The organism is Photorhabdus khanii NC19, assembly GCF_000517265.1.
GTDB lineage: Bacteria > Pseudomonadota > Gammaproteobacteria > Enterobacterales > Enterobacteriaceae > Photorhabdus > Photorhabdus khanii.
On sequence record NZ_AYSJ01000002.1, the window covers coordinates 366,520 to 481,862 of the forward strand.

Annotated in this window: 106 protein-coding genes, 1 other RNA gene, 3 pseudogenes and 1 riboswitch (2 of these 111 only partly in view); of the genes and pseudogenes, 77 read left to right on the plus strand and 33 right to left on the minus strand. The window is 42.5% G+C overall.

Annotated elements, in window-relative coordinates; genetic code table 11:
* Positions 1-732 carry the 5' portion of a type III secretion system ATPase SctN gene (gene sctN, locus PTE_RS01720; RefSeq protein WP_036842619.1) on the minus strand. Its footprint begins 594 nt before the window's first position, so only the first 732 of its 1,326 coding nucleotides appear in the window; its start codon is at positions 730-732; its stop codon lies beyond the left edge, outside the window.
* A 324-nt stretch (positions 733-1,056) separates the two neighbouring features.
* On the opposite strand from sctN, the gene sctW reads away from it, so the two are divergent.
* From sctW to PTE_RS24275, 20 genes are all read left to right on the plus strand, one after another.
* Positions 1,057-1,929, plus strand: coding sequence for a type III secretion system gatekeeper subunit SctW (gene sctW / locus PTE_RS01725; RefSeq protein WP_036842621.1), 873 nt, complete (start codon positions 1,057-1,059; stop codon positions 1,927-1,929).
* Entirely contained in the window at positions 1,910-2,197 is a 288-nt protein-coding gene (locus PTE_RS01730) for a TyeA family type III secretion system gatekeeper subunit (RefSeq protein ID WP_036842622.1), read from the plus strand. Before sctW ends, PTE_RS01730 begins: the two co-directional genes overlap by 20 nt.
* Positions 2,194-2,565 carry a type III secretion chaperone SycN gene (sycN, locus tag PTE_RS01735; protein ID WP_036842623.1) on the plus strand — a complete coding sequence of 124 codons (372 nt, stop codon included), beginning with the start codon at positions 2,194-2,196 and terminating at the stop codon, positions 2,563-2,565. Before PTE_RS01730 ends, sycN begins: the two co-directional genes overlap by 4 nt.
* A complete protein-coding gene (gene sctX / locus PTE_RS01740) occupies positions 2,562-2,927 on the plus strand; it encodes a YscX family type III secretion system protein SctX (protein WP_036842625.1) in 366 nt (121 codons plus the stop codon). Before sycN ends, sctX begins: the two co-directional genes overlap by 4 nt.
* 2 nt (positions 2,928-2,929) lie before the next feature.
* The gene (gene sctY, locus PTE_RS01745) at positions 2,930-3,259 is read left to right on the plus strand and encodes a type III secretion system chaperone SctY (RefSeq protein WP_036842626.1); all 330 of its coding nucleotides are present in this window, start codon (positions 2,930-2,932) and stop codon (positions 3,257-3,259) included.
* Positions 3,256-5,373 carry a type III secretion system export apparatus subunit SctV gene (gene sctV, locus PTE_RS01750; RefSeq protein ID WP_036842628.1) on the plus strand — a complete coding sequence of 706 codons (2,118 nt, stop codon included), beginning with the start codon at positions 3,256-3,258 and terminating at the stop codon, positions 5,371-5,373. The genes sctY and sctV overlap by 4 nt, the downstream gene beginning before the upstream one ends.
* The gene (locus PTE_RS01755; RefSeq protein WP_036842638.1) at positions 5,370-5,804 is read left to right on the plus strand and encodes an LcrR family type III secretion system chaperone; all 435 of its coding nucleotides are present in this window, start codon (positions 5,370-5,372) and stop codon (positions 5,802-5,804) included. The genes sctV and PTE_RS01755 overlap by 4 nt, the downstream gene beginning before the upstream one ends.
* A 40-nt stretch (positions 5,805-5,844) precedes the next feature.
* Positions 5,845-6,123: an LcrG family type III secretion system chaperone gene (locus PTE_RS01760; RefSeq protein WP_036842641.1), complete on the plus strand. Its 279-nt coding sequence runs from the start codon at positions 5,845-5,847 to the stop codon at positions 6,121-6,123.
* A 10-nt stretch (positions 6,124-6,133) separates the two neighbouring features.
* Positions 6,134-7,060 (plus strand): virulence-associated V antigen, encoded by a 927-nt coding sequence (locus PTE_RS01765; RefSeq protein ID WP_036842644.1) that lies wholly within the window; start codon positions 6,134-6,136, stop codon positions 7,058-7,060.
* Positions 7,061-7,069: 9 nt separating this feature from the next.
* Entirely contained in the window at positions 7,070-7,579 is a 510-nt protein-coding gene (locus tag PTE_RS01770; RefSeq protein ID WP_036842647.1) for a SycD/LcrH family type III secretion system chaperone, read from the plus strand.
* Positions 7,560-8,756: a type III secretion system translocon subunit SseC family protein gene (gene sctE / locus PTE_RS01775; RefSeq protein WP_036842649.1), complete on the plus strand. Its 1,197-nt coding sequence runs from the start codon at positions 7,560-7,562 to the stop codon at positions 8,754-8,756. The genes PTE_RS01770 and sctE overlap by 20 nt, the downstream gene beginning before the upstream one ends.
* An 11-nt stretch (positions 8,757-8,767) precedes the next feature.
* On the plus strand, positions 8,768-9,652 hold the full coding sequence (locus PTE_RS01780; RefSeq protein WP_036842651.1) for a YopD family type III secretion system translocon subunit: 885 nt from the start codon (positions 8,768-8,770) through the stop codon (positions 9,650-9,652).
* 408 nt (positions 9,653-10,060) lie between these two features.
* Complete coding sequence (locus tag PTE_RS01785) at positions 10,061-10,504, plus strand: type III secretion system chaperone (RefSeq protein ID WP_036842653.1); 444 nt, start codon at positions 10,061-10,063, stop codon at positions 10,502-10,504.
* On the plus strand, positions 10,501-10,734 hold the full coding sequence (locus PTE_RS01790; protein ID WP_036842655.1) for a T3SS regulon translocated regulator ExsE family protein: 234 nt from the start codon (positions 10,501-10,503) through the stop codon (positions 10,732-10,734). The genes PTE_RS01785 and PTE_RS01790 overlap by 4 nt, the downstream gene beginning before the upstream one ends.
* Positions 10,731-11,117 carry a YscW family type III secretion system pilotin gene (locus PTE_RS01795; RefSeq protein ID WP_036842657.1) on the plus strand — a complete coding sequence of 129 codons (387 nt, stop codon included), beginning with the start codon at positions 10,731-10,733 and terminating at the stop codon, positions 11,115-11,117. Before PTE_RS01790 ends, PTE_RS01795 begins: the two co-directional genes overlap by 4 nt.
* A gap of 935 nt (positions 11,118-12,052) precedes the next feature.
* Complete coding sequence (locus PTE_RS01800) at positions 12,053-13,042, plus strand: glycosyltransferase (protein ID WP_036842659.1); 990 nt, start codon at positions 12,053-12,055, stop codon at positions 13,040-13,042.
* A 234-nt stretch (positions 13,043-13,276) separates the two neighbouring features.
* Entirely contained in the window at positions 13,277-14,077 is an 801-nt protein-coding gene (locus PTE_RS01805) for an alpha/beta fold hydrolase (protein WP_036842662.1), read from the plus strand.
* Positions 14,078-14,438: 361 nt separating this feature from the next.
* Positions 14,439-14,762 (plus strand): phage holin, lambda family, encoded by a 324-nt coding sequence (locus PTE_RS01810; protein WP_021323761.1) that lies wholly within the window; start codon positions 14,439-14,441, stop codon positions 14,760-14,762.
* 12 nt (positions 14,763-14,774) lie between these two features.
* A complete protein-coding gene (locus PTE_RS01815) occupies positions 14,775-15,176 on the plus strand; it encodes a structural protein (protein WP_036842665.1) in 402 nt (133 codons plus the stop codon).
* Between the two features lie 6 nt (positions 15,177-15,182).
* Positions 15,183-15,635 carry a lysis protein gene (locus PTE_RS24275; protein ID WP_239002356.1) on the plus strand — a complete coding sequence of 151 codons (453 nt, stop codon included), beginning with the start codon at positions 15,183-15,185 and terminating at the stop codon, positions 15,633-15,635.
* 76 nt (positions 15,636-15,711) lie between these two features.
* Here the strand turns inward: PTE_RS24275 and PTE_RS01820 are convergent, their stop codons facing one another.
* Entirely contained in the window at positions 15,712-16,107 is a 396-nt protein-coding gene (locus PTE_RS01820; RefSeq protein ID WP_036842668.1) for a VOC family protein, read from the minus strand.
* 551 nt (positions 16,108-16,658) lie between these two features.
* Here PTE_RS01820 and PTE_RS01825 point away from each other — a divergent pair.
* The 3 genes from PTE_RS01825 to PTE_RS01835 all read left to right on the plus strand — a co-directional run bounded on the left by PTE_RS01825 (position 16,659) and on the right by PTE_RS01835 (position 20,445).
* Positions 16,659-17,804 (plus strand): polysaccharide export protein, encoded by a 1,146-nt coding sequence (locus PTE_RS01825; RefSeq protein WP_036842670.1) that lies wholly within the window; start codon positions 16,659-16,661, stop codon positions 17,802-17,804.
* A complete protein-coding gene (locus PTE_RS01830) occupies positions 17,804-18,232 on the plus strand; it encodes an arsenate reductase/protein-tyrosine-phosphatase family protein (RefSeq protein ID WP_036842672.1) in 429 nt (142 codons plus the stop codon). Before PTE_RS01825 ends, PTE_RS01830 begins: the two co-directional genes overlap by 1 nt.
* Before the next feature lie 71 nt (positions 18,233-18,303).
* Entirely contained in the window at positions 18,304-20,445 is a 2,142-nt protein-coding gene (locus tag PTE_RS01835) for a polysaccharide biosynthesis tyrosine autokinase (RefSeq protein ID WP_036842673.1), read from the plus strand.
* Positions 20,446-20,520: 75 nt separating this feature from the next.
* On the opposite strand, the gene PTE_RS01840 is transcribed toward PTE_RS01835, so the two are convergent.
* Positions 20,521-22,110: an FGGY-family carbohydrate kinase gene (locus PTE_RS01840; RefSeq protein WP_036843460.1), complete on the minus strand. Its 1,590-nt coding sequence runs from the start codon at positions 22,108-22,110 to the stop codon at positions 20,521-20,523.
* A gap of 612 nt (positions 22,111-22,722) precedes the next feature.
* On the opposite strand from PTE_RS01840, the gene PTE_RS01845 reads away from it, so the two are divergent.
* The gene (locus PTE_RS01845) at positions 22,723-24,090 is read left to right on the plus strand and encodes an alanine/glycine:cation symporter family protein (RefSeq protein ID WP_036842675.1); all 1,368 of its coding nucleotides are present in this window, start codon (positions 22,723-22,725) and stop codon (positions 24,088-24,090) included.
* Positions 24,091-24,276: 186 nt separating this feature from the next.
* Here the strand turns inward: PTE_RS01845 and queF are convergent.
* The 3 genes and pseudogenes from queF to PTE_RS01860 form a co-directional block, all read right to left on the minus strand.
* A pseudogene (gene queF / locus PTE_RS01850) lies at positions 24,277-25,012 on the minus strand (NADPH-dependent 7-cyano-7-deazaguanine reductase QueF).
* Between the two features lie 11 nt (positions 25,013-25,023).
* On the minus strand, positions 25,024-25,863 hold the full coding sequence (locus tag PTE_RS01855; RefSeq protein ID WP_036842677.1) for a queuosine precursor transporter: 840 nt from the start codon (positions 25,861-25,863) through the stop codon (positions 25,024-25,026).
* A complete protein-coding gene (locus tag PTE_RS01860) occupies positions 25,850-26,440 on the minus strand; it encodes a helix-turn-helix domain-containing protein (protein ID WP_051477073.1) in 591 nt (196 codons plus the stop codon). The genes PTE_RS01855 and PTE_RS01860 overlap by 14 nt, the downstream gene beginning before the upstream one ends.
* Positions 26,441-26,683: 243 nt before the next feature.
* Between PTE_RS01860 and PTE_RS22595 the strand changes: the two genes are divergently transcribed.
* From PTE_RS22595 to PTE_RS01875, 3 genes are all read left to right on the plus strand, one after another.
* Positions 26,684-27,217, plus strand: a complete 534-nt coding sequence (locus tag PTE_RS22595; protein ID WP_071992920.1) for a transcription termination/antitermination NusG family protein — start codon at positions 26,684-26,686, stop codon at positions 27,215-27,217.
* 180 nt (positions 27,218-27,397) lie between these two features.
* Positions 27,398-27,700, plus strand: a complete 303-nt coding sequence (locus PTE_RS01870) for a hypothetical protein (protein ID WP_036842679.1) — start codon at positions 27,398-27,400, stop codon at positions 27,698-27,700.
* A 292-nt stretch (positions 27,701-27,992) separates the two neighbouring features.
* Complete coding sequence (locus PTE_RS01875; protein WP_036842682.1) at positions 27,993-28,691, plus strand: helix-turn-helix transcriptional regulator; 699 nt, start codon at positions 27,993-27,995, stop codon at positions 28,689-28,691.
* A 361-nt stretch (positions 28,692-29,052) separates the two neighbouring features.
* Here the strand turns inward: PTE_RS01875 and PTE_RS01880 are convergent, their stop codons facing one another.
* Together PTE_RS01880 and PTE_RS01885 are read right to left on the minus strand one after the other, a co-directional pair.
* Positions 29,053-30,537, minus strand: coding sequence for an aldehyde dehydrogenase family protein (locus PTE_RS01880; protein WP_036842685.1), 1,485 nt, complete (start codon positions 30,535-30,537; stop codon positions 29,053-29,055).
* Positions 30,538-30,866: 329 nt separating this feature from the next.
* Positions 30,867-32,003 (minus strand): ABC transporter substrate-binding protein, encoded by a 1,137-nt coding sequence (locus PTE_RS01885; RefSeq protein WP_051477077.1) that lies wholly within the window; start codon positions 32,001-32,003, stop codon positions 30,867-30,869.
* 559 nt (positions 32,004-32,562) lie between these two features.
* Between PTE_RS01885 and PTE_RS26145 the strand changes: the two are divergent.
* The 3 genes and pseudogenes from PTE_RS26145 to PTE_RS01900 form a co-directional block, all read left to right on the plus strand.
* Positions 32,563-32,670, plus strand: a pseudogene (locus PTE_RS26145) (hypothetical protein); the annotation flags it as partial.
* Between the two features lie 189 nt (positions 32,671-32,859).
* Complete coding sequence (locus PTE_RS01895) at positions 32,860-33,192, plus strand: DUF6694 family lipoprotein (RefSeq protein ID WP_036842690.1); 333 nt, start codon at positions 32,860-32,862, stop codon at positions 33,190-33,192.
* Between the two features lie 152 nt (positions 33,193-33,344).
* Positions 33,345-33,516, plus strand: a riboswitch (M-box (ykoK) riboswitch).
* 74 nt (positions 33,517-33,590) lie between these two features.
* Complete coding sequence (locus tag PTE_RS01900; protein WP_036842694.1) at positions 33,591-34,661, plus strand: magnesium transporter; 1,071 nt, start codon at positions 33,591-33,593, stop codon at positions 34,659-34,661.
* Positions 34,662-35,773: 1,112 nt separating this feature from the next.
* Here the strand turns inward: PTE_RS01900 and PTE_RS01905 are convergent.
* Positions 35,774-36,298 carry a SprT family zinc-dependent metalloprotease gene (locus tag PTE_RS01905; protein ID WP_036842697.1) on the minus strand — a complete coding sequence of 175 codons (525 nt, stop codon included), beginning with the start codon at positions 36,296-36,298 and terminating at the stop codon, positions 35,774-35,776.
* 59 nt (positions 36,299-36,357) lie between these two features.
* Positions 36,358-37,530: a methionine adenosyltransferase gene (gene metK / locus PTE_RS01910; RefSeq protein ID WP_036842700.1), complete on the minus strand. Its 1,173-nt coding sequence runs from the start codon at positions 37,528-37,530 to the stop codon at positions 36,358-36,360.
* 634 nt (positions 37,531-38,164) lie between these two features.
* On the opposite strand from metK, the gene speA reads away from it, so the two are divergent.
* Both speA and speB read left to right on the plus strand, forming a co-directional pair.
* Entirely contained in the window at positions 38,165-40,069 is a 1,905-nt protein-coding gene (gene speA, locus PTE_RS01915; protein ID WP_036842703.1) for a biosynthetic arginine decarboxylase, read from the plus strand.
* 174 nt (positions 40,070-40,243) lie between these two features.
* Entirely contained in the window at positions 40,244-41,170 is a 927-nt protein-coding gene (speB, locus tag PTE_RS01920) for an agmatinase (protein ID WP_023044021.1), read from the plus strand.
* A gap of 173 nt (positions 41,171-41,343) precedes the next feature.
* Here speB and PTE_RS01925 read toward each other — a convergent pair whose 3' ends face one another.
* The 9 genes from PTE_RS01925 to leuA form a co-directional block, all read right to left on the minus strand.
* Positions 41,344-42,063 carry a TerC family protein gene (locus tag PTE_RS01925; RefSeq protein ID WP_036842706.1) on the minus strand — a complete coding sequence of 240 codons (720 nt, stop codon included), beginning with the start codon at positions 42,061-42,063 and terminating at the stop codon, positions 41,344-41,346.
* A 92-nt stretch (positions 42,064-42,155) separates the two neighbouring features.
* Positions 42,156-42,842 (minus strand): DNA mismatch repair endonuclease MutH, encoded by a 687-nt coding sequence (gene mutH / locus PTE_RS01930; protein ID WP_036842708.1) that lies wholly within the window; start codon positions 42,840-42,842, stop codon positions 42,156-42,158.
* A 746-nt stretch (positions 42,843-43,588) separates the two neighbouring features.
* On the minus strand, positions 43,589-45,259 hold the full coding sequence (sgrR, locus tag PTE_RS01935; protein WP_036842710.1) for an HTH-type transcriptional regulator SgrR: 1,671 nt from the start codon (positions 45,257-45,259) through the stop codon (positions 43,589-43,591).
* Positions 45,260-45,817: 558 nt separating this feature from the next.
* Positions 45,818-46,000 (minus strand): hypothetical protein, encoded by a 183-nt coding sequence (locus PTE_RS01940; protein WP_036842712.1) that lies wholly within the window; start codon positions 45,998-46,000, stop codon positions 45,818-45,820.
* Positions 45,981-46,157, minus strand: coding sequence for a hypothetical protein (locus PTE_RS25525; RefSeq protein ID WP_157890145.1), 177 nt, complete (start codon positions 46,155-46,157; stop codon positions 45,981-45,983). The genes PTE_RS01940 and PTE_RS25525 overlap by 20 nt, the downstream gene beginning before the upstream one ends.
* A gap of 284 nt (positions 46,158-46,441) precedes the next feature.
* On the minus strand, positions 46,442-47,047 hold the full coding sequence (leuD, locus tag PTE_RS01945) for a 3-isopropylmalate dehydratase small subunit (protein WP_036843468.1): 606 nt from the start codon (positions 47,045-47,047) through the stop codon (positions 46,442-46,444).
* 7 nt (positions 47,048-47,054) lie between these two features.
* Positions 47,055-48,464 carry a 3-isopropylmalate dehydratase large subunit gene (gene leuC / locus PTE_RS01950; RefSeq protein ID WP_036842714.1) on the minus strand — a complete coding sequence of 470 codons (1,410 nt, stop codon included), beginning with the start codon at positions 48,462-48,464 and terminating at the stop codon, positions 47,055-47,057.
* A 1-nt stretch (position 48,465) separates the two neighbouring features.
* Positions 48,466-49,557, minus strand: coding sequence for a 3-isopropylmalate dehydrogenase (gene leuB, locus PTE_RS01955; protein WP_036842716.1), 1,092 nt, complete (start codon positions 49,555-49,557; stop codon positions 48,466-48,468).
* A gap of 2 nt (positions 49,558-49,559) precedes the next feature.
* Positions 49,560-51,122, minus strand: coding sequence for a 2-isopropylmalate synthase (leuA, locus tag PTE_RS01960; protein WP_036842719.1), 1,563 nt, complete (start codon positions 51,120-51,122; stop codon positions 49,560-49,562).
* Between the two features lie 946 nt (positions 51,123-52,068).
* Between leuA and leuO the strand changes: the two genes are divergently transcribed.
* The 22 genes from leuO (at position 52,069) to lpxC (ending at position 78,252) form a co-directional block, all read left to right on the plus strand.
* Positions 52,069-53,013 carry a transcriptional regulator LeuO gene (gene leuO, locus PTE_RS01965; protein ID WP_036842720.1) on the plus strand — a complete coding sequence of 315 codons (945 nt, stop codon included), beginning with the start codon at positions 52,069-52,071 and terminating at the stop codon, positions 53,011-53,013.
* A gap of 237 nt (positions 53,014-53,250) precedes the next feature.
* On the plus strand, positions 53,251-55,050 hold the full coding sequence (locus tag PTE_RS01970; RefSeq protein ID WP_198539142.1) for an AMP-dependent synthetase/ligase: 1,800 nt from the start codon (positions 53,251-53,253) through the stop codon (positions 55,048-55,050).
* A 504-nt stretch (positions 55,051-55,554) separates the two neighbouring features.
* The gene (locus PTE_RS01975) at positions 55,555-56,121 is read left to right on the plus strand and encodes an RBBP9/YdeN family alpha/beta hydrolase (protein WP_036842724.1); all 567 of its coding nucleotides are present in this window, start codon (positions 55,555-55,557) and stop codon (positions 56,119-56,121) included.
* A gap of 384 nt (positions 56,122-56,505) precedes the next feature.
* The gene (gene ilvI / locus PTE_RS01980; RefSeq protein WP_036842726.1) at positions 56,506-58,233 is read left to right on the plus strand and encodes an acetolactate synthase 3 large subunit; all 1,728 of its coding nucleotides are present in this window, start codon (positions 56,506-56,508) and stop codon (positions 58,231-58,233) included.
* Positions 58,234-58,235: 2 nt separating this feature from the next.
* Positions 58,236-58,727, plus strand: coding sequence for an acetolactate synthase small subunit (ilvN, locus tag PTE_RS01985; RefSeq protein ID WP_036842728.1), 492 nt, complete (start codon positions 58,236-58,238; stop codon positions 58,725-58,727).
* An 88-nt stretch (positions 58,728-58,815) separates the two neighbouring features.
* Positions 58,816-59,820, plus strand: coding sequence for a catabolite repressor/activator (gene cra, locus PTE_RS01990; protein ID WP_036842731.1), 1,005 nt, complete (start codon positions 58,816-58,818; stop codon positions 59,818-59,820).
* Positions 59,821-60,451: 631 nt separating this feature from the next.
* Positions 60,452-60,910: a division/cell wall cluster transcriptional repressor MraZ gene (gene mraZ, locus PTE_RS01995; RefSeq protein ID WP_036842732.1), complete on the plus strand. Its 459-nt coding sequence runs from the start codon at positions 60,452-60,454 to the stop codon at positions 60,908-60,910.
* A 2-nt stretch (positions 60,911-60,912) separates the two neighbouring features.
* The gene (gene rsmH, locus PTE_RS02000; protein WP_036842734.1) at positions 60,913-61,857 is read left to right on the plus strand and encodes a 16S rRNA (cytosine(1402)-N(4))-methyltransferase RsmH; all 945 of its coding nucleotides are present in this window, start codon (positions 60,913-60,915) and stop codon (positions 61,855-61,857) included.
* Positions 61,854-62,174, plus strand: a complete 321-nt coding sequence (ftsL, locus tag PTE_RS02005; protein WP_036842735.1) for a cell division protein FtsL — start codon at positions 61,854-61,856, stop codon at positions 62,172-62,174. Before rsmH ends, ftsL begins: the two co-directional genes overlap by 4 nt.
* A gap of 27 nt (positions 62,175-62,201) precedes the next feature.
* Positions 62,202-63,968, plus strand: a complete 1,767-nt coding sequence (locus tag PTE_RS02010; protein ID WP_036842736.1) for a peptidoglycan glycosyltransferase FtsI — start codon at positions 62,202-62,204, stop codon at positions 63,966-63,968.
* Positions 63,955-65,442 (plus strand): UDP-N-acetylmuramoyl-L-alanyl-D-glutamate--2,6-diaminopimelate ligase, encoded by a 1,488-nt coding sequence (gene murE / locus PTE_RS02015; RefSeq protein ID WP_036842738.1) that lies wholly within the window; start codon positions 63,955-63,957, stop codon positions 65,440-65,442. The genes PTE_RS02010 and murE overlap by 14 nt, the downstream gene beginning before the upstream one ends.
* A complete protein-coding gene (gene murF, locus PTE_RS02020; RefSeq protein WP_036842740.1) occupies positions 65,439-66,818 on the plus strand; it encodes a UDP-N-acetylmuramoyl-tripeptide--D-alanyl-D-alanine ligase in 1,380 nt (459 codons plus the stop codon). The genes murE and murF overlap by 4 nt, the downstream gene beginning before the upstream one ends.
* A complete protein-coding gene (gene mraY, locus PTE_RS02025; protein ID WP_036842741.1) occupies positions 66,812-67,894 on the plus strand; it encodes a phospho-N-acetylmuramoyl-pentapeptide-transferase in 1,083 nt (360 codons plus the stop codon). The genes murF and mraY overlap by 7 nt, the downstream gene beginning before the upstream one ends.
* A 2-nt stretch (positions 67,895-67,896) precedes the next feature.
* Complete coding sequence (gene murD, locus PTE_RS02030; protein WP_036842744.1) at positions 67,897-69,207, plus strand: UDP-N-acetylmuramoyl-L-alanine--D-glutamate ligase; 1,311 nt, start codon at positions 67,897-67,899, stop codon at positions 69,205-69,207.
* Entirely contained in the window at positions 69,207-70,400 is a 1,194-nt protein-coding gene (gene ftsW, locus PTE_RS02035) for a cell division protein FtsW (protein ID WP_036842745.1), read from the plus strand. Before murD ends, ftsW begins: the two co-directional genes overlap by 1 nt.
* Complete coding sequence (gene murG, locus PTE_RS02040) at positions 70,397-71,464, plus strand: undecaprenyldiphospho-muramoylpentapeptide beta-N-acetylglucosaminyltransferase (RefSeq protein ID WP_036842748.1); 1,068 nt, start codon at positions 70,397-70,399, stop codon at positions 71,462-71,464. The genes ftsW and murG overlap by 4 nt, the downstream gene beginning before the upstream one ends.
* A gap of 54 nt (positions 71,465-71,518) precedes the next feature.
* Complete coding sequence (murC, locus tag PTE_RS02045; RefSeq protein ID WP_036842749.1) at positions 71,519-72,994, plus strand: UDP-N-acetylmuramate--L-alanine ligase; 1,476 nt, start codon at positions 71,519-71,521, stop codon at positions 72,992-72,994.
* Positions 72,987-73,907 carry a D-alanine--D-alanine ligase gene (locus tag PTE_RS02050; RefSeq protein ID WP_036842750.1) on the plus strand — a complete coding sequence of 307 codons (921 nt, stop codon included), beginning with the start codon at positions 72,987-72,989 and terminating at the stop codon, positions 73,905-73,907. Before murC ends, PTE_RS02050 begins: the two co-directional genes overlap by 8 nt.
* Before the next feature lies 1 nt (position 73,908).
* Positions 73,909-74,715, plus strand: a complete 807-nt coding sequence (ftsQ, locus tag PTE_RS02055; RefSeq protein WP_036842751.1) for a cell division protein FtsQ — start codon at positions 73,909-73,911, stop codon at positions 74,713-74,715.
* 39 nt (positions 74,716-74,754) lie between these two features.
* Positions 74,755-76,011: a cell division protein FtsA gene (gene ftsA, locus PTE_RS02060; RefSeq protein ID WP_012777290.1), complete on the plus strand. Its 1,257-nt coding sequence runs from the start codon at positions 74,755-74,757 to the stop codon at positions 76,009-76,011.
* A gap of 64 nt (positions 76,012-76,075) precedes the next feature.
* Positions 76,076-77,236, plus strand: coding sequence for a cell division protein FtsZ (gene ftsZ, locus PTE_RS02065; protein WP_036842753.1), 1,161 nt, complete (start codon positions 76,076-76,078; stop codon positions 77,234-77,236).
* 98 nt (positions 77,237-77,334) lie between these two features.
* Positions 77,335-78,252, plus strand: coding sequence for a UDP-3-O-acyl-N-acetylglucosamine deacetylase (lpxC, locus tag PTE_RS02070; protein ID WP_036843470.1), 918 nt, complete (start codon positions 77,335-77,337; stop codon positions 78,250-78,252).
* Between the two features lie 90 nt (positions 78,253-78,342).
* Here the strand turns inward: lpxC and PTE_RS02075 are convergent, their stop codons facing one another.
* Positions 78,343-78,867: a DUF721 domain-containing protein gene (locus tag PTE_RS02075; protein ID WP_036842754.1), complete on the minus strand. Its 525-nt coding sequence runs from the start codon at positions 78,865-78,867 to the stop codon at positions 78,343-78,345.
* 32 nt (positions 78,868-78,899) lie between these two features.
* Here PTE_RS02075 and secM point away from each other — a divergent pair, with 32 nt between their 5' ends.
* From secM to mutT, 3 genes are all read left to right on the plus strand, one after another.
* On the plus strand, positions 78,900-79,424 hold the full coding sequence (gene secM, locus PTE_RS02080; RefSeq protein ID WP_036842756.1) for a secA translation cis-regulator SecM: 525 nt from the start codon (positions 78,900-78,902) through the stop codon (positions 79,422-79,424).
* 82 nt (positions 79,425-79,506) lie between these two features.
* Entirely contained in the window at positions 79,507-82,218 is a 2,712-nt protein-coding gene (gene secA, locus PTE_RS02085) for a preprotein translocase subunit SecA (RefSeq protein ID WP_036842759.1), read from the plus strand.
* Between the two features lie 117 nt (positions 82,219-82,335).
* The gene (gene mutT, locus PTE_RS02090) at positions 82,336-82,728 is read left to right on the plus strand and encodes an 8-oxo-dGTP diphosphatase MutT (protein ID WP_036842761.1); all 393 of its coding nucleotides are present in this window, start codon (positions 82,336-82,338) and stop codon (positions 82,726-82,728) included.
* Positions 82,729-82,766: 38 nt separating this feature from the next.
* Here mutT and yacG read toward each other — a convergent pair whose 3' ends face one another.
* The 7 genes from yacG to nadC all read right to left on the minus strand — a co-directional run bounded on the left by yacG (position 82,767) and on the right by nadC (position 88,658).
* A complete protein-coding gene (yacG, locus tag PTE_RS02095; RefSeq protein WP_036842764.1) occupies positions 82,767-82,964 on the minus strand; it encodes a DNA gyrase inhibitor YacG in 198 nt (65 codons plus the stop codon).
* Positions 82,965-82,994: 30 nt separating this feature from the next.
* Complete coding sequence (gene zapD, locus PTE_RS02100; RefSeq protein ID WP_036842767.1) at positions 82,995-83,747, minus strand: cell division protein ZapD; 753 nt, start codon at positions 83,745-83,747, stop codon at positions 82,995-82,997.
* Entirely contained in the window at positions 83,740-84,363 is a 624-nt protein-coding gene (gene coaE, locus PTE_RS02105; protein WP_036842769.1) for a dephospho-CoA kinase, read from the minus strand. The genes zapD and coaE overlap by 8 nt, the downstream gene beginning before the upstream one ends.
* 92 nt (positions 84,364-84,455) lie before the next feature.
* A complete protein-coding gene (gene hofC, locus PTE_RS02110; protein ID WP_036842772.1) occupies positions 84,456-85,655 on the minus strand; it encodes a protein transport protein HofC in 1,200 nt (399 codons plus the stop codon).
* Positions 85,655-87,100: a type II secretion system protein GspE gene (gene gspE, locus PTE_RS02115; RefSeq protein WP_036842775.1), complete on the minus strand. Its 1,446-nt coding sequence runs from the start codon at positions 87,098-87,100 to the stop codon at positions 85,655-85,657. The genes hofC and gspE overlap by 1 nt, the downstream gene beginning before the upstream one ends.
* A gap of 41 nt (positions 87,101-87,141) precedes the next feature.
* Positions 87,142-87,567: a prepilin peptidase-dependent pilin gene (gene ppdD / locus PTE_RS02120; protein ID WP_036842778.1), complete on the minus strand. Its 426-nt coding sequence runs from the start codon at positions 87,565-87,567 to the stop codon at positions 87,142-87,144.
* Between the two features lie 200 nt (positions 87,568-87,767).
* The gene (gene nadC / locus PTE_RS02125) at positions 87,768-88,658 is read right to left on the minus strand and encodes a carboxylating nicotinate-nucleotide diphosphorylase (RefSeq protein WP_036842781.1); all 891 of its coding nucleotides are present in this window, start codon (positions 88,656-88,658) and stop codon (positions 87,768-87,770) included.
* A 319-nt stretch (positions 88,659-88,977) separates the two neighbouring features.
* Here nadC and ampE point away from each other — a divergent pair, with 319 nt between their 5' ends.
* From ampE to acnB, 10 genes are all read left to right on the plus strand, one after another.
* A complete protein-coding gene (gene ampE / locus PTE_RS02130; protein ID WP_036842784.1) occupies positions 88,978-89,832 on the plus strand; it encodes a beta-lactamase regulator AmpE in 855 nt (284 codons plus the stop codon).
* Between the two features lie 228 nt (positions 89,833-90,060).
* Positions 90,061-90,639, plus strand: a complete 579-nt coding sequence (locus PTE_RS02135; protein ID WP_036842786.1) for a hypothetical protein — start codon at positions 90,061-90,063, stop codon at positions 90,637-90,639.
* A gap of 8 nt (positions 90,640-90,647) precedes the next feature.
* On the plus strand, positions 90,648-90,869 hold the full coding sequence (locus PTE_RS02140; protein WP_036842787.1) for a helix-turn-helix domain-containing protein: 222 nt from the start codon (positions 90,648-90,650) through the stop codon (positions 90,867-90,869).
* A 332-nt stretch (positions 90,870-91,201) separates the two neighbouring features.
* Positions 91,202-91,474 carry a hypothetical protein gene (locus tag PTE_RS02145; protein ID WP_036842789.1) on the plus strand — a complete coding sequence of 91 codons (273 nt, stop codon included), beginning with the start codon at positions 91,202-91,204 and terminating at the stop codon, positions 91,472-91,474.
* A 47-nt stretch (positions 91,475-91,521) separates the two neighbouring features.
* A complete protein-coding gene (locus tag PTE_RS02150; RefSeq protein WP_036842791.1) occupies positions 91,522-91,890 on the plus strand; it encodes a hypothetical protein in 369 nt (122 codons plus the stop codon).
* 489 nt (positions 91,891-92,379) lie between these two features.
* Positions 92,380-93,144, plus strand: a complete 765-nt coding sequence (pdhR, locus tag PTE_RS02155; protein WP_036842793.1) for a pyruvate dehydrogenase complex transcriptional repressor PdhR — start codon at positions 92,380-92,382, stop codon at positions 93,142-93,144.
* Between the two features lie 188 nt (positions 93,145-93,332).
* Positions 93,333-95,996 carry a pyruvate dehydrogenase (acetyl-transferring), homodimeric type gene (gene aceE, locus PTE_RS02160; RefSeq protein WP_036842795.1) on the plus strand — a complete coding sequence of 888 codons (2,664 nt, stop codon included), beginning with the start codon at positions 93,333-93,335 and terminating at the stop codon, positions 95,994-95,996.
* A 13-nt stretch (positions 95,997-96,009) separates the two neighbouring features.
* A complete protein-coding gene (gene aceF / locus PTE_RS02165; RefSeq protein WP_036842797.1) occupies positions 96,010-97,605 on the plus strand; it encodes a pyruvate dehydrogenase complex dihydrolipoyllysine-residue acetyltransferase in 1,596 nt (531 codons plus the stop codon).
* 207 nt (positions 97,606-97,812) lie between these two features.
* On the plus strand, positions 97,813-99,240 hold the full coding sequence (lpdA, locus tag PTE_RS02170; RefSeq protein ID WP_036842798.1) for a dihydrolipoyl dehydrogenase: 1,428 nt from the start codon (positions 97,813-97,815) through the stop codon (positions 99,238-99,240).
* A 446-nt stretch (positions 99,241-99,686) separates the two neighbouring features.
* A complete protein-coding gene (gene acnB / locus PTE_RS02175; RefSeq protein ID WP_036842801.1) occupies positions 99,687-102,284 on the plus strand; it encodes a bifunctional aconitate hydratase 2/2-methylisocitrate dehydratase in 2,598 nt (865 codons plus the stop codon).
* Positions 102,285-102,709: 425 nt separating this feature from the next.
* Here the strand turns inward: acnB and PTE_RS02180 are convergent, their stop codons facing one another.
* On the minus strand, positions 102,710-103,009 hold the full coding sequence (locus PTE_RS02180; protein ID WP_036842804.1) for a Dabb family protein: 300 nt from the start codon (positions 103,007-103,009) through the stop codon (positions 102,710-102,712).
* A 163-nt stretch (positions 103,010-103,172) separates the two neighbouring features.
* Here PTE_RS02180 and PTE_RS02185 point away from each other — a divergent pair, with 163 nt between their 5' ends.
* Both PTE_RS02185 and mscS read left to right on the plus strand, forming a co-directional pair.
* The gene (locus PTE_RS02185; RefSeq protein ID WP_036842808.1) at positions 103,173-103,544 is read left to right on the plus strand and encodes a YacL family protein; all 372 of its coding nucleotides are present in this window, start codon (positions 103,173-103,175) and stop codon (positions 103,542-103,544) included.
* Between the two features lie 134 nt (positions 103,545-103,678).
* Positions 103,679-104,551 (plus strand): small-conductance mechanosensitive channel MscS, encoded by an 873-nt coding sequence (gene mscS, locus PTE_RS02190; RefSeq protein ID WP_036842811.1) that lies wholly within the window; start codon positions 103,679-103,681, stop codon positions 104,549-104,551.
* Between the two features lie 109 nt (positions 104,552-104,660).
* On the opposite strand, the gene PTE_RS02195 is transcribed toward mscS, so the two are convergent.
* Positions 104,661-105,041 (minus strand): hypothetical protein, encoded by a 381-nt coding sequence (locus PTE_RS02195; RefSeq protein WP_036842813.1) that lies wholly within the window; start codon positions 105,039-105,041, stop codon positions 104,661-104,663.
* Positions 105,042-105,300: 259 nt separating this feature from the next.
* Here PTE_RS02195 and argO point away from each other — a divergent pair, with 259 nt between their 5' ends.
* Both argO and PTE_RS02205 read left to right on the plus strand, forming a co-directional pair.
* A complete protein-coding gene (gene argO, locus PTE_RS02200) occupies positions 105,301-105,924 on the plus strand; it encodes an arginine exporter ArgO (protein ID WP_036842818.1) in 624 nt (207 codons plus the stop codon).
* 114 nt (positions 105,925-106,038) lie between these two features.
* On the plus strand, positions 106,039-106,761 hold the full coding sequence (locus PTE_RS02205) for an oxidative stress defense protein (RefSeq protein ID WP_036842820.1): 723 nt from the start codon (positions 106,039-106,041) through the stop codon (positions 106,759-106,761).
* Here the strand turns inward: PTE_RS02205 and PTE_RS02210 are convergent.
* The gene (locus tag PTE_RS02210; RefSeq protein WP_036842822.1) at positions 106,758-107,660 is read right to left on the minus strand and encodes a LysR family transcriptional regulator ArgP; all 903 of its coding nucleotides are present in this window, start codon (positions 107,658-107,660) and stop codon (positions 106,758-106,760) included. The genes PTE_RS02205 and PTE_RS02210 overlap by 4 nt on opposite strands.
* A gap of 695 nt (positions 107,661-108,355) precedes the next feature.
* Between PTE_RS02210 and PTE_RS25535 the strand changes: the two genes are divergently transcribed.
* From PTE_RS25535 to serA, 3 genes are all read left to right on the plus strand, one after another.
* Complete coding sequence (locus PTE_RS25535) at positions 108,356-108,517, plus strand: hypothetical protein (RefSeq protein ID WP_165577068.1); 162 nt, start codon at positions 108,356-108,358, stop codon at positions 108,515-108,517.
* A 162-nt stretch (positions 108,518-108,679) separates the two neighbouring features.
* Positions 108,680-109,339 (plus strand): ribose-5-phosphate isomerase RpiA, encoded by a 660-nt coding sequence (gene rpiA / locus PTE_RS02220; RefSeq protein ID WP_036842825.1) that lies wholly within the window; start codon positions 108,680-108,682, stop codon positions 109,337-109,339.
* A gap of 277 nt (positions 109,340-109,616) precedes the next feature.
* Positions 109,617-110,858: a phosphoglycerate dehydrogenase gene (gene serA, locus PTE_RS02225; RefSeq protein ID WP_036842827.1), complete on the plus strand. Its 1,242-nt coding sequence runs from the start codon at positions 109,617-109,619 to the stop codon at positions 110,856-110,858.
* A 48-nt stretch (positions 110,859-110,906) separates the two neighbouring features.
* On the opposite strand, the gene PTE_RS02230 is transcribed toward serA, so the two are convergent.
* From PTE_RS02230 to zapA, 3 genes are all read right to left on the minus strand, one after another.
* Entirely contained in the window at positions 110,907-111,503 is a 597-nt protein-coding gene (locus tag PTE_RS02230; protein ID WP_036842830.1) for a 5-formyltetrahydrofolate cyclo-ligase, read from the minus strand.
* A gap of 39 nt (positions 111,504-111,542) precedes the next feature.
* A non-coding RNA gene (gene ssrS, locus PTE_RS23165) (6S RNA) lies at positions 111,543-111,728 on the minus strand.
* A gap of 117 nt (positions 111,729-111,845) precedes the next feature.
* On the minus strand, positions 111,846-112,175 hold the full coding sequence (gene zapA, locus PTE_RS02235) for a cell division protein ZapA (protein ID WP_021324001.1): 330 nt from the start codon (positions 112,173-112,175) through the stop codon (positions 111,846-111,848).
* A 183-nt stretch (positions 112,176-112,358) separates the two neighbouring features.
* Here zapA and PTE_RS02240 point away from each other — a divergent pair, with 183 nt between their 5' ends.
* The 3 genes and pseudogenes from PTE_RS02240 to ubiH all read left to right on the plus strand — a co-directional run.
* Positions 112,359-112,934, plus strand: coding sequence for a YecA/YgfB family protein (locus PTE_RS02240; RefSeq protein WP_036842833.1), 576 nt, complete (start codon positions 112,359-112,361; stop codon positions 112,932-112,934).
* A gap of 48 nt (positions 112,935-112,982) precedes the next feature.
* A complete protein-coding gene (gene pepP, locus PTE_RS02245; protein ID WP_036842835.1) occupies positions 112,983-114,299 on the plus strand; it encodes a Xaa-Pro aminopeptidase in 1,317 nt (438 codons plus the stop codon).
* Positions 114,300-114,307: 8 nt separating this feature from the next.
* Positions 114,308-115,343 (plus strand): annotated as a pseudogene (gene ubiH / locus PTE_RS02250) (2-octaprenyl-6-methoxyphenyl hydroxylase) (it continues 142 nt past the right edge of the window).

Sequence of the window (115,343 nt, forward strand, 5' to 3'; positions counted from 1 at the left end):
GATTGAGGTCGCCACAAACCCTGCTTTAGCCCTCTCCATTGCTGGACGATCTGAGGTAGCGACTACCAACACTGAACGTTTAAGGCCTTCTTCACCCAGATCCGATTCAATAAATTCCCGCACTTCGCGACCACGTTCACCGATGAGTGCCAGCACGGTAACATCAACTTCGGCGCTACGAATCAACGTAGATAACAGCGTACTCTTGCCGCCGCCCGCAGCGGCAAAAATACCCATACGCTGGCCTTCACCACAGGTCAGCAAGCCGTCAATAGCCCGAACGCCGAGTGAGAGCGGGTGTTCAATCCGTTTGCGACTCATGGGTGCCGGAGCATCCCGATAAACCGGATACAAAGCTTGTGGTTCCGGCAACTGTCCGCCGGAAAATGGATTACCCAGTCCGTCAAGGACTTGCCCTAACAGATAATCACCCACACCAACCTGATGCATGGCTCCGGTTGGACTCACCTCAGTATTTGAAGAGATGCCAAACATCTCGCCAAGTGGTGTTAACAGGGCTTGATGTTGTTGGAACCCAATCACCTCTGCCAGGAGGGACAGTGTATTGTCAGGATTGCGTAAATGACAAAGTTCACCTATCCGCACACCGGGAATGACAGCCTTAAGTAATGTACCCGTGACTTGAGTAACCCTGCCGCGAATCTGAATTAGTCGACATTCATTAATAGCATGGCGCATTTGGCCGGGAATATGGTCAAGGGAAAGCTTCATGATCGTTTATATAACCTCTGCTGCGAGTACTATAAAGAAGGGAGAGGGGAAGGGATTGCAACCTGAGTCGGGAGTTTTTAGAAAATGGTTGGAGTTTGCGTAGCTGTTCCCAGCTTTGATCAGTGAAGCTTCCTGATTCACGGGTTGCTGCTTATGCTTGATGCGTCTTACATCAGCTTCAATGGTCAGATAACGATGAATCCTGTCTTTGGCGATAGTTTACGGCGGATTTTGCTAAAAATTCACGGCTGATTTTGGCATAGGCGTCGGGACGGTATCTTTATAATTTGTCCATTATTAACTCTGATATGACAGGACTAGGCTATGGATATTATCCAGAATCATCTTCATTCGATGACTTTGTCAGAACCTGATGCCGGGATTACAGCACAGCAGGAGCAGGCCAGGGTCGGTCAGTTTCAGGGAGAGAAAGTAGTACTGGTTACTGCATCCCAGTCTTTTGCTGACGCGGCCGAAGAGCTGACTTTTGCATTTTCGGAACGCAAGGATATGCCGCTCTCCAGACGTAAAGTTAGCGATGGACATGCCAGAGTGCGGGAAATTGAGGCGTTGGTGGGTGAATACTTACAGAAAGTGCCGGATCTGGAGCGCCAACAAAAGGTTAAGGCGTTGATCTCTCATTTAAATAGTAGCCAGCTGACTAATATCGCTCAGTTACAGGCTTATCTGGAAAGTTTTTCTGGAGAGGTGAGTGAACAATTCTATGCGCTGAGTCAGGCCCGTGATGCGTTGGCAGGCAGGCCAGAGGCACGTGCCATATTGACATTGGTTGAACAAGAGTTGTCACGTTTAGCGCAAGAGCAAGGTATCGCTATCGAGTTAGGAGCCCGCATTACGCCTGATGCCACGGTAGCCGCCAGAGATGGGGTTGGTAATTTGCAAGCATTGCGTAACATCTATCGTGACGCTGTTATGGATTATCAAGGGCTGTCAGCGGCCTGGCGAGATATCCAAGCCAACTTCAAGAGCAGTTCTCTGATGGAAGTGACAGGATTCATCATGAAAGCCCTGAGCGCTGATCTGGACAGCCAACCGCGCCAACTCGACCCTATTAAGCTGGAACGTGTGATGAGTGACATGCATAAGCTCCGTCTGCTTAACAGTTTGTCGGTTCAGGTTGAGCAGTTATGGAAAAGCGTGGTAAAGGGGGAAAATCATGGCATACGGGCCTTCTGATCTTATGGGTGATGTCGTTTCTTTGATTGAGAAACGTTGGGCCAATGTGCGGGATGTTGAAATGCTCGGTCATGCTTTGAGCTTGCAGAATAGTCAAACTCAAATTCATTTCTACCGGGAGTTGAAGCGATTGATTCGATTGATTCCGGTGGAAGTGTTCAGTGATGAAGAACAGCGCCAAAACCTACTTAACTCTTGTCAACTGGCGCTTGATACAGCAATTGAGAGAGAAGAAGACGAATTGTGGTCAGGAGAGGGAGCATCATGAACTGGATAGAGCCACAATTGCTCCAGTTTTGTCAGGATTTGGGTATGGAGATGTCTGATGCTTCCAGTCCCTTAATCCAAATTGATTTTGAGTATTCTGGTACATTACAGATTGAGCGCTATGGTGGCTCATTAACGCTTTGGCTGGCCCGTGAAATTCCCTGGCATCAGGGGAGAGACGCGATGGTTAAGGCGATGTTACTTACTTTCAGCGGTCAGGGGCCTGAACTGCCCTTGCGTTGTGGCTGGTTGGGGGAAGATCGCCTATTATTGTTTGTGACATTAGATGAACGGCATATAACACTGCCTTTGCTGCATCAGGCATTTCGCTCTTTGCTAAGAGTACAGCGTGAGGCGCTCGCTTCGTGAGCAAAATCGCCTCCGCCCATATAGGAATTGAGCAACTAACGGCGATCAGCCGGGAAGAGATCGGGGTTGGCTTGCCTGATCGCTATGCGTTATTGCCCGATGGTCAATCCGTTGAGACTCACTCTGCACGTCTTTATCCAGCCAACAAGGCTGATCAGGCTTTGTTGGCTTTTGCCTGCCCACAAGATGGGTTTCACTCTCTGTTACGTCCCCATGACTTCCGTCAGGCTGTCAGTAGCTTGCGTGCAACTTTGCAACAAAGTGATGACATCAGGGTACAGCATGCTGTCTCCCTGCTGGAAAAGATGAATCAAGATGAACAGTTGTTGCAGATGGCCCTGCACTTGTTGCACAAGGTATAACCATGACTCTTAGTTATAAACAGCAAAGCGCTTTGCTGCTGCTCGGCTGGCTTCAACTCCAGTATGGTCATCCTGACCGAGCCCGTATTTTATTGGATGCATTACTGGTTTTGCATCCTGAACATCAGGAAGGACGCCGTGCTTTGGTGGTTTCATTACTTAAATTGCAAGAGGGGAGTGTAGCGAAAGAACATTGTGCTCTCTTACAGGATCAGGGAGAACAAAGTGAGGCTCTTTGGCTTTGTGTCAGTCGCGCCTGCCAACAGGAAGGGAACCTGGAAGAAGCACGCAGTGCTTATCAGCGTTATCTTTCTCAAGGGACCGTACTATGAATCGCGGGCTTGAGTTATTAAGTCGGATCGGCGAGCGCAAAGATATTATGCTGGCAATACTATTGCTGGCGGTTGTCTTCATGATGATTCTGCCACTTCCTCCTTTCCTGCTGGACATTCTGATCGCTATTAACATAACCATCTCTGTCGTACTAATGATGATGGCGGTTTATATAAACTCCCCCTTGCAGTTTTCCGCTTTCCCTGCGGTATTACTGGTAACGACTCTGTTTCGTCTGGCACTTTCAATCAGTACCACCCGGATGATCCTCTTGCAGGCTGACGCCGGGAAGATTGTTTATACCTTTGGTAATTTCGTGGTTGGTGGAAACCTGATCGTGGGGATAGTGATCTTTTTGATCATTACCATCGTACAATTTATCGTCATCACCAAAGGTTCAGAGCGTGTGGCTGAGGTTAGTGCGCGTTTTTCCCTTGATGCCATGCCTGGTAAGCAGATGAGTATTGATGGAGATATGCGTGCTGGCGTTATCGACGTCAATGAAGCGAGGGAGAGACGCAGCACTATCGAGAAAGAGAGCCAGATGTTTGGTTCGATGGATGGTGCGATGAAATTTGTTAAGGGTGATGCTATTGCCAGTCTCCTTATCATCTTTGTCAACATTCTGGGTGGAATAACCATAGGTGTCACTCAGAAGGGGATGTCTGCTTCTGATGCATTGCAGCTCTACGCCATTTTGACCGTGGGTGATGGCATGGTTTCTCAGGTTCCGGCTCTGCTGATTGCCATCACCGCCGGTATCATTGTTACCCGGGTTTCGTCGGAAGACTCTTCAGATCTGGGCAATGAGATTGGTGAACAGGTCATCGCTCAACCAAAGGCACTGTTGATTGGTGGTGTTTTATTGGTGTTATTTGGTCTGATTCCCGGATTTCCGACATTAATCTTTTTTATGCTTGCGCTGGTGGTGACTGGAGGGGGTTATTTTCTGTTCCAGCGTCAGCGGCAAGACAATGTTAGTCAGCAAGCGGATCTTCCCAGCTTGTTAGCCCAAGGGGCAGGTGCCCCGGCGGCCAAACCGAAGGCCAAGATCGGCAGTAAGGCTAAGGGCGGGAAACTTAGCGAAAAAGAAGAATTCGCTATGACGGTTCCTTTACTTATTGATGTAGACGCCGGGTTACAGGCTGAATTGGAAGCCATTTCGCTTAATGATGAATTAATTCGGGTACGACGTGCACTCTATTTAGACTTAGGCGTACCCTTTCCAGGTATCCACTTACGCTTTAATGAGGGTATGAAGGCGGGAGAGTACCTGATCCAGCTACAAGAAGTGCCCGTTGCCCGTGGTCGTCTACGTTCAGCGCATTTGCTGGTACAGGAGCCGGTCAGTCAATTAGAACTGTTGGCTATCCCTTATGAAGAAGGAGAGCCATTATTACCTAATCAACCCACTTTGTGGGTAGCCGAAACTCATCAGGAACGTTTGGCTAAGTCGGGGATGGCGGTTTTATCCATGTCTCAGGTGATCACCTGGCATTTGTCACATGTGTTGCGGGAGTATGCTGAAGATTTTATTGGTGTGCAGGAGACCCGCTATCTTTTGGAGCAGATGGAGGGCAGCTACGGCGAGTTGGTCAAGGAGGCTATGCGCATAATCCCATTGCAACGGATGACGGAGATACTACAACGGCTGGTAGGAGAAGATATCTCGATCCGTAATACACGTGCGATTCTTGAAGCTATGGTGGTATGGGGGCAAAAGGAGAAAGACGTAGTGCAGTTGACGGAATATATTCGCAGTAGCCTCAAGCGCTATATTTGTTACAAGTATGCTAACGGCAATAACATCCTGCCCGCTTATCTTTTGGATCAGCAAGTCGAGGAGCAGATCCGGGGAGGTATTCGTCAGACGAGCGCGGGTAGTTATCTGGCGCTAGACCCGGCGGTGACGCAAAGTTTCCTTGAACAGATGAAAAAAACGGTGGGTGATTTAACACAGATGCAGAATAAGCCGGTGTTGATCGTATCAATGGATATTCGCCGTTATGTACGTAAGTTAATTGAAGGTGATCACCACGGCTTGCCAGTGCTCTCGTATCAAGAGTTGACTCAACAGATCAATATCCAACCGCTTGGTAGGGTGTGTCTATGAACCGTGATCCGCTTATCTCTTGGTTTGAGGATCAAGGTTATTCGGTACAGCCTCACTGTATGGGGAGTAGCCCAATTCCTCTTGGCTGGCGTGTATGGTGTGAAGGCTGCGAAATTGCCTGGCGCTATGATGCACCGCGAGTTTGGATCGTGATGTTACGCCGTACCTGGCAGCGCCGAGGGCTTGCTAATCCATTTGCGCCTCTTTATCTGTTGGCAACAGCAACGATGGCTGTGCTTGGGCCGGGTAGCCGACTTTATGGTCAAGTTAATACTTTGGTTGACTCTCCCCTTAATGATGAACGTTTAGCTCGGTTCTATCACCGCTGGACAGGCGCGAGTGAGGTCGCGCCTGGCTGGTTCGAGTTAGAAGTCAGTCGCGTTATCTCGTTACATCAGATGAGAAAACAACAAAAAAAAGTCCAACTCTGACAGGAAGAATCAATATCTCTCTTTATTATAGGAGTCACTGATGCAAGAGGAACCCAATGCCAAAGTATTGCAAGCAGCTGAGGAAGCCATTAAGGACAGTGATCACAGACTGCAATTGTTACAGGAGATGTGGCAGTCTCTGGGCATCAACCCAAATGTGGGGGCAGAACTGTTTGGTCATACTGACGTTACTTTGGTTCAGAGTGCTGAGCAAGAGTTGCTGACAGAAGTTAATCGCTTACGAAGCAACCATCCTCACTCTTTAGAAGAGGGAAAGCGTTTCCGTCGCCCACCTCGTATGCGTGGCATTATTGTATAAGGATTTGAAGGTGGAAATTAAACCATATCAAAATGACCCACAGCTTTTCTGGAGCAGTCTGAAAGATGTTTCTCTGGATCAACTACGGGGTTCTAAATCTTCGAAGCTTGATGAACTGGTTAATCTTATTATTGATAAGGGAATCAAGATTGAATCTGGTTCTGATGTTATCACTAACGATAAAGAACTTCTGAAAAAGCTGATTGCCTATTTTCTGCCAGCGGATGCTATTGTCAAAGATGGTCATTTAGATAGCCAAATAAAGAATGGAATCAAGGATCTTAAATCCTTCTTGGATAGCACGACATTAAAAACTTGGACATTAAGAGATTTTCTGGCTGCTGTTCATTTTAATTTAACGCCGGATCGTCTTGATGATGATGTAATCGATATATTTGTTTCTGTTATGTCAGGCCATGATAAAAAACGACTTGAGTTACGTGATGAACTGGCGGCATTGACCGCAGAACTAAAGATTTACAGTGTTATTCAGTCGGAGATTAACAAGAAATTAGCGGCTGATAAGAATCAAGAGCTTTTTATTAATGATGAAAAATCCTTCAACCTGCTGGACCATGAGAAATACGGTTTTAGTGATAAGGCTACTTTTGAGAATAGTGCTGAATGTAAGTTGTTGAGTAAGATGTTCCCTAAATCAAAAGAAATTTCTATTAGGGATTTCTTAGAAAGCCCTAATAAGCAAAGTGGAGCTATGACAGGTCTGGAGACATCATATAAATATGATAAGGATAATAACAAACTGGCTAACTTTTCTACTTCGGTCAACGATCGCGTAAATCCACTAAACAATACTGTCCAGGAAAAAACCACGCGTTTAAATGACGTGAGTTCTCGCTACAACGCTGCTATTGAAGCGTTAAACCGTTTTATCCAGAAATACGACAGCATTATGCGTAATATTCTCGGCGCAATTTAAGGAATAATTATGGAGCACCAAGAAACACCTACCACTTCTGACCAGTACGCACAAGAATTGGAGTCCTTTCTTCACGACGGCGGTACCCTTGCCATGTTGAAGGATGTCTCCAGTGATACGCTGGAACAGCTTTATTCATTAGCGTTCAATCAGTACCTGTCAGGTAAATGGCAGGATGCGCATAAGATATTCCAGGCCTTATGCATGTTGGATCATTATGACTCCCGGTTTTTTCTTGGGCTGGGGGCATGCCGTCAGGCAATGGGACAATTGGAGCAGGCGATTCAAAGTTATAGCTACGGAGCGATGCTTGATATTAATGAGCCTCGCTTTCCATTTCATGCTGCTGAATGTCTCCTGCAATTAGGAGAGCTTGATGGGGCCGAGAGTGGCTTCTACTCGGCTCAACAGCTTGCGGCAGCTTTGCCGGAACAGGCTGCTTTGGCTGCCAGTTCTAGCGCAATGTTAGAAGCCATCACAATAAAAAGGACTCAGGAAGATGACTCTGATAGCAAATGAACACCAAGTTCCTCTATTGCGAGGCGGTTTTCAGGTTGATGATATCCCTGTGGCTACACCTCCTAAAGAGGATTATCGCGTTACGCCTAGCCAGGCAGGTAACGTATCGTCTGATGTAGCTAAGTTACGAGGGGTATCATTGCCGGAACCATTAGCAGTGAGTAATACTCGTCTTGATGTTCAGCAACAAGGGAAAATAGCTAGTCTGGTCGCATCGGTTACGCAAGGAGCTTTGTTGGCAACAGGACTGACAACAAAGCTGACAGCAGAGTTGAAAGAAACTTCGCGGTTGGCCTCTTTGGTGATGTCCTCACTTGCGGAATTAGAAATTGAACTGGGCAAACTGACCAGTGAGATCGAGCGTACTCAAACGAAGCTCAATATCCAGAATATCCAGCGGGCGCGTCAGGAAAGCTTGCAGAAAATGGATGAGAACCAGCAGAAGATCAAAGAAGCAGAAAATTCTGCTAAAGAGGCGCAAAAATCTGGGTTGTTTTCCAAAATCTTCGGTTGGATCAGTGCGATTGTCTCAATTGTGGTCGGGGCGATCATGGTTGCTACTGGGGTTGGTGCGGTAGCAGGCGCTATGCTGATTGCCGGAGGGGTAATGGGTGTGGTGTCTCAGGGGCTACAACAAGCGGCTCAGGACGGTTTAATCAGCAAGGAAACCATGAAGTGGCTGGGGCCAGTAATAACTGCGATTGAGGTTACGATGGCGGTGGCAGCAGCGGTAGTCAGTTTCGGTGGTTCAGCCGCTGGCTTGATAGCCAAAATGGGCGCTAAGATGGGCGTTAAAGTGGCTGAGGTGACGGCTAAGATGGCAGTAAAGGCTGCAGAGCTTTCGGCAAAAGTCGCCGGTACAGCGGCTAATGCAGCTAATACTTTGTCTCGTAGTGTGAAAGTAGGTATTCAGGTGAGTGACGTGGTTGTTGATTTAGCTAATGGTGGTGCTCAAGCTGCCAATTTTGCGTTCCAGAGTAAAGCGGCTAATCGACAAGCAGATGTACAACTTTCACGTAGCGAATTGACGGCATTCCAGGCTGTTATGGATAAGCTTAAAGAGGAACTGTCCCAGATGGTGGAATCTTTCCAACATGTAATGGAGATGGTTTTTCAGATGCTCAATGCTAGGGGTGACATGATGAACAATCTTGCCAGCCGACCTCATGGAATTTAGGGAATAAAAAGATGAATACTATTGATAGCTTTAACGGTTCTCAGGCGATCACTTTCAGCAACACAACTGATGTTGTGGTTGATAAAAATTCTGTCGCAACAACACATGAAGCCGCGATCCAGCAGTCGGAAAAAACCGGGCGTATGGATAAGGTTGATTTGATTGCACCACGACAGGGCCTTGATCTCAGTCGGTTAGGTAATGTTAAGCAAGAATTGACTAGCACATTGGATATGATGTCGTTGCTTTTTGAGATCGCTAGGAAGATGCGTGAATTGGGTATCTTGCAGCGTGATACCGAAAACAAGGCAACTATTGATGCTCAGAAGTCACAAGTAGATGAGATGCGTCATAGTGCCAAGTTGACGATTGCTATGGCTGTTGTTTCAGGTGTAATGGCGTTTGGTTCAGCGTTGGTGGGTGGTTTCTCTGCTTTTAAAAATGGTCAGTCGATTAAGCAGCAGAAGACGCTGGACAATAATATTGCTGGTCGTAAAGAATTAATCGACATCAAGATGCAACAGTTGGGTAAGAGTAGCGATGCGGATCGGGTAGCGATTGGTAAAGTATGGGATACAGCGCAAGATGCTGACAAGAATGCTCTGAAATCTCTTACACTGGTTTTTGATAATCGTAACAGCAAGCAGCAGATCTCCAGTTCGGTGATGAACGGTTTAAGAGATATGTCTAATAATGCAGTGCAGGTAGAACAAGGACTTTCTCAGGCCAAAGCCAAGGAACATGAAGTCGATGCGTCTGTTGCCCAGCATGAAAAACAAAAGAGTGAAGAGCAGATATCATTGAATAACAACTTTATGAAAGATGTCTTGCAGTTGTTGCAACAACTCTCTCAGAGCCATAATCAGGCATGGCGTGCGGCGGCTGGTGTGGTGTAATCTTGGTAGCCGATAAACGTTGATATTGTAAGTATGAGCGTCCAGAAAAGGGCGCTCAATTTGTTAATAACGCTTTGGTTTCTTTATCAGAACTTTGGTTTACCAAGGTTAGTATAAAACTAAGCTGACTAAGAGAACCTATCTCACGACAGTATTCACTTGAAATAGTCATCTTCGCAGGACATTTTATAGAGCAGAATGCGTTATAGAAAAAGCACTTCACCTATGATTTTGTACTCAGTTTACAATCACCAGAGTGACTTTTTTATTAAAAGAACTGTCTTTGAGTGACAGAGGCATAAAAGATGATGGTAGTAAACTAACTCCCTTTTCTGCGGGAGTAACCCGTTTGCTTAACCGCGCGGTAACTTCAAGTTTACCTGATTTCCTTCTCTGCGGGAGTAATCCATGGATGTGATAGTTATCATCAACCAAGTTTTGGCTGAATTTGCTGCCAAATTTGGTTTGCCACACCTAGCTTTAAATCATGAAGGTGTGGCTGCTCTCTGTTTTGATGAGCATCTTAACCTCTCTTTGATCTTAATTCCTGAACGTGACCAACTCGTTTTACAGGTAGATGTTGCTGATATCACTGCTGTCGGGGAAGGAATTTTCCGTCAGTTAGCCAGTTTTAATCGTCATTGGTATCAGTTTGATCTTCACTTTGGTTTTGATGAATCAACTCAGATGGTACAGCTTTATCGGCAAATGTCAGCTAGTCGGCTGAGTCTAGCTGCTTTTGAGGAGAGCCTTTCGAGTATGTTGGATCATGTCGAGTTTTGGCAGGAGTTATTGCAGGCTCAACTTCCGACCGACTCTGAACTGAGTAAATCTCTGGGAATGAGAGTATGAAAATTGATAATTCATTACCTATTCATTTAACAAACGTATCTCATGAGAATGACAATCTTTGTTGTGGTCGCCGGGTTATACCTGGGCATGTACCGCAAAATGTTCATGAGCCGCTTTCTGTGGTATTGAGTAGAGGTCTTGTAATAGAGCTTGAACATGAGATGGCATTACAGCGCTTGTTGGATGGGCAGCATACCCCGTTATCACAACGTAGAATCAGCTTGTTATGATCAAAATAGGGCTATTGCTGTGTTTGCTGATTACCGGATGTGTCAGTGAGGTAATCAAGAATGACGCATCACCGTTGATTGAGGGGGATGTAACCATGCCAGTTTCTCTGCCCAGAACAGCAAATATTGAGCTGTCATTGTTTACTGTTGTTGAAGGAAAAGTATTGATAGTGGGTGAGATGAATTATCGCCTGGATATGTTACCTCTCATTTTTTCTATGCGTTTAAATCCACAGTTTTCCCATGATGAGTTGTTTTTAAGAACCCGCCTGCGCTGGGATGGGAAACGAGCGGTACAAGCAAAGAGTCAACAACGAATCGTGACAGGAAAAAGAATTGTAGTGCAATTGTCTCTTTTTCCTTGTTATCCAGAGTGTCTATGAGCCTGAGTAGTCAATATCTTGGGCTGTTTAATTTACATTATCTTATATTGAATGATTTCATGGGATATTTTCTTGTTTATATTATCTAATATATAATTTAATTAATTTTCAGTATTAAATATCTATGCAGTAATACGCTGTGTGAATTGCTATCTTTATATTTTTACATTTCATGTTCAAGATTGAATAGTCTCGCTGATAATATGTTATTAAATCCATTTAGTCATGTATGGGATAAGAATAATATATAACATAAGCCATTTTAAATATCCTTGTTTGAAGTTAATATCAATCTTAATTATTTAAAATTCAATAAACTAATATTTTTATCAAAATATCGATAAATAAAAAATCTACCAAAATTGGTATTGCGATATCTGGAATGTTGATTAATAAATGGTATTATTTGTTAGGTGCTCTTTACAAATTAATACAATGACTTTCTTTATATTCTTATCCTAATATTTATATTACAAACGAAAGGCGTGATTGTTTTTACTTCTTTTATATCAGAGTATTTATTCATATTAAGGCGATTTTTGAAAATAAGGTATTCTTACCCAAAATTGACATGCTAAAATACCAGGATAATGACATTAATAGTGGGTAGAGAGGTGGATCATAAAATTTATCTGATAAAGATATGACTGTTTAATCATTGCAACTTTATTCTGTCTTATTTACTAGTTTATTTATATTGGTTCAATAAAATTGAGTTGTTATGGCTATCGTTACATGAAGCAGTAACATGTAAATTTTCTATTTTTTTATTTTCATACTTCACTATTAACTATTTTAGTGAAATTTTTTAATTTGATCTACAAATCGCTCTTAAAATATTGTATGGTTTATGAATAGCAACGAGCAAAAGGCACATTTTTATCATGAAAATAATGTTTTTATTAAAAACGATTAATACATTAGAGGGATTATAGATGTTTCAGTTTGATATTACTATTATTATACCTGTTTTTAATGATGAAGATAATATAGTCTATTTGCTAGATGCAATATCTTCGCAAGAAAATATTAATTTTGAGGTCATTATTATTAATGATGGATCAACTGATAATAGCTTAGCGGTAATCAAGGAATATGAAAAAAGAGATAATAGAATACGAATCTTCAATCAAGAAAATAGTGGTGTCTCAATAGCTAGAAATTGTGGCATAAAATATTCTAGAGGTGAGTGGATCTTATTTGTTGATAGTGATGATTGGTTAAAACCACAAATATTAAGGAAATGGCTTGATCAAGCCCTTGAACAAAGATTAGATGTGTTAATTGGTAATGGCGTGAGTTTTACAGAAGATCCATTCTCACAAGAGAATAAAAGAATAACACGTAGACAGCCTTATGGTAGTGTGTTAACGGGTGAAGAATGGATAGAGTATTGTGTTAAATGTAGAGAATGGCCACATTTTGTTTGGTTACAACTGGTTAAAAAAGAATTGATTATAAATAACCAATTGAATTTTATAGAAAATACCCTCCATGAGGATATTTTATGGACAATTAATTTGTCACTTATAGCGAATCGAATCGGCTTCTGTGAGGAGCTATTGTATTGTTATCGACATAATCCAAAATCAATAACTCGATCAAAAGAAATTAAAAAATTATATCATCGAGCTGACAGTTATATTACTGTAGTTGATTCAATTATTAAAATATCAAAAGGAATTAAATGTAAAAATTCGTTAAAAAGATCACTTAATCGTCATGCAATAAGGGAGGTAGGAAGTTTTTTTATTTTGTATAGAAAAAAGATACAAGATCCTGCTTTAAAAAAATTGTTAGCGAAACGTTTTGTTCGCCAAATTGCTTTGAGCGATTTATTATTTGGTGCGCATAATTACCATGAAGTATGGTTTGTTATACGTTGTAATTTAATCTTATTATTAAATAAATTCATTAATTGGTGACTACGATGTTCTGAATGTAAATTTCTCTGATGTAATTACTTGGTTGCTTCATAATTTATTGGAATAGATAACTCAACGTTTAACGCTGACGGTGAAGATTGTAAGATTAATGGGTTAACTGATTACTGGTGTAGCATTGTTCATTTTTTGTTACCATGTGATGTGTAAATTGCGTACGATACTGAAAAAGAAACCCAGCGTAGTATTTATAATCTCTTTACTAAGGATAGGATTATGAGTCAATTTCACTGCAATAATATAACAATAGATTACAATGACAATGGAGTCGGTCCAATAACATTGCTACTGCTTCCTGGATGGTGTGAGCCTAAAACGGTTTTTATTCCATTTGAAGCGTTGGCTGAGGAAACTTTCAGAGTGATTAGTTTGGATTGGCGTAATCATGGGTTATCCTCCCAATCTGCATTGCCATTAACGCCAGAGATGTTGTTAAATGATGTTGTTTCTTTCATTAATTCATTAGATATAGAACAGCTTATACTGGTCTCAGTTGCTCATGCCAGTTGGATTGCTGCCGATATAGCAGAGATAATGCCAGAGAGAGTATCTACACTCGTATTTCTTGATTGGATTATGACTAACCCTGATCCTGCATTTTTTCAGTCAATTAGCGATATACAAGATCCTGAAGATTGGATTTCAGCAAGAGATTCTTTATTTAATTTCTGGCTGGGGGGAGGAAATAATAAAATTGTTATGGATCATTTAGTTAAAGAAATGTCACAAATAGATTTCCCTGTGTGGGAGGCGGCCGGAAAGGCGATAGTTGGAGCATATAGTAGATACGGCTCTCCCTTAGGACGATTGAAAATTTTTTCCGGAGGGCATCAATGTATTCATATTTATTCTTTGGACAGAAGTGATAATTATTTACTTGAGCAGCAAAAATTTTCCTTCGAGCACTCATTCTTCCAGGTTAAGCGATTGGAAAATGCCAAGACCCATTTAGGGATACTTGAACAACCTGAAGCGGTTTATCGTGTATTAAAAGACTTTATATTAAAGGCACAGTAATAAGCCTTGCCTTTTAATTTAAGGATACGATGTCGGAAAATTAAAAAATAAATTTTAAATTTTGTTTTTATAAAAAATCAATAATGGTTATCAGGGGGGATATTATCTTGTTGGAATGGTTAATACGCTAATAAGTTATATATCTGTTAATTTTTATCACTTCCTGACACATAATGATACACATCCGGTGTTTGTTGATGAGCACGGAATTATACTAAATGTAAGTAATCACATTACAAAATTTAAGGCTGCGCTATGTGTGGCCTTTTCTTATTCTACTGATTTCGCAGTATTCCTATTAACTCAAATTTAAGGCTACACGGCAGCCTGTGGATTCCCATTATATCAATGGGAGGAAAGGATGAAATACATGGATAAACAGCCTGACATTTGGATGCAGCTATGGTTATGGCTGCTGTCAGTCAAAGAGCAAGGTATAGGTGCGGCACTGGCTGCTGCAATGGCTTATCTCAGGGGTAGATATAACGGAGGTAAGTTCTGGACGACAATTATGGATGCCATCATGTGCGCCATGATTGCTTGGTTTATTCGTGATGTGCTGGATTTCTTTGGTATGAGTACGGATTTGGCTTACATCGGCAGTGTCATTATTGGTTATCTGGGAACTGACTATTTCGGTCAGATCTTAAGAAAAGTGGTTAATAACAAAACAGGCAATAAGTAAAAGGAGTAAATGATGAGCAGAGGCATTCGAAATAATAACCCCGGCAATATCCGTTGGAGTGATGATTGGCAAGGTTTGGTTCCTGAATCACAGCGTACCGATAACGCTTTTTGTCAGTTTGTCGGTCCTGAATATGGTATTCGGGCAATGATTAAAATTTTACATAATTACAATAGAAAATATGGTCTCAAAACAGTGAAGGGGATCATTTCACGCTGGGCGCCCCCCAATGAGAATAATACCGAGGGTTATGTTAATCGTGTGTGTAAAGACACCGATGTTACCTGCGACCAAGTTGTTGATGTGTTTAATCAGGTATTTATGACCAAACTCATTAAGGCCATTATTACCGTAGAGAATGGTAGTCAGCCCTATAACAACGCGGTCATTGATAAAGCCTTTTCACTTTTATAGGGCGATATGATGAAGTTTAACTCACACGGTTACACCTTCGTTGCACTGGTTCTTGTCTCGTTGGTGGCGCATCACTATTACGGTAAGTACACCCAACAGCTTGATACGACAGTCCAGCTACAGAGCGAGTTGCTGGAGCAACAGAATGAAATCGCCAGTCAGCAGGAGAGGATAAAACTCCTGTCTGAACTGGATAATCAATATACAAAGGAACTTGCTAATGCCAAATCTGAAATTGATGCTCTTCGTGGTGATGTTGCCGCTGGCCGCCTCCGGTTGCGTATCGCGGCAACCTGTAATCAAAGCGAAGCCGGTTCCTCCGGCAGCATGGGCGATGCAGGAGCCCCACGATTTAACCCGGCAGCTGAACAAGATTATTTCGATCTCCGAAGAATGATTGTTGAGAACGAAAAGCAAACTAAATATTTGCAGGAGTATATCAAAACTCAGTGTCAATAGCTGAGTTTTGATCATGTTATTTCACAATGTCAAACAAGGTAGGTGTGGGTTGGTTATCAGGCAAGTATGCTTAAAGTTAAACAGGGGATACTGTGTTTTGTAACACAACCCGATAACCATCAATATCTTCAAATGTTTTACCATTAACATCCCAGTATGGATTGTAAGAAGGAACAGTGATAAAACCAGCGGTTTCTATTAACGATATTTGATGTGACCACTCTGAATGGTCTGATATATAGAAGGCCAGTAAATTATCTTGTGTGGGTGCTTTGCCTGCTGTTGTACCATGATGATGTGTAAATTCGAGATGCCAGGGATGATCTGGATGTCCTAATATGATGCCATCAAAGTTTTCATGATTTTCGAATTGACCTAAAATAATAAACCCTAAACCTTGGCAGTACATGTCGGCAACCTGATTTAAGTTATCGGTTGGTCTGGCTATTCTTAGGATGGCTGATTTGTGCATGATAGTCCCAGTTGATAAAATTTTTATGGAATATATTCAACCTTCAGGTTTTCTGTCTCTAATATAAAACAATCAATAATAGTAGTGGATAATCGTGAAAAGTACAGGCTCAAATCACAAATCCGCTTATGTGAACACTCGCTTGATGCAAGTTAGTGTGTATTTTTTCCGCCAATGTAATCTCAATCATGTATTCAATTTCGATAAATTCTGATGAATGTTCTTGTCATCTTGCATCAGAGGGATGTGGTTCTTACTTTCTGTTTGCAATAATACCTTATAAAATACATTCCATAATTAAATAGTTAATTAATATATTATTTGTTTGATTTATATTTATTTAATAGTTTGAATTCCTCAAAAGTGTTAAGTTGATTTCTATTGTTTTTACAAAGTGATATGACCAGCAACATAGAGGCTTGTGATACTTAAGCAAAATTTTTATATTATATTATATTTTATTATATTATAATCTGGTTTTCTTAGGGAGATTATAATTAATACTAATTGATGTATTTTTTTGTTTATTATTTTTTAAGGATAAATTTCTGATGAATATTAAGGAATTAATTATAGTTCTGGCATCATTCTGTTCTATGTTATTAGGTGGTTGTACGGTTGCTCCTGGGAGTAGTCTTCCTGTTTATAATAAAGAAATAATCAATGGTAATGATAGTAACTATGATATTAATAATTTGGTAAATGTTTATCCGGTAACACCACAGTTAATTGAAAATTTACGAGTAAACTCTGCTATTGCACGTCCTAATCCTGAGTTAGATAAAGAATTACAGCAATATGAATACCGTATTGGTGTGGGTGATGTCATTATGGTTACTGTCTGGGATCATCCTGAATTGACAATACCAGCAGGGCAATATCGTAGTGCCAGTGATACGGGTAACTGGGTTCATTCTGACGGAACGATTTTTTATCCATATATTGGCAAACTTCATGTGAAAGGGAAAACGGTCACTCAAGTGCGTACTCTGATTACAGAGAAGTTATCAAAATATATCGAATCTCCTCAGATTGATGTAAATATTGCTGCGTTTCGTTCACAAAAAGCCTATATAACAGGCGAAGTTGCCAAGTCTGATCAACAACCTATCACCAATGTTCCTTTAACTATTATTGATGCGATTAACCATGCCGGTGGTTTGACCGAAAATGCTGACTGGAAAAGGGTCATTTTGACTCATAAGGGAAAGGAGACAATTATTTCTCTGCAAGATTTAATGCAAAATGGTGATCTGAAGCAAAATCGTCTGCTCTATTCCGGCGATATCTTATATATTCCTCGTAATGATGATTTGAAAGTATTTGTTATGGGAGAAGTCAGAAAACAGAGCACTTTGCGTATGGATCGTAGTGGTATGACCTTGACAGAAGCATTGGGTAACGCTGAAGGTATGGATCAATTATCAAGCGATGCGAGTGGAATTTTTGTTATCCGTTCATTGCGCAATATGCCTGATAATAATGGAAAAATAGCTAATATCTATCAGCTCAATGCTAAGGATGCAACAGCATTAATCTTGGGAACTGAGTTTAATTTACAACCTTATGATATTGTTTATGTTACCAGTGCGCCAATTGTTCGTTGGAATCGGGTTATCAGTCAGTTGGTGCCAACGATATCAAGTATTAACAACCTGACTGAAACAACCCGATGGATTCGTACGTGGCCTAATTAATGTTTAATTCTATTCTGATTGTATGTGTGGGTAATCTTTGTCGATCTCCAACAGGGGAGCGTTTATTGCGGCAGCTATTTCCTCAGAAAGAGATTTATTCTGCGGGAATATCGGCTTTGACAGGAAAACCTGCACATGAGCTCTCAAGTAAGGTTGCGTCCAGACATGGATTGTCTTTGGAAGGGCATACCGCACGCCAGCTAACCAGTGAATTATGCCAGCAGTCAAGCCTGATTCTGGTTATGGAAAGAAAACATATTGAGGCTGTAAACCGGATAAACCTAGGGGCAAGAGGGAAAACAATGCTTTTTGGTCATTGGTTAAGTGAAATGGAGATTCCTGATCCTTATAAATCCGATATTGAGGTTTATGAATATGTATATCAATTGTTATTTAAGAGTGCTAATGGTTGGTTAGGTAAATTATAACTTATAAGTATTTTTTGATTCTGGGTTTTTTATTTTTCATTACTTCTTAATAAAGTAATTATAGGCTTTTTATGACTACATCAGATAAATCAAGTCACACACATACGGATAGTGATGAAATTGATTTAGGCCGTCTTCTTAGTGCCTTATTCGACTATCGCTGGGCTATTGGCGGAATCACTCTCTTATTCATGGTTATTGGTCTTGGTTATTCCTTGATTGCGACACCTGTATACAAAGCGAATGCTTTATTGCAGGTTGAAAAGAAAAGCAGCGCACTATCTTTAGTCGGGGACATGACGGATATGCTGTCTGGAAGACAGTCAGATACATCAGCAGAACTGGAACTATTAGTTTCACGAATGATAATAGGCAAGACGGTAAAGGACTTGAATTTGGATATTCAGGTTACAGCCGACTATTTTCCTGTGATAGGCAAGGGAATTGCCCGTCTTCGAGGTATGCCTAAGCCTGACATTGTTATTAAAAATTTTACGGTATCATCAGAGCGTATTGGTAAAGTTATAAAAATATATGTTGATGATTCAGAAAATTATCAGTTGGAGTTTGACGATCAGGTTTTTCACGGGCAAGTGAACAAGGTACTTGATGCTGATGGCATAAATTTGCTTATCTCAAATATCTTAGCCCCTCCAGGGCAAAGTCTTACATTGGTTAAACGGCCCCGGTTGGATGCCATTCGTTCGCTGCAACAAGCTTTACGGGTAACGGAGAAAGGAAATAATACCGGCATTATCTCGCTTGAAATAGAAGGTGATGACCGTAAAAGAATAAAATCGATACTTGATAGTGTCAGTAAAAATTATTTGCAACAGAATGTGACAAGAAAAACTGAAGAGGCTGAGAGTAGTCTTAGTTTTTTAAAGAATCATTTGCCTAAAGTTAAAATGGCGCTCAATAATTCTGAAGAGCTGCTTAATCAGTATCGTCAGGCTAATGAATCTGTCGATTTATCACTTGAAGCAAAATCAGCTCTGGAGACATTGGTCCAGATTGAGAAACAGCTTAATGAGTTGACTTTCAAAGAAGCTGAGTTACAGCAATTGTATACTAAACAACACCCTGCTTATGTTGCTTTGCTTGATAAACGGAAGACGTTGGCTGAGACTAAAAAGGAGCTGAATCAGTCAATCAAACGGTTACCGAAAACACAGCAGGAAATTTTACGTTTAACCCGGGATGTTCAGGTTGGGCAAGAAATTTATGTGCAGTTACTCAATAAACAGCAGGAACTAAACATTTTGAAAGCTGGGACGGTTGGTAATGTTCGTATTATTGATGAAGCTGTTGTAGAAAGTTCAGCGGTAAAACCGAAAAAGCCACTGATCATTGCCGCTATGACGATGTTAGGGCTTATATTGTCAATCGGAGTCGTTTTATTAAGAGTAATGTTCCGTAAAGGAATTGAAAGCCCTGAGCAATTGGAAGAAATTGGGGTTTCCGTTTATGCAACTATCCCACTATCTGAGACTCAGGCTAAACTTGAACAGCAACAGAAAAAGAGAACTCATCGTCAGAAATTGCGGTTATTAGCTATTCATGATCCTACTGATTTGGCTATTGAAGCATTGAGGAGTCTTAGAACAACCCTGCATTTTTCAATGATGGAATCCGCGAACAAAGTTATTCTTCTTTCTGGTTCAGCGCCTGAATTGGGGAAATCTTTTATTTCGGTGAACCTTGCGGCGGTATTGGCATTAGGTAATAAACGCGTTCTTTTAATAGATGCAGATATGAGAAGAGGCCATTTGCATAAGGTGTTGGAAAGTTCTCAATCTCTGGGGCTTTCTGAATACTTGGCTGGTCAGAATCAGTTAAAAGAGGTTATTACCAGAACCTACCTTACTGAGCTTGATTTTGTCAGTCGAGGCAATATTCCGCCTAATCCGTCAGAGCTGCTTATGCATAATAGATTCAAGGAATTATTATCCTGGGCAGAAGAGCATTATGATTATGTCTTGGTAGATACTCCACCTATTTTAGCCGTAACCGATGCTGCGATTATTGGGAGATATGCAGGAACTTCATTGTTAATTGCCCGTTATTATAAAACGAGAGTTAAAGAAGTTGATGTCGCTATTCGCCGATTTGAGCAAAATGGCACTCATATTAAAGGTGTGTTGCTAAATGCGGTAGAGAAAAACTCCAGTCTCTATTATGGTGGACATTATCAATACAGTTATAAGGATTGACCTTTTTCTCCGGCTTTAGGCCGGAGAAATTTTATCAATCAAATCTTACTATATTCTGGTTTTTCTTATTCAAAATTAACCGCAGGCTTGCATGATTTCGTTATATTGTTGCTGGTCATGGTACATTTGCAGATAGACTTGATATTTAGCCTGATGGAATAAAAATGTCTCTTTTTCCGGTTTGATAATATTGCCGTCACGTACCATCGATTTTGCTGCCTGAGTGAAGTCTGCAAAAAAACCGCAGGCAACAGCGCCAAGCAAAGCAGAACCAAGATTGACTGCGTCCTCTTCCTGAGGCAGATGAATTTCACGTCCGGTGACGTTGGCGTATTCACGTAGCCATAATGGGTTTTTAGTTGCGCCACCACATATAGCTAATCTGTTTATCTGGTGTCCGGCTTCTACTAATGCATCAATAATGTGACGAGTGCCATAAGCGATAGATTGCAGGGTTGCCAGGTAATAGCGGGCCAGAGCATCACGACCATTTTCCAGCGTGAGCCCACTTACCATTCCCTTGGCGTTAGGATTTGCTCTTGGTGAACGGTTGCCGTGATGGTCAGCTAAAATATGTAAATGAACAGTTGGGTATTTTTCTTGTTTTTCTAACCGCGCAATGGCTTCATTCAGTAACTGGTAGTATTGATGACCCGATGCCTTAGCTTCTGTTTCCAACTCCTGCCAGCTGTTATGCTGACGAATTGACCACTCAACTAATGCACCAGCGGCGCTTTGCCCACCTTCGTTGAGCCAGTAACCGGGTAGCATGGCACCGAAATAAGGACCCCAGACACCCGGAACCATGACAGGATAAGAGCTGACAATCATGTGACAGTTTGAGGTACCGCCGATAATGACCAGGCAGCCTTCTGGATATGCGCCGGCTAGGGCCAAACCACCCGCATGTGCATCAATAATACCACCGGCGACAACAACCCCTGTGTGTAGTCCAAAATCTTTAGCTACTTCAGCGGTCAGGTAACCGGCTTTCTCGCCAAGCTCAAGAATGGTAGATGGAACCTTATCGGTTAAATCATCTAAACCCATCTCATGAAGTAGTTTTTCGCTGAACTGTTTTTGATGAGCCAGATAGTTCCATTTGCAGGTAAGAGTACAGGTACTGACCACATCAGCGGCAGTGGCTTTCCACACTAAAAAATCGGCTAAATCAAAGAAACGCCATACATCCTGATAACGCTGAGGGAAATGGTTCTTTAGCCACAATATTTTCGGTAGCTCCATTTCAGGGCTGACTTCACCACCCGCATAGCATAGTGCTGGATCATTGGTCTGATTTATCGTGATGGTTTCTTTGATGGCACGATGATCCATCCACATGATGATATCGTGTTCAGGATTGCCATTTTCAGCTACAGAGAGTGGTCGCCCTTTAGCCGCTACAGCGACGAGTGAGCAGGTAGCATCGAAGCCGATTGATTTGACCTCAATGGGATTAATATTCGCTAATGTGACAACTTCTTTTACTGTTGCACATACTTGTGCCCAGATATTCGTGGAAGATTGTTCAACAAAATCAACTTTTGGATGAAATTGCTGAATAGGGCGAACAGAGAATGCATGTCGTTTGCCGTGTTGATCAAAAACTGCAGCACGGACACTGGCTGAACCAGCATCAACACCAATGAAATATTGTTGTTCCATCATGCGATCTCCTCTATTTGTTAACTTAAGTCGACAAAATGAGTTGAACAGAGCAATAACACAATGAGGTTATTCAATTATTGTGAAGCGACTCGATAAAGATTCGCTAGTTTTATGATGATAAAAAAATATTACACATATTTTTCTATTGCTTTTCTGATAGGTGTAATAGATCTATTTCAAGTAATCTCTTATTTAAGAGAGAAAACACAGTAGGTAGAGAAAGCGGTTTTTCAGAAAAATCATTGATAATTTCTACTGAACTGTTATTTATTTGACTTATTTCTTTTAAAAAAAACTAATAAACTCATTAATTAACATAAAAAATGAAGTATAAAATTAATATTTATTTCAATTGGTTAAAAGAGTTAAATCAAGTAGTAAGTGATTCGAATTCAAGAGAGATTAGTTCAGACGTAAGAATTTCGTGATGGATTTGGTATAACAAATTTTGGGCGTTTTATCTTAAAATTCTATCAAGTGATATCACTCACAAGTATTAGATCTTTTTCCCTTTTTACGAAATTTTTTCTCGCATATTTTCTGTAAATATTCTTTATTTAATTGATGCTCACATGTTGTTATTTTGTTATGAAATATCAGAGGGAATCTATGGAATTAATCACAGAATGGTTAAGTGCTATTAACGGGGTCGTGTTGGGAATACCGATGATGGTCGGTCTTTTGGGGGTTGGGATCTTCATGCAGATCCGTCTCTCTTTCCTGCCTATACGTAAACTGGGAACGGGTTTCAAATTACTGTTTGAGCGTAATCATCAGCGGGGAGAAGGGCAGATATCGCCGTTTAACGCACTGATGACTGCACTTTCCGCCACCATTGGTACAGGTAATATTGCCGGTGTGGCTACTGCGGTTGTATTGGGTGGACCGGGTGCCCTGTTTTGGATGTGGATAACCGCATTAGTCGGTATGGCGACCAAATATTCAGAGGCTGTACTGGCGGTCCGTTTCCGTGAGGTTGATAAAAATGGTCACTATGTTGGTGGCCCTATGTATTACATAAAGAATGGTCTGGGTAAAAAGTGGGCCTGGTTGGGAACGCTGTTCGCGGTATTTGGCAGTATTGCTTGTTTTGGGATCGGTAATACCGTACAAGCGAATTCTGTTGCTGATGTAATGCAAAGTAACTTCGGTGTTTCTACCATGGTTACCGCCATAGTACTGGCGATTTTGGTTGGTGCAGTACTTATCGGTGGTATTAAACGTATTGCTGATGTGGCAGGTAAATTAGTGCCATTTATGACGGTTGCCTACTTAGCTGCCGGGATCATTGTTCTGGGCGTGAATTTCAGTGAAATTCCTGCTGCGTTTGTTCTGATTGTTAAATCTGCATTTACACCTGTTGCAGCGCAAGGTGGCTTTGCGGGTGCGGCCGTATGGGCGGCAATTCGTTTTGGTGTGGCCCGGGGGATTTTCTCTAACGAAGCGGGGCTGGGAAGTGCGCCGATTGCTCATGCAACAGCAAAAACCCAAAACCCGGTTCGTCAGGGGTTGATTGCTATGCTCGGGACTTTCATTGACACCATTATTGTTTGTTCTATCACTGGCTTTACTATCGTCATTACGGGTGGCTGGTTAACCGGTCAGACTGGTGCGACACTGACAGCGGCCTCGTTCTCTGCGGCGGTTCCTGGCGGAAATTATATTGTCGCAGGCGCTTTGATAATCTTTGCCTTTACTACGATTCTTGGCTGGAGTTTTTACGGTGAAAAATGTATTCAGTATCTATTTGGGCAAAAAGCCATTACACCTTTCCGTGTGGTATGGATTATTGCTTTAATGGTCGGTGCGACTCAATCGTTGGATTTCGTTTGGTTACTGGCCGATACATTAAATGCAATGATGGCAATCCCGAACCTGATTGCAATAGCACTGTTAAGCCCGGTTGTTTACCGGCTGACAAAAGAACATATTAAAGATGTGAATGCAGATAGCGTTGATATTAAAGTAAAACTTTGAATAAAAGCCTTCCAGATTGGAAGACTCAGATGACTGACAAAGTGCTGGTTTTTTATCCGGCATTTTGTTTCAATTAAGCTCCGTTCACTAAACGGATCTGGCCGCGTCATGTTAAGAACGCCCCTCAGACCTTTCCGCCTGAAATCTGCAATCCCTTAAAAGGGTAAAGGGATTGCGGCATACTAATTATTGTCTTGCTAGTCGGAAATGGGAGGGTTTAAAAGGTGTATTGCTACGCCAAGGATTAATATCCAGGCCTCCTCTGCGAGTGTAACGAGCATAAACCGCAAGATATTCTGGTTTACAGAAATAGTTCAGATCATTAAAAACACGTTCCACACATTGCTCATGGAACTCATTGTGCTGTCTGAATGATACTAAATATCTAAGAAGTGCTTCCCTATTGATACGACGTCCCTGATAGTGAATCTGAACCGATCCCCAATCAGGTTGATTTGTGATGAGGCAGTTCGATTTTAGCAAATGGCTGACAAGCGTTTCTTCTGTATACTCATTATCTACTGCATTGTTTAGGTAAGCATTACTGAATTTAAAATCAGCGATATTTATATCCTGTTCATCAATGCATACCCCTTCAAAGTTTCCAGCCTGTTGAACACTGATGTCAGTGACAGGATAGAGTTCTAGTGTTACGCTTCCAGAAGCGCAATTTTCGAGATCGTTAACTATGGTATTATGCACATCGTCCCAGCTTTCAAAATTTGTCTGATTCAGGCTGTTCAAATAGAGCTTGAAGCTTTTTGATTCTATCAGATTTTTACTCAGGTGCATCCTTAATTGATAAGGATGATCTCCCGAGAGATCTGGGGACACCATGAAGTAAGTCTGGTGAGTACTTTTCTGGATAAGTTGTATCTTTACCAAGTGATAATTCTGAAATAGTGAAATGGGAATTGCTCATTTTAGCTCCTTTTATTTCTGGTAAATAAATTTGTTAAATAGATATCTGAATATGTATATAGGTACGATGCCAATAATTGCATAAATGAGTTTAATAAGAAGCTGACCTCCAATCATACTCCATATCATATGCTGCTCCAGGTGGTGGAAGGCCAAGTTTATAAATATAAAACTATCAACAAAGGATGATATGATCGTGCTGGTTATTACCCTGAATGGGAGGAATCTTGCCTTTGTCAATAATTTTAGCCGGTAAAGAAGATAAGCATTTGTGTGTTCAGAAACTATGTATGATACAGATGAGGCAAACAAAACACCGATCATATCGAACACAATACTGTTAAAACTGGAAGAAAATTCCCAATTATCCAGTGCCGGTATTTTCGTACTTAGGTAAAGCAGAAAACAAAATGTAAGGTTATTCAGAAAAGCAGAATTAATAGCTTTTCTTGCAAAACGTAATCCATAAAATTCGTTAAGTATATCTGAAATTATATATGTTAATGGATAAATGAATATGGCGGCAGGAACTGTTAATCCAAATACATGGGCTGGTTTTATACCAATAATATTAGATGATAGATATAACACCGATAAAAAGATGCAAAGGTAAATATATGAAAACCAGTTCCTTTCGTTTCTCTCCTCAAATTCATAATATGATTTTGTTGTTCCGCTCGAGTATAGCTTTCTGTATATCTCCTTATTTTCCCTGTGAGAAAGATTTTCAATTATGTCGCTTTCTACAATTTTATCCAAGGGAGACGTGAATGTTTTCCCTGTTGTAGTAACTAATATTATTGCCTTTATACACTTTCCCCGTTTAAATCCCATTAACTTAAATTTTCTCATCAGTCCTTTCCTCAATAATATAACCAATCAACAAGTCTTCAGGGATTATTTCACCTTTAATCTCAATATTTTTATCCCTAATTGTTACGAGCAATTCATCATCACTACCCTTAAAAAAACGGCGAATAAATAACATCTCGCCACTAAGATAATAGGGTTTTTTATCTGATTCTAGCTTGATGCAAATGATGTTCCTTTCATGTGTGTAACAGTATGTATTATCGCACTCAACGATTAATTGGCTAATTTTTCTTGAAAACTTTTTATAAAGTTGGCTTTCTTTTATGATGGGTACGCTTATAGGGTTGATGTTTCCGTCAGGATTATTTTCTGATTCTTCGATGGAAGCAATGTCGTATTCTTCCAATAGTTTTACAGAAACGCCAAAGAAATTAGCAACTTTTTCTACAGTGCCTTTCTGTATGTTTTTTATCTTGCCATCAAGAATCTTATACACAGTGGATCTTGTTACACCTGACTTTTCTGAGAAAGATAATTTGGACTCTTCTCTGCTTTTTATTAAGTAGTTAATATTTTTGACTATATTATCTTTTGTTTTTTTTACAGGTAAGGACATTTTTCATTCTCTAATGAGTTTTGGCAATCCGGCAATTCTATTCTATTAAGAAATTATTTTAAAATCAAAAGAATTCATTAAAAAGGACAGTTTGTGTGTTTTTTTGTGTCTTAATCTGGTACGATTTTCATCGATAATTATTTTTCTTTATTTCAATTTTTCAATGTAACGTCAGACAACTCCCGACTGGTACGAGTTGGGCGGAGGAGTTGCCTGGTCTACAAGTTAAATCTGGGTAACTATATGAAATCGTGGTATATTCTCTATCATCATGAACGCCGTTCCCCTTCAATAATGAATACGCTCTCTCGAGAGGGAGTGGAATGTTATATGCCCGTCAGAGAATGCTTTGTTCCTCGCCCAGATCGCAAGTCATTGCGTAGGGCAAAACCCAAAGCTTTGTTCCCTTGCTATATGTTTGTTTTTTTTAATCCTGAAGATATCCATACAACAAAGATATCGGCGATTGATGGTGCCATTGGCTTTGTCCGATTCGGGAGTTATCCTTGTAAAGTACCTGAAAGCATTATTGCTGAACTTAAACTTTGCCGCCCAGAGATGTTAAGCGCAAATAATAAATGCCTCGAGTTCAGGAATCCTCCCGATATTTTGTCAGAGAACATCCACCTTCTTAGTTCGGTTCTAGCAGGAAAATTAAAAAGGGAAATCAGAAAGGTAATAGAAATACCTGATGGACATCTACGCTTAATGGCTCTGTTTGATCTTATTGGTATTAGTGAACAACACACTAGGCTTTATGACCTGAGACTTATGTAAGGAGATGCTTATGCGTGATATGTCAAAAATAGCAAGAAATAGACTAGTCAGTTTAGTTTATCTTCCACCGAAGATAAGGGAACAACTTGAAATGATCGTTATGTTCCTGAAAGGTTTGTTACTATTGGTAGTAGGGATTATAAATTTATCACTAACATAACTGTACAATAGGATTTTTTTATGAAAGATATTAATCAGGTAACTATTTCATCGCAAATAGTCAATACCATGGGAATAAATAATGATCCATGGGGAGTCAAAGACAAAAATTCATGTTTCATTTATGGTAACTTAGTATTAAAATCTCTCAAGAATTTCTCAGACTCATTTGATTTTGAGGGGCTTTATGATGATGAACTCCCCTCATCCATTTTATTCCAACCACCGATAGGTATTTTTACTGAACGTGAGTGGGATATTATTTTCCTTTTTTTACAGAAATATAAAAGAAAGCAGATCGGAATAATACTGTCGAGTCAATAATTTTAATTGCTATATACCCGAAAAATTTTTATTATCCTATCACTCTGTATTCTTTAGCTACTCTGTTTATCGTATTAACATGTAGTAATTTTATTTTGGATGCCTAATTGACCGATGTAGAAGGAATATAACTCGTAATCTTCATCGATTATGTGTGTTTTGGCCTTCTATAATACCGTATTTTCCGTTATTTGTTATTTATGAGAAGTTGGGAGCACTATTACCTGCAAGGATATTCACTTATATATTAAATAATTTAGTGAAAAATAATGTCTTAAGGATTGCCTATAATATGAATCAATCGAGATGCAAAAATTTACCTTTAATTACGCATCAGCTAACAAATATGTGGGATAGAAGCTCTGAACTGTGGTTTGTAAAAGATAGAGAATTCCGTTTTATTTATGCAAATAGGGTATTTATTAAAGCTAATCAACTCCCTAAAGATTTTGATGTTATTGGGTATTCTGAAAAAGAATTACTCACACCATTTCATGATCTTGCCCATTTGTTTGAAGAGCACGACAGTAAGGTCTTAAAGCATATGCAGCGAATATCAGCAATAGGGATTTATCCAGTAGGGAAAGGTAAACGATTTAGATCTTATTTTTATAACAAATCCCCATTAATGGATGAAAACAATCAATGTATTGGTGTGGTTTCCCATGCCAGAGAAATAGAGTATTTTGCAATGGCTCATTATATTAAACATCATATGTTTACCCCTGTTAAATTTAAGCCGCCGAACGATATATTAAAAGAGAAAGAGTGGGTGGTTATTTTCCTGTTTTGCCGTGGTCTCAGTAATAAAGATATTGCGGTCAAAATGGGTATTTCATGCCGTACTGTGGAAAAATATTTCGAAGATATCTATGAGAAACTTTCTGTTGGATCAGTTATGGAGTTAAGATTATTTTGTAAAGAAAATGGCTATGATCTTTATGTTCCACCAAGATATTATAAACCTATGGGATATTTTTTATTAAATTAACATTACGGTCTGCTAAATTTTTGGGATTACAAATAAAAATCTTGACTTGTCTATTGGTATTGTAGTTACTAATTATCTAATGATTTCTGTGATCATTAGATAATATACCGCCACTAGCCGCGAGGGATACCGGTATTATCAGGCTGCGGAGAATCTCTGCCAGTGTTGCTCAAAACGCTCTTTTTGTACGCAGGTCAAAATGATGCTTGGGTGGGCGATCAAACCGGTTTAATAGGGAAAAAATAGACACAGCATTTTTCATAATGAAAAAAACCAACCTCATTATTTTGAGTGAGGTTGGCCTGCAATCTAAGCCTTCCAGATTGGAAGGCTTCTTTAACTCATTAATTACTGATTGATATTATTCTTCACTGGTTTTGATATAGATGTTCTTAACCTGAGTATAAGAATCCAGCATCATTTTGTGTGTTTCTCTGCCAAGGCCCGATTTTTTATAGCCGCCAAATGGTGCGTGAGCGGGTAGTTCATGGTAAGTGTTAACCCACATACGGCCCGTTTTGACAGCTTTGGAGACACGTAATGCGCGGTTGATATCTTGTGTCCAGACAGCACCACCAAGACCATAATCAGAATCATTTGCCATTCTGATCACATCTTCTTCCGTACTGAATGGAATGACTGTCAATACAGGACCAAAGATTTCTTCGCGTGCTACCTGCATTTCATTAGTGGCATTGATAATGATGGTTGGTTGAATAAAGAAGCCATCATCATAACCTTCGCCAGTAATCCGTTTGCCGCCAGTCAGAATAGTTGCGCCCTCTTTTTTCGCAATATCGACATAGCTGAGAATTTTTTCCATCTGTTCCTGGCTGATCTGGCTTCCCATTTGGGTTTCTTTTTCCAACGGATCACCAACCCGGACAGATTCAAATTCTGTTTTCAGCGACTTAAGAAATTCATCATGAATATCTTTATGCAGGAATAACCGAGAACCTGATTCACACGCTTGCCCTTGATTCAGCAAAATAGCTTTGGCCGCATATGTTACGGCTTTTTTCATATTGGCATCAGGGAAGATAATATTGGCTGATTTACCGCCAAGTTCCAGTGTGGCAGGGATAAGCTTTTTGGCTGCGGCTTCGGCTACGGTATAACCTACTCTGGTGGAACCTGTGAATGCCACTTTTTCGACATCTTCATGGTCCAGAATAGCTTGACCGACGACTGATCCCCGACCTGTAACAATATTAACCACCCCAGCCGGCAGGACTTTATTCAGTATCCGGCCCAGTTCAAGCAGTGTGATGGGGGTCATTGTTGCTGGATTAATCACAATGGTGTTACCCGCCGCAAGAGCCGGAGCCAGTTTCCAAGCCGCCATCAATAACGGGAAATTCCAGGGAATAACCTGTCCGACAACACCAATGGGTTCACGGATCACCAGGCTGAGTGTATTACTATCGAGAACTGAAGCTTCATCAGTATGGGCACGGATCACGCCGGCAAAATAGCGGAAATGGTCAATGGAGGCGGGTAGATCCATATTCCGGGATTCATTTAATGGCTTACCTGAATCCAGTGATTCAAGAATGGCAAAACGTTCTTGTTCTGTTTCCAATAAGTCAGCAATTTTCAGTAAAACAGCTTGTCTTTCGATTGGGGAGGTTTGACTCCATGTAGCGAAAGCTTTTTTCGCGGCACTGACAGCAAGATCAACATCTTCGGCATTACCGGATGCATATTCAGCCAGTAATTCACCTGTCGCCGGGTTATAACTTTTCGTTGTTCCTTTAGATACACTATCTACCCATTGCCCACCGATAAGCATTTTATAGGATTCAACAGGCAACATTTCTTTCTCAATATCATGTAATCGTTTCATTAACATACTCCGGTTACTTTGGTTTAAGAATAGTGACAATTAGAATCTATTTCATTAGGTTATTTTATTACCGTGATTATTAATAACATTATTGAAATAGCCTCTTAATATAGTTTCATTATGTGAATGTATTTGCACTTTAAATTTATTACCTAATAAAATTTTTTTGTTATGTTTTATATTTTCTAGTGCCTGTATAGTAGAGTGAAAAATAATAGATGTCTATTAGCATGTTATATAAAATATCATGCATATTAACGAGCGGAAATTATAAATAAATAGTGAAATTAAATATCCGTTGGAATATTCCAACGGATTGAAATGAAATGTTATTTTGCTGTTACCCAGAATACTCCGTTACCATCAAGGGCGGTAAAGGTTTTATGCAGATATAGGTTATCAGCTTGTGGATCGATATCTTCGAACAAATCCGGGTGCAGGAATTTTGCTATAACTTCAACGGCAATAATGTTAAACGGCGTATCGTAATATTGGTGATACAGTGCGATTACCCGCTTTTCGCGGAATGCTCTTAATACGTTCAGTTTTGGTCGTGTCAGTAGTTTTTCCAGCCGTTCCTGTGACTGTTTTAGATTGCCGGTATAACCCAATGGCACTGAAAGGCTTTTTGGGCGAACTTTGTCCCAATCTGCGGCGGTCATCAGATAAAATTCAGGATTGCTGACGATTAATTGTTCTTCGTTTACCTCTCCACCTATACCAGGGAACCAGCGAGCACCGAGATTATCACCCCCTGCGGCAGTAACAAATTCACCAAAATTGCCATTACCGAAAGTTTTACAGCAATGCTCCGCGCCAAGCATTCCTGCATGGCGTTCGATAAATACAGGAGGCCGCTGTTCTTTGCCTAGTGTACCAATTCGTTCATTAATTGTTTTCATCCTCTCCTGATAGAACGTAATAAATTTTTGTGCATTTTCTTCCTCGCCGAATACTTTCCCAAGTAACGTCATACTGGGAATAGTATTTGTCAGTGGATATTGCCGGAAATCGATAAAGATAACGGGAATACCGGCTTTCTCAAGTAAAGTAATGGTTCTGCTATCATTGAGTTTGGCTTGGAGGCCAATGTCAAAAATAACCAGGTCGGGTTTATAAGTCAGTGCTTTTTCAACGCTGAAATCGCTTTGATAAGGGTTAGGAAATACGGGAATATTTCGTAACTGTGGGAAGTCTTTCTCATAAGCGGTTGCCAGGTCTGGCGATTTGATTTCCAGTGCATTATCCCAGGCAACAATCCCTTTAAGCGGATTATCAGGATGAAGAATATTCAGAGCAATCAATACCCGGCTGTCAGCCAGCATAACCCGACTGACCGGTGCATTGACGTTAACCTCTCGGCCAGCGACATCCTTGACGATAATTTCTTTTGCCTGAGTAAAGACAGGCAATAGTATCAATATGGCAGTCAGAAAATATTTTGCAGTACGGTGGATGACTGACATTATTTCTCCTTTGTTTTGAGTTTTATCTGCTGGTTTTCAAAATGAGACTCTGTATCAGAAACTCATTGTTGTTTGAATAAAGAACGTTCTTGGTTGGCCTGTGTATTTGAAAATTGTGATTGGCCGTGAAGTGCAATGGAAAGTCGTAATACGCTATCTATTAGAGTAGTTAAGTAAGGCGATAAATGCAGGTACGATTTCATCTGATTGGGGCCACATCTGTTCATGCTAAACTCGGAATAATAATGATAATGATTTATATTAATCAAATGATTTTAGTGTCTCTGGTGAATAATATTTTTATTTTTTTATTATTTACTAATAATAACAATGAATTAAGTTATAGTTGCTATCCGGTTAATTGATGTTCCCGTCTTAAAATACTTCTGCATTTCGAAGTTGCGTTAGATCAAACAAACAATTCGAACTCCTACGGGTAATGGCTGTGCTTACGCGCAAGGGGGGTGTGGTAAGCTGCTGATTTGCAGGATTTACTGGTTGCTATTTTGCAAGGGCTTTCTGCTTACCTGAAAGGAAGGGGCTTCCCGCGAAAAGCATGGTGAAAAATATTTATACCGGACCAACAGCACCTGCATTCCTGACCGATAATTTACTGGCAATATTTAATGAAAGATTTGGTATGCGTCCAATCACCACTGTTGAATAGGACTTACAGGATATTCTGACAGCTTGATAAATCGTTATCAGGGAGTCTTGGTAAGGAGAAATCGCGCTGGAATAGAAAAGTTAAAAATTTCATTTTATTCCTATTCTTTGTCAATTTGGTTAATTATAGACAGTTTATTGTTTCTGCTTCTGTTATTATTCCCTTGTTTGATATTCTGCGGGGGTGAATATGAAAAAATTGTTAGCAATTTGTTTATTAGGATTTGTATTAGCTGGCTGTGATAATCAACTTAAAATTGATGCATCTAATGAAATCGCGTTGAAAACATCCATTGAGAAGGTAAGAGATGCGCTGCCAGGTGATAAAAAAGCTAAGTTTGATGAATCAATTCAGGCAGCTATGTTTAATAGCATCGATTTTAATGATTTGGCGAAGTCAGGGGCTAATGGCGACATAAAAGAATTAAAACGAAAATTTTATAAATCCCTGGATGGTAAAACGGCTGACCAACTCATTACTGAAGCTGAAGGAATTGAAGCTAAGAAATCAGCAAATAAGTAATTCCCCTGTGGGATTATTTGTATTAAACGGCAAAAGGTGAAAATCTATGCCGTTTTTTGTTCTCGCCAGTGACTTAAATGAAACCTAAACAAGCTGACTATCAATCTTGAATTATTTTGATTTTTGTTTATAATTCTCGCCGCATTCTAAGTGCAGTATCTCGTTAGGCGAGGCTCCTATACAAACACAGGTTGCTGATCTGACGACGTCGAGAGACGCCCAAGATTAGGACAGGATATATCGAACCAAGGTATATCCCCATGTAACTTCCTGGTAATTCAGGATACGTTGTATAGTGCTAAAACTGAGACGTGGAGATAGCTGTTGCATTCTCTCATCTGGTTTCGCCCCTATGTGAGTGCTGTTTGAAGTTCACAACAGTAATAGGGACCAACATCATGAAAGTCACATCCCATGAAAAAGTGGATGTATTAGCTGTGGCTAATCGTTCCATTAATGAAAAAAACGCTGATCAGCAGCAGAAACATCAATTGAAAAATGAAGATGCAACTGTCAGTGCATATATGAGCCAATGTTTTATTTCTGTATCTGTTGCTGACTCTGTTTTATCGGTAAAAAGCAATCTGATTGATCAGCTTGAAGGAGAACAGATCCCAACCTATTTATATGTCGTTGATGATGAAGGCTATCTGAATGGCATATTACCCGTGAAGGTGTTATTGACGGTAGCCGATGATTTATTTGTATCAGATATTATGAGGCAGAGTTATTTTTCCGTATCACCGGAACAGTCGCGTCATGATATTTATAGTCTGATAAATCACAGTGGCATGGATAGTGTACCGGTTATTCATTTTGGCAAATTAGTGGGAGTGCTGCGACCACAGGATATTGCTGAATTGATTGAAGATGAAAATACATTAGATGCTCATTTGCAAGGGGCAACCTTGCCTTTGAATGAGCCTTATCTCAGCACTAGCCCGATAACATTATGGCGCAAGCGGGTTGGTTGGTTATTGTTGTTATTTGTTGCAGAAGCCTATACCAGCGCGGTACTTAAAGCTTTTGAAGATCAACTGGAAGCGGCAATTTCTCTGGCGTTTTTTATCCCGTTATTAATTGGAACGGGGGGCAACAGTGGTACACAGATTACCTCAACGTTAGTCAGAGCAATGGCATTGGGGGAAGTGAGTTTGCGTAATCTGTGGGCTGTGTTACGCAAAGAGGTTTCTACTTCATTTTTAGTTTCTGTAACAATTAGTTTTGCTGCGCTTATCCGTGCCTGGATATTAGGTGTAGGCATTGAGGTGACAATTGTTGTCAGTTTGACCATCATTGCTATCACCGTTTGGAGTGCTATTGTTTCTTCCATTATTCCGATGGTATTGAAAAGGTTCTCTATTGATCCGGCTGTTGTATCTGCGCCTTTTATTGCCACATTTATTGATGGAACTGGCCTGATTATTTATTTCGAAATAGCTAAGTTAGTGATGACAGAACTGGCTTAATATTATCAATAAGATGCCCATAATAATTGGGCATCTTATTGGTTGGATGGGCATCTCAACCACAACCAGAAAAAAAGGGGATGCTGGTCACGGATGAAACCAACAGACAGGCAGTTCCGCGCCGGGTGAAACTGAAAAATCTGAATGAATGAGTTTTAGCCTTCTGGGAATCGCTGAAAACAGCGTCATTTTTGGGGGATTTATTTCCCCTTTATTAATTCAAAATATTCTCATCCTGTCGAAGACAGAGCACTAATAAGTGTCACTGTTCTTGCATTCAAGTATCCCTTTCAAGAGTAATTTTTTTCATTTCTATTCTATTTCTCTTCTTAAATTAATGACGGATATCTTTAAAGGATATCATCATCATATTTTCATTAATCCACCTAATATTAAATATTTTAAATGATATTTTTTACTTGATTATTAATTTACAAAATGTGCTAACCCAACACAGTCTGAAAGCATTTTTCTGATGTGGAGGCGTTATAAATTATCAGTTTTTTAGCAGTAAAATGATATTCTTTTTCAATAAATATACTGAAAATGATTGATTATAGCTGATCTGTAAAAACTTTATGGTCACCTTTTAACACATTTGTTTTCTATTTAACTTTTAAATTAAGTTTTAACATTGTTTTTACCTTGAGTATTGTTTTATACCTTTTTTAATTGTATTTTTAAATGTTTATGTTTTTAATGATTTATTGGCTTTTTTAAATGAATCAGGAAGTTTTTTTAATCTTAACTCCGGTTTTTTAAACTGATATTAATGTTGCTAACAATATCAGTAAATATTCTTACACATTTATCATGATCAGTTTTCCTCGATCCCTACTGCGTTATCTGTATATTAGATTAAAAATAATATTAAATTCATAAAAGAGTTTGTTTTTGAAAGCGGAATAAGTATTCAAAATACGTTATTATGGTTAATCTAGATTATTTTACATTGTTTGGTTTTATCTATATATGTTTTTATAATTAATTGTTTTAGATGATAATTTTTCTATAATATCAACCGATTATCCTTAAGCGTTAATATTTTTTTTCGGTTAATGCGGTTAATAATGATCACTTGGGTAGTAAAATAGTTGAATCACATTTTTTTATTATAAATTAGGATCGAAAGAAACTGTTGATTTAGCAATAAGTTTTTCTCCACATTTCTTACAGATATAATGACTCTCTTCTCGTAATATTTTATTATGACGCCGCAGAGTTAACTCATGTTGTTGGCAGTTACAGTAATAAGTAAAAGTTTTACTGCGTACTGAATCGACTTCAAATTTATGTGTCCGACGAGCAGAAGAGCCTAAGACTTCTTCCATCATCCAACGCCATTGTTTCCCGTGTGGAGATACTTTGCCAAAACAGCGGTAAACCAATAGGTGAGCCAGCTCGTGAGGGACAACTTCATCAATAAAAGCCTGTTGGTTTTCAATCAATAGCACTGGATTAAGGCGGATTTGCCAATCTTTTATATATGCACTGCCTGCGGAGGTACCACGCTGGCGGTAATTTATCGTAGGTTCTGGAAAATCACGATTGAGATATAAGTTTGCCTGTTGCAGCTTTTGCCGCAAAGTACGCATAACCGCTTGTTGTAAGGCAACGGGAATTCTGGCTGATTGCATGTGTTGAAAATAATGTTAAGAAAAGCCTGGTTCAGTTATCCAAACCAGGCTTTTTGCTTTTACATATTGATCGCTGATTGCTTCAGGCCCGCAGCGTCACGTAGGATTTCTGCTTTATCTGTTGCTTCCCACGGGAATTGTGGGCGACCAAAATGGCCGTAGGCAGCAGTATCACGATAGATTGGATGTAACAGATCCAGCATCTGAATCAAGCCATGAGGGCGCAGATCGAAGAATTCACGCACCAGCAGAGTCAGAGTTGCTGTTGAAACTTTTTCCGTACCAAACGTTTCCACCATAATGGAAGTTGGCTCTGCAACGCCGATAGCGTAAGAAACTTGAATTTCACAGCGATCAGCCAGGCCTGCGGCAACAATATTTTTTGCGACATAACGTGCAGCATAAGCCGCTGAACGGTCAACTTTGGATGGATCTTTACCGGAGAATGCACCGCCGCCGTGACGAGCCATGCCACCGTAAGTATCTACGATAATTTTACGGCCAGTCAGGCCACAATCACCCATTGGGCCACCAATGACGAAACGGCCGGTTGGGTTGATGAAATATTTGGTTGTTGGCGTTAACCATTCAGCAGGCAGAACCGGCTTGATGATCTCTTCCATGACGGCTTCTTGCAGATCTTTCTGATTAATCGTTTCAGAGTGCTGTGTTGAAAGTACAACTGCGTCAACACCGACAATTTTGTTGTTATTGTATTGGAAAGTTACCTGGCTTTTAGCATCGGGACGCAGCCACGGCAGTACTCCATTTTTCCGAACTTCAGCCTGACGCTCAACCAGACGGTGTGCATAGGTGATAGGCGCAGGCATCAGTACATCAGTTTCGTTGGTTGCATAACCGAACATGAGTCCTTGGTCACCAGCACCTTGTTGTAGTGGATCTTCACGATCAACACCTTGATTAATATCCGGTGACTGTTTACCAATCGCACTTAATACTGCGCATGAGTTTGCATCAAAACCCATCTCAGAATTAACATAACCAATCTCTCGAACTGTTTGCCGCGTAATTTCTTCAATATCAACCCAAGCGCTGGTAGTAATTTCACCACCAACCATAACCATGCCGGTTTTAACATAGGTTTCGCATGCAACGCGGGCTTTTGGATCTTGTTCCAAAATAGCGTCAAGAACAGCATCAGAAATTTGGTCTGCGATTTTATCAGGATGCCCTTCGGAAACAGATTCAGAAGTGAAAAGGTATGTGGTCATTATATAACGTTACCTTAAAAATATAATTTCAGTTTGGAAACGGATGGATTAACATCTAGACGGCTATTCTAGGGTAATTCTTATCCGTGTTCCAGATTTTTTTGGTTCAAATGGTAATTTTCATCTGCTGACAAATAATTTCTTTATTTATATGTGAGTTTTGTTCAATTTCATTTTGCAATTTTGTGTAATTGCGAGTATAAACAGCGGCCGTAGTTGGATTCTTTGTGCTACAGATTCGCAGAGAGCTATACGCATAGCTTCTGTTTCTCAATTGAGAAAATGGCTCCTTGGTATGAGTCATGTGTGGGGGTGAATGGGGTAATGAACCATTATCTGCTGATTGCTAATGGCCAACAGCCACACTTGTCGTCGGATATATCCGCGTCTTTTTCCTTTCTTTTCAATATGTCTTTAATTCGATGTTATCTGTTGCCAATAAATAGGCCGGATATGTCGCACAGGCGTATTGTCACTCGGTAATTTTGTCATTGTTTAGTAGTAACTAAACGCTTTTTACAACCTTAAGAGCATGCTGTTCCCTGATATTTCTCAACACGCGAAATGATGGTGTTTTGAGTTATTTATTAATTACAGGCGAAGGCGAAACTCTAACTCCATTAAGGAGACTGCCATGAATGATAATATCGCTCGTAAAATGCAACAGACTTACAATATTGCATATTGGGGAGGGAGTTACTACTACGTCAATGATCTCGGCAATATCAGTGTTTGTCCAAACCCTGATTTGCCAGGGGCAAGAATTGATCTTGCGGGATTGGTGAAAAGAGTTCAGGAGGAACAGGAACATTTACGCTTGCCAGCGCTATTTTGTTTTCCTCAAATCCTGCAACATCGTTTGCGTTCAATTAACGCGGCATTTAAACGTGCCAGAGAGTCATATGGTTATAAAGGCGACTACTTTTTAGTTTATCCCATTAAAGTTAACCAACAACGCCGTGTCATTGAATCACTGGCCAGTTCCGGTGAGCCTTTAGGGCTTGAAGCAGGTTCCAAAGCGGAGCTCATGGCGGTGTTAGCGCATGCGGGTATGACTCGTACCGTAATCGTATGTAATGGATATAAAGATCGTGAATATATTCGTCTGGCGCTGATAGGTGAAAAGCTCGGTCACAAGGTTTATCTGGTGATCGAGAAAATGTCTGAAATTACTCAGGTACTGGAAGAGGCTGAACGGCTGAATGTGATCCCTCGTCTGGGCGTTCGTGCACGTTTGGCATCTCAAGGCTCAGGTAAATGGCAAGCCAGTGGCGGTGAAAAATCGAAGTTTGGGCTGGCTGCAACTCAGGTACTACAATTAGTTGAGATCCTGCGTGAAGTAGGTCGGCTTGATAGCTTGCAATTACTGCATTTTCATCTTGGCTCACAATTGGCGAATATTCGTGATATCGCAACAGGTGTTCGTGAATCAGCCCGTTTTTATGTCGAGTTACATAAACTCGGCGTCAATATAGAGTGCTTTGACGTGGGTGGTGGATTGGGTGTCGATTATGAAGGGACCCGTTCTCAATCTGATTGTTCTGTGAACTATGGGTTGAATGAATACGCCAACAATGTCATTTGGGGTATTGGTGATGCCTGTGATGAGCATGGTTTACCACACCCGACCGTTATTACAGAATCTGGTCGCGCCCTGACGGCTCACCATACTGTGTTGGTATCCAATGTTATCGGGGTTGAACGTAATGAATTTACCCAGACAACGCCACCGGCAGAGGATGCTTCCCGCCCGATCGCTAGCCTGTGGGAAACCTGGCAGGAGATGCATTCTGAAGGGAATAGACGTTCTTTACGTGAATCGTTGCATGACAGCCAGCTTGATCTGCATGATGTTCATACACAATATGCGCATGGCATGCTGGATCTGACTGAGCGGGCTTGGGCGGAAGAGCTGTATCTGAATATTTGTCGTCGTATTCAGCAGGATCTTGATCCAAGCAACCGTGCTCACCGGCCAATTATTGATGAGCTGCAAGAGCGTATGGCAGACAAATTCTATGTGAATTTCTCTCTGTTCCAGTCTATGCCTGATGCATGGGGTATCGACCAGTTGTTCCCGGTTTTACCGATTGAGGGGCTGGATAAGTCGTTGGAACGCCGTGCTGTGTTGTTAGATATCACCTGTGACTCCGATGGCATCATTGATCATTATGTGGATGGTGATGGTGTAGCAACGACCATGCCTATGCCCGATTATGATCCTGATTATCCGCCAATGATTGGTTTCTTTATGGTGGGAGCGTATCAGGAAATTCTTGGCAATATGCATAATCTATTTGGAGATACCGCGGCTATTGATGTTTATGTCTTTGATAATGGCGAAGTGACTTATAACCAAAGTGAAGAAGGGGATTCAGTTGCTGATATGCTGCAATATGTAAAACTGGACCCTAACGTACTGATGGCTCGTTTCCGTGACCAGGTAAAAGGCGCTGATCTGGATGCCGGCTTGCAAGAGCAATTTTTACTAGAATTTGAAAGTGGTCTTTATGGCTACACATATCTGGAAGATGAATAATCTTCCGGCGTTAATTAAGCCTCTTATATACAGATAAGGTTATTGATATCAGTTAAATATCAAGGATACATGAATATGGGGTTCTTTTAGAGATACCCCATCTCATCATGGCCTTGAGTATTTATTCTGGAGTGAAATAGCCTTGTTCTGTCGGGAGACTGTTGAGGATATATCATGACAATAAATACCTTGGGCAACCAACAAGATAATTCTTTGGTTTCTAATGCCTTCGGTTTCCTGCGCTTTCCGCTGAACTTCCAGCCATATTCCAGCGATGCAGAGTGGGTGATTACCGGGGTGCCATTTGATATGGCAACATCAGGCCGTTCAGGCAGTCGCCACGGGCCTGCGGCTATTCGTCAGGTTTCTACTAACCTGGCGTGGGAAAGCAGCCGTTGGCCGTGGGATTTTAAATTACGCAATCATCTGAATGTTGTGGATTGTGGTGATTTGGTCTTCGACTTTGGTGATGCTCAGAATATGAGTGATAAGTTACAGGCTCATGCTGAAAAACTGTTGGCTTCGGGTAAGCGTATGCTCTCTTTTGGCGGTGATCACTTCATTACTTTGCCTTTATTGCGCGCTCATGCCAAACATTTCGGCAAAATGGCTCTGATTCATTTTGACGCTCATTCTGATACTTATCCAAACGGCAGCAAATTTGATCATGGCACCATGTTCTATCATGCGCCAAACGAAGGGTTGATCGACCCACATCATTCAGTACAGATTGGTATCCGTACCGAACATGGTCAGGATGATGGTTTCACGGTGCTGGATGCCGCTCAGGTTAATGACCGTGATGTGAATGATTTGGTTGCTCAGATAAAAGAGACGGTTGGCGATATGCCGGTTTATCTGACTTTTGATATCGATTGTCTTGATCCTGCTTTTGCACCCGGTACCGGTACACCGGTAATTGGTGGTTTGACAACCGATCGTGCATTGAAATTACTGCGTGGTTTGCAGCCGCTGAATATTGTGGGTATGGATGTGGTGGAAGTTGCGCCAGCTTATGACCAGTCCGAGATTACCGCTCTGGCAGGGGCGACTATCGCGCTGGAGATGCTTTATTTACAGGCGGCTAAGAAGACGGTCTAAAATTCTTCTACTCTGATAATAGCTTTAGGGGATAGTCAATAAATTTATTCCCTAAAGCTCAGGTATCAAACCTAGGCTAAATTAGCTAATTATAGCAAACAGATCGCCGATTATTTCGGCGATCTGTTTGCTAGGTAGAAAATGATATTTTTAGTGCTATGGCAAAGCCATGGTTAATTTTTTTTCTTCTTTTTTTTCCCACGCATCAGATTCAGCGTTTCTACTGCCATTGAGAAGAACATCGCAAAATAGATGTAACCTTTAGGTATGTGCACCTGTACGCCTTCCAGAATAAGGGCAAAACCCACAAGGATCAGGAATGACAGTGCTAGCATTTTTACTGAGGGGTGACGGTCAACGAATTCACCGATAGGACGAGCTGCCAACATCATGACAGCGACTGCTATGATAACCGCCGCCATCATAATAAACAGATGATCGGAGAGACCAACGGCGGTGATGACAGAATCCAGGCTGAAAATAATGTCCAGCAGCATGATCTGGATAATTGCTCCGAAGAACGAGTGAACCGGGCGTTTTAAGCCTTCTTCATTGCCCCCTTCAATAGCTTCGTGAATCTCTTTACTGGCTTTCCATATCAGGAACAGGCCGCCAAAGAATAAGATTAGGTCTCGGGCAGAAACATCATGTTCAAAAACCGTTAATATCGGGTAGGTTAGCTGGATAACCCAGGCAATGGATGCCAGCAGCCCCAGGCGCATTAGCATTGCGCCCATCAGCCCGATTTTGCGTGCTTTATTTTGTTGATGGGCAGGGAGTTTTGCCACAACAAGTGACAAAAAGATAATGTTATCAATCCCTAAAACGATTTCCAGAATTGTCAGGGTGGCAAGTGCCATCCAAGCATGAGGATCAACAATCCATTCTAACATTGCTTATTAAAACCTTAAGGTAAAGATTTAATTATACGCGTGATTGCATGCAAGGTAAGCATATCAATGAAAAAACCAGTCGGAGATCAACATTAAATCAGGAAATGGCGGGCCAGTAGCGGGGCGGTAAAATTTTTCCTCAGATAGAACCCCCGGGGCAGAGTCATAATAGGCTGGCCGTGTGCTCCGATTGCCTCGGTTAATGCTTTGCTGTTGGCTGCCTTAGGGCGTAACTGTAATACTTCACCATGACGGGCCGTAACGCTCTCTACTTTGCCAAGTACGATAAGATCCATCAATTCCTCCCAGTCATGGCGCAGTAACTCTTCTTCTTCTTTATTGGGACTCCATAACAAGGGGGAACCCACCCGGCGTTTAGCTAAAGGAATTTCCCGTTCACCTTCAACGGGTATCCATAGCACCCGCGATAATTTGCGTCTGACGTGACAGCTTTCCCAAGTAATGCCACTGTTTCCTGTCAATGGTGCAACGCAGACGAATGTTGTTTCCAATGGATAGCCCCTTCTGTCTACAGGGATAGTTTTAAGTTCAACACCGATATGTTCGAAATCCTGCTCTGGTTTACTGCCGGCACTGGCACCGAGATAATATTCTAACAACATGCCTACCCAGCCTTTATCCCGTTTCAGATTAGGAGGGATGGGTAAATCTGCTTTTTCCGCCAATTCTCCCATTGATAAACCAGACAGAAGTTGGGCGCATTCAAACAACTGCTGTTCGTTATCCGGTGGAAGAGGAGGGGAAAAAAGTGTGTTCATTTGGGATATCCATTTTTTAGGTTAAAAAATAGCCTTGGTCTCTGTGAGTAATAAATCTGGGTCTTACGTAATAACTAAAAAAGTGATAATAGCATGATATACAAACATTTTTTATTACTGTTTCAAATATTGTAAGATTGAATGACTCTGTTGTTCACCTATTGCTGGTAATAATGAACAGGATCTTACACCATGTTATCCACAGTTTTATGGGATAAGTAGACAAAAATGAGATCACTGGTTTGATTTACAGGTTTGACTAACAAGTTTTTCTACAAAAAACCCTGTTTTTTGCTTAACTAAAAAGCATAACCTGTGCATAACATTGTTATTGGTTGTTTTTTGTTCTCATCAACTGACGTTATCCATTATGCTTGTGATGAGTGTTTGAAATAGCGGGATAAATGGCTGCTATTTCAATGAAAAATAAATACTATTTCATTTTTTGTCTATAGATTGATAATTCATAACATAAAGCTATACCTGAATTACCCCTGCCTTTTTCACATAGATATCCACAGAAAAAGTGAATAAAAGCGGGTTTGTGCACCTGTGTATGTTCATAACTCTGGCTTTTTCTGTGAATTACCCTTCATCAGTTAGCTTTTGGAAAACTTCGTCCTTCTGGGCATAGAGAGGAAAGGAGGACGTTTTTCTGTTGACAGATAACAGACAAACCATGAACTCCAGAGAGAAGCCCTGGCTTGCGTTCAGGTACTTCTCTGTGAAGTAAGGATCCTCTTCCTTTAGGAAGAGGAACAGTCAAATGGGTTAAACCAGGCAGATTTGAAATCAAACCAGCCAAAGGTGTTCATTTTGACGCCTCGCATACTTCGCTGTCCTTGTAATTCAAGCCAGTGATGGAACAGCGGATACAGCCAATGTTCATCAACTATTTTTTCGCACCATTCTTCAAGCGACAATTCTTGTCGTCGCCATTGTGATACTTCTTTATTCAAGTTATCACCAAGACATTTTTTCAATAATGGTATCTCATACAGTGTAGCGAACAGCGAAAATTCCAGAGGATTGTAAAAATTGGCGGTAGAAAGCCAGAGGTCACTTTCGGCGTCGCCGTTGAACCATGTGTCATAATCCACAATATTGATTTTCAATTCGACACCACATTTGGTCAATATGGTCTGAAGGATCTGACTGATTGTGTGGTATTCGTGATGTTGATGATAAAGCGTGACGGTCAGATGGGTAATGTCCTCTGGTTTGCTTAACTCTGGTATAAGCTTACTGTGATGCCAGCGCAGTAACAGACCATATGCGGGTGACCAGTGGCGTTGATAAAAAGGGTCACAATGCGCTAACAGATTTATTGGCGTTAACAGGCTGCATAACCATTGGCGAACATCTTCTCGCCTGCATTGAGCTGAACGGTGGTCATGCAGCAGGAAATAACAGCCTTCTTCCATCCTGCTTTCTAACGAGTTATTACCTGCGCTGTCACTTTCCAGATGCAGGGTTGTGCAAACCAGTTTCTCGGCTAATTCTGGCACAATCCATATATTTACCTCATCAATCAGTGCCCGAAAGCCAAAGTAATTATCAAAGGCTCGAATTTGTAGTTTCTGAGAGCTATTTTTTATTACCTGGTAAGGGCCGGTTCCTATAGGTGTACGAGAGAAGTTCGGTAGTTGCTGCCACTCTTGAGGCAAAATCATGGCGTGTGGGCTGCCAATTAATAAAGGGAGCCAGTGATCGGGTTCTGAAAGAAAAATATCAATCACGTGTGGTGTGGGGGTGGTGACTTTATCAATATGAGAGAAAAGAGGCAGATGGCGTAACCTTTGTATCGAAGAAATGACATCCTCCATCTGTAATTCTCTGCCGTGGTGAAAATGGATGGCCGGTCGCAGATAAAAGCGCCAATGATTTGACGATAGCTGTTGCCAATGATGCGCTAAATCAGCTTCTGGTTCCCCATTTTCCTCATTTATACGTGTTAGGCTATTAAATATCTGCCTGACCAGATGAATTTCAGAACGGCGTAAGGGTGAGCCAGGTAACAGGTTAGGGAAAGGGCGGTAGTAGAGTATCCGCAGTAAGTTTTTTCCTTGGCGGAAACGGCGTTCAATCTGGGATAGCACCATCTGACGGACGGCATTTTTATCACCAACCAGTTGAACCAGTTTCTCAATGTTCTGTTGTTCAAACAGCTCTTCAGCCCGTTGTTGCTGGAGTTCCCTCCCATCTTGCAGGAAATTCAGTTGGGAACGTTTTCCCCGTCCGGACTCTGCCTGCCACTGTAACCAGCCAGCTTTCTGCATATTGTTGAGCAGTGAACGGATATGGCGCTTTGAGCAGTGCAAGACATTTGCCAGCTCTTGTAACGTTGTTTCAGCCTCTTTTCCTTGGTGGTGTTGCCATAATCGGATGAATTGTTGTTGTAAACGTGAGCTGGGCATAAAAGAGGAACTCCGCAGTATTATTCATCAATTTTTATTTCCTTATGTTTAGTCAATAATTATCCATATTGAAAGTAGCTCAATAGGCCAGAACGAAATCTGGCTTCTCCCCCAATTTTCTTGAGTAATGGTGATTTGCCAGCCAGTAAGAAAGCTTACTGGCTTTTTTTCTTATTGTGCATTGTGTGCATTTTCCTTCTGCCTTGTCTCTGTTTTACGTATCAGTTCAAAATGAGTCATAATCTGGTATTGATAGAGATTTGTCCAGAGACTGTTGTGGTTTCTGCCTAGTAATTTCTTTAATATGCTAGGTTAACCTCTATTTCTGGGCGGCAAAGGTTCAGGGACTGACCTTCGGATCAACTGAAAAAGATGGGTCTGAGTTCGTGTTGGGTAGGGTTACTTTTATCTTCTACTTTAATAATAAAAAAATCTACAGGGTACAGACTTGTCACGGGTAAGCCGACAAAGCAAAAAACTAATAGGACAGTAGGTCCGATCCCCAGAAGACCTATTCATTACTGGAGATTGGGCAGGGTCTTTTAAATTCATGATTTATCAGGATATCGGATACTCTTTTTTAGCGGGAACCTGTTCGGTGGCGTTTCCGGAATCCTGACGCTTTTTCAAGACATCATTTTTAACGGATTCTGCAACTCGGTTCTGAAAAGCCATAAGTGCTTCTCTGCGGGCCAAAGCCGCCGCTGACAACTGTGGCCGATTATAAGATTTCAATGACATATAAGGATTCCTCATCAGCCAGATCTTTTCGGTAGATATATTTTACGCCATCTGAGTATTTTTTCAACAAACGCTCATAATATTGAGTCAATGTTGGTTTCATTGGGAAGTAAATAATAACTTTAACTTTGTTTTTATGTGAAGCATTTAATTTCATCTAACGCGCCTTAAATTATTAAATTTTATGTTGCAGATATTATTTATTAGAACACACGGGAACTTGGTAATAAACAGATTATTTCAAATAAAATCAATGGTCGCTTGCGCGGCATCATGGCGGTTGGGGTGCTATTCACAGCCCTTTTGTCAGGGATATTTCATGTTGCACTTTGCTTATTTTTCACACGTTAGGCCGAAGAAAAAACTTATCCACATATCCAGAGGTCAGATCTAATAAAGTCCCGCAGTACAAAACTACGGGATGAATAAATAAAGGCAAGGTTAACGCAGGAAAGCCGGTTGTTCCTGTTCGTAGGCGATTATGGCGTCCAGGTGCTGTAATGTCAGGCCGATGCTGTCCAGACCATTTATCATACAGTGACGTCGGAAGCTGTCGATTGCAAAATCGTAGCTTTTATCGCCGGCGTGTACTTTCTGTTGTTCCAGATCGACGGTAAAATGCCAAATTGTGTTTTGCTGAACCAACTCAAATAGTTCATCGACATCTTTATCATCTAATTTCACTGGCAGTAACTGGTTGTTGAAGGCGTTACCATAAAAAATATCCGCAAAACTGGGCGCGATAACAACTTTAAAACCATAATCCGTCAAGGCCCACGGGGCGTGTTCACGGGAGGAACCACAACCAAAGTTTTCACGAGCTAGAAGGATACTGGCACCTTGATAACTGGGCTGGTTTAATACGAATTCAGGATTAGGTTTCTGTCCTGCATCATCAAGGAAACGCCAGTCATGAAACAGGTGCTGACCAAATCCGGTACGGGTCACTTTCTGCAAAAATTGTTTTGGAATAATGGCATCGGTATCAACGTTTGCAGCATCTAAAGGAGCGACCAACCCGGTATGTTGAATAAACTTTTCCATAATTCCTCCTTTATGACTTTTGTGCCGGATGACGTATGTCGATAAAATGACCACTAATCGCTGCCGCCGCTGCCATCGCCGGGCTGACCAAATGCGTGCGTCCACCACGCCCTTGGCGTCCTTCGAAGTTGCGATTACTGGTAGAAGCGCAACGTTCACCTGGTTGCAGACGGTCATTATTCATTGCCAGACACATTGAACATCCCGGTAAGCGCCATTCAAAACCGGCATTTATGAAAACCTTATCTAAACCTTCTGCTTCTGCTTGTGCCTGAACGGGGCCCGATCCTGGAACGACGATCGCCTGAACGCCTGGTGCAACTTTATGGCCTTGTGCGATGGCTGCGGCAGCCCGTAAATCTTCAATGCGGGAGTTGGTACAGGAGCCGATGAAGACTTTATCGATCTTCACATCTGTCAACTTAATACCCGGTTTCAAATCCATATAAGCCAGTGCTTTCTCAGCAGATGCACGTTCAACAGGATCACTGAAAGATTCTGGTGCGGGAATGGTTTGATCAATAGCAATGACTTGCCCTGGGTTTGTTCCCCATGTGACCTGCGGCGAGATCTCTTCCGCGTTAATAGTAACAACCGTGTCATATTGTGCAGCAGGATCGGATTTCAGTGTCTTCCAGTAAGCAACCGCTTGTTCCCACAATTCTCCTTTGGGTGAGAACTGACGGCCTTTTATATAAGTAAATGTGGTTCCATCTGGTGCGACTAAACCCGCTTTAGCGCCCATTTCAATTGCCATATTACATAAGGTCATACGGCCTTCCATACTCAGCGCTTCAATCGCCTTACCACAGAATTCAACCACATAACCTGTACCCCCCGCGCTGCCTGTTTTGCCAATGATTGCCAGAACGATATCTTTGGCAGTAATCGCATCACCGACATCACCAACTACTTCGATTTTCATCGTCTTAGCACGGGCTTGTTTCAGGGTTTGGGTTGCCAGTACGTGTTCAACTTCAGAAGTACCAATACCGAAAGCCAGTGAGCCGAATGCGCCATGGGTTGCGGTATGGGAATCACCACAAACGATCGTCATTCCCGGCAGGGTCATGCCTTGTTCCGGTCCGATCACATGAACAATTCCCTGATAGGGATGGTTAAGGTCATATAATGTGATACCGAATTCGGCACAGTTTTTCATCAGCTCCTGCATTTGAATACGTGCCATGTCACCACAGGCATTAATATCTTTTGTCTGCGTGGATACGTTATGATCCATTGTTGCGAACGTTTTACCTGGTTGGTGCACCGGTCGGCTTTTCGTGCGCAAGCCATCAAACGCCTGCGGGGAGGTCACTTCATGAACCAAATGGCGATCAATATAGAGTAACGGGGTTTCGTCCGGGACTTCCCGGACAATATGAGCGTCATATAATTTCTGATATAAAGTCTTAGCCATGTTAAATACCCTCGGCTACATAACGGGCGATAACGCTGCCCATTTCATCAGTGCTGATTGCTTTGCCATTTCCGGCTAAATCTGTTGTGCGATAGCCCTGTTCCAGCACATGGTTAACTGCCTGTTCAATCGCATTTGCAGCATCATGATGACTTAAGCTGTAACGCAACAGTAAAGCGGCAGATAGGATCTGGGCTATCGGGTTAGCAATGCCTTTTCCGGCAATATCCGGTGCAGAGCCACCAGCCGGTTCATATAAGCCAAAACTTTTCTCGTTCAGGCTGGCGGAAGGGAGCATTCCCATGGAACCGGTAATCATGGCGCATTCATCGGATAAAATATCACCGAAAATATTGGAGCACAGCAACACATCAAACTGAGACGGATCTTTAATCAACTGCATGGTGGCATTATCAATATACATGTGGTTGATTTCTACATCTGAATACTCTTTTGCAATCTCACTAACCACTTGCCGCCACAACACGGAACTCTGCAACACGTTTGCTTTATCAACAGACGTCACTTTATTACGGCGTTTGCGGGCTGATTCAAAGGCGATACGGGCAATGCGCTCAATTTCAAAGCGGTGATAAATTTCAGTATCAAATGCGCGTTCATATTTACCCTGGCCTTCACGTCCTTTGGGTTGACCAAAATAGATACCGCCTGTTAATTCACGGACACATAAAATATCAAAGCCTTTGGCTGCAATATCACTGCGTAAAGGACAAAATATTTCTAATCCGGCATATAAGCGGGCAGGGCGCAAATTGCTGAACAGCTTGAAATGCTTGCGTAATGGCAACAGCGCACCGCGCTCAGGTTGTTCTGCTGGCGATAAATGTTCCCATTTAGGTCCTCCCACGGAGCCGAACAATATGGCATCAGCCTGTTCACAACCGGCTATGGTTTTTGCCGGCAGTGGACAGCCGTGACGATCGATAGCAATCCCACCTACATCATATTCGCTGGTGGTGATACGGATATTGAAACGCTTACGGATTGCGTCCAGTATCTTATGAGCCTGCGCCATAACTTCAGGACCAATACCATCACCGGGTAAAATTGCAATATGATAACTGTTCGACATGGTTACACCATTTCCTTTGTATTTCGCTGTATGCGTTGTTTCTCTTTCTTAACTTGTTCTGCGCGCCAGATACAATTCAGCGCATGAATCATTGCCTTGGCTGAGGATTCAACGATATCTGTTTCGAGCCCCATGCCGTGGAAGCGACGTCCAAAGCATTCGACAACGATATTGACTTGACCCAGCGCATTGTTCCCTTGCCCTTTACCTGATAACTGATAAGAAACCAGCTCAATTGGGTATTCCGTCATTCGGCTGATCGCTTGATAAATAGCATCTACCGGACCGTTACCGGTGGCTGCTTCTGATTTTATCTCTTTACCACACGCTAAACGTACCGCTGCTGTTGCTATCACGTTGGAGCCAGATTGGACATTAAAGTTATCCAGACGGAAAAATTCTGGCTCTTGATGTTGTAGATTGATGAAAGCTAACGCTTCCAAATCATAGTCAAATACCTGGCCTTTCTTATCTGCCAGACGCAAAAAGGCTTGGTATAAGCTATCCAGATCGTAATCTTTATCCTGATACCCCATCTCTTCCATACGGTGTTTCACGGCTGCACGACCGGAACGGGAAGTCAGATTCAATTGAATTTCTTTTAGGCCGATGGATTCCGGCGTCATAATTTCGTAAGTTTCACGATTTTTCAGTATACCATCCTGATGAATACCGGATGAGTGGGAAAATGCATTGCTACCAACAATCGCTTTATTCGCCGGGATCGGCATATTACATAACTGGCTGACTAACTGACTGGTACGGTAAATTTCTTGATGATTGATATTAGTATAAACGCCTAACATTTGCTGGCGGACTTTTATTGTCATGATCACTTCTTCCAGCGAGCAGTTGCCGGCACGTTCACCCAGACCATTCATCGTTCCTTCTATCTGACGGGCGCCAGATTGTACCGCGCTGATAGAGTTGGCGACAGACATCCCCAAATCATCGTGGCAATGTACGGATAATATCGCCTTGTCAATATTAGGAACACGTTCGATCAAGTTAGTGATGATTCCGCCAAATTGATAGGGTGTGGTGTAACCGACAGTATCTGGAATGTTAATCGTCGTTGCACCTGCTTTGATGGCGTTTTCAACAATCCGGCACAGATTATCAATCGGTGTGCGGCCGGCATCTTCACAGGAGAATTCAACATCATCAGTGTAACGACGTGCCCGTTTGATTGATTGAGCGGCCATCTCCATAACATTTTCGAATGTTTTTTTCAGTTTGGATTCGATATGTAAGTTGGAGGTAGCCAGGAAAACGTGGATTCGAAAAGCCTCTGCAACTTTTAATGCTTCAGCGGCAACATCAATGTCTTTTTCTACACAACGGGCTAAGGCGCAAACACGGCTGGTTTTTATCTGCCTGGCGATCATCTGTACAGATTCAAAGTCACCAGGAGAGGAAACCGGAAAACCAACTTCCATGATATCAACACCCATTCTCTCCAAAGCCAATGCAATCTGGAGCTTTTCTTTCACACTTAAACTGGCTTGTAATGCCTGTTCTCCATCACGTAATGTGGTATCGAAGATAATAACTTGCTGGCTCATATCATGCTCCTCTCGTGGTTATTTTTGGCGCCCAGCAGGTAAAAAAAACCCGCGCATGGCGCGGGTTCTTGTTTATGTCTGGTTTGAATCAACTCTGTTTTCTGTCCACCAGCATACCGCGCATATCAGATACGATTAGTAGTAGGCTTAGTAGACAAATTGAGTGAATCATATTGATCCAACCTTTCAATAGTATTAAGTATTAATGAGTGTTTGGGACTCGGATGCTTTTATTGATACGTTATCTTAAAAGTGATGTCAAGAATTCATTTAGGCATATGATTCTTGGTTTTGCTTTTGCTATGACTGCAAATTGAAGTGTTGATCTGTTTATATTTAAAAAGATTTTATTTTGTCCTTTTATGTTTGGGTTAGACTTGAGTGATAAACTCAGATTTATATAAAAAATAGCGCATTATACTGATTAATTAAAATTAAGTATTTTCGTGCCGGGAGCTGGAAGTGGATTTGTATTTTTCTGAAAAACATCGTTTGTCATTGACAAATAGGTATAAATAGGAAGTTATGTTATATATCGTTGAAAAAATAATTTCATAATATAATGACTCTGATAAAATTGTTTAATAATAATAATTCAGTAATTTTATTATGAATTGGGTCATTCTTTGATTTATCATCACATACGGAATGCTAGGGTGAATAAATTGTTAACACAATTGTACTTTTTTGTAAATAAATAATGAGCATCTACATTTTCTACTAACTGAGATTATATATTTTTAACATTAATAAGGGGATGCGCTGGTTAGCTATGCGTATTCAGATTTGTACAAGGACGAGTCTTAATTATTTATCATCAAAATGATTAAGATAATTGATCTCGTTAATAGTAAAAGTCATCGTAATATCTGAGCAATGAATGAAGGTATTTCCGATGTTTTGTTATTAGCCGGGGTCATCTGAATGAGTTTAGTGGAGTTAAACAATGGCTGAATACACCTCAGTAACTGCAACCAAAAAAGATCCAAGTGAAATTCATTTACGCAATGTGGATCTAAATCTGCTGACTGTTTTTGATGCAGTGATGCAAATGCAGAATGTAACACGTGCGGCACAGATATTGGGAATGTCACAACCTGCTGTTAGTAATGCGATTTCTCGCTTGAAGTTAATGTTCAATGACGAATTATTTGTACGTTATGGGCGTGGAATACAACCGACGGCAAGAGCTCATCAATTATTTGGTCCTGTCCGTCAGGCATTACAGCTGGTATATAATGAGTTACCTGGGGTTGGTTTTGAGCCTGATAATAGCGACAGGGTTTTTAATCTTTCAATTTGCAGCCCTTTAGATATTAGACTGGCAGCAAAAATAGTTGAACAGGTAAAACAAAATACACCAAATCTGGGTGTTACGATTCGATCATCTCTGCATGATAATATTGAGCATCAGCTCAGGTATCAGGAAACTGAGTTTGTCATTAGCTATACACAGCTGGAACGTATGGATTTTCATCATTACCCGTTATTCAATGATGAGTTGGTCCTGGCCGTTTCCAATAATCATGCCAGAATTGAAAACAGTATTAGTGAACAGCAGTTGTATGAAGAACATCATGCAGTTGTATCATTGGATAATGCCGGTTCGTTCAGTGCTCCCTACTATGATTGTAGCGAACGTCTGCATTCTGTGGTTTATCAGGGAACTGATTTGAATAGCGTGCTGCATATTGTATCTCAAACTTATTTGGTTGCGGTTACTCCAAGATGGTTGGTTGAACACTACAGCGAACAATTAGCAATAAGAGCTGTTTCATTACCATGGGATAAGGTAAGCCGTCCGTGCTATTTGATTTGGCACGAATCTACAACAAAAGATAAAGGGCATCAGTGGATGAAATCGCTGTTGAGCCAACTTAGCGGTAGTTAATTAACTTGAAACTCACTATTGGATAAACAGGTAGTGAGTTTTTCATTTTATCACAAATTTATCAACTTTTGATAAATATTCTTTTCCTGTTGTGCAGGAATAGGTAGACTGCAAGGAAAATAGCTAACACCTGTAAGCTGAAAAGCGAATTAGTGATGCAAAAAGGCATTATTAGAGAATAAAGCCACTATTTTTCTCTAATGAGAAGAAAATTTTTCTAACAGGAAAAGAATTGTGATAACTGAAAATTTACATCCTTATCACTTGATAAACCGGTTGCAGCAACAAATTAAACAAAACCCAGAGAGAATTGCTTTTCGCCAATGGTCTTCAGATGAACAACTCGAATTAAGCTGGAATAATATTGACAAAAAGACAAAAGCCATTAGCCGTGCATTGCTGGAAATTGGGGTTGATGTACAGGAAAAAATTGGCCTTTTTGCACATAACAGCATGGCGTGGTCACTGACAGATATCGCGGTATTACAACTCAGGGCAGTGACTGTTCCTTTGTATGCAACCAGTAGTCGGGAACAGGCTGGTTTCATTCTTAATGATGCCGGTGTGCGTATTCTGTTTGTTGGTGGGCAGGTGCAGTATGATGTCGCTGTCACTTTGCCAGAACGATGTCCCCAGCTAAGTCACATTATAGTATTAGATGAATCAGTCGATTTGCGCGATTGTTCATTAGCACAGCATTTATCTGACTTTATGACTGATAATAAATTACAACATCAGTCTGAGTTGGAAACCCGTATTGCTAACCATAATCTGGACGATCTTTTTACGGTTATATATACATCCGGTACAACCGGTGAGCCTAAAGGTGTCATGCTTGATTACCGTAATTTAGCTTATCAGCTGTATTCACATGATCATCGTCTGACATTAACTGATCAGGATGTTTCTTTGAGTTTCCTGCCGCTATCCCATGTTTTCGAACGCGCATGGAGCTTTTATGTGATGCATACAGGCGCACAAAATGTTTATCTGACTGATACTAATTTTGTTCGTCAGGCTATGGCGGATATTCGCCCGACAGTGATGTGTGCAGTGCCGAGATTTTACGAAAAAATTTACAGTGTGATTTTTGAAAAGGTTTCTCAGGCACCTTGGCATCGGAGAAAATTATTTAACTGGGCGATTAAATGTGGTGAGCGTCAGTTTTTACGTAAGTTGCAAGGTAAAAAAAGCTGTCCCTGGTCAACGGCAATGCATCGGCTGGCCGATAAATTGGTATTGAGCAAACTGCGTAATATCTTGGGTGGCCGAGCTCGTTTTTTACCTGCGGCCGGTGCACGTCTGGATGAAACGATTATCCTGTTTTTCCTTGCTGTTGGCGTAAATATCAAATATGGCTATGGTATGACAGAGACCTGTGCCACGGTTTCCTGTTGGCAAGAACAAGGTTATGTGCTTGGTTCTATTGGTACACCATTGCCTGGGATTGACGTCCGTATCGGTGAAGAAGATGAGATACAGGTGCGTGGCCCAATTGTGATGAAAGGCTATTTCAATAATCAGGAAGAAACTGACAGAGCATTCGCTCAAGACGGTTGGTTGCGTACAGGTGATGCCGGTAAGTTAGATGAAAATGGTAATTTGTTTATTACTGAGCGCCTGAAAGATTTGATGAAAACATCAAACGGTAAATATATTGCCCCACAAATGATTGAAGGTACTTTGGGGCAAGATCGTTTTATTGAGCATGTTGCTGTTATTGCTGATGCACGTAAATTTGTATCCGCCCTTATCGTGCCTAGTTATGATGCATTGGAAGAATACGCAAGATCAATCAATCTCAAATATCATGATCGGATTGAATTACTGTGTAATAGCCACATTATGGCTATGTTTGAACAACGTCTGAAAGAGATTCAGAAAAACCTTGCTCACTTCGATCAGGTAAAGCGCTTTATATTACTGCCACAGCCATTTTCAATGGAAACGGGTGAGTTAACGCCAACGCTGAAATTGCGGAGGAAAGTTATTATGCAGCGTTACTATAAAGAAATAGAATCCATGTATCAGAACTGATCTTCAGGGTCTATATAAAGTCATCGCTATTCGCGTAAGCTGATTATTAGGGGAAATTCGGGGTGGTATTAGATCATTCCACCTCGGATTCATCCCAGGAATACCCGGCTTTTAAAGGTTTCAATATCGGACGAATAAACGGTATTCGAGCTTTGAAAATTTCAGATAAATTACACTCCTTGATATCCACTGTAATTATCAGATATCACAGATTTAACTCTTGTTATTTAAAGAATTATCAGATGATTTCTATAATGAAAAATTTTATATTAATTTCAAAGAATACCGCTGTTTTTTCTGCTAATTATAGAGTGCTTCTTTGTTGGTAACATATGCTATTCCTGTAGATAGAACATCTTATTTCCAAGAGATTAGGGAGCTATGTAATTGTATTAATTCTGAAAAAGTATATGAAAAATATAGTTATAAACTTAATTTATAGCATTTTATGCTTGTTTGCATCATAAATAAAACACATTTTGAATAATTGGGTGAATTGATAAAATGAATTTTGATAATGTAGTGATTGTTCATGGTTTTTTAGCTGCTCCTAATCGTCACTGGTTTCCCTGGCTTAAAGGCCAGTATGAAAGGTTAAATACCTCTGTTATTGTGCCGGAAATGCCTGAATCTCATGCCCCTTCACCTCATTTATGGCAAGAAAGATTGCAACAGAGCATACTTAATCCGAATGAAAGGACGCTTTTTATCGGTCATAGTCTAGGTTGTATTGCTACACTTCGTTATATCGCCTCTTTGCCTGATGATGTCACTATCGGTGGTGTCGTATTAATTTCAGGGTTCTCTGAAAAATTACCGACTTTACCTGAATTAAGTGCGTTTACTGATGTGAGCCTGGATTTTCGTCTGCTCATACAAAAAATAGAGCGGCGAGTGGCGATATTGTCGCTTAATGATGAGACTGTACCTCCACAGTTTACATTAGATTTGAGTCAACAGCTCTGTGCTGAATTGCACGGTTTCCCTGATGGAGGACACTTTCTGGATGATGATGGTTTCACGACTTTTTCTAATCTGGAGAAGGTATTAAAAGATAATTCAATGTTGTGAATAAGAATGCCTTTATGTATATAAATGCGTCAGGTCTTTCCATGTTTATGACGCAGTTATGTCAGTGAATCATTTGAATCAATATGGCTTACGACGTGATAAAAAAATGAATTCATGATAGGACACATTGTTTTTTGCTCCGTATTGTCGTGTTTGTAGGTGGAATAGGATGATATGGATTGCAATAGAAATAGCCGAAAGAAAATAGGGGATGGCGATATGCCGGTCATTTTTAAAATTTGACTGGCAATTGCTAACACGCGTTTCTGGGGTTATGTTAATTAACTCAGCAACAATGACAGCTGAGAGGCTATCCATATTATTAAATAAAAATGGAAATAATTTCCGATTATTAACTTGCAAACAGAGCCTGGAGGAAAACCTATGGAGATGTTATCAGGAGCTGAAATAGTCGTCCGATCGTTAATTGATCAGGGCGTTGAACATGTATTCGGTTATCCGGGCGGCGCAGTACTGGATATTTACGATGCCTTGCATACGGTTGGGGGAATTGAACATATCCTGGTACGCCATGAGCAGGGTGCGGTTCATATGGCTGATGGCTATGCCCGTTCTACAGGGAAAGTTGGTGTGGTATTGGTCACTTCCGGGCCAGGTGCGACCAATGCCATCACGGGCATTGCGACAGCTTATATGGATTCAATTCCAATGGTTGTATTGTCCGGTCAGGTAGCCAGTTCCTTGATTGGTAATGATGCATTCCAGGAATGTGACATGGTGGGGATCTCCCGACCGATCGTGAAACACAGCTTTTTAGTGAAAAAAGCGGAAGATATTCCGAAGGTACTGAAAAAAGCCTTCTATTTGGCCGCCAGTGGTCGTCCGGGGCCGGTAGTCATTGATTTACCAAAAGACACGGTAAATCCGGCAGTAAAACTCCCCTATATTTATCCTGAGCAGATAAGCATGCGCTCTTATAATCCGACGGTGCAAGGGCATAAAGGGCAGATTAAACGGGCACTAAGAAAACTGTTGAATGCGAAGAAACCCATCATATATGTGGGTGGTGGGGCAATTAATGCAGATTGTTCAGCAGAATTGCTGGTATTGGCAGAAAAATTCAATATTCCTGTTGTAAGCTCCCTGATGGGGTTAGGCAGTTTTCCGGCAACTCACCAGCAAAGCTTGGGAATGCTCGGTATGCACGGTACATTTGAAGCTAACAAAGCAATGCATAATTCCGATGTGATTTTTGCTGTTGGTGTACGTTTTGATGATCGCACAACCAATAATTTGGCAAAATATTGCCCGGAAGCAACTGTTTTGCATATTGATATCGATCCAACATCAATTTCGAAAACTGTTGCCGCAGATATACCTATTGTTGGTGATGCTAAACCGGTGCTGCGGCAAATGTTGGAACTGTTGGAGACAGAGGAAGACACACAGGACCCGGATGCGCTGAAAGATTGGTGGTTATCTATTCAGCAATGGCGTAGCCGTAAATGCCTCAATTTTGATCGCAGTGGTGAAAAGATTAAACCGCAAGCGGCTATCGAGGTTCTCTATCGTTTGACGAAAGGTGAAGCTTATGTCACTTCGGATGTTGGACAGCATCAGATGTTTGTTGCATTGCATTATCCATTTAACAAGCCAAGACGTTGGATCAGTTCCGGTGGTTTAGGGACGATGGGATTTGGCTTACCGGCTGCGTTGGGGGTCAAACTGGTGAAACCGGAAGCAACAGTAGTCTGTGTGACGGGGGATGGCAGTATTCAGATGAATATTCAGGAATTATCCACGGCGTTGCAATATGGGCTGCCGGTACTGGTTTTGAACTTGAATAACCGTTTCCTGGGAATGATAAAACAATGGCAAGACATGATTTATGCAGGCCGTCACTCTCAGTCCTACATGGAATCTTTGCCTGATTTTGTCAAACTGGCTGAGGCTTATGGTCATGTTGGCATTTCTATCCAGAGTTATGACGAGCTGGAAGGTAAATTGGCAGAAGCCTTGAGAGAGGTGACTGAAAATCAGCGGCTGGTATTTGTTGATGTCACAGTGGATGAAACTGAACACGTATATCCTATGCAGATCCGTGGAGGAGCAATGGATGAGATGTGGTTAAGCAAAACGGAGAGAACCTGATTATGCGCCGGATTTTATCTGTATTACTTGAAAACGAATCGGGGGCTTTGTCCCGTGTTGTTGGTCTGTTTTCTCAGCGTGGCTACAACATTGAAAGTTTAACTGTGGCGCCAACTGACGATCCAACATTATCGCGAATGACAATTCAGACTAAGGGCGATGCCAGGGTACTTGAACAGATTGAAAAACAATTGCACAAGCTGGTGGATGTGTTACGAGTCAGCGAGTTGGCAGCGGGTTCTCATGTAGAACGTGAGATTATGTTGGTGAAATTGCAGGCCAGTGGATATGGACGTGAAGAGATTAAGCGCAGCACCGATATCTTCCGTGGGCAGATCATTGATGTGACTTCTACCTTGTATACCGTACAACTGGTAGGAACCAGCGATAAACTGGATGCATTTCTAGATGCCGTTCGTGATGTTGCTGAAATTGTTGAAGTTGCTCGTTCCGGTATTGTTGGTGTATCTCGTGGGGATAAAATTATGCGATGAAAAATCGCAAACTGCGGGGCAATATACATACATTTATGAGGCTCTGCGATAAAGTAGGGCTTTTTTTGGTGTCTATGAAGGAGTTAATGTGAAACTGGATGAAATCGCCCGCCTTGCAGGTGTTTCACGCACAACGGCCAGTTATGTGATTAATGGTAAAGCCAAACAATACCGTGTCAGTGATAAAACGGTAGAAAAAGTGATGGCAGTGGTCAAAGAGCATAATTACCATCCTAATGCTGTGGCAGCCGGTCTCCGTGCAGGACGCACTCGCTCTATTGGTCTGGTTATTCCAGATTTAGAAAATACCAGCTATACCCGCATTGCGAATTATCTCGAGCGCCAGGCTCGTCAGCGTGGTTATCAATTATTGATAGCCTGTTCTGAAGATCAGCCTGATAATGAAATGCGCTGCGTTGAGCACTTGTTACAACGGCAGGTGGACGCAATGATTGTTTCTACTGCATTACCGCCGGAGCATCCTTTTTATCAGCGCTGGGCAAACCGCTCTTTACCTATTGTTGCGCTCGATCGTGCATTAGAAAATGAACATTTTATCAGCGTAGTGGGCGATGATTTTGAAGATGCAAAGATGTTGGCACAAGAGTTTCGTCAATTCCCTGCTGAATCTGTGCTGTATCTCGGCGCATTGCCTGAACTGTCAGTCAGTTTTCTGCGTGAACAGGGATTTCGTGAAGCATGGAAAGATGACCTTCGTCAGGTTATGTACCTTTACTCAAACAGCTATGAGCGTGATGCTGCGGCTGAAGTGTTCGCCAAGTGGTTGGAAACTCACCCAATGCCACAGGCGTTGTTCACTACCTCTTTTGCTCTGTTGCAGGGAGTCATGGATGTTACGCTTAAACACAGTGGCCGGTTACCCAATCAATTGGTAATTGCGACTTTTGGTGATCATGAATTATTGGATTTCCTCGAATGTCCGGTGCTTTCTGTCGCGCAGCGTCATCGTGAAGTGGCGGAACGGGTATTGGAACTGGTATTGGCGAGTCTGGATGAAAAGCAAAAACCAGGACCAGGTATCACACGGATACACCGTGACTTATGCCGGCGAGGAAGCTTGAGTCGGAAATGATGATAAAAGCTCCTCATTAATTCTTTGATGGGGCGCTTTTGCTACCAGAGTTGTAAAAAAATATGCAAGGGCAACTTGTAAGGCCATTTTTATCTGAGTGTTTTAGCGCGCTCAAATACAATTTCGTTCATACATAAATTATTTAGTAGAAGAAAGGGCCGGTAACAACGTCTTTTTAGATTAGTGTTTGTCTATTTTCTGCTTTATTTTTACTGCTATTTATACATTAATTTGATTTTAATAGTATTTATTGTGTGGTATTTTTTATTACCAATTGGTTTTAACGTTGAATGTATCAAATGAAATGATAAATATTTCTGTACAGTTGTCGAATAGTAATGAAATGTAAATTATGTAAATAAATTAATAACACAATTATTTTTTCATTATTTTGTCGTAAACGTTTATTCTCCTTTGCTTGTAAAATTATTCAAAATTATCATAGCCTTAATTATTATTGATATTGCTAAATTTAATAATTATCCCCCTTAACGGCCAAAATTCTTCTACCAAATATAGCTAAAGCGCATCGGCTCTGGCTTGACAAGGTTTTCGTCCCATCCGTAAACTCCTTATTGTGGGGATTAGTGGGATAAAGTGGTAATTTTTGATCGCCTAAGGCAACCTGAAGATGTTTCGTGGAGCAACGCTGGTTAATCTCGATAGCAAGGGGCGGCTCGCCGTACCTACCCGATACCGGGTTATGCTAAACGAGGAATCACAAGGGCAAATGGTGTGTACCATTGACCTCCGTCAGCCCTGCCTGTTGCTTTATACACTACCTGAATGGGAAATTATTGAAGAAAAGCTCTCCCGCTTATCCAGCATGAATCCGGCGGAGCGCCGGGTACAACGTTTGCTCTTAGGTCATGCCAGTGAATGCCAAATGGATAGTGCAGGACGTCTTTTGTTAGCTAATACACTGCGCCAGCACGCAGGGCTAGCCAAAGAGGTCATGCTGGTTGGTCAGTTCAACAAATTTGAATTGTGGAATGAGCAGACTTGGTATCAACAGGTTAAGGATGACATTGCGGCTGAGCGATCTACTCAGGAACCTTTATCAGTACGGCTACAGGACTTATCACTATAAACATGGCAAACAGTCATTTTAAACATACCAGTGTATTGCTGGATGAAGCAGTCAATGGACTGAATATTCGTGAAGATGGAATCTATATTGATGGCACATTTGGCCGTGGTGGGCATTCGCGTCTGATTTTGTCGCAACTGGGGACAACAGGTCGTTTAATTGCCATTGATCGTGATCCGCAGGCAATTGAAGCAGCAAAAGCGATCACAGATCCGCGTTTTTCAATAATACATGGCCCATTTTCTGCATTGGCTCACCATGTAGAAGAAGTTGGGCTGACTGGCAAAATTGATGGTGTATTACTGGATTTAGGTGTTTCCTCACCGCAACTGGATGACCCGGAACGTGGTTTTTCTTTTATGCGTGATGGGCCACTGGATATGCGGATGGATCCGACTCGTGGGCAGTCAGCGGCAGAATGGCTAATGAAAGCAGACGCGGATGATATTGCATGGGTGTTGAAAACGTTTGGTGAAGAACGTTTCGCTAAACGTATTGCTAGAGCAATTGTCACACGTAATCAGGAAGAACCCATTACCCGGACAAAAGCGCTGGCCGATTTGATTGCACAGGCCAGTCCGGTGAAAGAGAAGCATAAACATCCAGCGACAAGGAGCTTCCAGGCTATCAGGATTTATATCAACAGTGAGCTGGAAGAGATTGAGCAGGCGCTGGATGGTGCATTACAGGCGCTTGCACCAAAAGGGCGGCTTTCAGTTATCAGTTTTCATTCACTGGAAGATCGCATTGTTAAGCGTTTTATTCGTCATAACAGTCGTGGGCCACAGGTGCCGGCAGGATTGCCACTGACAGAAGAGCAACTGAAAGCGCAAGGTGGGCGTAGCCTGAAATCTGTTGGCAAGATGAAACCGTCTGAGGAAGAAGTGGCTGATAACCCGCGGGCTCGTAGCTCTGTTCTGCGTTTTGCTGAAAAAGTTAGCGAATAATGGCAGGTGAACGTCACGGGTTAACCGGTATTATCGGCAGCGATTTGTTTAGGAATGCCAAGATACCGTTAATTCTTCTAATAGCTGTCATGATTTCAGCCATAGGTGTTGTAACCACGGCACATGAAACCCGTTTGTTGACGGCTGAAAGAGAACATTTGGTATTGGAACGTGATGCGTTAGATATTGAGTGGCGTAATCTGATCCTTGAAGAAAACGCCCTTGGTGATCACAGCCGGGTTGAACGGATAGCCGTTGAAAAAATGCATATGCAGCATGTTAATCCTGCACAGGAAAACATTGTTGTTTCACAGTGAGTCAATTTGATGATGATAAGGTAAGCGATGAAAGCAGCACGCTGCGCGAAGTTAAAACGGCAAGAAGATAAAGCCAGTTTTGTTAGCTGGCGTTTTGCCTTGCTGTGTGGAGGTATTGCCCTTGCTTTAGTTTGCTTGTTGCTGAGAGTGGCTTACTTGCAAGTCATCAATCCGGAGCAATTGGTTAAAGAAGGGGATTTGCGTTCCCTGCGCGTGCAGTCAATTCCGACTGCACGCGGCATGATCAGCGATCGTATGGGGCGACCCCTGGCTGTCAGCGTTCCGGTAAATGCTGTCTGGGCAGATCCGAAAGAGGTATTTGAAAAAGGGGGAATTACTGATGATACCCGATGGAAAGCCTTGTCGGATGCGATTAATCTGCCAGTTGAACAACTTACCAGCAAAATTAGTGCTAGTCCTAAAGGTCGCTTTGTTTATCTGGCGCGTCAGGTTAACCCATCGGTTGGTGATTATATTCATAAACTGAAATTGCCGGGAATTTATTTGCGTCAGGAATCCCGGCGTTATTATCCGTCAGGTCAGGTAACTGCCCATATTATTGGTGTGACTAACGTTGATGGTCAGGGTATTGAAGGCGTCGAAAAAAGTTTTGATCGCTGGCTGACGGGTCAGCCAGGTGAGCGGACGGTACGCAAAGACCGTTTCGGCCGTGTCATCGAAGATATTTCCTCTGTTGATAGTCTGGCGGCACACAATCTGGTATTGAGCATTGATGAACGTTTGCAGGCACTGGTTTACCGCGAATTGACCAATGCGGTTGCCTTTAATAAAGCAGAGTCCGGGACAGCGGTATTGGTGGATGTTAATACAGGTGAAGTGCTGGCAATGGCAAACAGCCCATCTTATAACCCAAATAATCGCATCAATACGTCAAAAGAAGCGATGCGTAACCGTGCTATCACCGATATTTTCGAACCGGGTTCCACTGTTAAACCTATGGTGGTCATGGCCGCGCTAAATGATGGTATTGTCAAAGAAAATACTGTTATTAACACAATACCTTATAGAATCAGCGGTAAGGAAATTAGGGATGTGGGCCGTTACTCAGAATTATCCATCACGGGTATTTTGCAGAAATCGAGTAACGTTGGTGTTTCCAGGCTGGCGTTAGCGATGCCTGCTAAAGAGTTAGTGGATGTTTATTCACGCTTTGGGTTGGGAAAAGCGACCAATTTGGGATTGGTTGGAGAAAGCAGTGGCTTATATCCAATAAATAAACAACGGTGGTCAGATCTTGACAGAGCCACTTTTTCTTATGGCTACGGGCTGATGGTAACACCGTTACAGTTAGCTAGGGTCTATGCAACGATTGGCAGCATGGGGATTTATCGTCCCCTGTCGATTACCAAAGTTGATCCACCCGTGCCAGGCACAAGAGTATTTCCTGAACCAATTATGCGCACGGTCGTTCATATGATGGAAAGTGTCGCTTTACCCGGTGGTGGTGGAACAACGGCCGCGATAAAAGGATATCGGATCGCAATCAAAACCGGTACTGTGAGGAAAATCGGACCGGATGGAAAATACATTAATCGATATATCTCTTACGCCGCAGGTGTTGCTCCTGCAAGTAATCCAAGATTTGCACTGGTTGTGATCATTAATGATCCACAAGCAGGTAAGTATTACGGCGGTGCGGTTTCTGCGCCGGTATTTGGTGCCATTATGGGCGGTGTTCTGCGCATCATGAATGTGGAGCCGGATGCTTTGGCGGCAGGTGATAAAAATGAATTTGTGATTAATAAGAAAGAGGATACAGGTGGCAGATCGTAATCTACGCGATTTACTCGCGCCATTGGGTATTGATGCCCCAGAGTGCGCGTTACGCGAAATGACATTGGACAGCCGTAAATCGGCTGCCGGAGATCTGTTTGTTGCCATTAAAGGGCATCAGGCAGATGGTCGACTCTACATTCCTCAGGCCATCGCACAAGGTGTTGCGGCGGTTATTGCAGAAGCTCAGAGCGGCGCTGATAACGGGACTGTGCAGGTTATGCACGGTGTTCCGGTTGTTTATGTGAGCGATTTGAATAATAAGTTATCACAATTAGCCGGTGAGTTTTATCGCCATCCTGGTAATAAATTGCGTCTGATTGGTGTCACTGGAACCAATGGAAAAACAACCACTACTCAATTGCTTACTCAGTGGAATCATGGATTGGGTGAAATCAGTGCAGTGATGGGAACTGTTGGTAATGGTTTACTGGGGCGTGTGGCGCCAAGTGAAAATACCACCGGTTCAGCCGTTGATATTCAACTGGATCTGCAACAACTTGTTCGGCAAGGTGCGACCTTTGCGGCAATGGAAGTCTCTTCTCACGGGTTGATTCAGGGGCGGGTGGCAGCGTTGCCATTTGAGGCGGCGGTATTTACCAATTTGAGCCGTGATCACCTTGATTACCACGGTGATATGGAACACTACGAAGCAGCTAAGTGGTTGTTATTCTCTACTCATAATGTGAAACAGCAAATCATTAATGTTGATGATGATATTGGCCTGAAATGGTTATCCCGTTTACCACAAGCGGTTGCTATGACGATGGAAAACCGTTTGCCGGAAAACTGGCAGGGGCGTTGGTTGGCGGCTCGTGAAATAAAATATTACGATAAAGGTGTCTCTATTACTTTCGAGTCTAGTTGGGGTGGCGGTACAATTGATAGCTCTCTGATGGGAGCATTTAACGTCAGCAACTTGTTGTTGGCACTTTCTACTTTATTAGCATTGGATTATCCACTAGAAAAACTACTTGAAACAGCTTCCTGCTTAGAACCTGTCTGCGGGAGAATGGAAGTATTCACTGCACCGAGTAAACCAACTGTTGTTGTCGATTATGCTCATACGCCTGATGCATTGGAAAAGGCGTTGGTAGCTGCTCGTTTGCATTGTAAAGGTAAGCTTTGGTGCGTTTTTGGTTGTGGTGGTGATCGTGATAAAGGCAAACGCCCTTTGATGGGAGGCGTAGCAGAGCAGTGGGCTGATTATGTGATTGTGACTGATGATAACCCGCGCAGTGAAGAACCACAGGCAATCGTTGCTGACATTCTGACGGGTTTTCTTGACCCGGGGCGAGCAATAGCGATTCATGGCCGTGTTGAAGCGGTAACCAGTGCCATCATGCGGGCAAGAGCAGATGATGTTGTATTGATCGCGGGTAAAGGTCATGAAGATTATCAATTGGTAGGTCATCGTCGCTTGGATTACTCAGATCGATTGACTGTTGCCCGGTTGCTGGGGGTGATCGCATGATTTCCCTTACACTGCAACAACTGGCGCAAGTTACTGATGGCGTACTGAAACAGGTTACTGAACAGCAGGCCGCAGATATCTATATCAGTGATGTTACTACTGACAGCCGCAAAGTTGGAAATGACAGTCTGTTTATTGCATTGAAAGGTGAGCGTTTTGATGCCCATGATTTTTCTGTTGATGCAGTAAATGCGGGGGCCAGTGCTTTGTTGGTCAGCCGTGTACTGGATGTTCATTGTCCGCAAGTCGTGGTCAAAGATACTCGTCTGGCTATGGGTAAATTGGCTGGCTGGGTTCGTCAACAGAGTCACGCTCGTGTCGTTGCGCTGACAGGGTCATCCGGTAAAACATCGGTGAAAGAGATGACCGCTGCGATTCTGCGTCAGTGCGGTAATACGCTCTATACTGTGGGTAATCTGAATAATGATATCGGTGTGCCGCTGACATTGTTCAGACTGACAGAACAACATGAGTTTGCCGTGATTGAATTAGGTGCAAGCCATATTGGTGAGATTGCCTATACCACGGAAATGACCCGACCAGAAACGGCACTGGTAAATAATCTGTCTACTGCACACTTGGAAGATTTTGGTTCTCTGGCGGGTATTGCAAAAGCGAAAGGGGAAATTTTTGTCGGTCTTCCAGAAAATGGTACTGCCATTATCAATATGGAAAGCAATGATTGGACGCACTGGCAACAAGTTATCGGTGACAAAAAAGTACAGCGTTTTTCCATACAACAAGCATCAGATACTGATTTTTACGCTACAGATATTCAGGTCAAACAGTTGACTACGGACTTTTGTCTGCATACTCCCGCTGGCAGCACAGAAATCACTTTGCCATTACCGGGAAAACACAATGTTGCCAATGCGTTAGCTGCCAGTGCGTTGGCAATTTCTGTTGGCGCAACGTTAAAAGATGTCCGTCTTGGCTTATCCGGGCTGAAACCTGTATCAGGTCGGTTGTTTCCAATCAATCTGGCAGAAGGAAAATTGCTGCTTGATGACACTTATAACGCCAATGTCGGTTCGATGACCGTTGCGGCTCAAGTGTTATCACAAATGCCGGGTTACCGGGTAATGGTTGTTGGTGATATGGGTGCGTTGGGTGAACAATCAGAAGACTACCATCGTCAGGTTGGTGAAGCTGCGGCTTTGGGGGGTATCGATAAGGTATTCAGTGTGGGCGCGTTAAGTGTTCACATTAGTGAAGCGAGTGGATGTGGACAGCATTTTGCGGATAAAGCCGCGTTGGTTGCAGCGTTGGTTCCACTATTACAACAACACACAGTGATTTCCGTTTTAGTTAAAGGTTCGCGCAGCACTGCGATGGAAGATGTCGTCAGCGCATTACAGGAGAGCTTCACATGTTAGTTTGGCTGGCCGAATATCTGGTCAAGTATCACACCGGCTTTAATGTCTTTTCTTATCTGACGTTTAGAGCCATCGTCAGCCTGCTGACTGCACTGGCTATCGCATTATGGATGGGGCCGCGTTTAATCGCTTTCCTGCAAAAATTACAAATTGGGCAGGTTGTTCGCAATGATGGGCCGGAATCTCACTTTAGCAAGCGTGGTACACCGACGATGGGGGGATTGTTGATCCTGTTTTCAATCACGATTTCTGTACTGTTGTGGGCTCGTTTGAATAACCCCTATGTCTGGTGTGTACTGACTGTTCTGATTGGCTACGGCATTGTTGGTTTCGTGGATGATTATCGCAAAGTTGTGCGCAAAGATACTAAGGGGTTGATTGCCCGTTGGAAGTATTTCTGGCAGTCCGCTCTGGCATTGGGTGTGGCATTTGCGATGTACAGTGTTGGGAAAGATACCCCAGCAACACAATTAGTCGTGCCATTCTTTAAAGATGTGATGCCGCAACTGGGTGTGCTTTACATTCTGTTGACCTACTTCGTGATTGTCGGAACCAGCAATGCGGTGAATCTGACTGACGGGTTGGATGGTTTGGCAATTATGCCAACCGTTTTTGTTGCGGCGGGTTTTGCCCTTGTGGCATGGGCAACAGGTAATGTCAATTTTGCCAATTATCTGCATATTCCTTACCTGAACTATGCGGGTGAGCTGGTTATCGTCTGTACTGCGATTGTTGGCGCTGGATTAGGTTTCCTGTGGTTCAACACTTATCCGGCTCAGGTTTTCATGGGTGATGTGGGCTCTTTGGCATTAGGTGGTGCACTTGGAACCATTGCTGTGTTGCTGCGCCAGGAATTTTTGCTGGTAATTATGGGTGGTGTATTTGTGGTGGAAACCCTGTCAGTCATCTTGCAGGTGGGTTCTTTTAAACTGCGTGGACAGCGTATTTTCCGTATGGCGCCTATTCACCATCATTATGAATTGAAAGGCTGGCCGGAACCGCGCGTTATCGTGCGTTTTTGGATTATTTCACTGATGTTAGTACTGATTGGCTTGGCAACATTGAAGGTACGTTAATCATGGCAGATTATTTGGGTAAAAAAGTCGTCATTATTGGGTTGGGGCTGACGGGTCTCTCCTGTGTTGACTTTTTTATGGCGCGAGGTGTGATCCCCCTTGTGATGGATACCCGTGCAACACCGCCTGGCAGAGATAACTTACCTGATGATGTTGAGTGTCATAGTGGAAGCCTGAATGCTGGCTGGTTGATGGATGCTGACTTGATTGTTGTAAGCCCAGGGATTGCTCTGACAACAGTCGAATTGCAGGCTGCGGCTAATGCAGGCATTGAAATTGTTGGCGATATCGAGTTGTTTTGTCGTGAAGCAACAGCACCGATAGTCGCAATTACAGGTTCTAATGGCAAAAGTACTGTCACCAGCCTGGTTGGTGAAATGGCGAAAGTGGCTAATTGGCAGGTGGGGGTGGGCGGTAATATTGGCCTTCCTGCATTAGAATTATTGAAGACATCCTGTCAGCTTTATGTTTTAGAACTTTCTAGCTTCCAGTTGGAAACCACATATAGCCTGAAAGCAGCGGCAGCTGCTGTGCTTAATGTGACTGAAGACCATATGGACCGTTATCCGCAGGGCTTATCTCAGTACCGGGCAGCTAAATTGAGAATTTATCATCAGGCGAAGAGATGCGTTGTGAATGCTCAGGATGCTCTGACATTACCTGAAACGGGTATGGACAGCCGTTGTATCAGCTTTGGTGTCGATTGTGGTGACTACCAGTTTGATAGTGAAAGTGTACTTTTGAAAATCCACAACCAATTACTGCTGGCGACAGATGAAATTAAACTGACAGGGCGGCATAACTACGTCAATGGATTGGCTGCACTGGCGTTAGCCGATGCGGTTGGGATTCCCCGTAAAGCTAGTTTGGCGGCATTGAAAGTTTATCCGGGGCTTAACCATCGTTTCCAACTTGTCCATTTGAAGAATGGGGTGCGCTGGATTAACGATTCTAAGGCGACGAATGTTGGCAGTACGGAAGCGGCGCTTAATGGTCTGAAGGTGGATGGCACTCTTTATTTGTTGTTGGGGGGGGAGGGTAAGTCAGCAGACTTTTCACCGCTCAAGCCTTTTCTTAGTGGAAATAAAGTTCGGCTTTACTGCTTTGGCCTTGATGGGAAACGACTGACACAACTCCGTCCAGAAATGGCGACATTGACTGAAACGATGGAACAGGCGATACGCGATATTGCACCGCGATTGGTTGCCGGCGACATGGTGCTGTTATCTCCTGCTTGTGCAAGCCTTGATCAGTTCCGTAATTTTGAACAGCGCGGTCATGAGTTTGCCCGTTTGGCAGAGGAGTTGGGCTGATGTCTATTCCGGGGTTCAGTAGATTAAAAGACTGGGTTATTGGTGGTCGTGAAACTGATGTCACCAATATGGTGTTGTACGATCGCACACTGGTTTGGCTGACACTCGGATTGGGGATTATCGGTTTTGTCATGGTGACTTCGGCATCAATGCCGGTTGGGCAGCGTCTTGCAGAAGATCCTTTTCTGTTTGCCAAACGTGATGCGATTTACCTATTGCTGGCTTTCGGGTTGTCATTAATCACACTACGTATTCCGATGAATTTCTGGCAGCGCTATAGCAACCTGATGCTGCTTATTTCCGTTATTCTGCTGCTGGTTGTGCTGGTGGTAGGAAGCTCAGTAAACGGTGCATCGCGTTGGATTGCTCTTGGGCCTTTGAGAATTCAGCCTGCTGAATTATCGAAACTTTCTTTGTTTTGCTATCTCGCCAGTTATTTGGTGCGCAAAGTAGAAGAAGTACGGAATAACTTCTGGGGATTCTGTAAGCCAATGGGCGTGATGGTCGTGTTGGCCGTATTACTTTTGGCTCAGCCTGACCTGGGAACGGTGGTAGTGCTATTTGTAACAACATTAGCCATGTTATTTCTGGCGGGAGCAAAACTATGGCAGTTTCTGGCGATTATTGGTTCAGGGGTATTCGCGGTAGTTTTGTTAATTATTGCTGAACCTTACCGTATACGCCGTGTAACTTCCTTTCTGGATCCCTGGGAAGATCCGTATGGCAAAGGTTATCAGTTAACGCAATCTTTGATGGCTTTTGGTCGTGGGGAGTTTTTAGGGCAGGGGTTAGGAAATTCAGTACAGAAGCTGGCATACCTGCCGGAAGCACATACTGACTTTATTTTCTCTGTTTTGGCAGAAGAATTAGGTTACGTAGGTGTGGTTTTGGTGTTGTTAATGATATTCTTCGTCGCTTTTCGCGCGATGACTATAGGTCGTCGCGCATTGCAGATGGATCAGCGTTTTTCCGGTTTTCTGGCTTGTTCGATTGGTATCTGGTTCAGCTTTCAGGCTCTGGTTAATGTTGGGGCAGCTGCGGGTATGCTGCCGACTAAAGGGCTGACTTTACCTCTGATTAGTTACGGTGGTTCAAGTTTGCTGATTATGTCGACAGCTATCGTATTGCTATTAAGAATTGATTTTGAAACACGCTTGGCAAAAGCACAGGCGTTTGTAAGGAGTCCACGATGAGTGGCAAAACCCGACGTTTGATGGTGATGGCAGGTGGAACCGGAGGGCATGTCTTTCCGGGTCTGGCTGTGGCTCATCATTTAAAAGACCAAGGCTGGGAAGTTCGCTGGTTGGGAACAGCCGATCGCATGGAAGCTGATTTAGTGCCAAAACATGGCATTGAGATTGAATTTATTCAGATTTCTGGCCTGCGTGGTAAAGGGATCAAAGCACTGTTAGTCGCGCCGGCACGAATTTTCAAAGCAATTCGTCAGGCAAAGGCGATTATACGTCGTTATCAGCCAGATGTTGTGCTCGGAATGGGGGGATATGTTTCTGGTCCGGGTGGCATTGCTGCGTGGATGAGTGGCGTTCCGGTTGTCCTGCATGAACAGAATGGTATTGCCGGGCTGACAAATCGGTGGTTGGCGAAAATCGCGACAACTGTTTTACAGGCATTTCCCGGCGCATTTCCCAAAGCGCCTGTTGTTGGGAACCCGGTTCGCGAAGATGTGCTGGCATTACCCACACCTGAGCAACGTTTGGCAGGGCGTGAAGGCCCCATTCGGGTTCTGGTTGTTGGTGGCAGCCAGGGAGCGAGAATTCTGAACCAGACAATGCCTGAAATTGCTGCCCGTATGGGTGATAAAATTACTGTTTGGCATCAGACAGGTAAAGGGGCTAAAGAAAGTGTCCGGAATGCCTATAACAATTCAGTTAAATGCGAACATAAGATTACTGAATTTATTGATGATATGGCGCAAGCTTATGCTTGGGCTGATCTGGTGATTTGCCGTTCTGGCGCGTTGACGGTTAGTGAAATAGCAGCGGCTGGATTACCTGGGATTTTTGTCCCATTTCAGCATAAAGATCGCCAGCAGTACTGGAATGCGTTACCACTGGAAAGGGCTGGCGCGGCAAAAATACTGGAACAACCACAATTTACGGTTGATGCAGTCATCGAATTATTAATTCAGTGGCAACGTCCACAATTGTTGAAAATGGCAGAGAAAGCCCGTTCAGCAGCAATTATTGATGCAACTGAGCGAGTATCGGCGGTATTAATCAATGCCGCGAAAAAATGATTCAGATCGTCTTAAACAGGACGGTGAAGTAAACCCATATAGTGAAGAAAAAACGTGAATACACAACAATTGGCGAAATTAAGAGCTTTCGTGCCTGAGATGAGAAAAGTCAGGCATATCCACTTTGTCGGCATTGGTGGTGCTGGCATGGGGGGGATCGCCGAAGTGTTGGCTAATGAAGGTTATCAGATTAGTGGATCTGATTTGGCGCCAAATCCAGTCACTCGACAACTCACTAAACTGGGTGCTCAGATTTATTTTAACCATCGTCCTGAAAATGTACTGGATGCCAGTGTTGTTGTGGCTTCAACCGCAATACAGGCGGATAACCCAGAAATTATCGCTGCGCGTGAAGCTCGAATTCCGGTCATTCGCAGAGCAGAGATGCTGGCAGAACTGATGCGCTACCGTCATGGTATTGCTATTGCCGGTACTCACGGCAAAACAACAACAACAGCGATGGTTTCCAGCATCTATGCACAGGCTGGCTTAGATCCCACTTTTGTTAATGGGGGTTTAGTTAAAGCCGCAGGAACACATGCCCGTCTTGGCAGCAGCCGCTATTTAATTGCAGAAGCTGATGAAAGTGACGCTTCTTTTCTGCATTTACAGCCGATGGTGGCGGTAATTACCAATATCGAAGCGGACCATATGGATACCTATCATGGTGACTTTGAAAACCTGAAACAGACATTTATCAACTTCCTGCACAACTTACCTTTTTACGGGCGTGCGGTGATGTGTATTGATGATCCGGTTGTCAAAGAGTTAATCCCCCGTGTGGGACGCTATATCACGACTTATGGCTTTAGTGAGGAAGCAGACGTACGTATCACTCATTATGAGCAAAAAGGGGCTCAGGGATATTTTACTGTCAGTCGTCAAGATATGGCTGATCTAAAGGTCGTATTGAATGCACCGGGTCGCCATAATGCGCTGAATGCAGCAGCAGCAGTTGCTGTTGCGACTGAGGAAGGCATTTCTGGCAACCATATTCTGGCTGCGTTGGCAGGTTTTCAGGGTACCGGGCGTCGTTTTGATTTTCTGGGGAGTTTTTCTCTGAAACATGTTAACGGCAAAGAGGGCAGTGCAATGCTGGTTGATGATTATGGTCATCATCCAACGGAAGTGGATGCAACTGTTAAAGCAGCCCGTGCTGGTTGGCCGGATAAACGTATCGTGATGGTATTTCAGCCTCATCGTTATACCCGGACCCGTGATCTTTACGATGACTTTGCCAATGTATTGAATCAGGTCGATGTATTACTGATGCTGGATGTTTACTCTGCTGGCGAAGCCGTTATTTCAGGGGCGGATAGCCGTTCGTTGTGCCGTACAATCCGTAGCCGCGGTAAGTTGGATCCCATTCTGGTATCTGATCCGGAAAAAGTAGCTGCTGTGTTGGCACAGGTATTGGACGGTAATGATTTAATTCTGGTTCAAGGTGCCGGGAATATCGGCAAAATAGCGCGTAATCTGGCTGAAACAAAATTACAGCCATCTTTGAATGAGGAAAAACACAATGGCTGAGAAAGTCGCGGTACTGTTGGGAGGAACTTCCGCTGAACGTGAAGTTTCACTGTTATCGGGACAAGCCGTGCTGGCTGGATTGAAAGAAGCAGGTATTAATGCATATCCGGTTGATACAAAAGATTTTCCTGTAACTCAGCTGAAAGAGGCGGGGTTTGAGAAAGTCTTTATCGCGCTTCATGGGCGTGGTGGGGAAGACGGTACTTTGCAAGGTGTCTTAGAATTTTTGCAGTTGCCTTATACCGGTAGTGGCGTGATGGCTTCTGCATTATCGATGGATAAATTGCGGACAAAACAGTTATGGCAGGGGATCGGGCTAACTGTTTCACCTTATGTTCCAATTAATTCTAAGCAATTTGAACAATTTACTGATTTGCAACTCAAAGAGTATATAGCCGATTTAGGTTTGCCATTAATTATTAAGCCAAGCCTGGAGGGTTCCAGTGTTGGAATGACTAAGGTGAACGAGATTTCAGAGTTGCGTGGTGCGCTGGAAACGGCATTTCGTTACGACACTGACTTGCTGGTAGAAAAATGGCTGTACGGCCCGGAATACACGGTAGCTATCCTCGGTGATACAGCTTTACCTTCTATTCGTATTCAACCCGCTGCTGTTTTTTATGACTATGATGCAAAATATCTGTCTGAGGAAACAAAGTATTTTTGTCCAAGTGGCTTAAGTGATGAAAAAGAGCAACAACTGACAGAACTGGCACTTAAAGCTTATAAGTCAGTTGGATGCAGCGGCTGGGGCCGGGTGGATATCATGATGGATACTGATGGTGGTTTCTATCTGCTGGAAGTGAATACTTCCCCAGGGATGACCAGTCATAGTCTGGTGCCGATGGCGGCACGTCAGGCCGGGTTAAGTTTTTCACAGTTGGTGGCAAAGATTCTGGAGTTGGCTGATTGATATGTCTCAAGCGGCCCTGAAAGTAAGGGAACGGGATAACGAAAATAACAGTTCCCGCCCCAGTAATGGCTCTTATTTGGCAGGGCTTATTTTCTTCCTGATGGTTCTTGGGACCATTGTTTGGGGGGGCTGGGCAGTCCTGAACTGGATGAAAGATGCTAATAGATTGCCTATTTCAAAACTAGTGGTAACGGGTGAGCGTCACTACACTACCAATGATGCTATCCGGCAGGCAATTTTGTCATTAGGGCAACCGGGAACTTTCATGACGCAGGATGTGAATATTATTCAGCAACATATTGAACGGATGCCGTGGATCAGACAAGTCACTGTTCGTAAACAGTGGCCTGATGAACTGAGAATTCATCTGGTAGAATATGTTCCTTATGCGCGTTGGAATGACTCACAGATGCTGGATGCAGAAGGGCTGGTATTCAGTATACCGGCTGAATGGGAAGCTAAAAGTAGTTTTCCGATGCTTTATGGTCCACAAGGCAGCGAGAAAGAGGTACTGGATGGCTATCGGGCTATGGCTAAACTTCTTGCTGCCAATAAATTGAAACTGAAAGTGGCGGCAATGACTGCACGTCGCTCTTGGCAACTGACACTGGATAATGATATCCGGCTGAAGTTGGGAAGAATGGATACAACAGGCCGTATTAAACGTTTTATCGAGCTTTATCCGCTGCTACAGCAGAACACAGAGAAAAGAGTAGATTATGTGGATTTGCGTTATGACAGTGGTGCGGCGGTAGGTTGGGCACCTTTACTAATTGATGCTCCTAATGCCCGGGTCAATGGGCAATAAACAGTTACTGGCAATAATATAGAGGCAGGCAGAACAACAATGATCAAATCGACGGACAGAAAATTAGTAGTTGGCCTTGAGATTGGCACAGCAAAGGTATCTGCCCTTGTTGGTGAAATTCTGCCCGATGGTATGGTTAATATTATCGGGGTGGGAAGCTGTCCATCCCGCGGTATGGATAAAGGCGGTGTAAACGACCTGGAATCGGTTGTTAAATGTGTACAGCGGGCTATCGATCAGGCTGAATTAATGGCGGATTGCCAAATTTCTTCTGTTTATCTGGCGTTATCTGGAAAACATATCAGTTGTCAGAATGAAATCGGGATGGTTCCTATTTCTGAAGAGGAAGTCACCCAGGAAGATGTAGACAATGTTGTTCACACTGCCAAATCCGTTCGTGTACGTGATGAATACCGGATTCTGCATGTTATTCCTCAAGAATATGCGATCGATTATCAGGAAGGCATTAAAAATCCGGTGGGACTTTCCGGCGTGCGTATGCAGGCGAAAGTTCACTTGATTACCTGCCATAATGATATGGCGAAAAATATTGCAAAAGCCGTTGAACGCTGTGGTTTAAAAGTCGACCAGCTTATTTTTTCCGGGCTGGCTGCCAGCTATGCTGTGTTGACTGAAGACGAGCGTGAACTGGGTGTTTGTGTGGTAGATATTGGCGGCGGGACGATGGATATTGCAGTGTATACCGGCGGAGCACTGCGTCATACCAAAGTCATCCCTTATGCAGGTAACGTCGTCACCAGCGATATTGCTTATGCCTTTGGTACTCCACCAAGTGATGCAGAAACGATAAAAGTACGCCACGGTTGTGCGCTAGGTTCGTTGGTTAGCAAAGATGAAAGTGTGGAGGTACCAAGTGTTGGTGGGCGCCCACCACGTAGCTTACAGCGCCAGACACTGGCTGAGGTCATTGAGCCGCGTTACATCGAATTACTGAATTTAGTGAATGATGAAATCCTGCGATTGCAGGAACAGTTACGCCAGCAGGGTGTTAAACACCATCTGGCGGCGGGTATTGTCCTGACCGGTGGTGGTGCTCAGATTGATGGTTTGGCTGAATGTGCCCAGCGTGTATTCCACGCTCAGGTGCGTATTGGTCAACCTCTTAATATTACTGGTCTGACGGACTATGCGCAGGAACCCTATTATTCAACAGCGGTGGGGTTGCTGCATTACGGAAAAGCCTCTCACCTTAATGGTGATGCGGATATTGAAAAACATGCTTCAGTGAGTCGCTGGTTTAAAAAAGTCAGTAGCTGGCTGAAAAAAGAGTTTTAATTTTATACAGAGACTGCATCTGTTTTTTTGGTCTCGATATAAAGGCATAAAGCGGAGAGAAACTATGTTTGAACCAATAGAATTAACCAATGATGCGGTGATTAAGGTCATCGGTGTCGGCGGTGGCGGCGGTAACGCTGTTGAGCACATGGTGCGTGAGCGCATCGAAGGTGTTGAATTCTTTGCAGTAAATACGGATGCTCAGGCATTGCGTAAAACTGCTGTCGGCCAGACTATCCAGATTGGTAATGGTATTACTAAAGGTCTGGGGGCTGGTGCAAACCCGGAAGTTGGTCGTACTGCTGCGCAAGAGGATCGTGATGCATTGCGCACTGCTCTTGATGGTGCGGATATGGTATTTATCGCTGCGGGTATGGGCGGTGGCACTGGCACTGGTGCAGCACCTGTGGTAGCTGAAATCGCAAAAGAGCTTGGGATTTTGACGGTTGCCGTCGTTACCAAACCTTTCAATTTTGAAGGTAAGAAACGTATGGCATTTGCTGAGCAAGGGATCACTGAACTATCCAAACATGTGGATTCATTGATTACCATTCCTAATGACAAACTGCTGAAAGTTCTTGGCCGCGGTATTTCACTACTGGATGCTTTCGGGGCAGCGAATGACGTCTTGAAAGGAGCGGTTCAGGGTATTGCTGAACTGATCACACGTCCAGGTCTGATGAACGTTGACTTTGCTGACGTGCGTACCGTGATGTCTGAAATGGGCTACGCGATGATGGGGTCGGGTATTGCGCAGGGTGAAGACCGTGCGGAAGAAGCTGCTGAAATGGCGATTTCCAGCCCACTGCTGGAAGATATCGACTTGTCAGGTGCTCGTGGTGTTCTGGTTAACATTACGGCTGGCTTTGATCTGCGTTTGGATGAGTTCGAAACTGTGGGTAACACTATTCGGGCATTTGCATCGGATAATGCAACCGTCGTTATCGGTACCTCTCTGGATCCAGACATGAATGATGAATTGCGTGTGACTGTGGTTGCTACGGGTATTGGTATGGATAAGCGCCCTGAAATTACGCTGGTTACCAATAAAGCATCTCAGTCAAGCGTAATGGAACACCGTCATCAGCAAATATCTGGCGGTATGTCTTCGCTGTCAGAAGAAAATAAACCCGCTGCAAAAGTGGTGAATGACCAAAGCGCACAAACTAGCAAGGAACCCGATTATTTGGATATTCCTGCATTTTTGCGTAAACAGGCCGATTAATAGCTAAAAAATTGGATTCTCCGCTTTTTGTGCTAAACTCCCCCGCCAGCCATAGTGTATAGTGGTTGGCAGGATGGATAACATTGCGAGATAAAATGATGATCAAACAAAGGACACTTAAACGTATTGTTCAGGCGACTGGCGTCGGTTTGCACACCGGTAAGAAAGTCACGCTGACAATGCGCCCAGCACCGGCTAACACCGGGGTCATCTATCGCCGCACTGACTTGAATCCACCGGTTGATTTTCCGGCAGATGCAAAATCCGTGCGTGATACTATGCTCTGTACTTGTCTGGTAAATGAGTATGACGTGCGAATCTCAACGGTCGAGCACCTGAATGCAGCGCTTGCAGGGCTGGGTATTGATAATATTATTATCGAAGTTGACGCGCCAGAAATTCCTATTATGGATGGCAGTGCCAGCCCGTTTGTTTTCCTGCTGTTGGATGCGGGTATTGAAGAGCTGAATACATCTAAAAAATTCCTGCGCATTAAAGAAGCTGTGCGTGTGCAAGAGGGCGATAAGTGGGCAGAGATGACACCTTATAATGGTTTCAGTCTGGATTTCACTATTGACTTTAATCACCCTGCGATTGATTCAAGTTCTCAGCGTTACTGTCTGGATTTTTCAGCGGAAGCGTTTGTTCGCAAAATCAGTCGTGCGCGTACTTTCGGCTTTATGCGTGATATTGAGTACTTACAATCTAAAGGCTTATGTTTAGGTGGCAGCTTTGATTGTGCGATTGTTGTTGATGACTACCGCGTACTTAATGAAGATGGCTTGCGTTTTGAAGACGAATTTGTCCGCCATAAAATGCTGGATGCAATTGGTGATCTGTTTATGTGTGGCTATAACATCATTGGCGCATTTACTGCGTTCAAATCTGGTCACGCGCTGAACAATAAACTGCTCCAGGCAGTTTTGGCGCAAGAAAGTGCATGGGAACTGATCACTTTTGAAGATGAAGCTGAAATGCCGCTGGCTTTTCGTGCTCCATCAACTGTAATGGCATAACGCTTAGTGTGCCAGAGGATAACTCAATGATGCATCTCAGTGGGTTATGCTATCAGTGATTTGGTTCTCGCTGATGTTCTTTACTCAGCGTTAGTATTTCTTCTTAGCTGTGCTGGCACTCTCTCCGGCCAGTGCAGCTAATCGCTCTAATCTTTCCTTCAGCTTCTTAGGACTACGATTCGCTAATATAATGAGTTCCTTAGCGCTTTCCTGACTTAACTGACGTATCGGTAAGGTTTTGTGATTGTCACTCGTTGTTTTTGCGAAGCTCTGCGCACTATTGTTATGCTTAATCATTAGTGATGGATTAATCCTAATGTCGATGGAAGACAATGATGGTAGAATTTCGCTTCTTAACGCAGAGAGTAACGTTGGCAGCTCGTAACGTAGTCTGGTCATCCAACTGGCGTTTCCTGCTTCCAGTACCAGAATTTGTTTGCGATAATTGGCGACCCGGCACCACTGATGTAATTGTGCGGGAAGTAGGCTGGTAACGGCTCGGTTAAGTTTTAACAACGCGATAGCACGTTGCTGGATAACATGTAGCGGGTTTTTCTCAACGGCAGCGGCGTCTTCAAAAAGAACATCTAATGATTGTGGGCGGCTATCGCGCATAATAAAAATAGCTCCGATATGATGAAGGATTAATGGGTATTCTAAATCTTTGGCGACAATTTGGCAGAGGTTATTTCTGGTCACATCTGTTATTAGGGGTGGTTGCGGCAAGTATTGGCGTTCCTTCCATGTTCTCGGGTGTTACGGATAATATTCCGCAAACTAATACGTCACCCAGCCAGAGTTGGCAAAATCAGGCTCTATCGGCTTTTGATAACCTGTTCTCATTGCAAAATGTTCAACGTCAGCCTGCCAATGGTGTTAATTACTGGCAACAACATGCTGTACGCAATGTTATCCGGCAGCTTTCTTTTGCTTTTTCTGTTTCCCAGCCTATGAGCAATGAAACAGCAAAACAAAGTACCCGGTTAAGCTCTTCCTGTATTCAGCAGCTTGTGCTGGAAACGCTGAATGCATTGTTAATTAGGGAACCTGAGCCACCTGAGCCGGTTTCAGATATACAGTTTCTGACTGTTACACCACAATCTTCTCATACCCTGGTGTTTTGGATTGCCAAAGCTCAAGGTATTCGTGCAGGCCCTGCTGCTTACCTCTGAATCTTCGTTTTTTTATAAATTTCGAAATAAATAACTATTTGCTGGCTGCGAGATAGCAGCCTTATCTGAGATGTAACTAACTATGCTGATTAAATTATTAACTAAGGTTTTTGGTAGTCGTAATGATCGTACACTGCGTCGCATGCGTAAAGTTGTTGATGTCATCAACCGCATGGAACCCGAATTTGAAAAATTGTCTGATGAAGAGTTGAAGGGTAAAACAGTCGAATTCCGTACTCGTTTGGAAAAAGGTGAATTGCTGGAGAATTTGTTACCTGAAGCATTTGCAACAGTACGCGAAGCGAGTAAACGTGTATTTGCTATGCGTCATTTTGACGTTCAATTACTGGGTGGTATGGTTCTGAATGAGCGTTGTATTGCTGAGATGCGTACTGGTGAAGGTAAAACACTCACAGCGACTTTGCCTGCTTATTTGAATGCACTAACTGGACGTGGTGTTCACGTAGTCACCGTGAATGATTATCTGGCACAGCGTGACGCTGAAAATAACCGTCCATTGTTTGAATTTCTGGGGTTGAGTGTGGGCATCAACCTGCCAGGTATGCCTGCACCCGCTAAACGCGAAGCATATGCGGCGGATATTACCTACGGCACTAACAATGAATATGGCTTTGACTATCTTCGTGACAACATGGCATTTAGCCCGGAAGAGCGTGTTCAGCGTAAACTGCATTATGCGCTGGTGGATGAGGTTGACTCCATTCTGATTGACGAAGCGCGTACCCCATTGATTATTTCTGGCCCGGCTGAAGACAGCTCTGAACTTTATATCAAGGTCAATAAGCTGATCCCCAAACTGATTCGTCAGGAAAAAGAAGATTCAGAGACTTTCCAAGGAGAAGGCCACTTTTCTGTTGATGAGAAGTCCCGTCAGGTTAACTTGACAGAACGCGGTCTGGTTTTGGTTGAGCAATTGTTGGTGGAAGCGAAATTGATGGAAGAAGGTGAATCTCTGTATTCACCCACTAACATCATGTTGATGCACCATGTTACTGCTGCCCTGCGCGCCCATGCTCTGTTTACCCGTGATGTTGACTACATTGTGAAAGAGGGTGAAGTCATTATTGTCGATGAACATACTGGCCGTACTATGCAGGGGCGTCGCTGGTCTGATGGGTTGCATCAGGCTGTCGAAGCTAAAGAAGGTGTAGAAATTCAGAATGAAAACCAAACTCTGGCTTCGATTACTTTCCAAAACTACTTCCGTCTGTATGAAAAACTGGCCGGTATGACCGGTACGGCTGATACAGAAGCATTTGAGTTCAGCTCCATTTATAAGCTCGATACCATTGTGGTGCCGACAAACCGCCCAATGATCCGCAGTGATTTGCCGGATCTGGTTTATATGACCGAAGCTGAAAAAATTGAAGCTATCATTGAAGATATCCGCGAACGTACCAGTAAGGGGCAGCCAGTATTGGTGGGAACGATTTCTATTGAAAAATCTGAACTGGTTGCCCGTGAGCTGACGAAAGCCGGTATTGAGCACAACGTACTTAACGCTAAATTCCACGCAATGGAAGCGGATATTATTGCTCAGGCGGGTCAGGCGAGTGCGGTAACTATTGCGACTAACATGGCTGGTCGTGGTACAGATATTGTGCTGGGTGGTAGCTGGCAGGCTGAAATTGCTAAATTGCCGGAACCAACAGACGCTCAGATTGAAGAGATTAAAACTGCATGGCAGGAGCGCCATGATATCGTTCTGGCTGCGGGTGGTTTGCACATCATTGGTACCGAGCGTCATGAGTCCCGTCGTATCGATAATCAGTTACGTGGGCGTTCTGGTCGTCAGGGAGATGCCGGCTCATCTCGTTTCTATTTGTCAATGGAAGATTCACTGATGCGTATTTTTGCATCTGATCGTGTCACTGGCATGATGCGTAAACTGGGTATGAAACCCGGTGAGGCGATTGAGCATCCGTGGGTAACCAAAGCTATCGCCAATGCTCAACGTAAAGTAGAAAGCCGTAACTTCGATATACGCAAACAATTGCTGGAATACGATGATGTTGCTAACGATCAGCGTCGTGCTATTTATGCTCAACGTAACGATTTGCTGGATGTCAGTGATGTTAGTGAAACTATTAGCAGTATTCGTGAAGATGTATTTAAAGCAACTATTGATGCTTATATTCCGCCTCAATCTTTGGAAGAGATGTGGGATGTAGAAGGCTTGCAGCAGCGTTTAATGGCTGATTTTGATTTGGAGCTACCGATCAAAGAGTGGTTGGATAAAGAGCCTGATCTACACGAAGAAACTTTACGTGAGCGTATCCTTGAACAGGCTGTTGAAATCTATAAACGTAAAGAAGAGATTGTCAGTACTGAAATGATGCGTAACTTCGAGAAAGGTATCATGTTGCAGACGCTGGATATGTTGTGGAAAGAGCATCTGGCAGCAATGGATTACCTGCGTCAAGGTATCCATCTGCGTGGCTATGCTCAGAAAGATCCAAAACAAGAATATAAGCGTGAATCTTTCGCTATGTTTGCAAACATGCTGGAGTCGCTGAAATATGAAGTGATTAGCACATTGAGTAAAGTTCAGGTGAGATTGCCGGAAGAGGTAGAGGCTCTGGAGCAACAACGTCGTGCGGAAGCTGAACGTTTGGCAGGACAACAGCAATTAAGCCACGAAGTTGAAAAAGGTGCATTAATGTCTAAAACAGAAGCTCAGATTGCCAGTGGTGCTCGTAAAGTGGGTCGTAATGATCCTTGTCCTTGTGAGTCGGGTAAAAAGTATAAACATTGCCACGGGCGCTTGCAGTAATGATGAAAAGGCGGGAAACCGCCTTTTTACTGTTAGCTTTAAGTGGGTAACTTTGGATGTGAACCTTGATTGTGGGTTGCTTAGTAACTGAAACGAAGAAATGAAGATGATAGTGATATGGAAAAGAAACACCTGTATATAGCCGCTGGGATAATTAGAAACTCACGACATGAAATTTTTATTACTCAGCGTCATGCTGATACTCATATGGGCGGTTTTTGGGAATTTCCTGGCGGGAAAGTCGAAAAAAAGGAAACATCTGAACAGGCTTTAGTGCGTGAGTTACAGGAAGAGGTTGGTATTACTGCTACTCATTATGAATTGGTAAAAACGGTTGAACATGATTTTCCTGACAGGCTGATTACCCTGTATTTCTTCTTGGTGGATGGATGGGAGAATGAACCTTTCGGCAAAGAAGGGCAACTTTCCCGGTGGGTATTACAGAAAGATTTAATTGCTGACGAATTCCCACCCGCTAATCGCAGCATTGTTGCATTACTGACTGCTTGAATTGCAAATAGCCGCATTATGATTAACGCGGCTATTTATTATTGTTCCGGTTGTTCACTCCAATCGTCACTATCGGAGTCTTCACTTTGGCTTGGTATCCGTTTCTCTTCATTTGCCCACTCGCCTAAATCAATTAACTGGCAGCGTTTACTACAAAATGGGCGGTATGGACTTACTTCTCCCCAAACTACATTTTTACCGCATATTGGGCACTCAATCATCAATAATTCAGACATAATCACTCTCCTGATAACTCGCTTGTCATGTTAGCAGCATGCTAGTTCAAATGGTAAATGAATGGGCACGGATCCTTGTTCACTATTCAATGGTAAAAAGCGGATAGCAAAGCGGGTTTTGTGACCGGAAATTTGAGGAAATAGTAAAGGTTTTAATGGTAAACGTAATCTCAGTAAATCTGCACCTTCTGCCGTATCCTGATGAAAACCGTTTTTACTGATCTCAGAACGGAAAATAGCAGATTGGCGAATGAGTTCTAAAATACTTTCTAGCGCTTGTTGGAGTGGTAGCAAGCTATCAATCCAGAAGGAAACCATTTTATCTCTTTCTGACTGTGGTAAGTGAAGCCATAAATGCAAGGTGGGTAGATCAAAACCACAACAGCCACTTGGAATACTGAGGCGCTGGCGCACCATACTGATAATTTTATCTTCTTTAAGGGATTGCCCGAGCCGTGGTGCTTTGCTTAATGCAGCAGCCCGATCTTTCAATTTTAATCTGAAACTATTGACGATATTAACATCAACATCAGGTATTTCAGCCCATTGTTTTAATTTTGCCTGTTGGCGTTCTAACTCTTTTAGCAATTCTGACCGTACTTCCCCCCGTTCCAGAACTTCAAGTAGTTCAGCAACCGTGCGGAAGAAGGCGAGGCTGCTTGCCAGTGAGTCTAAGTGGCGTTGGCTGGTGAGTTGGTGTAAGGAGGATTCAATTCGCAACCATGATCGCATTTTTTCGTTTAGTGGGTGTTCAAAAATGATTGTAGAAGTTGTGTCACTCATCATGATTATCCTGTCTGGCTGATTCAGCTAATCTTAAATATTGTTGATGTAGTTCGGCGACACGAGGAGCAATTGCCTGTACGTTATCATGATTTGAGATAACGTCATCGGCATAAGCCAGTCTTTCACTACGGGATGCTTGTGCGGCCAAAATATTTTCGACTTGTTGGTAGCTAATACCATCACGGGTAGCTACCCGGCTGATTTGTACTTCAGGTGAAACGTCAACGACAAGGATCCGATTTGCCAGATGCCCTGCATTATTTTCGACTAATAATGGAATAACCCAAATAACATAAGGTGCAATTATCTGTTCTAATTGCCGTCTGGTTTCTTGACGTATCAGAGGATGAAGGAGTTGATTAACCCACTGTTTTTCTTGTTTATTTGTGAAAATTTTCTGGCGCAACAGTGTCCGGTTAAGACTGCCGTCTGGCATCAATATGTCATGACCAAAGTGTTCTGTAATGGCTTGTAAAGCAGGTGTTCCAGGAGCAACGACTTCTCTGGCAATAATATCTGCATCAACAAGAGGAACACCGAGAGCGGCAAAAGCGTTGGCGATAGTGGTCTTACCGCTGCCAATCCCACCTGTGAGTGCAATAATATAAGTCATCCTATCCCTTCATATTACTTGATAGTATTTCGGGATTGTAACCGAAAAGGGGGCAGATGACCTAGAGGCAAAACTATAGAATCGCTTTTACTTCAAGTGAGTACCGTACCTAGCTGAAAAATAGGTAAATACATTGCGAGCAATAGTATACCGACAATAGCGGCTATTATGACTATAAGTATTGGTTCTAGTAACTGAGTCATATTATCAGAAATTTCCAATGCTTGTTGTTGGTACCAGTTGGCGAGATTTCCCAATAACAGTTCCAGATTACCAGATTCTTCTCCAACACTGACAAACTGTTGACACAGTGCAGGAAAACAAGATTGTTGCTTCAGTGTTTCACTCATTGGTATCCCTTGATTAATTTGGACTCGTAAGAATTTGGTCGCTTTTAAAAAGACTGGGTGATTTATTGATGCAATAGCACTGTCTAACCCTGCGGTGAGTGTCAGGCCGGCTTTTTGTGTCATAAACAAAATATGAAAAAGTTGCCCTAGTTGCTGACAACTAATTAAGTTCGCAATAACGGGTAAACGTAATATCAGATTTTTCTCACGGATAATCCATATCGTATGGCGTTGGCGTAATTGCAGGTAAAATAGGAATAGTGTTATTAACCCAATAGCGCTATAGACACCATATTGAATCAGCCAATTGGAAACCATTAGTAAAGTGCGGGTCAGCAGAGGAAGTTGTGCGTCAAATGAATGATAAATATGTTCAAATTCAGGTAAGACAAAAATCAGCATCAATAAAATAATGATGCTGGCAACAACAGTAATAATCAGAGGATAGCGTAGTGCTTTTGTTATTTTTTTCTGCAATGTGTCTTGTTGTTCCTGTTGTTTAACCAATAATTGGCAGCAGATTTCTAATTGCCCGGTTAGTTCTCCAACAGCAATGAGTTGGCAAAATAAAGGTGGAAAGAGAAATGGATAATTCTTTAATGAGGTGGAGAGTGATTCTCCGCGAGTAATTTTCTTACTAATATCTGACAATACACAATGCCATAATGGATTGTCACATTCACGAATAAGAATATTCAGGCAATTCAGTAATGGCATTCCTGATGATAATAGTGTTGACAATTGACGAATAAAATTCAGGCGGTAGGCAATCTGTTGTTGGTGGTAAAATATCCATTTATCACATTTTATATTATAAGGTTGCAATCCAGCATGGATAAGTTGCTGATATAAAGCTTTCCGGTTATCACATAGTGATTTACCTTTTGATATTTCGCCTTTATTGTTAACTGCTTGCCAATTATAAAGATAATGAATTTTCATTACGCTTCCTGCCCTATGACCTGGTAAATTTCTTCCAGTGTAGTAATCCCTTGTTCTACTAATAAAATACCGGATGAAAGTAAGGTGTCTTTTCTTTGCTCCATAATAATCTTTTGTACATTTTTTGGGTTATTTTCTGATAATACTTGTTGAATTTCATGTGTTATTTCCAAAAATTCATAAATAGCCGTTCGGCCATAGTAGCCAGAAAAACAATGTTCGCAACCGACGGCTAGCCATTGCCTGATAAATAAAGAATTATTTCCAATATTAATAATCGTTTCTTCTGTTTGTTGATTGCGGCAATGAAGACATAATTTTCTGACAAGCCGTTGGGCGATAATTAATTTGATACAAGACGCTGCCATATAACCTGAAATACCCAGATTCTGTAGGCGGGATAATGTATCTACAGTAGAATTAGTATGTAATGTAGAAAGCACTAAATGGCCTGTTTGTGCTGCTTTTACTGAGATTTCGGCTGTTTCGCTGTCACGAATTTCTCCTACCATGATAATATCTGGATCCTGTCGTAATAATGCCCGTAATACTTTGGCAAAATTGAGTTCAATTTTACTGTTCGTTTGTGTCTGATTAATGCCGTTAAGTGGGATTTCAACGGGATCCTCTACACTGCAAATGTTCTTTTTATTTTTATTTAGATATTGTAAGCAGCTATATAAGGTTACTGTTTTTCCACTGCCCGTTGGGCCGGTAACTAAAATCATTCCTTGTGGTAATGCTAGTTTTTGTCGGAGCTGATTTAATAATTGATCAGGAATACCTAATTGATCCAGAGACAGTTGCCGCATGGTATTTAATATCCTGAGCACAACTTTTTCTCCATGTATTGTTGGCAGGGTGGCCATACGGATAGCGTAGTTGTGCCGAGCGTCATACCAATCAAATTGTCCATCCTGAGGTAGTCGTTTTTCAGCAATATTCAATTTCGCCATTATTTTAAGACGTGCGGCAATACTTGCATTCATTTGAGGAGATGGAGGGGACAAGGGATGTAATGCGCCATCAACCCGGATACGAATCCGATAACCTTGCTGGAATGGTTCAAAATGAATATCAGATGCACGCCGTTGAATTGCAGTTAATAAAATTTGATTAATAAGTTGAATGATTGGTGCGTCATTATCATCTGCATTGATATCAGTTGTGGTGGGTAATAAAGATGCCTCCTCCTCGGGTAAATGGCTGAGTGAAACATTTTGGTGTAATATTGATTCAATTTTCGCTAGCGGCCAAATCTCTATATTAACGATACACCCGGAAATAAAGCGTAATGCTGCCAGTAAATCATCATTGGGTAATTCGCTGCTGGCAATTGTTATTGTATTATCATCTTTTTTTATAACAACAGATTGATGGCGCTGACAAATGTCATGAATTTCTCTTTCCATTAATATGGTTTCTGCTGCCGAAAGTGAGTTCATTGTTACTTCCTGTGTAAATAGATATTTATAAGGGTGATGAATTAGAATTTGAATACTTCCTGACAACGGTTCTTTAATGAACTATTTGGCGCTTCACATTTATTAATCCATCTGGTCGTACTTGTTTGTGTATTTTGTGTCGGATTCAAAATAACCCTGAGGTCTTTCAGGCTTTGCTGACCATTAATGGTGATTTCTCCATCTTTAACTGAAATGCTTCCGATATATCGGCTATTATGGTGACTGGGAATTGATACTGATCCTGAGTTGCAGCCTTTAAAATCTTCAGTTTCAAAACTGCAAAGTTCTATACCTGATTTATAAGGTACAATAGCTTGTAACATATCTGTTAAGGCTGCTTTCTGAATATATCCCTGATAACTGGGAATACCAATAGCACTTAAGATGGAAATTATGGCAATAGCAACCATAATTTCCATTAGAGTAAATCCTTGTTGTTGGTTCATCTTTTTCTCCGTGTTGTTGTATTGCGACATAAATAATGAAGGAAAGAGAAAAAAATAAAACAGGATATATAGAGGTTATGGAGTTAGCTCGAAAAAAGATTTTTGGATTGCAATATTTTCAGAAATATTTACGGTGGTGTTCGCAACTCTGTGAGTTATGGATTGCTGATTTACACCACCATCAATATTATTGTTGATGTTTACTGAAAGCGCATGGATAGATCTAACGCTTTGATATGCTTGGTTAATGCTCCAACAGAAATGAAGTTAATGCCTGTTTCAGCATAGCTGCGCAGGGTGTCTAGGGTTATATTACCTGATATTTCTAAAGCGACTTTACCTGATGTGATGGCGACAGCTTCTTTCATCATTGGAATAGTAAAATTATCTAACATAATAATATCGACATTGGCTTTCAGTGCGAGAATCAGCTCATCTAGGGTTTCGACTTCGACTTCAATAGGGACATCTGGGTGAGAATCACGGGCTTTATCTACAGCCTGTTTAATAGAACCATTGGCAATAATATGGTTCTCTTTAATAAGGAAAGCATCAAATAACCCAAGGCGGTGATTACTGCCCCCTCCGCAAAGTACCGCATACTTTAGGGCTGTGCGTAATCCTGGGAGTGTCTTGCGGGTATCGAGTAACTGGGTTTTTAAACCGGCAAGAAGGCGGACATAATGACTGACTTCTGTTGCAACACCAGAAAGAGTCTGAATAAAGTTAAGGGCGGTGCGTTCACCGGTCAGCAATACGGGTGCGGGGCCTCGTAATACACAGAGTTTTTGGTTGGCTGTAATTGAATCACTGTCTTTTACCAACCATTCAATGGAGGCTTGGTCACCTAACTGAGTGAAAACTTCATTCAGCCATTGTTGCCCACAGAAAATACCCTCTTCCCGGGTAATAATTATTGCTGTGGCTTGTTTATCTGCCGGAATTAACTGGCCGGTAATATCAGAAGTGAAATCTGTATTGCCGCCCAGATCTTCTTTTAGTGCGAGGGTTACACTGGCAGGAATGTCGTTCTGTAAGCGTTCCATCAGAACAGCACGGCGCTGATCTGCACTGTAATTTTGTTTTGTCATTAAAAAGCTCCAGAAGTGGTAACAATATTGATGGTCTTAACATGCTACCCTGTTGTGTAGCGAACAACTACTATCTTGGTTTTGTCATCAGATTGAATGAGTAAAAAATGCGGTTGCATGAGGGGCGAAGTTTGGTGGCCTTTATCTTGAGCAATTCTTCACTGGGACATTGAATACAGCAGGTGATTTAGGCGGGAATATCTGGATATAAAAGAGCATATCACTGGTCATAATGATATTGTTGCGGGAAGAAAAACAGATCTTTGGACCTTATTTCGATTGGACACATTATCAGCAATTGTTGCAGGAGTAGTAAAGAATGACCCTCTTTATACTGTTGTTAGTGTTGGCGTGGGAACGAGTGTTTAAAATGGGTGAACATTGGCAATTGGATCATCGCCTTGAGCCATTTTTTATCAATATGAAGTCTTTTTCACTACGCAAAAGCTTATTAATGACGTTAATAGTCATGTTACTTACATGGCTACTGGTTGAAATGCTTGATGATTTTATATTTGGCATCTTTGAACTGATTTTATGGGTGTTGATTTGTTTGCTATGCATAGGTGCGGGGCGCTTACGGCATGATTATCGTGAATATTTTCGTATTGTTCATCAGGGTGACAGGGAGCTGTTAAGAGAACATCTCGCTCGTCTCACCATCATTCATGGCTTACCCTCTGATGCCAGTAAAGAAAATGAGTTACGGGAGATGCAAAATGCGCTTCTATGGATAAATTTTCGTTATTATCTGGCACCGATTTTTTGGTTGATTGTGGCAGGTCAATTAGGGCCGGTTGCTTTGATGGGATATTGTTTCTTAAGAGCTTATCAGGGGTGGTTGGCACAATATGGTACGCCACTTCAGCGCGCGCAATCTGGTGTTGATAGTCTGTTGAACTGGCTGGACTGGATCCCTGCTCGTCTGGCTGGAATTGCTTATGCCTTATTAGGGCATGGTGAGCGGGCTTTACCGGCGTGGGTTGCCTCTCTTAGCGATTTGAGAACTTCACAATATAAAGTGGTATGCCAGCTTGCTCAGTTTTCATTAAGCCGCGAACCCCATCTTGACGCAATTCTAACGCCTGTTGCAGCGGTGACATTGGCGAAAAAGGTGACTTTTTCTATCATTGTCGTGGTTGCCTTTCTGACAATTTATGGCGCATTGGTTTGATTTGTTTGTAGTCTCAATAGCTTAATTATCTATAAAGGGAGCTGTGTAAATGGTTCCTTTTTTCTTTTCTATCAATAAATTAATTATATCTTTCAACTATAATCACGATGATTTATACATCATTCTGGGTAATGTTCTGTTTATTTCATGATAAAAACTTATTGTAATACGATAACTTTTAAAGTACTTTAGCGAGAGTTTAGTTGAACATGTATATGGAATGACACAATGTGTGGTAAACAGGAGTTTGTAACGAATCCCAGAATCAAGCTACTCAGCTTTCTGGCTATTATTATTGCTGCTGTTATGGCAATTGGTGATATGGGGTTCCATATTGCGTCTTGGTCGTTATGGCATGATACCACTCGTCAAGCTGTTCTTCAGGCATATAGCGATCTGATGCCTGCATTAATTGCAAAAGGATTTAAGCAATCTTTATTAAGTGAGGTGCTTTATATCTCGCTGGATACAATACCTCTAATCATATCAACTGTTTCTTATGTATTAATCGGAATTTTATTTTTCCGGCTTGCTAAAGGTGAAATATGGAGTAACCGTAATATTTCCGCTTCATGTATTATTGGTTTCCTGATGATTCTGGAGCAACTACTTTACCCTGTGATTAATACATTACAAGGAATGGCGTTATCTGTGGATTTAGTAAAAGGACAGCGGGTATTTAGTTTCTCGTTTGGCGTTAATTCAGAGTCTCTATTTATTATTATGTTTGGTGTATTCCTTCTAATATTTAGCCTAATTATGCACGAATCAAAGAAAATAAGCGATGAACAACGTTATTTTATCTGAGAATCATCATGAGTATTATAATAAGATTGGATGTGATCTTAGCGAAAAGGAAAGTAAAGTCTAAAGAATTGGCTGCAATTATCGGTATTACTGAGCAAAATTTATCATTGTTGAAAAATGGTAAGATAAAAGGTATCCGTATTGATACGCTGGAAAAAATTTGTAAATATTTACAATGCCAGCCTGGGGATATATTGGAGTATGTAGAAGATGAAGAGGATAACAGCTAATTAAGTCACTGTGGGTCTTTTTGTATCTTGTAAGATGGAACTTAACATTAATTAGTTTTAAATGCATGAAAATATCACTTATTTCATGCTTTTTATCTAGCTTATTATTCCTAAGTGTTCACGGAGCACCAATAAAGACAATTTTTTCCAGTAATGAAGGGATATTTTACTCTATAGGGAAATATTGTTCTGATATCCCATGGAATGCCAGAAAGATAAAATGCATATGTAGATATTACTTACTCGATCGTAAGAAGTAATCTCTCTTTTTATATGGTTTTTTATTTAAGTTAAATTTTTATAATATATACGGAAAATTAAGGATGTTAAGAATGAATAAATTTCTCATTGCTTTATTATCAATATTTGTGATTACGGGATGTTCCACGCCACAGTTAAGTGATGCTTATATTTCAACCTGTGGTTATCTTGAATGTAATGTTAAAGATATAATTTCGGGTGAAGAAGTCAAAGTCAATACCCCGCATCCTGTGCCTGATTTTGATAAAAACACATCAATCCAAGACAGACAAATTATACAATCTGGTGGAAGGCCATCTTTTGAAAAAGAGAGTTACCGTATTAGGGGAACTTTTAAATTCTAATTTAGTTTCCCTGATTATTTTCTTTAGTTTTATTTGAGGCATTTTTTATGAATTCCATAAAAAAAATCACCATTATTTCTTTAATTATATTATTTACTTTATTAACTGGTTGTACATCGTGGGAAAAACCAGGAGCAACTCAGTTTGAGAGAGACAGGGACTACGCTGAATGTAGAGAAATAGGTTATTCTCGTTTTTCACCAGACTGGACCAGCGAAGTTGTTCATTCTTTCGAGAAGCAACATCTCCCTTGTGTAAATAAGGACGAGAAGGAAGACAAATCTTGTGGGAATTACATTATTGTGCCAAAAGCTGAAGTTAATCGTTGGGATAAAAATGAATCTGCAAGGCGTTGGGTCATTTCCTCCTGTATGCATAAAAAAGGGTGGCATGAAGAAACCCGCTATTGGTTTTAATATAGTACGTTTTTCCATCAGCAAGAGTTATGTAGGACTTTTGCTGGTGGTTCCTCACATATTTTGCAAATATTCCTTTCTGATCACAGGTTTTAGCCATTCCGTTTTGCTGATTTGAGCTACATTTATAATCTAATGGAATCGTCGTTGTGTTTAAAGTCAATAAGTGATGATTTGGTATCTATACTTTTTAAATAAATACTCAACTATTTCTTTGCTGTAACGATTCATTATATCTATTTATACGTTTCAAAAGGTTAGGTTCAAAGATTATTGTAGAGGATTTATTTGCCTATTAGTTATCAATTTTTGCTAATTTTTAAAAAAAATTGTTAAAATTTGCAGGTTTTTATGATTTAGCTCAAGGTCTTTATGGACAGCTGGTGAATACTTTGTTACTTTTATGGCCCTGTAGTTTAAATTGGTATTACCAATTGACTCCGGTAGGGACCGAAGCAATGTTTATCCATTAACTGGCTTACAGTAAATATGGCTTATAGCAAAATCCGCCAACCAAAATTATCAGATGTTATTGAGCAGCGTCTCGAGCATCTCATCCTTGAAGGATCTTTACGTCCAGGGGAGAAATTGCCACCTGAACGTGAGTTGGCGAAACAGTTTGATGTGTCACGCCCTTCACTGCGCGAAGCTATTCAACGGTTAGAATCCAAAGGTTTTCTCTTGCGCCGTCAGGGTGGGGGAACATTTGTTCAGAGTAACTTATGGCAAAGTTTCAGTGATCCATTGGCACAACTGCTGGCTGGTCATCCAGAATCTCAGTTTGATCTCCTTGAAACCCGCCACGCTTTGGAAGGTATCGCAGCCTATTACGCGGCATTGCGTGGGACTGACGAAAATTTTGAACGCATTCGGGAACATCACCTGATTATTCAACAAGCACAGCAAAGTGGCGATGTTAATGCTGAGTCCGATGCTGTTCTGCAATATCAGCTCGTTGTTACCGAAGCGGCGCATAATGTGGTTCTCCTTCATTTATTGCGTTGTATGGCTCCTATGCTGGAACAAAATATCCGGCAGAATTTTGAGTTTCTGTATACCCGTCGGGAAATGCTGACTGCGGTCAGCGATCATCGAACGAAAATTTTTGAAGCTATTATGGCGAGGCAACCAGAGAAAGCCCGTGAGGCTTCCCACCGCCATTTAGCCTTTATTGAAGATGTTTTATTGGATCTCAGCCGTGAGCATACCCGCCGAGAGCGATCACTACGACGTCTTCAACAGCATCAGGAATAGAATTAGCTGTGTAGATCTTGAGTTTGCTGCGTCTGTACAGCTAAGTTGAGTCCCTTTACTGAGGGCGCTAGCGGCAACAACAGTGAGGGCCTATCTTCCAGTCATGACCGGCTGAACGTCAAAGGGTATGACGGGAAGATAGGCTCCAAAACAATCATTAGAAACAGATAACAGATAAGGAATACACCATGTCAGACATTTTGAAAAATGACGTGGATCCGATCGAAACTCGCGACTGGTTACAGGCGATCGAATCGGTCATCCGTGAAGAGGGTGTTGAGCGTGCCCAGTTCCTGATTGATCAGGTATTAAACGAAGCACGTAAAGGTGGCGTGAATGTTGCGGCAGGTGCTGCTAACCGCGATTATATCAACACCATTGCTGTTGAGGATGAGCCTGCTTACCCTGGCAACCTGGAGCTGGAGCGCCGTATTCGCTCTGCTATTCGCTGGAATGCTGTGATGGCTGTTTTGCGGGCATCCAAAAAAGATCTGGAATTAGGTGGTCATATGGCTTCATTCCAGTCTTCAGCAACTATGTATGAAGTTTGTTTCAACCACTTCTTCCGTGCCCGTAATGAAAATGACGGCGGTGATTTGGTTTATTTCCAAGGTCACATCTCTCCGGGCGTCTACGCGCGTGCTTTCCTTGAGGGCCGCCTGACTGAAGAGCAGATGAATAATTTCCGTCAGGAAATTCATGGTAACGGTCTGTCTTCTTATCCGCATCCAAAATTGATGCCTGAATTCTGGCAATTCCCGACGGTTTCAATGGGATTGGGGCCAATTGGTGCTATCTACCAGGCTAAGTTCCTGAAATATCTGGAACACCGTGGTTTGAAAGACACCTCCAAGCAAACCGTTTACGCATTCCTGGGTGACGGTGAAATGGATGAGCCGGAATCCAAAGGTGCGATTACTATCGCAACCCGTGAGAAGCTGGATAATCTGGTATTTGTTATCAACTGTAACCTGCAACGCCTGGATGGTCCGGTTACGGGTAATGGCAAAATCGTTAACGAGCTGGAAGGTATCTTCAACGGTGCGGGCTGGCAGGTTCTTAAAGTTCTTTGGGGTGAGCGTTGGGATGAGTTGCTGCGTAAAGATACCAGCGGTAAATTGATCCAACTGATGAACGAAACTCTGGACGGCGATTACCAGACGTTCAAATCCAAAAATGGTGCTTATGTCCGTGAGCATTTCTTCGGCCGTTACCCAGAAACGACAGAATTAGTCAAAGATATGACTGATGATCAGATTTGGGCGCTGAACCGTGGTGGTCACGATCCTAAGAAAGTATTTGCTGCCTTGAAAAAAGCGCAGGAAACCACCGGAAAACCAACTGTTATCCTGTCTCAGACCATCAAAGGTTACGGTATGGGTGATACGGCTGAAGGCAAAAACATTGCTCATCAGGTTAAGAAGATGAATATGGAAGGCGTTCGCCATTTCCGTGATCGTTTCAATGTCCCTGTTGCTGATGAGCAAATCGAAAACTTGCCATATGTGACTTTCGATAAAGACTCTGAAGAGTATAAATACCTGCATGAACGTCGTGCAGCGCTTGGTGGTTATTTGCCAAGCCGTCGTACTCATTTTGAAGAGAAGCTGGAACTACCAACGCTGGAAGATTTTGGTGCATTGCTGGAAGAACAAAACAAAGAGATTTCTACCACTATCGCTTTTGTTCGTGCACTGAATGTGATGTTAAAGAACAAGTCAATCAAAGATCGTCTGGTTCCAATCATTGCCGACGAAGCGCGTACCTTCGGTATGGAAGGTCTGTTCCGTCAGATTGGTATCTACAGCGCTAATGGTCAGCAGTATACTCCGCAGGACCGTGAGCAGGTGGCTTACTATAAAGAAGACGCGAAAGGCCAGATCCTGCAAGAAGGTATTAATGAACTGGGTGCAGGTTCATCATGGCTGGCAGCGGCGACTTCTTACAGCACCAACAACCTGCCAATGATTCCGTTCTACATCTACTACTCTATGTTCGGGTTCCAGCGTATTGGCGACCTGTGCTGGGCAGCCGGTGACCAACAGGCTCGTGGCTTCCTGATCGGCGGTACTTCAGGTCGTACAACCCTGAATGGTGAAGGTCTGCAACACGAAGATGGTCATAGTCACATTCAATCTCTGACTATTCCTAACTGCATCTCTTACGATCCGGCGTTTGCTTATGAAGTGGCTGTGATTATGCATGACGGTTTGGAGCGTATGTATGGTGAGAAACAAGAGAACATTTACTACTACATCACCACGCTGAACGAAAATTACCACATGCCGGCGATGCCACAAGGTGCAGAAGAAGGTATCCGTAAAGGTATCTACAAACTGGAAAGCCTGGAAGGTAGCAAAGGTAAAGTTCAGTTGTTAGGTTCTGGTTCTATCCTGCGTCATGTTCGTGAAGCCGCGCAGATTCTGGCTAACGATTATGGTGTGGGTTCTGACGTGTACAGCGTCACTTCATTCACTGAACTGGCGCGTGATGGTCAGGATTGTGAACGTTGGAATATGTTGCACCCAACAGAAACGCCACGCGTACCTTATGTTGCTCAGATCATGAATGAAGCACCGGCAGTGGCTTCTACTGACTACATGAAACTGTTCGCAGAACAAATTCGTAACTTCATCCCTGCAAGCGAATTCCGCGTATTGGGTACTGATGGTTTCGGTCGTTCTGACAGCCGTGAAAACCTGCGTCATCATTTTGAAGTTGATGCTTCCTACGTAGTAATTGCTGCTCTGGGTGAGCTGGCTAAACGTGGTGAAATTGATGTGAATGTTGTGGAAGAAGCAATCAAGAAATACAACATTAATCCAGAAAAAGTTAACCCGCGTTTGGCATAAGAGGTAAAGATCAATGACTATCAAAATCAACGTACCGGATATCGGTGCAGATGAAGTTGAAGTCACCGAAATCATGGTGAAAGTTGGCGATACAGTGGAAGCTGAACAATCGCTGATCACGGTAGAAGGTGATAAGGCTTCGATGGAAGTTCCATCCCCTCAGGCGGGTGTTGTTAAAGAAATCATCGTTGCGGTTGGCGATAAAGTTGAAACCGGCAAGCTGATTATGATTTTTGCTTCCGCAGAGGGCGCTGTAGACGCTGCACCTGCTGAGGAATCAGCGGCGATGCCATTATCCTCTCGTATGGCAGAACCAGAACCTGTGGTTTCTGCGGCCAGAGATGTTCATGTACCCGATATCGGCGGTGATGAAGTTGAAGTGACCGAAGTGATGGTCAAAGAAGGCGATACGGTTACAGCAGAACAGTCACTGATCACCGTAGAAGGCGATAAAGCCTCTATGGAAGTACCGGCACCGTTCGCCGGTACGGTTAAAGAGATTAAAATCAAGGCCGGTGATAAAGTGAAAACCGGTTCTATGATCATGGTATTCGAAGTGGTGGGTGCAGCACCTGCACCTGTGGCTTCTGCTCCGGCTCCAGTGGCTGAACCTGAGAAAGCTATTCCTGTTCTGGAGAGCAGAAGCAGCTTTGCAGAAGAAGATAAAAACGATTTCATTGAAAATAGTGCTTATGTTCACGCAACGCCGGTGATCCGTCGTCTGGCGCGTGAATTCGGCGTTAACTTGGCTAAAGTGAAAGGTTCAGGTCGTAAAAACCGTATTCTGCGTGAAGACGTTCAGTCTTACGTGAAAGACGCGATTAAACGTGCTGAATCTGCGCCTGCATCAGCCGGTGGCGGTCTGCCGGGTATGTTGCCTTGGCCGAAAGTTGATTTCAGCAAATTTGGTGAAATTGAAGAAGTTGAACTGGGTCGTATCCAGAAAATTTCGGGTGCTAACCTGAGCCGTAACTGGATGATGATCCCACATGTTACACAGTTCGACGAAACAGACATCACTGAGGTTGAAAACTTCCGTAAACAGCAGAATCAGGAAGCTGAGAAGAAACAGCTTGGCGTGAAGATTACCCCATTGGTGTTCATCATGAAAGCGGTAGCAAAAGCATTGGAAGAGATGCCGCGTTTTAACAGCTCTATCTCGGCAGATGGTCAGAAACTGACGCTGAAAAAATACATCAACATTGGTGTGGCAGTTGACACACCTAATGGTTTGGTGGTTCCGGTGTTCCGTGACGTCAATAAGAAAGGCATCATTGACTTATCCCGCGAGCTGACAGAGATGTCTAAGAAAGCCCGCGCAGGTAAACTGACTGCATCTGATATGCAGGGTGGATGCTTTACTATTTCAAGCCTGGGCGGTATCGGTGGCACAGCATTTACGCCAATCGTTAACGCACCGGAAGTGGCTATCCTTGGCGTATCCCGTTCATCCATGAAGCCGGTCTGGAATGGTAAAGAGTTTGTACCACGCCTGATGTTGCCTATGTCACTCTCCTTCGATCACCGAGTGATCGATGGTGCTGATGGTGCACGTTTCATTACATTTATTAATCATGCAATGAGCGATATCCGTCGTCTGGTGATGTAATCTCAAAGGCCGGCCATGTGCCGGCCTGATTGTTATTGTTGTGGCAGGGAAACCGCTTGCATCTGGTTGGTTTGTTGCGAGTTCTGTCACGTTAACGCGCTTTTCAGGTTATTAACAATTCTGTAAACTGCTCGCGGTGTGTAGGTCCCGGTGGAATATATCGTTTTTTGGCGTCTGACCCGCCGGACAAACAATTAAGAGGTCATGATGAGTACTGAAATTAAAACCCAGGTTGTGGTGCTTGGGGCAGGTCCAGCAGGGTATTCTGCTGCTTTTCGTTGCGCGGATTTAGGTTTGGAAACCGTCCTGGTGGAACGTTACTCTACCTTAGGTGGTGTTTGTCTTAACGTGGGTTGTATCCCTTCTAAGGCATTGCTTCATGTAGCAAAAGTTATTGAAGAAGCTAAAGCTCTGGCAAATCACGGTATCGTTTTTGGTGAGCCAAAAACCGATATCGAAAAAGTCCGTGTCTGGAAAGAAAAAGTTATCAATCAGCTGACCGGTGGTCTGGCTGGTATGGCTAAAGGCCGCAAAGTTAAAGTTGTTAATGGTGTTGGTAAATTTACCGGTGCTAACACGCTGGTTGTTGAAGGTGAAGGTGGCGCAACAACGATTAATTTTGATAATGCCATTATTGCCGCAGGTTCCCGTCCTATCCAATTACCATTCATCCCTCATGATGACCCTCGCGTATGGGATTCTACTGATGCACTGGCGCTGACAACGGTTCCTGGGCGTCTGTTGGTGATGGGCGGCGGTATCATCGGTCTGGAAATGGGAACTGTTTACCACGCTCTGGGTTCTCAGATTGATGTCGTTGAAATGTTGGATCAGGTTATTCCTGCGGCTGACAAAGATGTGGTGAAAGTATTCACCAAGCGTATCAGCAAACAATTCAACCTGATGCTGGAAACGAAAGTGACTGTAGTAGAAGCCAAAGAAGAGGGTATCTACGTCACGATGGAAGGTAAAAACGCACCGGCAGAACCACAGCGTTATGACGCGGTTCTGGTTGCTATCGGTCGTGTACCTAACGGTAAGATGATGGATGCGGGTAAAGCGGGTGTTGAAGTTGATGACCGTGGCTTTATCCAGGTTGATAAGCAAATGCGTACCAATGTACCGCACATTTTTGCTATCGGTGACATCGTTGGTCAGCCAATGCTGGCGCATAAAGGTGTTCACGAAGGCCACGTTGCGGCTGAAGTTATTTCTGGTAAGAAACACTACTTCGATCCAAAAGTTATCCCATCCATTGCTTACACTGAACCAGAAGTTGCATGGGTTGGCCTGACTGAAAAAGAAGCGAAAGAGCAAGGTATCAGCTATGAAACAGCGACCTTCCCATGGGCTGCTTCTGGCCGTGCGATCGCTTCTGATTGTGCTGACGGTATGACCAAACTGATTTTCGATAAAGAAAGTAACCGTATTATCGGTGGTGCCATTGTAGGTACTAACGGTGGTGAACTGCTGGGTGAAATCGGTCTGGCAATTGAAATGGGTTGTGATGCAGAAGATATCGCGTTGACTATCCATGCTCACCCAACGTTGCATGAATCTGTCGGTCTGGCGGCTGAAATCTTTGAAGGCAGTATTACTGACTTGCCAAATGCTAAGGCAAAGAAAAAGAAATAATTTCTTAAATTGCCTGATGTAATCAACTAAGCGGCTTTCATTTATGGAAGCCGTTTTTTTATTCCTGGTATGACCTGTTCAAAAAAATAGGGCATAAAAAGTGTGGTTTTTGTGGGTGCTACTGGCAAAAATTAGCGGAATAATCTGCTTTAATAGCGTTATCTACTGCTAATTCAGAATATTACTATCAGTTAATGTTACTTTTATGTGAACGAATTAACATCGTATTCAAATTTTGGTATGCTGGGTGCCCGAAGCTCGGCATAACTTGAACTGATTAGGTTATGCCGGCAATCCTCTGACCTGGCACCCGGAACCATAACTAACAGCCTGTCCCAGTGGGCGTTGCGTTATTGTTGCGAAAACACAATAGCCTGATGATACAGGTTCTAAGGCGGGTGCAGACAGCCGGGTAGATAAATGACAATGAGAGCGAGGAGAAAGTCGTGCTAGAAGAATACCGCAAGCACGTAGCCGAGCGTGCAGCCCAAGGTGTCGTCCCTAAGCCATTGGACGCGACGCAAGCGGCGGCGCTGGTTGAGTTACTGAAGAGCCCACCAAAAGGTGAAGAAGATTTCCTGTTAGATCTACTGATTAACCGTGTTCCCCCTGGTGTTGATGAAGCGGCATATGTAAAAGCCGGTTTTCTTGCCGCCATTGTAAAAGGTGAAACCACTTCACCGCTCATCACGCCAGAAAAAGCGGTTGAACTGCTTGGAACTATGCAGGGTGGTTATAACATTCATCCCCTGATTGATGCTCTGGATAATGAAAAACTGGCTCCCATTGCAGCTAAAGCGCTCTCTCATACTTTGTTGATGTTTGACAACTTCTATGATGTAGAAGAAAAAGCGAAAGCCGGTAATCCACAAGCCAAACAAATTATGCACTCTTGGGCGGATGCGCAGTGGTATCTGGGACGTCCTGAACTGGCAGAAAAAATCACAGTAACTGTATTTAAAGTGACTGGTGAAACAAATACGGATGACTTATCTCCTGCGCAGGATGCATGGTCACGTCCTGATATTCCATTGCATGCTCTGGCTATGCTGAAAAATGCCCGTGAAGGTATAGAACCTGATCAAGCTGGCATCGTTGGCCCAATCAAACAGATTGAAGAACTGAATAAGAAAGGCCACCCGTTGGCTTATGTAGGCGATGTGGTTGGTACCGGTTCTTCCCGTAAGTCAGCCACTAACTCAGTGCTGTGGTTTATGGGCGAAGATATCCCATTTGTGCCAAACAAGCGCGGTGGTGGCGTTGTTTTGGGCGGTAAAATTGCGCCAATCTTCTTCAATACCATGGAAGATGCTGGTGCATTGCCCATTGAAATAGATGTTAATAAGCTGAATATGGGTGATGTGATTGATATCTATCCCTATAAAGGCGAAGTACGCAATCACCAAACCAATGAATTATTGGCTGAATTTGAACTGAAAACCGATGTGTTGCTGGATGAAGTTCGCGCGGGTGGTCGTATTCCACTGATTATTGGTCGTGGTTTAACCAGTAAGGCTCGTGAGTCACTTGGTTTACCGCAAAGTGATGTATTCCGTCAGGCGAAAGCGGTTGAGAAAAGTAACCGTGGTTTCTCCTTAGCTCAGAAAATGGTTGGCCGGGCATGTGGCACTGTGGGTATTCGTCCGAGTGAATATTGTGAACCTAAAATGACCTCCGTTGGTTCTCAGGATACTACCGGTCCAATGACCCGTGATGAGCTGAAAGACCTGGCATGCTTGGGCTTCTCTGCGGATTTGGTGATGCAGTCATTCTGCCATACGGCTGCTTATCCTAAGCCGGTTGACGTCACTACTCACCATACTTTGCCGGATTTCATCATGAACCGTGGTGGTGTTTCCCTGCGTCCGGGTGACGGCATCATTCACTCATGGCTAAACCGTATGTTGTTGCCTGATACCGTAGGTACGGGTGGTGATTCTCATACCCGTTTCCCGATAGGTATTTCCTTCCCGGCAGGTTCTGGTTTGGTGGCGTTTGCGGCTGCGACGGGTGTAATGCCTTTGGACATGCCTGAATCTGTGCTGGTTCGTTTTAAAGGACAAATGCAGCCCGGTATCACTTTACGTGATTTGGTACATGCAATTCCTTACTATGCGATTCAGCAAGGTCTTCTGACCGTTGAGAAGAAAGGTAAGAAAAACATCTTCTCTGGCCGTATTCTTGAAATCGAAGGTTTGCCAGATTTGAAAGTTGAGCAGGCATTTGAGCTTGCGGATGCTTCGGCAGAACGCTCTGCGGCAGGTTGTACGATTAAACTGGATAAAGCGCCGATTATCGAATATCTGCAATCTAATATTGTATTGCTGAAATGGATGATTGCTGAAGGTTATGGTGACCGCCGTACACTGGAACGTCGTGTAACGGGCATGGAAAGCTGGCTGAAAGATCCTCAATTGCTGGAAGCCGATGCTGATGCGGAATACGCCGCAGTTATAGAAATTGATTTGGCTGAAATCAAAGAGCCAATTCTGTGTGCACCGAATGATCCGGATGATGCGCGTTTGCTGTCTGATGTGGCTAACAGCAAAATTGATGAAGTCTTTATCGGTTCTTGCATGACTAACATTGGTCACTTCCGTGCTGCTGGTAAATTATTGGATCAGCATAAAGGCCAATTGCCAACTCGCTTGTGGGTTGCTCCACCAACCAAGATGGATGCGGCTCAACTCACTGAAGAGGGTTATTACAGCATCTTTGGTAAGAGTGGGGCACGGATTGAAATACCGGGTTGTTCCTTGTGTATGGGTAATCAGGCACGTGTTGCTGACGGTGTAACGGTGGTTTCTACTTCAACCCGTAACTTCCCGAACCGTTTAGGAACGGGAGCGAACGTCTATCTGGCATCGGCTGAACTGGCTGCGGTGGCTTCTCTGTTGGGACGTCTGCCTACGCCAGAAGAATATCAGCAATTTATGGATAAAGTTGATGAGACAGCAGAAGATACCTACCGTTATCTCAACTTTGACCAATTGAATCAATACACTGAAAAAGCGGATGATGTGATATTCCAAACTGCGGTGTAATTCTGGTATATTGCAATTACTCGTAAAACATGGGAGGTAAAAACCTCCCATTTCAAAGACAGTTGTTAAAAAAAGCCGTTTTTTATCTGTCAGCATGGTTTTAAAATCTGGAAAAAATGGTAAGCGTATCATGAAAAAACAGGTAAAAACTTTAATCATTAAAGGTAAAAATAAGTGATTAAGGGTTTTTTAAAGCAGGTAAAAAATTCGATGTTATACCGATATTGGAAGAGAAAACGTTAGGAAAAACGAACTTTAAGTCGATTAACAATTTGATAAAATGACAGGATTAATCCAATAACAAAAACATGAGATTATATTAAAACATTTAACAGGGTTAATCGCATTAAGCAATATTTGTTACGTCGATCACTGATTAGTAAATCGTTATTTTCTGGCGATGTAAATACTTTCCTTAAGATTATCTAGGCTACTTCATAATCAAAGACTACGATATCCTCGATAGAATCCATAATGAGCTCTTTTAGTTTGTCATGCGCTGGATGAGACAGATAGTTTGAAAGAGTTTTATGATCATAAAATGTCATTGTGACCGCGTGTGTAAAACCTTTGTTCTTGTTTTCACTACTGATATTATTTCCCCACTCAACAGAAAAAATACCTTTGATTTGATGCTGTATGGAAATAAAGGCCTCTTTTATCGCCGCTAATTGTTGTTCTTTTATATCGGATGTGAATTTTAACAAAAGGATATGCCGTATCATACATGGTTCCTGAAAGTGTTTTTTTCTCCAGACAAGATAGAAAATAAATAGCTGTATTGCAATATTCTTGAATGTATCTCATCAATCAGAGGCAAAACGTTCGATTTTGCTGTTTTTGTTTCCCTGAGATATTATTAATGAAGAGAACGCACCGGAGGTAATGATGGACTACGAATTTTTGCTGGGTGTCACTGGGCAGGTGACTAGCCGATTCTCAATGGATCACGAAGCTATTGGTCAGTGGCTGAATGAAGAGGTTAAAGGTGACTTGACTGTGCTGGATAAGATCACCACAGCGCTGGCTGAAATCAAGGGCAGTGAACGCCAATGGCAACTTGTGGGTCATGAATATACGCTGCTAATGGATGACGAAGAAGTTATGGTTCGTGCTAATCAGCTTGAGTTTGAAACTGATGAGATGGAAGAGGGCATGAGTTATTACGATAATGAAAGTCTGGCTTTTTGTGGTACCAAGGATTTTATTGATATGTTGTCCGATTATCGGGATTTTATTTTGCGAAAAAACGACTGGTAATCATTTGTATATAAACCAGAATAATTTTCTGGCGCGATAGGTTTTTTTCTTGCTATCGATACCTGCTATGAAGAATAGCAATTAGGTAATTTTGTTAATTATAGTTGAATAGCTAAATAATCAAGGTGGTTTTAATGGAAGATATCAGTCTGTCTGGTGGTATTAATGAGGCTACAAGCTGGTTTATTAATCATCAGGACTTAATCATTCAGTATCTGGTCAATATGGTTGCTGCTGTTCTGATCCTTGTATTGGGATTGATGGCGGCAAAATTAATCAGCAAAGGTGTGAAAAGAGTTATGTCGTTGCGTGGCATTGATATAACTGTGTCAGATTTTCTGGCTGCGATTGTCCGTTATTCGGTAATGGCGTTCACGGTTATTGCTGTTTTGGGCAAATTAGGGGTTCAGACAGCTTCGGTGATTGCGGTTATCGGTGCTGCGGGTTTAGCCGTTGGTTTGGCTTTACAGGGTTCTTTATCCAACTTTGCCGCAGGCGTGTTATTGGTGGCGTTCCGGCCAATCCGTGCCGGTGAATATGTTATTTTGGGCGCAGTTGAAGGTACTGTGGTTCAGGTGCAGATTTTCTCTACAACATTGCGTACAGCCGATGACAAAATTATTGTTATCCCGAATGGGAAAATTATTGCAGATAATGTGATTAATACCAGTCGTGAACCGAATCGTCGGACGCAAATAATGGTCGGTGTTGCCTATAATGCGGATATTGATGAAGTCAAAAAAGTGTTGGGTGATGTTATTGCGGCAGACAGTCGTATTCAGCATGATAGCGGCGTGACAATCCGTTTGCATGAAATGGCACCTTCTTCGTTGAATTTTGTTGTGCGTGTATGGACGACCAATGGTGATGCTTGGGACGTTTATTGGGATTTGATGGAAAACTTTAAACGTACATTGGATAAACACAATATCGGTATTCCTTACCCGCAAATGGATGTTTATTTACATCAAAATCAGGTTGTGGCTCAAAATAAAATGAGCGGTTAGTCAAATGATAGATTTGGTGATAATCACCCAGGTTATAAGCTTTTGCCTATAAATTCGTGCCGCGCCGTGAATGGCGCGGGCGATCCAAGCCTATTCCGCCAGGTTTATTTTATTGACATAAGGTATCAAAATTGTTTTTAACAAAATCATCGTTGATATCTTTTGTCAGCGCTATTTTTTTGCTGTCGGGCAAGCAAAGTACAGCAGTTAAAACACTTGAATCGTATAAATTAATATCGGCAGCGACGGTCCCGTTACCTTTTTCACCTTGTACTTTAAGGATAAAGCGTTCACAGCCTTTTTTACATAAGAAAGGTTGATAATTACTGAGTTCTACATCGGTAATATTTGCTGTACCAATATAGTATTCAATTATTTCAGATTGGTTTAATGTTTCTTCAACATCATTCCGAAGTAAATAGTAGCTTCTGATAGTGAGTGCAGTAATAATAATGATCGCGAACAACATGAAACCCGTAATTTTTTTCAAAATAACCTCTTCCTCTTCCTCTTCCTCTTCCTCTTCCTCTTCCTCTTATAGAATTAATCGATTAATTAATGTCTTAAGTGTGTATTTGCCTAATTTTCTTTGAATTAACTAAAAGTTTTTCCTGTAACAGCCGGTTTTTTAGCTGATTATTAAAATTTCTTATGATCGATTAGCAGCATTTATTTCCTCTAATGAGCTATTCTTTTTAATATTCTGAACATTGGAAGAGCAAAGTGAATAATTATTGAGGAGTTTTTTTATGTTATCGACATTTTTGCAGGGTTTTTTTCTCAGTGCTGCAATGATTTTGCCTCTTGGTCCACAAAATGCCTTTGTTATGCAGCAAGGGAGCCGAAGACAATTCCATATGATGAGTGCCACTTTGTGTGCTATCAGCGATGGTTTTCTGATTGGTGCCGGCGTATTTGGAGGGAGTGCATTGCTTGGTCAGTCAACTTTACTACTGCAATTTGTCACTTGGGGAGGGGTTGCTTTTTTATTGTGGTATGGTTGGAGAGCTTTTCGTGTGGCTCTGCTTGCGAATGCAGAACTCACACAGACTGGTAATATGGTGAGCAGTCGCTGGAGAGTAATTGCGATTATCTTTGCTGTCACTTGGTTAAATCCACATGTCTATCTGGATACTCTGGTTATACTGGGAAGTATTGGTAGTCAATTATCTTCAGAACTCAGGCCTTGGTTTACTTTTGGTGCTGCAAGCGCTTCCATTAGCTGGTTTTTTGCTCTGGCATTCCTCGCTGCTTGGTTTTCCCCGGTACTGAGTAAGCCACGTTCTCAACGAATTATTAATGGATTTATCTGTATTGTCATGTGGTATATAGCTTGGCAACTTGCTAAACAGGGATTGATAATTTCTGGTTAACCTGGACACTTTTTTTGCATACAGTGTGTGTGTTAGTGTTTTATTTATCCCATGCATGTTTCGGTTTTTCCGGGGATAAACTCTTTTTTTGACAGATTTTCTACGGAGGTTGTGGTGAAATTAAAATCATTAGGGTTGGCTGCAATGTTAAGTGCAGGAGGCGTACCTCTCTCTGCGCAGGCAGCTGATTTACCCGTGGTCCCTCATATTGTGACTTCTGGTAATGCGGTAATTAAAGCAGAACCGGATATGGCAACATTGATGATTAACGTCGATATTTCTGCCAAAGATGCTTCTGGTGCTAAAAAACAGGTTGATGAGCTTGTTGCTAAGTATTTTGATTTTCTAAAAGAGAATGGTATTGAAAAGAAAGATATTAATGCGGCGAATCTGCGTACTCAACCTGACTATGAGTATGACAGAGAATCCGATAAGTCTGTGCTAAAAGGTTATCGTGCAATCCGTTCGGTGGAAGTGAAGGTTCGTAAGTTGGATCATCTTAATATTTTGCTTGATGGCGCATTAAAAGCGGGTTTGAATGAGATCTCATCCGTTCAGTTTGGTGTGGACGATCCACAAAAATATCGTGATGAAGCCCGACAGAAAGCTATTCAGAATGCGATTGAGCAGGCTGATGTGTTAGCGAAAGGCTTTAACAGTAAACTTGGCCCGATATACAGCATCAATTATCGAGCGCCAGATATTTCCTATATGAAATACCGCAATAATGATGTTGTGCTGGCAGGAAGTGCGGCTGCTGGCGTGGGAGAAACTTACCAACAGGACACCATCAGCTTTAGCGATCAGGTTGATGTTGTGTTTGAGTTAAAACCTTAATCCGTGTCATCCTGTCTTAACATCTGACGCCCAATTTTCAACAGGGCGTCAGTCACTTTTTTCATGGTTCTGCTTTCCGGTGCGAAACGATGCCAATAGAGCATCCGGCGCTGACATAAACCCGGTGTCAGGTCGAGCAGTTTGCCCTTTTTCAGTTCCTGATCAATTTGTAAATGAGGGATCATACAACAGGTAGAACCCTGTTTTGCCAGTTGCACAAAAGCTTCAGATGAGTTGACGATATGGCATGGAACACTGCCCGGCGATAAATCGAAGTTCTGTTGTAAAAATGCCTGATGCATATCATCCAGGTGATCGAATGCTACTGCAGGTGCCTTCAGTAGTGCTGAACGGGTAACCCCATTTGGAAAATATCGGGTAGCAAATTCTGGTGACGCAACAAACAGGTAATCCAATGCCCCTAGTTTATCGACCAGACAACCAGGTAATGGTTGTGGTTGAATACTGACTGCACCAACGACTTCACCTCTTCTTAATTGTTCTTGAGTACGGGTTTCATCTTCAACCTGAATATTCAGCCGAATCGGTAAATCACCGAGCACTGGGTGTAATGCCGGTAACAGCCAGGTAGCCAGGCTATCGGCGTTAACTGCCAGTGAAAGCAGCAGTGGAGTATCTGTACCCGATTCATCGCCTAACCATTGTTCTTCCAGTAATTCTACTTGATGCAGTAGCGCCAGCAGCTTTTGCCCTTGTTCGGTGGGGCGTGGAGGAACGGTGCGCACTAACAGAGGCTGACCGAACAGATTTTCCAACTGCTTGATACGTTGGGAAACTGCGGATTGAGTGATACAGAGTTTCTGGGCTGCGCGTTCGAAACCACGCTCACGGATCACAGCATCCAAGGCTTGCAGTGTTCGGTAATCAGGGCGTTTCATTACAGAAAGATTCTCCATTGATTGTTCTGCATAGCACTATGCCATATTTTTCCGGTGGATGAGGCAAATTATCTGGTGTGCCATAAATCCTGTCTTATCAATGATAGCCGATACTGGTACTGGGCTCATCTCCAGCTTGAATAGATGTTGTTGATTAGTGGCCTTATTAACTGGGAATATTATATTACAGAAGTGAGCAATCGTGATAACTGCTTCAGCTTGTGTATAAAGTTTGTCACATCAAGGGAACCTCTCCAAGTTGAGTTTGTTCCAGCTGGAGCCGCTTTATCTACATACGATCTGAACGATAAGAGCTTTAACATTTATGTGCTAGAAAACTTTGTTAAGGATACTGAAAATCACCCATTGAGAAGAAAAATGCTTTTGTATACTCTGTATACGACATTGATTTTCATGAATATGGTTGATGGTGAAATTGTAAGGATCCATGAACCAGTTGAGGATAAAATAGCTTACTATTGTTCGTTTGGTTTTGAGCTGGAGCGTTGTGGATATGTGATGTCATGTGACATCAAAACGTTAATCGAAAAGGTGAAGAGCAGGTCCGAGAGTTTAGCTCTTTGATAGTTAGTATCTGGATGCGTACTATAATGTTCAGGCAGAGCAACTGTTTTTTCATATTTGTCCTGCATGATGAATCAATTTAGTCATAAAGTTGCCTTAGCGGTGTTGCTATGAAAGCACAAAAAGAACCGATGTTCGATACTGTTCAAACCTACAAAAAGGCTGGAGAATCCTTAGATTTCCTAATGAAAGTAGGTCCAGCTTTGGAAGAGAAAGCGCAGGCACCGAGCCAGGAGAAGCAAGGTCGTCATCGCAGCAAAGCGGCTGCATAAATATCAGTCTTTTTGTAGCCCGCCTTATGGCGGGTTCTTTAATCACTCAATATTAATTCTCATGATTTACCACATGCCGTTTAATTGCAGTTTCTTTGTTGTTGTCAATGTTTATACTAGCTGACAGGCTTTCCTTGTAACTGATATAGGTTGTGAATTGATATGACTCAGGACGAACTGAAAAAAGCAGTAGGTTGGGCAGCGCTCGAATTTGTCACTCCCGGAACGATTGTCGGTGTGGGGACGGGTTCAACGGCTTCGCATTTTATTGATGCTCTTGGCTCGATTAAAGACCAGATTGAAGGGGCTGTATCCAGCTCTGAGGCTTCTACCGAAAAACTAAAAAGCCTGGGAATTCCTGTATTCGACTGTAATGAAGTGGATTCCCTTGATCTTTATGTTGATGGCGCCGATGAAATCAATGGCAATATGCAGATGATTAAAGGCGGTGGTGCCGCATTGACTCGCGAAAAAATTATTTCTGCAATAGCGAAGAAATTCATTTGTATTGTTGATTCTTCTAAGAACGTTGATGTATTGGGTAAATTCCCTTTACCGGTTGAAGTGATCCCAATGGCTCGTTCATATGTTGCCCGTGAATTGATTAAATTGGGCGGTTTACCAGAATATCGCCAGAATGTTGTGACTGATAACGGTAATGTGATCCTGGATGTGCATAATTTAGCAATTCTCGATCCTGTTGAGTTAGAGAATAAAATTAATCGTATTGCCGGTGTCGTCACTGTCGGTCTGTTTGCTAACCGTGGTGCGGATGTTGTATTGATGGGAACATTAGATGGTGTGAAAACCATCACTAAATAATATTGCTCACAGAGGGCGGAACCTTTCGCCCTTAAAAATTTTTTACTTTTAATAATAAGTGAAAATTTAGTGATATATCTCACTTATCTGATTATTAGATAATCTAAATTCTGACTTTATTCTTCTTCATATCATTTTATTCCGCACAATAATTATTTTATTAAGACTTATTTGGTAGGAATAGCAATCGTTTGTATTGCTGTGTCTGTTTTTTTTGTTATGTTGAGAGAATGAATCTTAAATGTAATGAAAATTGACGTAACAATAGGCAGGGTAAATGGTTAAGGTATCTCTGGAAAAAGACAAGATTAAATTTTTGCTATTAGAAGGTGTACATCAGAGCACGGTGGAAAACCTGCGGGGAGCAGGCTATAGCAATATTGAATATCATAAAGGGGCGTTAGATTCTCAGGCGTTAAAAGAGGCAATTCGTGATGCCCATTTTGTTGGCATCCGTTCTCACACACAATTGACAGAAGATATTTTCCAGGCAGCAGAAAAATTGGTTGCTGTGGGGTGTTTCTGTATCGGTACCAATCAGGTTGATCTGAAAGCCGCTGCCAAACGGGGTATCCCCGTCTTTAATGCGCCATTTTCTAATACTCGCTCTGTTGCAGAGATGGTACTTGGTGAGTTGTTGTTACTACTGCGCCGTATTCCTTTAGCGAATGCTAAAGCGCATCGTGGCGTATGGGATAAACAGGCTAAGGGCTGTTATGAAGTGCGCGGTAAAAAACTGGGTATTATCGGTTATGGTCATATTGGTACTCAGCTGGGTATTTTGGCTGAAAATATTGGTATGGATGTTTACTTCTACGATATTGAGAACAAACTGCCATTAGGTAACGCTCATCAGATTCGTCATTTATCAGAATTACTGAATATGAGTGATGTGGTCAGTTTACACGTACCAGAAACGCCATCAACGAAGAATATGATGGGGACGCAGGAACTGGCATTGATGAAACCGGGTTCTATCCTAATTAATGCTTCACGCGGAACGGTGGTGGATATTCCGGCATTGTGTGAAGCACTGGAAAGTGAACACTTGTCCGGTGCGGCTGTGGATGTATTCCCGGTTGAACCCGCGACCAATAATGATCCGTTTGAGTCGCCTTTGCTTAAATTTGATAACGTATTGCTGACTCCGCATATCGGTGGTTCTACACAGGAAGCGCAGGAAAACATTGGTTATGAAGTGGCAGGAAAGTTAGCGAAGTATTCTGATAATGGTTCTACCTTATCAGCAGTCAACTTCCCGGAAGTTTCTCTTCCTGCTCATGCTGATGATACCAATCGGTTTTTACATATTCACGAAAATCGTCCAGGTATATTGAATAGTATTAACCAAGTGTTTGCTGCACAGGATATTAATATCGCTGCTCAGTACCTGCGTACCAGCGGGGATATGGGATATGTGGTGATTGATATTGTGACTGAGAACCCAGCTCAGGCTGAAATGGTATTTCAGGAACTGAAAGCTTTGCCGGGTACTATCCGTTCTCGCCTGCTGTACTGATTATTTTGCTACGCCGTAAATGGGCGCATTATGTAAGGTGCCCATTTTTTACTGCCATTGCCAGATTTTTTCGGGAGTGATGATTTCTGGTAATGGGATATCCCACTCGGCTGAAGGTAATGTATCGACTAATTGGCAGTTATGAGCCAGGCCAATCGGATAGAAATTTTTTTGTTGCCATTGGCTCAATGTACGATCGTAAAAGCCACCTCCCATTCCAAGTCGCTGTCCTGTGCGGTCGAAAGCAACCAGCGGGATCATCATGATATCCAGCTCAGATAAGGGTAAGAGCTGCTGAACATCCAGTGGTGGCTCTTCTATATTGAAACGATTTCTAACAAGCAACGTATTTGGTTGATAGTTTAAAAACAGCAGATGGTGGCGACTGAAAGGGTGCAATACAGGTAAATAGATCTGTTTGTTTTGTTGCCAGAGTTGGTTGATTAGTGGTCGGGTATCAAGTTCACCATCAAATGAAAGAAATAGTGCAATTTTATTGGCTTGGTGAATTCTGGGGTGGTTGACAACTTTTTCTGCGGCTTGGTTTGCAAAAAGGGCTTGTTGCTCAGGGGTTAGCTCACGGCGTTGCTGGCGTATTTTCTTTCTGATGTTTTGCCTGAGTGATAACAGGGGAGCTGATGGCATGGAACCTGACCTGTTAATGCGAGCAATGATTAAAATTGAGGGTTCTCCAAGATGCCGTTACAGGTAGTAACCCTTGAACCCTAGGTTCAAGGTGAACGCAGCGTCGCATCCTTAAGGCTTCTCGGACGGACCGAGCATGCACACCGGCTGCGGAGCACTACATTCTATCATGTATGAAATATCGGCTCAGGGGACTTTCCCCGTTCACGAACATCTCAGAGAAATTTATTCAGTGCTTACGCTTACTAAGCAACTTTATGTAACCTATTGTATAAAACTAAACACAGAAAGCAACTAATTATCGAATGATTCACTCACTAATGCATGATTTATCAATAGAATTCATTCATTTGATGCAATAGTACGCTCAGTGATGCGACCTTGCTCCACTAATGCTTGTTCTATAGTCTGTTGAAGCATCTTTATTTTTTGTTCCATATTGTAAGCATAGTCACGGGTTTTCACTTTTTCTTGTGCCAGCTCATGACAGACATTCAGTGCCACAATAAAAACCAGTTGTTCAGTATTGGTTACTCTGGTGCGTTCTTTTAAATCTTCTAAACGTTGTTCAAGTTCCACCGCGGCAGCCAGCAATGCTTCTTTTTGCTCTGATGGACAATTGACACGTAATGACCGCCCAAAAATCTGGATATCTACTGGTTGTGCAGACATGACCCCTTCCTGACTTATTACTGCGTCCTGGCTCTCATTCCTGATAGGATAAAGCAAGACGCCAATCATTACAGTGCGATACCGACAGACAACTCACGATTAGCTATGGCTGTTGTCTGGTATAGCGACTCCCCTTGGTGGTAGCATAGCATGAACTTACACCGTCAACGATGACCAATACACATGTCTATACAGAATTCATTACCAGATTATCAATCTTTTGACAAAATATTGCATCAGCAGTCAGTGGCGCTGACAGCGGCTGAGATGCATGGGTTGATTAGTGGCTTACTGTGCGGTGGTAACCGTGATAGTAGTTGGCAAGCTTTAGTTCATGATTTAGCCAATGATGGACTGGCTTTTTCCCATCCATTAGCTCAACAATTGCGTGAATTACGTGAAATTACATTTGAATCATTGGATGACAGTCATTTTGCATTCCATTTATTGTTGCCCGATGAGGAAGATAATGTGTTTGAACGGGCAGATGCCCTGGCTGGATGGGTAAACCATTTCTTATTGGGATTGGGTGTCGCGCAACCAAAGTTCACAGATAAAAAAGAGGTCAGTGAGATTGTGGGTGATTTGCGTAATATCGGTCTGCTTGGCTATGAAGAAGGCGATGATCAAGAAGAGCTGGCTCAGGCATTGGAAGAAGTTCTTGAGTATGTGCGGGTTGCTGCGCAGCTTTGCTATATCGCTTTTACTCAGCCTAAAGCGGTTTCAATTGCAAAAAATGATAAGCCAACATTGCATTAATTGCTGTTTATTGAACTCAAAATAATTAACTAAGTCGCAGGAGAGGGTATGATCAAACAAGAATATTTATCCCGCCGTCAGGCTTTACTGGCAAAAATGGCACCGGCTAGCGCAGCGATTATTTTTTCTGCCCCGCCTGCACCACGAAATTCGGATAATGAATATCCCTATCGCCAGTACAGCGATTTCCTTTATTTGACTGGATTCAATGAACCGGAAGCTGTGCTGATATTAATCAAAAGTGATGATACGCATAATCATAGTATTCTTTTTAATCGAACACGTGACTTAACGGCGGAAATTTGGTTTGGCCGCCGTCTTGGACAAGAAGCGGCACCAGAGAAACTGGGCATTGACCGGGCTTTGCCTTTTGATGATATCCAGGAAGAGCTTTATCAGCTGTTAAATGGTTTGGATGTGGTTTATCACGCACAGGGTGAATTTGCCTATGCGGATGAAATAGTCTTCCAGGCGCTGGATACACTGAGAAAAGGCGGTCGCCGTAATCTTTCAGCCCCTTTAACGATAACTGACTGGCGTCCTTGGGTACACGAAATGCGGTTGTTCAAATCCAAGGCAGAAATTGAAATGATGCGCCGGGCAGGTGAAATCAGCGCACAGGCACATACGCGTGCGATGAAGGCTTGTCGCCCCGGCATGTTTGAATATCAACTGGAAGCTGAAATTCATCACGAATTTACGCATCAGGGTGCACGTTATCCTTCTTACAATACGATTGTAGGGAGTGGTGAAAATGGCTGTATTCTGCACTACACCGAGAATGAAAGCCGGATGAAAGAGGGTGATCTGGTGCTGATTGATGCAGGTTGTGAATATCTGGGTTATGCCGGAGATATCACCCGTACTTTCCCGGTGAATGGCAAGTTCAGCCGTGCCCAGCGTGAAATCTACGATATCGTACTGAAAACACTGAAGGTTTCATTGGAATTGTATAAACCGGGCACCAGCATCAACAAAGTAACAGAACATGTTGTGCGGATTATGGTGGAAGAGCTGGTGAAACTGGGCATTATGCACGGTGAGGTTGAACATTTAATCGAAACCAAAGCCTATCGCCAGTTCTTTATGCATGGCCTCAGTCATTGGTTGGGGCTGGATGTGCATGATGTTGGGCACTATGGCGTAGAGCGTGATCGCATTCTGGAACCGGGAATGGTATTAACGGTTGAACCCGGGTTGTATATTGCACCGGATGCTGATGTGGCGCTGGAATATCGTGGTATCGGTATCCGTATTGAAGATGACATTTTGATCACTGAAACCGGTAACGAAAACCTGACAGCCAGTGTGATTAAAGAAGCTGATGAGATTGAAGCTCTGATGGCGAAAGCAAAACAGGGTTAAGTTAAGGTATGAACGTGATTATCGTTGGAGGGGGCATGACCGGCGCGACACTTGCGCTGGCGATATCTTCCCTGAGCAAGGGGCGGATTCATGTTTCCCTGATTGAAGCAGCAGAGCCGGAGCAGAAGCACCCCGGCTTTGATGCCAGAGCGATAGCGCTGGCTTACGGTACGTGTCAGCGTTTACAACAGATAGGGGTTTGGTCTGCTCTGGAAGATTATGTGATACCAATAACTCACGTTCATGTTAGTGACCGTGGTCATGCAGGGTTTGTGAACCTTTATGCAAAAGAATATCACATTCCGGCTTTAGGCAATGTTGTCGAACTGTATGATGCAGGTAAATGCTTGTTCGGCTTACTGAAAAATGCTCCCGGTGTGACACTGTATTGTCCATCCAAGGTTCTGACCGTTGAAAGAACGATGTCATCAGTGACTGTTACCCTGGACAGTGGCGATCAACTGCAAGGTGAATTGCTGGTCGCCGCAGATGGCAGTCATTCCGCGATTGGTCAAGCCTGCAATATTCAGTGGCAACAGCACCCTTATGAACAGATTGCCGTGATTACTAATGTGCTGACGTCAGAGCATCCACAGGGCAGGGCATTTGAACGTTTCACAGAATATGGCCCACTGGCTCTGCTACCAATGTCTGGGGGGCGGAGTTCACTGGTATGGTGCCATCATTTGGATCGGCGAAAGGAAATAGCTGGCTGGAATAATGAGCAGTTTCTGAGGCAGTTACAGCGGGCATTTGGCTGGCGATTGGGCAAAATGTTGGAAACCGGCTGGCGCCACAGTTATCCACTCACACTATCCACTGCAAATCAACAAGTCAGCCACCGATTGGCGCTGGTGGGTAATGCTGCACAAACATTACATCCGATTGCCGGTCAGGGTTTTAATCTTGGTATGCGCGATGTGATGACACTAGCTCAGATTGTTTCTGAGGCTTTTGCGGCTGGTCAGGATATTGGTGCTTACCCGGTTTTGGCTAATTATCAGCAGCAACGGATTTTAGATCGGGAAAATACCATTGGTATTA

Bases quoted from the DNA above. Each gene is read 5' to 3' on its own strand.
- sctW (WP_036842621.1), top strand. From the start codon at position 1,057: ATGGATATTATCCAGAATCATCTTCATTCGATGACTTTGTCAGAACCT.
- PTE_RS01730 (WP_036842622.1), top strand. From the start codon at position 1,910: ATGGCATACGGGCCTTCTGATCTTATGGGTGATGTCGTTTCTTTGATT.
- sycN (WP_036842623.1), top strand. From the start codon at position 2,194: ATGAACTGGATAGAGCCACAATTGCTCCAGTTTTGTCAGGATTTGGGT.
- sctY (WP_036842626.1), top strand. From the start codon at position 2,930: ATGACTCTTAGTTATAAACAGCAAAGCGCTTTGCTGCTGCTCGGCTGG.
- sctV (WP_036842628.1), top strand. From the start codon at position 3,256: ATGAATCGCGGGCTTGAGTTATTAAGTCGGATCGGCGAGCGCAAAGAT.
- PTE_RS01755 (WP_036842638.1), top strand. From the start codon at position 5,370: ATGAACCGTGATCCGCTTATCTCTTGGTTTGAGGATCAAGGTTATTCG.
- PTE_RS01760 (WP_036842641.1), top strand. From the start codon at position 5,845: ATGCAAGAGGAACCCAATGCCAAAGTATTGCAAGCAGCTGAGGAAGCC.
- PTE_RS01770 (WP_036842647.1), top strand. From the start codon at position 7,070: ATGGAGCACCAAGAAACACCTACCACTTCTGACCAGTACGCACAAGAA.
- sctE (WP_036842649.1), top strand. From the start codon at position 7,560: ATGACTCTGATAGCAAATGAACACCAAGTTCCTCTATTGCGAGGCGGT.
- PTE_RS01780 (WP_036842651.1), top strand. From the start codon at position 8,768: ATGAATACTATTGATAGCTTTAACGGTTCTCAGGCGATCACTTTCAGC.
- PTE_RS01785 (WP_036842653.1), top strand. From the start codon at position 10,061: ATGGATGTGATAGTTATCATCAACCAAGTTTTGGCTGAATTTGCTGCC.
- PTE_RS01790 (WP_036842655.1), top strand. From the start codon at position 10,501: ATGAAAATTGATAATTCATTACCTATTCATTTAACAAACGTATCTCAT.
- PTE_RS01795 (WP_036842657.1), top strand. From the start codon at position 10,731: ATGATCAAAATAGGGCTATTGCTGTGTTTGCTGATTACCGGATGTGTC.
- PTE_RS01800 (WP_036842659.1), top strand. From the start codon at position 12,053: ATGTTTCAGTTTGATATTACTATTATTATACCTGTTTTTAATGATGAA.
- PTE_RS01805 (WP_036842662.1), top strand. From the start codon at position 13,277: ATGAGTCAATTTCACTGCAATAATATAACAATAGATTACAATGACAAT.
- PTE_RS01810 (WP_021323761.1), top strand. From the start codon at position 14,439: ATGAAATACATGGATAAACAGCCTGACATTTGGATGCAGCTATGGTTA.
- PTE_RS01815 (WP_036842665.1), top strand. From the start codon at position 14,775: ATGAGCAGAGGCATTCGAAATAATAACCCCGGCAATATCCGTTGGAGT.
- PTE_RS24275 (WP_239002356.1), top strand. From the start codon at position 15,183: ATGATGAAGTTTAACTCACACGGTTACACCTTCGTTGCACTGGTTCTT.
- PTE_RS01820 (WP_036842668.1), bottom strand. From the start codon at position 16,107: ATGCACAAATCAGCCATCCTAAGAATAGCCAGACCAACCGATAACTTA.
- PTE_RS01825 (WP_036842670.1), top strand. From the start codon at position 16,659: ATGAATATTAAGGAATTAATTATAGTTCTGGCATCATTCTGTTCTATG.
- PTE_RS01830 (WP_036842672.1), top strand. From the start codon at position 17,804: ATGTTTAATTCTATTCTGATTGTATGTGTGGGTAATCTTTGTCGATCT.
- PTE_RS01835 (WP_036842673.1), top strand. From the start codon at position 18,304: ATGACTACATCAGATAAATCAAGTCACACACATACGGATAGTGATGAA.
- PTE_RS01840 (WP_036843460.1), bottom strand. From the start codon at position 22,110: ATGGAACAACAATATTTCATTGGTGTTGATGCTGGTTCAGCCAGTGTC.
- PTE_RS01845 (WP_036842675.1), top strand. From the start codon at position 22,723: ATGGAATTAATCACAGAATGGTTAAGTGCTATTAACGGGGTCGTGTTG.
- PTE_RS01855 (WP_036842677.1), bottom strand. From the start codon at position 25,863: ATGAGAAAATTTAAGTTAATGGGATTTAAACGGGGAAAGTGTATAAAG.
- PTE_RS01860 (WP_051477073.1), bottom strand. From the start codon at position 26,440: ATGTCCTTACCTGTAAAAAAAACAAAAGATAATATAGTCAAAAATATT.
- PTE_RS22595 (WP_071992920.1), top strand. From the start codon at position 26,684: ATGAAATCGTGGTATATTCTCTATCATCATGAACGCCGTTCCCCTTCA.
- PTE_RS01870 (WP_036842679.1), top strand. From the start codon at position 27,398: ATGAAAGATATTAATCAGGTAACTATTTCATCGCAAATAGTCAATACC.
- PTE_RS01875 (WP_036842682.1), top strand. From the start codon at position 27,993: ATGAATCAATCGAGATGCAAAAATTTACCTTTAATTACGCATCAGCTA.
- PTE_RS01880 (WP_036842685.1), bottom strand. From the start codon at position 30,537: ATGAAACGATTACATGATATTGAGAAAGAAATGTTGCCTGTTGAATCC.
- PTE_RS01885 (WP_051477077.1), bottom strand. From the start codon at position 32,003: ATGTCAGTCATCCACCGTACTGCAAAATATTTTCTGACTGCCATATTG.
- PTE_RS01895 (WP_036842690.1), top strand. From the start codon at position 32,860: ATGAAAAAATTGTTAGCAATTTGTTTATTAGGATTTGTATTAGCTGGC.
- PTE_RS01900 (WP_036842694.1), top strand. From the start codon at position 33,591: ATGAAAGTCACATCCCATGAAAAAGTGGATGTATTAGCTGTGGCTAAT.
- PTE_RS01905 (WP_036842697.1), bottom strand. From the start codon at position 36,298: ATGCAATCAGCCAGAATTCCCGTTGCCTTACAACAAGCGGTTATGCGT.
- metK (WP_036842700.1), bottom strand. From the start codon at position 37,530: ATGACCACATACCTTTTCACTTCTGAATCTGTTTCCGAAGGGCATCCT.
- speA (WP_036842703.1), top strand. From the start codon at position 38,165: ATGAATGATAATATCGCTCGTAAAATGCAACAGACTTACAATATTGCA.
- speB (WP_023044021.1), top strand. From the start codon at position 40,244: ATGACAATAAATACCTTGGGCAACCAACAAGATAATTCTTTGGTTTCT.
- PTE_RS01925 (WP_036842706.1), bottom strand. From the start codon at position 42,063: ATGTTAGAATGGATTGTTGATCCTCATGCTTGGATGGCACTTGCCACC.
- mutH (WP_036842708.1), bottom strand. From the start codon at position 42,842: ATGAACACACTTTTTTCCCCTCCTCTTCCACCGGATAACGAACAGCAG.
- sgrR (WP_036842710.1), bottom strand. From the start codon at position 45,259: ATGCCCAGCTCACGTTTACAACAACAATTCATCCGATTATGGCAACAC.
- PTE_RS01940 (WP_036842712.1), bottom strand. From the start codon at position 46,000: ATGTCATTGAAATCTTATAATCGGCCACAGTTGTCAGCGGCGGCTTTG.
- PTE_RS25525 (WP_157890145.1), bottom strand. From the start codon at position 46,157: ATGAAATTAAATGCTTCACATAAAAACAAAGTTAAAGTTATTATTTAC.
- leuC (WP_036842714.1), bottom strand. From the start codon at position 48,464: ATGGCTAAGACTTTATATCAGAAATTATATGACGCTCATATTGTCCGG.
- leuB (WP_036842716.1), bottom strand. From the start codon at position 49,557: ATGTCGAACAGTTATCATATTGCAATTTTACCCGGTGATGGTATTGGT.
- leuA (WP_036842719.1), bottom strand. From the start codon at position 51,122: ATGAGCCAGCAAGTTATTATCTTCGATACCACATTACGTGATGGAGAA.
- leuO (WP_036842720.1), top strand. From the start codon at position 52,069: ATGGCTGAATACACCTCAGTAACTGCAACCAAAAAAGATCCAAGTGAA.
- PTE_RS01975 (WP_036842724.1), top strand. From the start codon at position 55,555: ATGAATTTTGATAATGTAGTGATTGTTCATGGTTTTTTAGCTGCTCCT.
- ilvI (WP_036842726.1), top strand. From the start codon at position 56,506: ATGGAGATGTTATCAGGAGCTGAAATAGTCGTCCGATCGTTAATTGAT.
- ilvN (WP_036842728.1), top strand. From the start codon at position 58,236: ATGCGCCGGATTTTATCTGTATTACTTGAAAACGAATCGGGGGCTTTG.
- mraZ (WP_036842732.1), top strand. From the start codon at position 60,452: ATGTTTCGTGGAGCAACGCTGGTTAATCTCGATAGCAAGGGGCGGCTC.
- rsmH (WP_036842734.1), top strand. From the start codon at position 60,913: ATGGCAAACAGTCATTTTAAACATACCAGTGTATTGCTGGATGAAGCA.
- PTE_RS02010 (WP_036842736.1), top strand. From the start codon at position 62,202: ATGAAAGCAGCACGCTGCGCGAAGTTAAAACGGCAAGAAGATAAAGCC.
- murF (WP_036842740.1), top strand. From the start codon at position 65,439: ATGATTTCCCTTACACTGCAACAACTGGCGCAAGTTACTGATGGCGTA.
- mraY (WP_036842741.1), top strand. From the start codon at position 66,812: ATGTTAGTTTGGCTGGCCGAATATCTGGTCAAGTATCACACCGGCTTT.
- murD (WP_036842744.1), top strand. From the start codon at position 67,897: ATGGCAGATTATTTGGGTAAAAAAGTCGTCATTATTGGGTTGGGGCTG.
- ftsW (WP_036842745.1), top strand. From the start codon at position 69,207: ATGTCTATTCCGGGGTTCAGTAGATTAAAAGACTGGGTTATTGGTGGT.
- murG (WP_036842748.1), top strand. From the start codon at position 70,397: ATGAGTGGCAAAACCCGACGTTTGATGGTGATGGCAGGTGGAACCGGA.
- PTE_RS02050 (WP_036842750.1), top strand. From the start codon at position 72,987: ATGGCTGAGAAAGTCGCGGTACTGTTGGGAGGAACTTCCGCTGAACGT.
- ftsQ (WP_036842751.1), top strand. From the start codon at position 73,909: ATGTCTCAAGCGGCCCTGAAAGTAAGGGAACGGGATAACGAAAATAAC.
- ftsA (WP_012777290.1), top strand. From the start codon at position 74,755: ATGATCAAATCGACGGACAGAAAATTAGTAGTTGGCCTTGAGATTGGC.
- ftsZ (WP_036842753.1), top strand. From the start codon at position 76,076: ATGTTTGAACCAATAGAATTAACCAATGATGCGGTGATTAAGGTCATC.
- lpxC (WP_036843470.1), top strand. From the start codon at position 77,335: ATGATCAAACAAAGGACACTTAAACGTATTGTTCAGGCGACTGGCGTC.
- PTE_RS02075 (WP_036842754.1), bottom strand. From the start codon at position 78,867: ATGCGCGATAGCCGCCCACAATCATTAGATGTTCTTTTTGAAGACGCC.
- secM (WP_036842756.1), top strand. From the start codon at position 78,900: ATGGGTATTCTAAATCTTTGGCGACAATTTGGCAGAGGTTATTTCTGG.
- secA (WP_036842759.1), top strand. From the start codon at position 79,507: ATGCTGATTAAATTATTAACTAAGGTTTTTGGTAGTCGTAATGATCGT.
- mutT (WP_036842761.1), top strand. From the start codon at position 82,336: ATGGAAAAGAAACACCTGTATATAGCCGCTGGGATAATTAGAAACTCA.
- yacG (WP_036842764.1), bottom strand. From the start codon at position 82,964: ATGTCTGAATTATTGATGATTGAGTGCCCAATATGCGGTAAAAATGTA.
- zapD (WP_036842767.1), bottom strand. From the start codon at position 83,747: ATGAGTGACACAACTTCTACAATCATTTTTGAACACCCACTAAACGAA.
- coaE (WP_036842769.1), bottom strand. From the start codon at position 84,363: ATGACTTATATTATTGCACTCACAGGTGGGATTGGCAGCGGTAAGACC.
- hofC (WP_036842772.1), bottom strand. From the start codon at position 85,655: ATGAAAATTCATTATCTTTATAATTGGCAAGCAGTTAACAATAAAGGC.
- gspE (WP_036842775.1), bottom strand. From the start codon at position 87,100: ATGAACTCACTTTCGGCAGCAGAAACCATATTAATGGAAAGAGAAATT.
- ppdD (WP_036842778.1), bottom strand. From the start codon at position 87,567: ATGAACCAACAACAAGGATTTACTCTAATGGAAATTATGGTTGCTATT.
- nadC (WP_036842781.1), bottom strand. From the start codon at position 88,658: ATGACAAAACAAAATTACAGTGCAGATCAGCGCCGTGCTGTTCTGATG.
- ampE (WP_036842784.1), top strand. From the start codon at position 88,978: ATGACCCTCTTTATACTGTTGTTAGTGTTGGCGTGGGAACGAGTGTTT.
- PTE_RS02135 (WP_036842786.1), top strand. From the start codon at position 90,061: ATGTGTGGTAAACAGGAGTTTGTAACGAATCCCAGAATCAAGCTACTC.
- PTE_RS02140 (WP_036842787.1), top strand. From the start codon at position 90,648: ATGAGTATTATAATAAGATTGGATGTGATCTTAGCGAAAAGGAAAGTA.
- PTE_RS02145 (WP_036842789.1), top strand. From the start codon at position 91,202: ATGAATAAATTTCTCATTGCTTTATTATCAATATTTGTGATTACGGGA.
- PTE_RS02150 (WP_036842791.1), top strand. From the start codon at position 91,522: ATGAATTCCATAAAAAAAATCACCATTATTTCTTTAATTATATTATTT.
- pdhR (WP_036842793.1), top strand. From the start codon at position 92,380: ATGGCTTATAGCAAAATCCGCCAACCAAAATTATCAGATGTTATTGAG.
- aceE (WP_036842795.1), top strand. From the start codon at position 93,333: ATGTCAGACATTTTGAAAAATGACGTGGATCCGATCGAAACTCGCGAC.
- aceF (WP_036842797.1), top strand. From the start codon at position 96,010: ATGACTATCAAAATCAACGTACCGGATATCGGTGCAGATGAAGTTGAA.
- lpdA (WP_036842798.1), top strand. From the start codon at position 97,813: ATGAGTACTGAAATTAAAACCCAGGTTGTGGTGCTTGGGGCAGGTCCA.
- PTE_RS02180 (WP_036842804.1), bottom strand. From the start codon at position 103,009: ATGATACGGCATATCCTTTTGTTAAAATTCACATCCGATATAAAAGAA.
- PTE_RS02185 (WP_036842808.1), top strand. From the start codon at position 103,173: ATGGACTACGAATTTTTGCTGGGTGTCACTGGGCAGGTGACTAGCCGA.
- mscS (WP_036842811.1), top strand. From the start codon at position 103,679: ATGGAAGATATCAGTCTGTCTGGTGGTATTAATGAGGCTACAAGCTGG.
- argO (WP_036842818.1), top strand. From the start codon at position 105,301: ATGTTATCGACATTTTTGCAGGGTTTTTTTCTCAGTGCTGCAATGATT.
- PTE_RS02210 (WP_036842822.1), bottom strand. From the start codon at position 107,660: ATGAAACGCCCTGATTACCGAACACTGCAAGCCTTGGATGCTGTGATC.
- PTE_RS25535 (WP_165577068.1), top strand. From the start codon at position 108,356: ATGAAAGCACAAAAAGAACCGATGTTCGATACTGTTCAAACCTACAAA.
- rpiA (WP_036842825.1), top strand. From the start codon at position 108,680: ATGACTCAGGACGAACTGAAAAAAGCAGTAGGTTGGGCAGCGCTCGAA.
- serA (WP_036842827.1), top strand. From the start codon at position 109,617: ATGGTTAAGGTATCTCTGGAAAAAGACAAGATTAAATTTTTGCTATTA.
- PTE_RS02230 (WP_036842830.1), bottom strand. From the start codon at position 111,503: ATGCCATCAGCTCCCCTGTTATCACTCAGGCAAAACATCAGAAAGAAA.
- zapA (WP_021324001.1), bottom strand. From the start codon at position 112,175: ATGTCTGCACAACCAGTAGATATCCAGATTTTTGGGCGGTCATTACGT.
- PTE_RS02240 (WP_036842833.1), top strand. From the start codon at position 112,359: ATGTCTATACAGAATTCATTACCAGATTATCAATCTTTTGACAAAATA.
- pepP (WP_036842835.1), top strand. From the start codon at position 112,983: ATGATCAAACAAGAATATTTATCCCGCCGTCAGGCTTTACTGGCAAAA.